This window comes from Martinezella tropici, from assembly GCF_003287875.1.
Classification (GTDB): Bacteria; Pseudomonadota; Alphaproteobacteria; order Rhizobiales; family Rhizobiaceae; genus Rhizobium; species Rhizobium tropici_C.
In genome coordinates, this window is the sequence record NZ_QMKK01000046.1 from 277,685 (window position 1) to 377,415 (window position 99,731).

Annotated in this window: 97 protein-coding genes, 1 tRNA gene, 2 pseudogenes and 1 riboswitch (1 of these 101 cut by a window edge); of the genes and pseudogenes, 69 read left to right on the top strand and 31 right to left on the bottom strand. The window is 60.9% G+C overall.

Annotation, left to right across the window (positions count from 1 at the left end):
• The 5 genes in view from pstC to phoB are tightly spaced (at most 51 nt apart) and all read left to right on the top strand, a layout consistent with a single transcriptional unit that may run on beyond the window.
• A protein-coding gene (gene pstC, locus DQ393_RS21510; protein WP_112343737.1) for a phosphate ABC transporter permease subunit PstC crosses the window boundary here: on the top strand, nt 1-75 show its end. It extends 1,407 nt beyond the left edge of the window; only the last 75 of its 1,482 coding nucleotides appear in the window; its start codon lies beyond the left edge, outside the window; the stop codon is at nt 73-75.
• Entirely contained in the window at nt 72-1,406 is a 1,335-nt protein-coding gene (gene pstA, locus DQ393_RS21515; RefSeq protein WP_112343738.1) for a phosphate ABC transporter permease PstA, read from the top strand. The genes pstC and pstA overlap by 4 nt, the downstream gene beginning before the upstream one ends.
• Before the next feature lie 14 nt (nt 1,407-1,420).
• Nucleotides 1,421-2,236 carry a phosphate ABC transporter ATP-binding protein PstB gene (pstB, locus tag DQ393_RS21520; protein ID WP_112343739.1) on the top strand — a complete coding sequence of 272 codons (816 nt, stop codon included), beginning with the start codon at nt 1,421-1,423 and terminating at the stop codon, nt 2,234-2,236.
• Nucleotides 2,237-2,287: 51 nt separating this feature from the next.
• The gene (gene phoU / locus DQ393_RS21525) at nt 2,288-3,001 is read left to right on the top strand and encodes a phosphate signaling complex protein PhoU (RefSeq protein ID WP_112343740.1); all 714 of its coding nucleotides are present in this window, start codon (nt 2,288-2,290) and stop codon (nt 2,999-3,001) included.
• 31 nt (nt 3,002-3,032) lie between these two features.
• Nucleotides 3,033-3,716 carry a phosphate regulon transcriptional regulator PhoB gene (gene phoB, locus DQ393_RS21530; RefSeq protein WP_004128368.1) on the top strand — a complete coding sequence of 228 codons (684 nt, stop codon included), beginning with the start codon at nt 3,033-3,035 and terminating at the stop codon, nt 3,714-3,716.
• A 190-nt stretch (nt 3,717-3,906) separates the two neighbouring features.
• Here the strand turns inward: phoB and DQ393_RS21535 are convergent, their stop codons facing one another.
• Nucleotides 3,907-4,434 carry a GcrA family cell cycle regulator gene (locus DQ393_RS21535; RefSeq protein ID WP_112343741.1) on the bottom strand — a complete coding sequence of 176 codons (528 nt, stop codon included), beginning with the start codon at nt 4,432-4,434 and terminating at the stop codon, nt 3,907-3,909.
• 423 nt (nt 4,435-4,857) lie between these two features.
• On the opposite strand from DQ393_RS21535, the gene DQ393_RS21545 reads away from it, so the two are divergent.
• The 3 genes from DQ393_RS21545 (at nt 4,858) to DQ393_RS21555 (ending at nt 8,291) form a co-directional block, all read left to right on the top strand.
• Nucleotides 4,858-6,057, top strand: a complete 1,200-nt coding sequence (locus DQ393_RS21545; protein WP_112343743.1) for an aspartate aminotransferase family protein — start codon at nt 4,858-4,860, stop codon at nt 6,055-6,057.
• Between the two features lie 168 nt (nt 6,058-6,225).
• A complete protein-coding gene (argF, locus tag DQ393_RS21550) occupies nt 6,226-7,143 on the top strand; it encodes an ornithine carbamoyltransferase (protein ID WP_069611241.1) in 918 nt (305 codons plus the stop codon).
• Between the two features lie 158 nt (nt 7,144-7,301).
• Entirely contained in the window at nt 7,302-8,291 is a 990-nt protein-coding gene (locus DQ393_RS21555) for an Hsp33 family molecular chaperone (protein WP_112343744.1), read from the top strand.
• Nucleotides 8,292-8,309: 18 nt separating this feature from the next.
• Here the strand turns inward: DQ393_RS21555 and apaG are convergent, their stop codons facing one another.
• A complete protein-coding gene (gene apaG, locus DQ393_RS21560; RefSeq protein WP_069611387.1) occupies nt 8,310-8,702 on the bottom strand; it encodes a Co2+/Mg2+ efflux protein ApaG in 393 nt (130 codons plus the stop codon).
• A gap of 610 nt (nt 8,703-9,312) precedes the next feature.
• On the opposite strand from apaG, the gene DQ393_RS21570 reads away from it, so the two are divergent.
• Nucleotides 9,313-10,026: a DNA helicase gene (locus tag DQ393_RS21570; protein WP_112343746.1), complete on the top strand. Its 714-nt coding sequence runs from the start codon at nt 9,313-9,315 to the stop codon at nt 10,024-10,026.
• A gap of 81 nt (nt 10,027-10,107) precedes the next feature.
• Here DQ393_RS21570 and DQ393_RS21575 read toward each other — a convergent pair whose 3' ends face one another.
• Nucleotides 10,108-11,295: an O-succinylhomoserine sulfhydrylase gene (locus DQ393_RS21575; protein ID WP_112343747.1), complete on the bottom strand. Its 1,188-nt coding sequence runs from the start codon at nt 11,293-11,295 to the stop codon at nt 10,108-10,110.
• 43 nt (nt 11,296-11,338) lie between these two features.
• Nucleotides 11,339-11,417: riboswitch (SAM riboswitch) on the bottom strand.
• Between the two features lie 72 nt (nt 11,418-11,489).
• Between DQ393_RS21575 and DQ393_RS21580 the strand changes: the two genes are divergently transcribed.
• The 4 genes and pseudogenes from DQ393_RS21580 to DQ393_RS21595 all read left to right on the top strand — a co-directional run bounded on the left by DQ393_RS21580 (nt 11,490) and on the right by DQ393_RS21595 (nt 13,484).
• On the top strand, nt 11,490-12,584 hold the full coding sequence (locus DQ393_RS21580) for a 2'-deoxycytidine 5'-triphosphate deaminase (protein ID WP_162709562.1): 1,095 nt from the start codon (nt 11,490-11,492) through the stop codon (nt 12,582-12,584).
• Between the two features lie 34 nt (nt 12,585-12,618).
• Nucleotides 12,619-13,203: a hypothetical protein gene (locus DQ393_RS21585; RefSeq protein ID WP_112343748.1), complete on the top strand. Its 585-nt coding sequence runs from the start codon at nt 12,619-12,621 to the stop codon at nt 13,201-13,203.
• A 41-nt stretch (nt 13,204-13,244) separates the two neighbouring features.
• Nucleotides 13,245-13,352: pseudogene (locus tag DQ393_RS21590) on the top strand (hypothetical protein); the annotation flags it as partial.
• A 58-nt stretch (nt 13,353-13,410) separates the two neighbouring features.
• Nucleotides 13,411-13,484: transfer RNA gene (locus tag DQ393_RS21595), tRNA-Gly, on the top strand.
• Nucleotides 13,485-13,496: 12 nt separating this feature from the next.
• On the opposite strand, the gene DQ393_RS21600 is transcribed toward DQ393_RS21595, so the two are convergent.
• Nucleotides 13,497-14,405, bottom strand: coding sequence for a LysR family transcriptional regulator (locus DQ393_RS21600; protein ID WP_112343749.1), 909 nt, complete (start codon nt 14,403-14,405; stop codon nt 13,497-13,499).
• A gap of 101 nt (nt 14,406-14,506) precedes the next feature.
• On the opposite strand from DQ393_RS21600, the pseudogene DQ393_RS21605 reads away from it, so the two are divergent.
• The 3 genes and pseudogenes from DQ393_RS21605 (at nt 14,507) to DQ393_RS21615 (ending at nt 17,421) form a co-directional block, all read left to right on the top strand.
• Nucleotides 14,507-15,734, top strand: a pseudogene (locus DQ393_RS21605) (MFS transporter).
• A 119-nt stretch (nt 15,735-15,853) separates the two neighbouring features.
• Nucleotides 15,854-16,429 (top strand): acyltransferase, encoded by a 576-nt coding sequence (locus tag DQ393_RS21610; protein ID WP_112343750.1) that lies wholly within the window; start codon nt 15,854-15,856, stop codon nt 16,427-16,429.
• A gap of 116 nt (nt 16,430-16,545) precedes the next feature.
• The gene (locus DQ393_RS21615) at nt 16,546-17,421 is read left to right on the top strand and encodes a transporter substrate-binding domain-containing protein (RefSeq protein ID WP_112343751.1); all 876 of its coding nucleotides are present in this window, start codon (nt 16,546-16,548) and stop codon (nt 17,419-17,421) included.
• A 66-nt stretch (nt 17,422-17,487) separates the two neighbouring features.
• On the opposite strand, the gene DQ393_RS21620 is transcribed toward DQ393_RS21615, so the two are convergent.
• The 4 genes from DQ393_RS21620 to DQ393_RS21635 form a co-directional block, all read right to left on the bottom strand.
• Nucleotides 17,488-17,901: a tellurite resistance TerB family protein gene (locus DQ393_RS21620; RefSeq protein ID WP_112343752.1), complete on the bottom strand. Its 414-nt coding sequence runs from the start codon at nt 17,899-17,901 to the stop codon at nt 17,488-17,490.
• 122 nt (nt 17,902-18,023) lie between these two features.
• Nucleotides 18,024-19,109, bottom strand: coding sequence for a thermonuclease family protein (locus DQ393_RS21625; RefSeq protein WP_112343753.1), 1,086 nt, complete (start codon nt 19,107-19,109; stop codon nt 18,024-18,026).
• A 15-nt stretch (nt 19,110-19,124) separates the two neighbouring features.
• Nucleotides 19,125-19,790 carry a LexA family transcriptional regulator gene (locus DQ393_RS21630; protein WP_112343754.1) on the bottom strand — a complete coding sequence of 222 codons (666 nt, stop codon included), beginning with the start codon at nt 19,788-19,790 and terminating at the stop codon, nt 19,125-19,127.
• 139 nt (nt 19,791-19,929) lie between these two features.
• Nucleotides 19,930-20,358 (bottom strand): hypothetical protein, encoded by a 429-nt coding sequence (locus tag DQ393_RS21635; protein ID WP_112343849.1) that lies wholly within the window; start codon nt 20,356-20,358, stop codon nt 19,930-19,932.
• Nucleotides 20,359-20,463: 105 nt separating this feature from the next.
• Between DQ393_RS21635 and DQ393_RS21640 the strand changes: the two genes are divergently transcribed.
• Both DQ393_RS21640 and DQ393_RS21645 read left to right on the top strand, forming a co-directional pair.
• Nucleotides 20,464-20,820 carry a DUF952 domain-containing protein gene (locus tag DQ393_RS21640; RefSeq protein WP_112343755.1) on the top strand — a complete coding sequence of 119 codons (357 nt, stop codon included), beginning with the start codon at nt 20,464-20,466 and terminating at the stop codon, nt 20,818-20,820.
• Nucleotides 20,817-21,905, top strand: a complete 1,089-nt coding sequence (locus tag DQ393_RS21645) for a quinone-dependent dihydroorotate dehydrogenase (protein ID WP_112343756.1) — start codon at nt 20,817-20,819, stop codon at nt 21,903-21,905. Before DQ393_RS21640 ends, DQ393_RS21645 begins: the two co-directional genes overlap by 4 nt.
• Here the strand turns inward: DQ393_RS21645 and DQ393_RS21650 are convergent.
• From DQ393_RS21650 to DQ393_RS21660, 3 genes are read right to left on the bottom strand one after another with little or no spacing between them, the layout of a single operon-like run.
• A complete protein-coding gene (locus DQ393_RS21650; protein WP_112343757.1) occupies nt 21,881-23,230 on the bottom strand; it encodes an MATE family efflux transporter in 1,350 nt (449 codons plus the stop codon). The two genes, DQ393_RS21645 and DQ393_RS21650, sit on opposite strands and share 25 nt — an antisense overlap.
• A gap of 16 nt (nt 23,231-23,246) precedes the next feature.
• Complete coding sequence (locus DQ393_RS21655; protein ID WP_112343758.1) at nt 23,247-23,750, bottom strand: CAP domain-containing protein; 504 nt, start codon at nt 23,748-23,750, stop codon at nt 23,247-23,249.
• 1 nt (nt 23,751) lies between these two features.
• Nucleotides 23,752-24,018, bottom strand: coding sequence for a DUF6460 domain-containing protein (locus DQ393_RS21660; RefSeq protein WP_112343759.1), 267 nt, complete (start codon nt 24,016-24,018; stop codon nt 23,752-23,754).
• A gap of 166 nt (nt 24,019-24,184) precedes the next feature.
• Here DQ393_RS21660 and DQ393_RS21665 point away from each other — a divergent pair, with 166 nt between their 5' ends.
• Together DQ393_RS21665 and DQ393_RS21670 are read left to right on the top strand one after the other, a co-directional pair.
• Nucleotides 24,185-25,129: a methyltransferase domain-containing protein gene (locus tag DQ393_RS21665; RefSeq protein ID WP_112343760.1), complete on the top strand. Its 945-nt coding sequence runs from the start codon at nt 24,185-24,187 to the stop codon at nt 25,127-25,129.
• A gap of 108 nt (nt 25,130-25,237) precedes the next feature.
• Entirely contained in the window at nt 25,238-25,873 is a 636-nt protein-coding gene (locus DQ393_RS21670; RefSeq protein WP_112343761.1) for a YitT family protein, read from the top strand.
• A gap of 9 nt (nt 25,874-25,882) precedes the next feature.
• Here the strand turns inward: DQ393_RS21670 and DQ393_RS21675 are convergent, their stop codons facing one another.
• A complete protein-coding gene (locus DQ393_RS21675) occupies nt 25,883-26,074 on the bottom strand; it encodes a DUF2735 domain-containing protein (RefSeq protein ID WP_015338743.1) in 192 nt (63 codons plus the stop codon).
• A gap of 446 nt (nt 26,075-26,520) precedes the next feature.
• Between DQ393_RS21675 and DQ393_RS21680 the strand changes: the two genes are divergently transcribed.
• Nucleotides 26,521-27,561 (top strand): glutamine synthetase beta-grasp domain-containing protein, encoded by a 1,041-nt coding sequence (locus DQ393_RS21680; protein ID WP_095433900.1) that lies wholly within the window; start codon nt 26,521-26,523, stop codon nt 27,559-27,561.
• A gap of 353 nt (nt 27,562-27,914) precedes the next feature.
• Here DQ393_RS21680 and DQ393_RS21685 read toward each other — a convergent pair whose 3' ends face one another.
• Both DQ393_RS21685 and DQ393_RS21690 read right to left on the bottom strand, forming a co-directional pair.
• Nucleotides 27,915-28,376 (bottom strand): carboxymuconolactone decarboxylase family protein, encoded by a 462-nt coding sequence (locus DQ393_RS21685; protein WP_112343762.1) that lies wholly within the window; start codon nt 28,374-28,376, stop codon nt 27,915-27,917.
• A gap of 30 nt (nt 28,377-28,406) precedes the next feature.
• The gene (locus DQ393_RS21690; protein WP_112343763.1) at nt 28,407-28,910 is read right to left on the bottom strand and encodes an RrF2 family transcriptional regulator; all 504 of its coding nucleotides are present in this window, start codon (nt 28,908-28,910) and stop codon (nt 28,407-28,409) included.
• Nucleotides 28,911-29,314: 404 nt separating this feature from the next.
• Between DQ393_RS21690 and DQ393_RS21695 the strand changes: the two genes are divergently transcribed.
• Complete coding sequence (locus DQ393_RS21695; protein ID WP_112343764.1) at nt 29,315-31,825, top strand: ligase-associated DNA damage response DEXH box helicase; 2,511 nt, start codon at nt 29,315-29,317, stop codon at nt 31,823-31,825.
• 42 nt (nt 31,826-31,867) lie between these two features.
• The gene (gene pdeM, locus DQ393_RS21700; RefSeq protein ID WP_112343765.1) at nt 31,868-32,605 is read left to right on the top strand and encodes a ligase-associated DNA damage response endonuclease PdeM; all 738 of its coding nucleotides are present in this window, start codon (nt 31,868-31,870) and stop codon (nt 32,603-32,605) included.
• 1 nt (nt 32,606) lies between these two features.
• On the opposite strand, the gene DQ393_RS21705 is transcribed toward pdeM, so the two are convergent.
• Nucleotides 32,607-33,161 (bottom strand): dihydrofolate reductase family protein, encoded by a 555-nt coding sequence (locus DQ393_RS21705; RefSeq protein ID WP_112343766.1) that lies wholly within the window; start codon nt 33,159-33,161, stop codon nt 32,607-32,609.
• Nucleotides 33,162-33,272: 111 nt separating this feature from the next.
• On the opposite strand from DQ393_RS21705, the gene DQ393_RS21710 reads away from it, so the two are divergent.
• Entirely contained in the window at nt 33,273-33,776 is a 504-nt protein-coding gene (locus DQ393_RS21710) for a winged helix-turn-helix transcriptional regulator (RefSeq protein ID WP_112343767.1), read from the top strand.
• Here DQ393_RS21710 and DQ393_RS21715 read toward each other — a convergent pair whose 3' ends face one another.
• The 3 genes from DQ393_RS21715 to DQ393_RS21725 form a co-directional block, all read right to left on the bottom strand.
• On the bottom strand, nt 33,777-34,643 hold the full coding sequence (locus tag DQ393_RS21715; protein WP_432422011.1) for a TIGR02186 family protein: 867 nt from the start codon (nt 34,641-34,643) through the stop codon (nt 33,777-33,779). It abuts the gene before it with no gap.
• Nucleotides 34,640-35,563 (bottom strand): sulfite exporter TauE/SafE family protein, encoded by a 924-nt coding sequence (locus tag DQ393_RS21720; protein ID WP_112343768.1) that lies wholly within the window; start codon nt 35,561-35,563, stop codon nt 34,640-34,642. Before DQ393_RS21720 ends, DQ393_RS21715 begins: the two co-directional genes overlap by 4 nt.
• A gap of 292 nt (nt 35,564-35,855) precedes the next feature.
• Nucleotides 35,856-39,527: a peptidoglycan-binding protein gene (locus tag DQ393_RS21725; protein WP_112343769.1), complete on the bottom strand. Its 3,672-nt coding sequence runs from the start codon at nt 39,525-39,527 to the stop codon at nt 35,856-35,858.
• 62 nt (nt 39,528-39,589) lie between these two features.
• Between DQ393_RS21725 and DQ393_RS33690 the strand changes: the two genes are divergently transcribed.
• From DQ393_RS33690 to DQ393_RS21745, 5 genes are all read left to right on the top strand, one after another.
• Entirely contained in the window at nt 39,590-39,952 is a 363-nt protein-coding gene (locus DQ393_RS33690) for a hypothetical protein (RefSeq protein ID WP_169644420.1), read from the top strand.
• 56 nt (nt 39,953-40,008) lie between these two features.
• The gene (locus DQ393_RS21730) at nt 40,009-41,805 is read left to right on the top strand and encodes an acyl-CoA dehydrogenase C-terminal domain-containing protein (RefSeq protein ID WP_112343770.1); all 1,797 of its coding nucleotides are present in this window, start codon (nt 40,009-40,011) and stop codon (nt 41,803-41,805) included.
• A gap of 35 nt (nt 41,806-41,840) precedes the next feature.
• Nucleotides 41,841-43,049 (top strand): acetyl-CoA C-acetyltransferase, encoded by a 1,209-nt coding sequence (locus DQ393_RS21735; RefSeq protein ID WP_112343771.1) that lies wholly within the window; start codon nt 41,841-41,843, stop codon nt 43,047-43,049.
• A gap of 13 nt (nt 43,050-43,062) precedes the next feature.
• Entirely contained in the window at nt 43,063-45,273 is a 2,211-nt protein-coding gene (locus DQ393_RS21740; protein WP_112343772.1) for a 3-hydroxyacyl-CoA dehydrogenase NAD-binding domain-containing protein, read from the top strand.
• A 101-nt stretch (nt 45,274-45,374) separates the two neighbouring features.
• Nucleotides 45,375-45,818, top strand: coding sequence for a YybH family protein (locus DQ393_RS21745; RefSeq protein ID WP_112343773.1), 444 nt, complete (start codon nt 45,375-45,377; stop codon nt 45,816-45,818).
• An 8-nt stretch (nt 45,819-45,826) separates the two neighbouring features.
• Here the strand turns inward: DQ393_RS21745 and DQ393_RS21750 are convergent, their stop codons facing one another.
• The gene (locus DQ393_RS21750) at nt 45,827-47,038 is read right to left on the bottom strand and encodes an MFS transporter (protein ID WP_112343774.1); all 1,212 of its coding nucleotides are present in this window, start codon (nt 47,036-47,038) and stop codon (nt 45,827-45,829) included.
• A 138-nt stretch (nt 47,039-47,176) separates the two neighbouring features.
• On the opposite strand from DQ393_RS21750, the gene DQ393_RS21755 reads away from it, so the two are divergent.
• The 4 genes from DQ393_RS21755 (at nt 47,177) to galE (ending at nt 51,191) form a co-directional block, all read left to right on the top strand.
• The gene (locus tag DQ393_RS21755; RefSeq protein ID WP_112343775.1) at nt 47,177-47,743 is read left to right on the top strand and encodes a TetR/AcrR family transcriptional regulator; all 567 of its coding nucleotides are present in this window, start codon (nt 47,177-47,179) and stop codon (nt 47,741-47,743) included.
• 256 nt (nt 47,744-47,999) lie between these two features.
• Nucleotides 48,000-48,425: a large conductance mechanosensitive channel protein MscL gene (mscL, locus tag DQ393_RS21760; protein ID WP_112343776.1), complete on the top strand. Its 426-nt coding sequence runs from the start codon at nt 48,000-48,002 to the stop codon at nt 48,423-48,425.
• 145 nt (nt 48,426-48,570) lie between these two features.
• Nucleotides 48,571-49,737: a pyridoxal phosphate-dependent aminotransferase gene (locus tag DQ393_RS21765; RefSeq protein WP_112343777.1), complete on the top strand. Its 1,167-nt coding sequence runs from the start codon at nt 48,571-48,573 to the stop codon at nt 49,735-49,737.
• A 416-nt stretch (nt 49,738-50,153) separates the two neighbouring features.
• Complete coding sequence (gene galE, locus DQ393_RS21775; RefSeq protein WP_112343779.1) at nt 50,154-51,191, top strand: UDP-glucose 4-epimerase GalE; 1,038 nt, start codon at nt 50,154-50,156, stop codon at nt 51,189-51,191.
• Nucleotides 51,192-51,203: 12 nt separating this feature from the next.
• Here galE and DQ393_RS21780 read toward each other — a convergent pair whose 3' ends face one another.
• Nucleotides 51,204-52,130 carry a LysR family transcriptional regulator gene (locus DQ393_RS21780; protein WP_112343780.1) on the bottom strand — a complete coding sequence of 309 codons (927 nt, stop codon included), beginning with the start codon at nt 52,128-52,130 and terminating at the stop codon, nt 51,204-51,206.
• Nucleotides 52,131-52,302: 172 nt separating this feature from the next.
• On the opposite strand from DQ393_RS21780, the gene DQ393_RS21785 reads away from it, so the two are divergent.
• The 8 genes from DQ393_RS21785 (at nt 52,303) to mmsB (ending at nt 60,648) form a co-directional block, all read left to right on the top strand.
• Complete coding sequence (locus tag DQ393_RS21785; RefSeq protein ID WP_112343781.1) at nt 52,303-53,511, top strand: ABC transporter substrate-binding protein; 1,209 nt, start codon at nt 52,303-52,305, stop codon at nt 53,509-53,511.
• Nucleotides 53,512-53,526: 15 nt separating this feature from the next.
• Nucleotides 53,527-54,309, top strand: a complete 783-nt coding sequence (locus DQ393_RS21790; RefSeq protein ID WP_112343782.1) for an ABC transporter ATP-binding protein — start codon at nt 53,527-53,529, stop codon at nt 54,307-54,309.
• 2 nt (nt 54,310-54,311) lie between these two features.
• Nucleotides 54,312-55,013: an ABC transporter ATP-binding protein gene (locus tag DQ393_RS21795; RefSeq protein WP_112343783.1), complete on the top strand. Its 702-nt coding sequence runs from the start codon at nt 54,312-54,314 to the stop codon at nt 55,011-55,013.
• Between the two features lie 2 nt (nt 55,014-55,015).
• Nucleotides 55,016-55,903 carry a branched-chain amino acid ABC transporter permease gene (locus DQ393_RS21800; RefSeq protein WP_112343784.1) on the top strand — a complete coding sequence of 296 codons (888 nt, stop codon included), beginning with the start codon at nt 55,016-55,018 and terminating at the stop codon, nt 55,901-55,903.
• A gap of 1 nt (nt 55,904) precedes the next feature.
• Complete coding sequence (locus tag DQ393_RS21805) at nt 55,905-56,888, top strand: branched-chain amino acid ABC transporter permease (protein WP_112343785.1); 984 nt, start codon at nt 55,905-55,907, stop codon at nt 56,886-56,888.
• A 162-nt stretch (nt 56,889-57,050) separates the two neighbouring features.
• The gene (locus DQ393_RS21810; RefSeq protein WP_112343786.1) at nt 57,051-58,646 is read left to right on the top strand and encodes a GMC family oxidoreductase; all 1,596 of its coding nucleotides are present in this window, start codon (nt 57,051-57,053) and stop codon (nt 58,644-58,646) included.
• Nucleotides 58,647-58,685: 39 nt separating this feature from the next.
• On the top strand, nt 58,686-59,744 hold the full coding sequence (locus DQ393_RS21815) for an enoyl-CoA hydratase/isomerase family protein (RefSeq protein WP_112343787.1): 1,059 nt from the start codon (nt 58,686-58,688) through the stop codon (nt 59,742-59,744).
• A complete protein-coding gene (gene mmsB, locus DQ393_RS21820; RefSeq protein ID WP_432422012.1) occupies nt 59,692-60,648 on the top strand; it encodes a 3-hydroxyisobutyrate dehydrogenase in 957 nt (318 codons plus the stop codon). The genes DQ393_RS21815 and mmsB overlap by 53 nt, the downstream gene beginning before the upstream one ends.
• 122 nt (nt 60,649-60,770) lie before the next feature.
• Here mmsB and DQ393_RS21825 read toward each other — a convergent pair whose 3' ends face one another.
• Nucleotides 60,771-62,840 carry an ATP-dependent helicase gene (locus DQ393_RS21825; RefSeq protein WP_112343789.1) on the bottom strand — a complete coding sequence of 690 codons (2,070 nt, stop codon included), beginning with the start codon at nt 62,838-62,840 and terminating at the stop codon, nt 60,771-60,773.
• Between the two features lie 264 nt (nt 62,841-63,104).
• On the opposite strand from DQ393_RS21825, the gene DQ393_RS21830 reads away from it, so the two are divergent.
• Complete coding sequence (locus DQ393_RS21830) at nt 63,105-63,980, top strand: SMP-30/gluconolactonase/LRE family protein (protein WP_112343790.1); 876 nt, start codon at nt 63,105-63,107, stop codon at nt 63,978-63,980.
• Nucleotides 63,981-64,092: 112 nt separating this feature from the next.
• On the opposite strand, the gene secD is transcribed toward DQ393_RS21830, so the two are convergent.
• The 3 genes from secD to DQ393_RS21845 form a co-directional block, all read right to left on the bottom strand.
• Nucleotides 64,093-66,651 (bottom strand): protein translocase subunit SecD, encoded by a 2,559-nt coding sequence (gene secD / locus DQ393_RS21835; protein WP_112343791.1) that lies wholly within the window; start codon nt 66,649-66,651, stop codon nt 64,093-64,095.
• A 92-nt stretch (nt 66,652-66,743) separates the two neighbouring features.
• Nucleotides 66,744-67,163 carry a hypothetical protein gene (locus DQ393_RS21840; RefSeq protein ID WP_112343792.1) on the bottom strand — a complete coding sequence of 140 codons (420 nt, stop codon included), beginning with the start codon at nt 67,161-67,163 and terminating at the stop codon, nt 66,744-66,746.
• Nucleotides 67,164-67,400: 237 nt separating this feature from the next.
• Nucleotides 67,401-68,930 carry an ArnT family glycosyltransferase gene (locus tag DQ393_RS21845; RefSeq protein WP_112343793.1) on the bottom strand — a complete coding sequence of 510 codons (1,530 nt, stop codon included), beginning with the start codon at nt 68,928-68,930 and terminating at the stop codon, nt 67,401-67,403.
• A 721-nt stretch (nt 68,931-69,651) separates the two neighbouring features.
• On the opposite strand from DQ393_RS21845, the gene DQ393_RS21850 reads away from it, so the two are divergent.
• The 13 genes from DQ393_RS21850 to visR all read left to right on the top strand — a co-directional run bounded on the left by DQ393_RS21850 (nt 69,652) and on the right by visR (nt 81,949).
• Nucleotides 69,652-71,298 (top strand): globin-coupled sensor protein, encoded by a 1,647-nt coding sequence (locus DQ393_RS21850; RefSeq protein WP_112343851.1) that lies wholly within the window; start codon nt 69,652-69,654, stop codon nt 71,296-71,298.
• A 62-nt stretch (nt 71,299-71,360) separates the two neighbouring features.
• Nucleotides 71,361-71,657 carry an STAS domain-containing protein gene (locus tag DQ393_RS21855; protein ID WP_112343794.1) on the top strand — a complete coding sequence of 99 codons (297 nt, stop codon included), beginning with the start codon at nt 71,361-71,363 and terminating at the stop codon, nt 71,655-71,657.
• Nucleotides 71,654-72,019: a chemotaxis response regulator CheY1 gene (gene cheY1, locus DQ393_RS21860; protein WP_004128526.1), complete on the top strand. Its 366-nt coding sequence runs from the start codon at nt 71,654-71,656 to the stop codon at nt 72,017-72,019. The genes DQ393_RS21855 and cheY1 overlap by 4 nt, the downstream gene beginning before the upstream one ends.
• A 16-nt stretch (nt 72,020-72,035) precedes the next feature.
• Nucleotides 72,036-74,324 (top strand): chemotaxis protein CheA, encoded by a 2,289-nt coding sequence (locus DQ393_RS21865; RefSeq protein ID WP_112343795.1) that lies wholly within the window; start codon nt 72,036-72,038, stop codon nt 74,322-74,324.
• A 4-nt stretch (nt 74,325-74,328) separates the two neighbouring features.
• Nucleotides 74,329-74,796 (top strand): chemotaxis protein CheW, encoded by a 468-nt coding sequence (locus DQ393_RS21870; RefSeq protein ID WP_112343796.1) that lies wholly within the window; start codon nt 74,329-74,331, stop codon nt 74,794-74,796.
• A complete protein-coding gene (cheR, locus tag DQ393_RS21875; RefSeq protein WP_112343797.1) occupies nt 74,793-75,701 on the top strand; it encodes a protein-glutamate O-methyltransferase CheR in 909 nt (302 codons plus the stop codon). The genes DQ393_RS21870 and cheR overlap by 4 nt, the downstream gene beginning before the upstream one ends.
• Nucleotides 75,698-76,741: a protein-glutamate O-methylesterase CheB gene (cheB, locus tag DQ393_RS21880; protein ID WP_112343798.1), complete on the top strand. Its 1,044-nt coding sequence runs from the start codon at nt 75,698-75,700 to the stop codon at nt 76,739-76,741. Before cheR ends, cheB begins: the two co-directional genes overlap by 4 nt.
• The gene (locus DQ393_RS21885; RefSeq protein WP_004128537.1) at nt 76,741-77,130 is read left to right on the top strand and encodes a response regulator; all 390 of its coding nucleotides are present in this window, start codon (nt 76,741-76,743) and stop codon (nt 77,128-77,130) included. The genes cheB and DQ393_RS21885 overlap by 1 nt, the downstream gene beginning before the upstream one ends.
• Entirely contained in the window at nt 77,127-77,681 is a 555-nt protein-coding gene (cheD, locus tag DQ393_RS21890) for a chemoreceptor glutamine deamidase CheD (protein WP_112343799.1), read from the top strand. The genes DQ393_RS21885 and cheD overlap by 4 nt, the downstream gene beginning before the upstream one ends.
• Before the next feature lie 16 nt (nt 77,682-77,697).
• Nucleotides 77,698-78,087 (top strand): chemotaxis protein CheT, encoded by a 390-nt coding sequence (gene cheT / locus DQ393_RS21895; RefSeq protein WP_112343800.1) that lies wholly within the window; start codon nt 77,698-77,700, stop codon nt 78,085-78,087.
• Between the two features lie 166 nt (nt 78,088-78,253).
• Nucleotides 78,254-79,930 carry a flagellar basal-body MS-ring/collar protein FliF gene (gene fliF, locus DQ393_RS21900; RefSeq protein ID WP_112343801.1) on the top strand — a complete coding sequence of 559 codons (1,677 nt, stop codon included), beginning with the start codon at nt 78,254-78,256 and terminating at the stop codon, nt 79,928-79,930.
• A gap of 523 nt (nt 79,931-80,453) precedes the next feature.
• Nucleotides 80,454-81,191, top strand: a complete 738-nt coding sequence (visN, locus tag DQ393_RS21905; protein ID WP_112343802.1) for a transcriptional regulator VisN — start codon at nt 80,454-80,456, stop codon at nt 81,189-81,191.
• An 11-nt stretch (nt 81,192-81,202) separates the two neighbouring features.
• Entirely contained in the window at nt 81,203-81,949 is a 747-nt protein-coding gene (gene visR / locus DQ393_RS21910) for a transcriptional regulator VisR (protein WP_112343803.1), read from the top strand.
• Between the two features lie 165 nt (nt 81,950-82,114).
• Here the strand turns inward: visR and DQ393_RS21915 are convergent, their stop codons facing one another.
• The 6 genes from DQ393_RS21915 to motA all read right to left on the bottom strand — a co-directional run bounded on the left by DQ393_RS21915 (nt 82,115) and on the right by motA (nt 87,250).
• Nucleotides 82,115-82,555 carry a hypothetical protein gene (locus DQ393_RS21915; protein ID WP_112343804.1) on the bottom strand — a complete coding sequence of 147 codons (441 nt, stop codon included), beginning with the start codon at nt 82,553-82,555 and terminating at the stop codon, nt 82,115-82,117.
• Between the two features lie 5 nt (nt 82,556-82,560).
• Entirely contained in the window at nt 82,561-83,640 is a 1,080-nt protein-coding gene (flhB, locus tag DQ393_RS21920) for a flagellar biosynthesis protein FlhB (RefSeq protein WP_112343805.1), read from the bottom strand.
• 92 nt (nt 83,641-83,732) lie between these two features.
• Nucleotides 83,733-84,776, bottom strand: coding sequence for a flagellar motor switch protein FliG (gene fliG / locus DQ393_RS21925; RefSeq protein ID WP_112343852.1), 1,044 nt, complete (start codon nt 84,774-84,776; stop codon nt 83,733-83,735).
• A gap of 49 nt (nt 84,777-84,825) precedes the next feature.
• Complete coding sequence (gene fliN / locus DQ393_RS21930) at nt 84,826-85,356, bottom strand: flagellar motor switch protein FliN (protein ID WP_112343806.1); 531 nt, start codon at nt 85,354-85,356, stop codon at nt 84,826-84,828.
• 68 nt (nt 85,357-85,424) lie between these two features.
• Nucleotides 85,425-86,372, bottom strand: coding sequence for a FliM/FliN family flagellar motor switch protein (locus tag DQ393_RS21935; protein WP_112343807.1), 948 nt, complete (start codon nt 86,370-86,372; stop codon nt 85,425-85,427).
• A gap of 5 nt (nt 86,373-86,377) precedes the next feature.
• The gene (motA, locus tag DQ393_RS21940) at nt 86,378-87,250 is read right to left on the bottom strand and encodes a flagellar motor stator protein MotA (protein WP_112343808.1); all 873 of its coding nucleotides are present in this window, start codon (nt 87,248-87,250) and stop codon (nt 86,378-86,380) included.
• A 223-nt stretch (nt 87,251-87,473) separates the two neighbouring features.
• Here motA and flgF point away from each other — a divergent pair, with 223 nt between their 5' ends.
• From flgF to fliP, 13 genes are all read left to right on the top strand, one after another.
• Nucleotides 87,474-88,208 carry a flagellar basal-body rod protein FlgF gene (gene flgF / locus DQ393_RS21945; protein ID WP_112343809.1) on the top strand — a complete coding sequence of 245 codons (735 nt, stop codon included), beginning with the start codon at nt 87,474-87,476 and terminating at the stop codon, nt 88,206-88,208.
• Nucleotides 88,209-88,219: 11 nt separating this feature from the next.
• Nucleotides 88,220-89,605: a flagellar protein export ATPase FliI gene (gene fliI / locus DQ393_RS21950; RefSeq protein ID WP_112343853.1), complete on the top strand. Its 1,386-nt coding sequence runs from the start codon at nt 88,220-88,222 to the stop codon at nt 89,603-89,605.
• A gap of 88 nt (nt 89,606-89,693) precedes the next feature.
• Entirely contained in the window at nt 89,694-90,236 is a 543-nt protein-coding gene (locus tag DQ393_RS21955) for a flagellar protein (RefSeq protein ID WP_432422013.1), read from the top strand.
• A gap of 117 nt (nt 90,237-90,353) precedes the next feature.
• Nucleotides 90,354-90,746, top strand: a complete 393-nt coding sequence (gene flgB, locus DQ393_RS21960; RefSeq protein WP_112343811.1) for a flagellar basal body rod protein FlgB — start codon at nt 90,354-90,356, stop codon at nt 90,744-90,746.
• 16 nt (nt 90,747-90,762) lie between these two features.
• Nucleotides 90,763-91,179 (top strand): flagellar basal body rod protein FlgC, encoded by a 417-nt coding sequence (gene flgC / locus DQ393_RS21965; protein ID WP_112343812.1) that lies wholly within the window; start codon nt 90,763-90,765, stop codon nt 91,177-91,179.
• Entirely contained in the window at nt 91,176-91,526 is a 351-nt protein-coding gene (locus tag DQ393_RS21970) for a flagellar hook-basal body complex protein FliE (RefSeq protein ID WP_112343813.1), read from the top strand. The genes flgC and DQ393_RS21970 overlap by 4 nt, the downstream gene beginning before the upstream one ends.
• Before the next feature lie 97 nt (nt 91,527-91,623).
• Nucleotides 91,624-92,412, top strand: a complete 789-nt coding sequence (gene flgG / locus DQ393_RS21975; protein ID WP_112343814.1) for a flagellar basal-body rod protein FlgG — start codon at nt 91,624-91,626, stop codon at nt 92,410-92,412.
• A gap of 34 nt (nt 92,413-92,446) precedes the next feature.
• On the top strand, nt 92,447-92,932 hold the full coding sequence (gene flgA / locus DQ393_RS21980; protein ID WP_432422014.1) for a flagellar basal body P-ring formation chaperone FlgA: 486 nt from the start codon (nt 92,447-92,449) through the stop codon (nt 92,930-92,932).
• The gene (locus DQ393_RS21985) at nt 92,929-94,047 is read left to right on the top strand and encodes a flagellar basal body P-ring protein FlgI (RefSeq protein ID WP_112343816.1); all 1,119 of its coding nucleotides are present in this window, start codon (nt 92,929-92,931) and stop codon (nt 94,045-94,047) included. Before flgA ends, DQ393_RS21985 begins: the two co-directional genes overlap by 4 nt.
• A gap of 47 nt (nt 94,048-94,094) precedes the next feature.
• Nucleotides 94,095-94,583, top strand: coding sequence for a MotE family protein (locus tag DQ393_RS21990; protein WP_432422018.1), 489 nt, complete (start codon nt 94,095-94,097; stop codon nt 94,581-94,583).
• Entirely contained in the window at nt 94,580-95,293 is a 714-nt protein-coding gene (gene flgH, locus DQ393_RS21995) for a flagellar basal body L-ring protein FlgH (protein WP_112343818.1), read from the top strand. The genes DQ393_RS21990 and flgH overlap by 4 nt, the downstream gene beginning before the upstream one ends.
• Nucleotides 95,294-95,444: 151 nt before the next feature.
• Nucleotides 95,445-95,936, top strand: a complete 492-nt coding sequence (locus DQ393_RS22000) for a flagellar basal body-associated FliL family protein (protein ID WP_112343819.1) — start codon at nt 95,445-95,447, stop codon at nt 95,934-95,936.
• The gene (gene fliP, locus DQ393_RS22005) at nt 95,933-96,691 is read left to right on the top strand and encodes a flagellar type III secretion system pore protein FliP (protein ID WP_112343820.1); all 759 of its coding nucleotides are present in this window, start codon (nt 95,933-95,935) and stop codon (nt 96,689-96,691) included. Before DQ393_RS22000 ends, fliP begins: the two co-directional genes overlap by 4 nt.
• Before the next feature lie 55 nt (nt 96,692-96,746).
• On the opposite strand, the gene DQ393_RS22010 is transcribed toward fliP, so the two are convergent.
• A complete protein-coding gene (locus DQ393_RS22010) occupies nt 96,747-98,690 on the bottom strand; it encodes a glycosyl transferase (protein ID WP_112343854.1) in 1,944 nt (647 codons plus the stop codon).
• A gap of 334 nt (nt 98,691-99,024) precedes the next feature.
• On the opposite strand from DQ393_RS22010, the gene DQ393_RS22015 reads away from it, so the two are divergent.
• Nucleotides 99,025-99,731, top strand: a 707-nt coding sequence (locus DQ393_RS22015) for a flagellin (RefSeq protein WP_112343821.1), incomplete at its 3' end; no start/stop codon positions are given.

Genomic DNA, 99,731 nt, shown 5'->3' on the forward strand with positions numbered 1-99,731 from the left:
CTGTTCTGCCTGACGCTGTGCCTCAATGTCTACGCTCTCTACATCGTCCGCCGCTATAGGGAGCAATACGAATGAGCGGCGTCGTATCCTCCCCAATGTCGAATATGCCGCGGGGCCTCACGCTAGGCGCCCCGGCGCGGCGTGATATCGGCATCAAGCGGCGCTATGCCGCCGAGCGCCGCTTCCGCGCCTATGGCGTCACGGCCGTTATCTTCGGCCTCGTCTTCCTTGCCATCCTGGTCGCGACCGTGGTGCGCACCGGCTACAGCGCCTTTGTTCAGACATCGATCACTCTGCCGATCGAATTCACCGAGGAGGTGATCGACCCCACGGCCAAGCGGGCCACGGATCCGAAGGTGCTGATCGCTGCCAATTACCTTGTGCTGGTGCGGGACGCGCTGGTGAAAGCCCTGAGCATCGATTCCACCAATCGCGCGCTCGTCCGAGAGGCGACGGCGATGGTATCGGATAGCGCCAGGATCGCGTTGCGCGACAGGGTCGTCGCCAATCCCTCGATCATAGGGACGACGCAGAACGTCACCTTCCTTGCCAGCGCCAATATCGATTCCGCCAACAAGGGCCAGATCGACCTCACCGTCGACGAGAAGGATCGCAAGATATCCGACTGGCAGATTGCCTGGATGAAGCAACTCAGCGAAAGCGGCGTGCTTTATAAGGCGTTCAATACCGGTCTCTTTGTGGCCGGCAATTCCAGCCGCCCGGAAGCATCCGGCCTCGGCGTCGCGCTGATCGGCTCGCTCTACCTCATGCTGACCGTGCTCGCGCTTGCCTTGCCGGTTGGTGTTGCCGCCTCGATCTATCTGGAAGAGTTCGCGCCGAAGAACCGGCTGACGGATCTGATCGAGGTCAATATCAACAACCTCGCAGCCGTGCCTTCCATCGTCTACGGCCTGCTGGGCCTCTCGGTCTTCATCAACATGATGGGGCTGCCGCGTTCGGCGTCACTCGTCGGTGGGCTGGTGCTGAGCCTGATGACGCTGCCGATGATCATCATCGCGACGCGCTCTGCGCTGCGCGGCGTGCCGCCGTCCATCCGCAGCGCCGCGCTCGGCCTCGGCGCATCGCGCATGCAGGTGGTCTTCCATCATGTCCTGCCGCTCGCCATGCCGGGCATCCTGACGGGCACCATACTCGGGCTTGCTCATGCTCTCGGGGAGACGGCGCCGCTGCTCTTGATCGGCATGGTCGCCTTCGTCGCCAACTATCCGACATCGCCCCTCGATCCCTCGACGGCGCTGCCGGTGCAGATCTACATGTGGGCGAGCGAAGCCGAGCGTGCCTTCGTCGAAAGGACGTCCGGCGCCATCATCGTCCTGCTTTTCTTCCTCGTCGCGATGAACATCGGCGCCATCCTGCTGCGCCGCCGCTTCGAGCGGCGCTGGTAAGGGAGGGCCGAGAAATGAACATGATGAGCGAAGCGGCAAGCGAAAGAGCCTTGGCCAAGAAGATGACCACGATCCCCTACAAGATGATCGGCCAGGACGTTTCGGTCTTCTACGGGGACAAGCGCGCGCTCTTCGACGTCAACCTGAAGATTCGCGCCAATACGGTGACGGCCCTCATCGGCCCTTCCGGCTGCGGCAAATCCACCTTCCTGCGCTGCCTCAACCGCATGAACGATACGATCGACACGTGCCGCGTCACCGGCAAGATCACGCTCGACGATCAGGACGTCTACGACAACAGCATCGATGTCGTGGAATTGCGCGCCCGCGTCGGCATGGTCTTCCAGAAGCCCAACCCGTTTCCGAAGTCGATCTACGAAAACGTCGCCTACGGGCCGCGCATCCATGGCCTGCATCGCTCCAAGGCCGATCTCGATCATATCGTCGAGACCAGCCTGCAGAAGGCGGGCCTGTGGGGCGAGGTCAAGGACAGGCTTCATGATGCTGGCACCAGCCTGTCGGGCGGTCAGCAGCAGCGTCTGTGCATTGCGCGCGCCGTTGCCGTCAGTCCGGAAGTCATCTTGATGGACGAGCCGTGCTCGGCGCTCGATCCGATCGCAACGGCGAAGGTCGAGGATCTCATTCACGAGCTGCGGGAAAACTTCACGATCGTCATCGTGACGCATTCCATGCAGCAGGCCGCCCGCGTTTCGCAGCGCACCGCAATGTTTCATCTCGGCCATCTGGTCGAGGAGAACGACACCGATAAAATGTTCACCAATCCCGACGATTACCGCACGCAGGATTACATCATGGGCCGTTTTGGTTGATGATATCAAGCGCGCGGCCCCTTTCACACAGTTCACCTTGAGGATAGAAAAATGGTCTCCACACACATTCTCTCTGCCTATGACGAAGACCTGAAGTTCCTGACGCGCCGTATTGCGGAAATGGGCGGCCTGGCCGAGCAGATGGTCAGCGACAGCGTACGCGCATTGGTCCAAAGCGATGCTGCCCTTGCGCAGAAGGTCATCTCCGACGACGTCGTTCTCGACCATGCCGAGCGCGAAGTCGGCGACAAGGCGATCGTCACCATCGCCCGCCGTCAGCCGATGGCAGCCGACCTTCGTGAAATCATGGGATCGATCCGCATCGCTTCCGATCTGGAGCGCGTCGGCGATCTCGGCAAGAACACCGCCAAGCGCGTCATCGCCGTGCAGGGCACCGGCGTTCCGCGCCGTCTCGCCCGCGGCATCGAACACCTTTCCGAACTGGCACTGAGCCAGCTCAAGGAAGTTCTGGATGTCTACGCCACCCGTTCGCCCGACAAGGCCGTATCGATCCGTGAGCGCGACGAGGAAATCGACGCCATGTACACCTCGCTCTTCCGCGAGATGCTGACCTACATGATGGAAGATCCGCGCAACATCACCACCTGCACGCATCTTCTCTTCTGCGCCAAGAACATCGAGCGCATCGGCGACCATGCCACCAACATCGCCGAGACGATCTATTACATGGCGACCGGCGCTCAGCCCGAAGGCGAGCGTCCGAAGGATGATACCGCCAATACCGTCGGCGCGGTGACGGAATAATCTGGAAGTGAAGAAAGGAGACCATAAGCGCATGGTTCCGAGAGTTGCTGTTGTAGAAGACGAGGAAGCGCTCAGCGTTCTGCTGCGCTACAATCTTGAGGCCGAAGGCTTCGAGGTCGACACGATCCTAAGAGGCGATGAGGCTGAGCTGCGTCTCCAGGAGCGCATCCCCGATCTCCTGATCCTCGACTGGATGCTCCCCGGCGTATCGGGCATAGAGCTCTGCCGCCGGCTGCGCATGCGGCCGGAGACGGAGCGCCTGCCGATCATCATGCTGACGGCCCGCGGCGAGGAAAGCGAGCGCGTGCGCGGGCTTTCGACCGGCGCGGACGACTATGTCGTCAAGCCGTTCTCGACGCCGGAGCTGATGGCCCGCGTCAAGGCGATGCTGCGGCGTGCCCGTCCGGAGGTGCTCTCCACGGTGCTGCGTTGCGGCGATATCGAGCTCGATCGCGAAACTCATCGCGTTCACCGCAAGAGCCGCGAAGTGCGGCTGGGGCCGACGGAATTCCGCCTGCTGGAATTCCTGATGTCCTCGCCCGGCCGCGTCTTCTCGCGCTCGCAGCTGCTCGACGGCGTCTGGGGTCACGATATCTATGTCGACGAACGCACGGTCGACGTCCATGTCGGCCGCCTGCGCAAGGCGCTCAATTTCTCCAATATGCAGGATGTCATCCGTACCGTTCGCGGCGCGGGCTATTCCATGGAAGCCTGAGCGGCTTGCCGCTCGGGTATCAACATTACAGCTCCACGCGTCTTTCAAGACGCGTTAAGGTCGCTGTAACATCTTGAAATGCTGCATAATTTTCCCTTAAATCGATTCCGGTTTAAGGAATTATGCAGGAGCGGCGGAAATAGAAAAACGGGCCTCGAGGGGCCCGTTGCTCTTTGTCTTGCTGTCACTTTCAGCCGTTGTTGCGCCGGCGGTCATGCACTGGCTGGTAGGCCATGCGCTGATGATAGGTGCAGTAGGGCGACGAATCCGGGCTGTCATTGCCGCAGAAGTGGAAATCGTCCTTCAGCGGATCGCCGACCGGCCATTTGCAGGTGCGCTCCGTCAGCTCCGTCAGGCCGAGGCGGCGGGAGATCGGAACGACGACGTTCGCAGCCGGGCGATACTGGATTTCGTTGACGGAATCGACCTCGATCTCTTCCTTCAGCATGGTTGCGCCCTGCTGGCGGGTGACGACCGTCCGTGTTGCAACGCGCGATCCGTAGCTCGTGGCGCGGGGTGCTGCAGCACTGCGCTTCGGCGTGCGCGTCGCGGTTGCCGTGCCGCCGGCCTTCGCTCGGCCGGGAAGGTTCAGGCGATGTACCTTGCCGATAACGGCATTACGGCTCACGCCACCGAGCTGCGCAGCGATCTGGCTGGCGCTCAACCCTTCGGACCATAGCTTTTTCAGCTTCTCGACGCGTTCGTCTGTCCAATTCATGCCCTGTCTCCGCTGTCGCGTTTCCGATGGCAGAATCCCTCACCATTGCCTCGCATGGGAACGAGGCGCGAAACGCTCTAAAATTGTGGTGACTAGTTCCGCCGCATGCAGTCTAGCAATTGCTTTTTAACCTAGTGTGAGGCTGACTCCGTGACAAGAGTCGCGGGAATCTTGAGGAATCGATTTCGAGGTTTTCCCCAACTTGCTGCCCCGGCGTGGCATTTCTGCAATAGGGGCACCGAAGCCGTCTCTTTTGCCGGTAAGCGCTTTCTCGCACCTGCTAAAACGGCAGTTTTGTTGACATCGCGGTGCAAAACATCAATAGTGCCCAGGCCGCCGCAAGGCGGCATTTTTGATTTTTTCGGGCCCGCTTCATCAAATGGAAGCGATCGGTCCTTAAAGTTGTGATCAGGAGACATGGCCATGGCCGAGACCACGCCGCTTTACGACACCTACCTGCGCGCTCCGCTGCGGTTCGAGCGAGGCGAGGGCGTCTGGCTGGTTACCGAAAACGGCGAGCGCTATCTCGATTTCGCAGCCGGCGTGGCGGTCAATTCGCTGGGTCACGCCCATCCTCATCTGGTCGCCGAATTGAAGGCGCAGGCCGACAAGGTCTGGCACCTGTCCAACCTGTATGAAGTACCGGGCCAGGAAAAGCTGTCGAAGCGTCTGACGGAAGTGACATTCGCCGACAAGGTGTTCTTCACCAATTCGGGCGCGGAGGCGCTGGAATGCGCCATCAAGACGGCGCGGCGCTATCAGTTTGCCAAGGGGCATCCCGAAAAGTTCCATATCATCACCTTCGAAGGCGCCTTCCACGGCCGCACCATCGCGACGATCGCCGCCGGTGGCCAGGAGAAGTATATCGAAGGCTTCGGTCCGAAGGCGCCGGGTTTCGATCAGGTGCCGTTCGGCGATCTCGATGCCGTGCGTGCCGCCATTACGGATGCGACGGCTGGAATCCTCATTGAACCAGTTCAGGGCGAGGGCGGCATTCGTCCCGCGACCAACGAGTTCCTGCGCGGACTGCGTGAGATCTGCGACGAGCACGGCCTGCTTTTGATCCTCGACGAAGTACAGTGCGGCGTCGGCCGCACGGGCAAGCTCTTCGCCTATGAATGGGCCGGGATCAAGCCGGATATCATGGCTGTCGCCAAGGGCATCGGCGGCGGTTTCCCGCTCGGCGCCTGCCTTGCGACGGCGGAAGCCGCCTCAGGCATGAAGGCGGGAACGCATGGCTCGACCTATGGCGGCAATCCGCTTGCCATGGCGGTCGGCAATGCGGTTCTCGATATCGTGCTTGCCGAAGGCTTCCTGCAGCATGTGCGCGATGTGGCCCTGGTGTTCCGCCAGGGGCTCGCCTCGCTCAAGGACCGCTTTCCCGATATCATCGAGGACGTTCGCGGTGAAGGCCTGATGCTCGGCATCAAGGCGGCCATTCCGCAGGGAGAGCTGCTGCAGGCAATCCGTGCCGAGCATCTGCTCGGCGTTCCGGCCGGCGACAACGTCATCCGCCTGCTGCCGCCGCTGGTCGTTACAGCCGAAGAAGCACGCGAAGGTCTTGCTCGCCTGGAGCGAGCCGCCGAGCGTGCGCGCGCTGCCCGCGTCAAAAAATCGGCTTAAGCTTACCGCCCGCATTTGGGGCGATTACTGCGCCGCGCGTCGAGGCGACGCGCAAGGACGCAGTAACATTTAGGAATCGCATAAGCTTTCCATAAATCGATGCCGATTTAAGGGCTTATGCGTGCCCCACGCGGGCGTTATTGTTTTTTCTGGAGCACAGGTAAGGACATGGCTTCTCCGAAACACTTTCTCGATCTCTCTGCCGTTCCGGCTGCCGATCTGCGCAATATCATCGATGACGCGATCGTGCGAAAGAGCGCGCAGAAGGCCGGCACGGCCGACAAGCCGCTGGCCGGCAAGATGCTGGCGATGATCTTCGAGAAGCCGTCCACCCGAACTCGTGTTTCCTTCGACGTCGGCATGCGCCAGCTCGGCGGCGAAACGCTGTTCCTCTCGGGTACCGAGATGCAGCTTGGTCGCGCCGAAACGATAGGCGATACGGCGAAGGTGCTGTCGCGCTATGTCGACGCGATCATGATCCGCACGACGGATCATTCGCGCCTGCTGGAGTTGGCGGAACATGCGACGGTTCCGGTCATCAATGCGCTGACCGACGATACGCATCCTTGCCAGATCATGGCTGATATCATGACCTTCGAAGAGCATCGCGGCCCGATCAAGGGCAAGACGCTCGCCTGGACGGGCGACGGCAACAACGTGCTGCATTCGCTGATCGAAGGTGCGGCACGCTTCGGCTATCGCATGAATATGGCGGTACCCCTTGGTTCCGAGCCGAAGGATCACTATCTGAACTGGGCCCGCAACGAGGGCGCCGAAATCATGCTCTCGCATGATGCAGACCGTGCGGTCGCCGGCGCCGATTGCGTGGTAACCGATACCTGGGTTTCCATGAATCAGGAGCACCGGGCACGCGGTCACAACGTCTTCCAGCCCTATCAGGTCAACAAGGCTTTGATGGCACAGGCCGGCAAAGACGCTTTGTTCATGCATTGCCTGCCCGCCCATCGCGGGGAGGAAGTGACGGACGAGGTGATCGATGGCCCGCAATCCGTTGTCTTCGATGAGGCGGAAAACCGCCTTCATGCGCAAAAGTCGATTCTTGCTTGGTGCCTGGGCGCGATCTGAAGATATCAAGCCGCGTCTCAAGGGCGCGGGCCCTAGAGCCGGATGGTCCTAGGTCGAAGCGACCTACGACCTGAATCCGGTCTAGAATCAAAGAATAGAGCATGACGGCGCCCGAAAACCGCTCTCACTTTTCGGCGTCATGCTGCAGGAGTAAGCTAATGGCAGAAAATGCCGCCTCGCTGGGTCAGTTCGATTTCGCCGGTGACGATCACGTTGTCCCCTTCCAGGTGGAAGGTCTGGATGTGCGCGGCCGTGCCGTGCAACTTGGTCCGCTGCTGGACGCGATCCTTGCCCGGCACGACTATCCGGCGCCGGTCGCGCGGCTGCTCGCCGAAGCCATCGTCCTGACCGTCCTGCTCGGCACGTCGCTGAAATTCGAAGGCAAGTTCACCGTGCAGACCAAGGGCGACGGTCCCGTCGACCTTCTGGTTGCCGATTTCTCAACGCCGGAAAACGTTCGGGCCTACGCGCGTTTCGACGAAGAGGCGCTGGCCAAGGCAGTTGCGGAAGGCAGAACCGAGCCTGAGCAGCTGCTGGGCAAGGGCGTGCTCGCCTTCACCATCGATCAGGGCCGCTTCAGCCAGCCTTATCAGGGCATTGTCGCGCTTGATGGCGCCTCGCTGGAGGAGATTGCCGGCACCTACTTCCGCCAGTCTGAACAGATCCCGACACGCGTGCGCCTGGGTGCCGCCGAACTCTTCGATCGCGATAGCGACGGCAAGCCGCGTCACCGTTGGCGCGCCGGCGGCCTGATTGCGCAGTTTCTGCCCGAAGCGCCTGAGCGCATGCGCCAGCCGGACCTGCATGGCGGTGATGGCGATACCGGCATGCGCGACCACGTCGAGGACGATGCCTGGGCGGAAGCGCGCAGCCTGGTGGAAACCATCGATGCCGACGAGTTGACGGATCCGCAGGTCGGCACCGAGCGGCTCCTCTATCGCCTCTTCCACGAGCGCGGCGTGCGCGTTTACGAGCCGAAGGCGGTTTTCGATCGCTGTTCGTGCTCGCGCGATAAGCTGAAGGGTGTGCTGAAGGGCTTCACGGCCGAAGAGATCGAGGCAAGCCAGGACAATGGCGAAATCGCCATGACCTGCGAGTTCTGCTCGACGACCTATCGTTTCGAAGTGTCGGAAATAGAAGCAGCTTGACGCTGCACGTGGAGCGGCTCAGTTCAGCGTGCGCAGCAGGTTTGGTGTATCGAGGGAGAAGGCGGGGATCTTGACATGAAATTGCTCCCCGTCGTCCGTTTCCATCTGGTAATGGCCGAACATCATGCCTGACGGCGTGTCCAGCGGGCAGCCCGAGGAATATTCATAGGTATCGCCGGGCTTCAGGTGCGGCTGCTCGCCGACCACGCCGGGTCCCGTTACCTCGTCCACGATGCCGTTCATGTCGGTAATGTGCCAATAGCGCGTCACCAGCTTGACGGCTTTCTTCGAATGGTTGGAGATGACGATGCGATATCCCCAGACATAACGATCGTCGTCCGGATCGGATTGCTCCTCCAGATAAAACGGCTCTACCACCACCTCGATGTCGCGTGTGAGGGCGCGATACATGCTCGATACCTTGCCACTGCGCTGAAACGTCCGGCGCTCTTTCAAGCGGGGTGAACGTTCCAATATTTTCCTTTTCGCGGCATCTTATCCGCTTTCCACTGCTCCCGCAAAGTGCAGGATATCTAGCGGTATCCTATAACCTATTCCTTCCGTCAAGGAACGGCGTGATGAAAACTTGCGTGAACAGCCAATGCCTGCCGCAATTTAGCTATTACGGCTAATGATGAAGGTTAACGGAGCGCTCCCAAAAGTATCTCGATCTGCTTGCCATTTGATCTTACCCGCCTTAGTGCCGCCAGCCCCGTTTCCAACGTGCAAAAACGCTTGCCGCAATTTCAGGTGCACTTGCAGGTCGGTCATCATATCTGTGCTTCCTGCAATCAAAATCTCCAGATCATATAATTCCTTGTCCGGTCTTATGTTCCGCTCGAAGAGAGCCGCGATTTTCTGTCGCAAAAATTTCGGCTATCATGTGATTCTGGCAATGCCCATGCCTCCCCCCTCCATTTGGGAAAGTATATTTCATGCGGGGCCGTCGATATCCAAACCGACTGTTTGAGCGCCTGGCATAAGGAGGGGTTGCGGTCACTGCTCGCAATAGGAGGTTTATATGAGGCTTTCTGCCCCTGTTTATCATTTGAAGCGTAAGGCGAGGCTCCTGTCCCGTCAGCAGAATATCCCCTTGCATGCCGCGCTCGATCGCATCGCGGTCGGCGAAGGTTTTGGAGGCTGGAGTTTGCTTGCAAGCAAAACGAACACAGCCGTGTCCGCCAGTGAACTGTATTCGCGTTTAAGCCCTGGCGATCTGGTGCTGATCGGCGCGCGGCGCGGTCACGGCAAGACCCTGATGAGCTTGCGGCTCGCCATCGAAGCCATGAAGGCTGGCAATCGCGGTGTCTTTTTCACGCTGGAAGACACCGAGAAAGTGGTTCTGGACCGTTTTCCGATGATCGGTGCCGATCATGCGGAATTGGCATCGCTATTCGAATTCGATAATTCGGATGCCATCAGCGCTGACTATATCGTCGGGAAGCTGGCCGAGGCGCCGCGCGGCACATTGGCGGTCGTCGATTTTCTGCAGCTGCTCGATCAGAAGCGGGAAAAACCGGAGTTGATGATCCAGGTTCAGATGTTGAAGGCGTTTGCGCGCGCCAGGGGCGTGATCGTCGTCTTTGTCTCGCAGATCGATCGCTCCTACGATCCGGCGCTGAAACCCTTGCCCGATCTTTCGGATGTTCGCTTGCCGAACCCGCTGGATCTCAAATTGTTCAACAAGATGGTCTTCCTGGACAACGGCCTGGTCGAATTCAAGGCCGCCAGCTGACCAGCTGACCCATGTCTTGCGAGATCGCCCGATGAGGGCAGGTTGGGCCGCCCAGATTTTCTCTGGGCGGCCCGATTGCAATCAGGCGGAAATCTGCTCGAGCGCGCGAGCGAAATCCTCGACCAGATCGGCGCTGTCCTCGATGCCGGCGGAGAAGCGCACGGTACCCGGCGAAATGCCGAGTTCGGCGCGGGCTTCGTCGGTGAGGTTCTTGTGCGTCGTGGTGGCCGGATGGGTGATCAGGCTCTTCGAGTCGCCGAGATTGTTGGAAATCTTCACGATCTCCAGCGCGTTCTGCAGTTTGAAGGCTGCTTCCTTGCCGCCCTTCAGTTCGAAGGCGACGAGGGTCGAGCCGCCGCTCATCTGCTTGGCGATGATATCGGCTTGCGGATGGTCCTTGCGGCCGGGATAGATCACGCGGGCGACCTTGTTCGTCTGCTCGGCCAGAAAGTCGGCAACCTTGGAGGCGTTCGCCGTCTGCTGCGCAACGCGCAGCGGCAGCGTCTCGATGCCCTTCAGCAGCGTCCAGGCGGTGAAGGGAGACATGGCCGGGCCGGTATGGCGGAAATAGTCCTGCAGGTTCTCGTCGATCCACTGCTTGTCAGAGAGGATGACGCCGCCGAGAGAACGGCCTTGGCCGTCGATATGCTTGGTGGCGGAATAGACGACGATATGGGCGCCGAGTTCCAAAGGCTTCTGAAAAAGCGGCGTCGCGAAGACGTTGTCGACCACGACCTTTGCGCCGATCTGGTTGGCAAGCTTGGCGACGGCGGCAATATCGACCACTTCCAGCGTCGGATTGGTCGGGCTTTCGAGGAAGAAGAGCTTGGTGTTCGGGCGGATGGCCTTTTCCCAGTTCTCGGTGAAGCGGCCGTCGACCAGCGTGCATTCGATGCCGTATTTCGGCGCGAGCGTCTCGACCACCCAGCGGCAGGAGCCGAAGAGGGCGCGGGCAGCGACGATATGATCGCCTGCTTTCAGCTGGCAGAGGATGGCGGCGGAGACGGCGGCCATGCCCGAAGCGGTGGCGCGGGCGTCTTCGGCGCCTTCCAGAGCGCACATGCGCTTCTCGAACATATCGTTGGTGGGGCTGCCGTAGCGGGCATAGATGAAACCATCCGTCTCGCCCTTGAAGCGGGCTTCCGCCGCTTCCGAGGTGTCGTAGACGAAGCCCTGGGTCAGATAGATTGCTTCGGAGGTCTCGCCGAATTGCGAACGGAGCGTTCCGCCGTGAACGAGCTGGGTTGCGGGGCGCCAAGTCTTGCTCATGCCATCACCACTTTCAAAACAAAAAAACCGGTCGCAAAAGCAGACCGGTTCAACCCCGGTCTTTTTAGCCATTTGTTTAACGTGGCTGCAAGCCGACCGGCCAAATCACCACGGGATAAGTTGCAATACTGCCGTTGACGGCTTGCGTCAATTCCCCGAGTTTGGTTTTGTCTGCGGCAAATTATGGATGAGGCATGATGGCTCGCAATACTGGAATCTTGGCCGATCGCGCCATCGCGGCGTTGTTTGAAACGGGGCGGCTGACGAGCGAGAGAGAACTGGACGTCGATCAGATCCAGCCGGCAAGCCTTGACTTGCGGCTCGGTTCGCATGCCTTCCGTGTCCGCGCCAGCTTCATGCCCGGCCCGTCGCATCTGGTCGCCGACAAGCTGGACCGGCTGAAGCTGCATGTTGTCGATCTCTCCGAAGGCGCGGTGCTGGAAACCGGCTGCGTCTATATCGTGCCGCTGATGGAGCGCCTCGACCTGCCTGAGGACATGTCGGCCTCCGCCAATCCGAAGAGCTCGACCGGCCGTCTCGATATCTTTACCCGCGTCATCACCGACCGGGCGCAGGAATTCGACAAGATCCCGGCCGGCTATTCCGGGCCGCTCTATCTCGAAATCAGCCCGCGCACCTTCCCGATCGTCGTTCGCCGCGGCTCGCGCCTGTCGCAGATCCGCTTCCGCGTCGGCCAGGCCCTGCTCACCGAGCCGGAACTGCTGGCGCTGCACGAAACCGAGACGCTGGTCGCCAGCAAGAAGCCGAATATCACCGGTGGCGGCATCGCGCTGTCGATCGATCTTGCCGGTGATAAGGAAGGGCTGATCGGCTATCGCGGCAAGCACCACACGGCCGTCGTCGATGTCGACAAGAAGGCCCAGCACGATATTTTCGATTTCTGGGAACCGCTCTACAGCCGCGGCCGGACCGAGCTGATACTCGACCCCGATGAATTCTACATCCTCGTCTCGCGCGAGGCGGTGCATGTTCCCCCGCATTTCGCCGCCGAAATGACGCCCTTCGATCCGCTGGTCGGCGAATTCCGCGTCCATTATGCCGGCTTCTTCGATCCCGGCTTCGGCCATGCCCCGGCCGGCGGCCGCGGCAGCCGCGCCGTGCTGGAAGTGCGCAGCCACGAAGTGCCCTTCATCCTCGAAGACGGCCAGATCGTCGGCCGCCTGATCTACGAACACATGCTGGAACAGCCGAGCAGCCTCTACGGCTCCGGCCTCGGCTCGAACTATCAGGCGCAGGGCCTGAAGCTCTCCAAGCACTTCCGGCTCTGATCGATTAGTCCACCGCTTTAACCGAGGACATCCTATGATCGACGTGGAGCAAGTTATACTGTCATATCAAGAGGATGTACCGACGAACTTATTGGACGATTTCAAACGACACCTCGACAGCAGTGGAATAGGTCTGAAGACAGAGACCCGCCCTATCAATGCATACGCCAGTTTTGAATGGGCTGTGCCGACGCTTATTGCGGTTTTCATTCTCCGATCGTATTTCGATGCTTTTTTCAAGGAAGCGGGGAAAGATCACTATCAAATCCTAAAAGCCGGTGTCAGCTTACTTCTTAGGAAAATACTGGGCGTTCATCCTGAAAATCGGCCGAAAGGGCGCTCCTTAATTTTTTCGATTCAATCGGTTACTCGCGACGGTGCCCGCATAAAATTCATTTTTCCGGAAGGTGTATCTCACGAGACATATGATGAAATCGTTGAGGCTTTACTTGACATACTAGCAACTCACTATTCGAGCCAAGGCGAAGATGAGCTCTCTGAAATGCTGGTTAGCACTCCCCCATTGGGAAGAGTTTACTATTTTGAATATTCTTTAGAAAAGCGATCTTGGTCTGTATTGGACTGGAAGAACGATTTAGAAGTTAGACAGAAGGACTAGTGGAAAGGATCGCACCGTCGAAGTGGTTAGATCGTCATTCGCTTATCTACGAACACAGGCAGAAAATACCAAGCAGCCTCTACGGCTCCGGCCTCGGCTCGAACTATCAGGCACAGGGCCTGAAACTCTCGAAGCACTTCCGGCTCTGATCGATTGCCAACCGGCCTTGACAGAGGCCGGCAACTGTTGGACATCTCAGGGTGTCAGGCGGGTGTAGCTCAATGGTAGAGCAGCAGCTTCCCAAGCTGAATACGAGGGTTCGATTCCCTTCGCCCGCTCCAGTTTCTTAATTGTCAGGTCAAAAACGGCCTCTTCGTTTTCAGCGCCTCCGCCAGCGCTTCGCCGAAGCTCGCGATCGGGCGCGCAAGCCGCCCCGCCGGCGGGCGATGTATCATCCAGTTGACGACTTTCGGGTTGAAATCAGGCGCCTCGACGATCTCGATGGCATCGCGCCATCGGCTGTCAGCCAGTGCGGCAGGTGTCAGCACGCCGATGCCGAGGCCGCGGGCGACCAGCGACATTCTGAGATCGGCGCTCATCGCCTCGACGGCGACGTCGAAGGGCAGCCGCTCGGCTTCGAAGCGGTGATGAATGAAGGCGCGGAAGCCGCAGCCGCTCTGGTTCATGATCCATGGAAAGCGGGAGAGTTCTTCAAGCCGCGGCGCCTTGGGAACGCCAAGCGATGGCGCGGCGACGAGGATGACGCTGTGGATCCCGAGCACATCGCCGACGACATTGTCAGGCGGGTCGACGCCCTCCGCCAGGCAGACGGTGGCCGCATCCAGCTGGCTATGCGCCACCTGCTCGATGAGTTGCGGCGACCAGCCCGAGACGATGCGCAGCGTCAGTTGCGGAAATACGTTGCGGAGCTGATCGAGCGGGGCCGCGAGTGCGGCCTCCGAGAGATAGGGCATGATGCCGAGGCGGAATTCGCCGCCGATCGCTCCGCTCGGAGAAACGCCGGCCTTGAGATCGTCGAGCGAACGCAGGACGCGCCGTCCATGCTCGTAGGCTTCGCGTCCCGCCGCAGTCGGCTTGAGGGGTTTCGACTGCCGGTCGAGCAGCGCGATGCCGAGGCTGTCTTCCAGGTTCTGGATGCGCCGGGTGATGCCCGGTTGCGTCAGGTTGATACGCGCCGAGGCGGCAATGATCGAGCCCGTTTCCACCACGGCGACGAAAGCTTCCAGATCATGAATGTTCATGACGATCTCGCATAATCATTATTATTTCATTTCAATTGCTGCATTATGCGGCATAAGGATAAACATGGCTATCTTTATTATCAAAAATTATTGGAGAGCCTATGTCTCAGAATCCCGAACGTGTAATGAGCGAGGCGGCGGACGACGTATCCGAGGCTGTCGCCACTCCCTCGACATTGCTGTTTGCGGTCGCCACCGGCGTCATCATCATCAATCTCTTTGCGCCGCAGACGCTGGTCGGCATCATCGGGCCGTCGCTCGGCTTTTCCGAACGCGGTGCGGGTCTCGTGGCCATGGCGTCGCTGCTCGGTTATGCCGCCGGCCTGTTTTTCCTGGTGCCGCTGGCCGATTTGATGGAAAACCGCCAGTTGGTGCTGCGCATGCTTTTATCGGCCTTGATCATGGCCGTTGCTGCCGCCTTTGCGCCGACGGGTTGGAGCCTTCTGATCTTCCTCTTCCTGCTGGGTGCGGCCTGTTCGGCCATCCAGATTCTTGTGCCAATCGCCGCTGCCATGGCGCCACCCGAGCATCGTGGCCAGGTGATCGGCAATGTCATGAGCGGCGTGATGGTCGGCATATTGGTATCCCGCCCTCTGGCGAGCCTGATTGCCGATTTCTGGGGTTGGAGGAGCTTCTATGCCATGAGTGCCGCGACGCTTGCGCTTCTGGCGGCCGTGCTGGCCCTGCGTCTGCCCGAACGGCGGGCCTTTGGTCAGCGCCAGCTATGGAGCCCTGATCGGCTCGCTCTTCCAGTTGCTGCGGGAAGAGCCCGTGCTGCGTCTGCGTGCCTTCACCGCGGCCCTGATGATGGCGAGCTTCAGCCTCTTCTGGACTTCCGTTGCCCTTCGCCTGGCACAGCCGCCATTCTCCCTTGGCCAGTCCGGCATCGCTTTCTTCGCGTTGGTCGGGGCGGGCGGTGCGGCTGCTACCTCCGCCTTTGGCCGCATGGGCGACCGCGGCTGGACGCGGACGGCGACGCTTGTCGCGCATCTGATCGTGCTTGCCGCCATTGCCTTGGCCGCCTGGGTCGGCGAGATAAGGTCCGGTAGCTCCGTGGCCTTGCTGATCCTTCTGGGCGCGAGCGCGGTGATGCTCGATGTCGGTGTGACCGGTGACCAGACCCTGGGACGTCGCGCCGTCAACCTTTTGAAGCCGGAGGCACGAGGGCGCATCAATGGCCTCTTCGTCGGCATCTTCTTCCTCGGCGGCGCGCTGGGTTCGGCGCTTGCCGGCACCGCGTGGGATTTCGGTGGCTGGATCGCCGTCTGCGCGGCGGCGGCTTGCTTCGGGCTGATTGCCTTGATCACCGGCCTTGCCGCGCGTGTATGAATTATGCAGTGAAGGGCAGCTTTTGCGGTCCCGCCTCGGCATCGCCATGGTTATGCCTTAGCCCTTCAGGTGAGCGTCAGACGGATATGGCAGAAGGCGCCCCTGTTAGGAGCGTCTGAATGCGTGGCATTGCATGGTTTTACAGGTTGAGGGCGATCTTTCGGAGCGGTGTGCTCAAGATCGCCCATAGTACGAAAGTTCCGCTCGGCACCAGGATCATATGGAAGCGCGGCGATGTTCGTATTGGCGATCGGGTGCATTTCCGCAAGGGTGTCGTCATCGATGCGCAAGAAGGCAGCATCGAAATCGGCAACCATGTTTCCTTCAACGATTACACCATTTTGCTGGGCCGCGGCGGCATCGTCATCGGCAACGACGTGCGCATTGCCGCGCATGCGATGATCGTGTCCTTCGATCATAATTTCGATGATGTTTCGCAGCCCATCCGCCTTCAGGGCGTGACGAAGAAACCGATCATCATCGAAGACGATGTCTGGATCGGGGCGGGAGCCAAGATTCTCGGCGGCGCCCACGTCGCCAAGGGATGCGTCATCGGCGCCAATGCCGTCGTCAAGGGAAAGACGAAGCCCTACGGCATCTATGTCGGAGCTCCGGCGAGACTGCTGAAGCGGCGCGGAGAGACCGGCAGCCGCGGATCCGGAAGGGTCGAAATGCTCGCCCACGCGAAAAAGTAGTCGCACGCGCTGCCGCACTCCTCGTCAGGCGCGATATTCCCCCTGCGGCATGACTCTGCTACATCGTATCGGTGAATCAGGAATGTGCAGCCACGACCGGAGGCGGGATCAAGACCATGCGTGTTTGCCTTTCGTCGCCGATCTCCGTGGCCCGGGTCATCGCGCATGCGGCATTGATCGCCGTATCCTGCGCGCTGCCGCTTTCCGCCCAGGAGACGAAGCCGTCGAACCTGCCGATCCTGTTCGATGCGCGCGAGCGCCTGCCGAAACCCGATCTGTCTTCGCTGGTCAGGCTCCGCTTCCTGACTTCGACCGATTTTCCGCCCTTCAATTTTCTCGATCAGAACGGCAAGCTTACGGGCTTCCATGTCGAGCTCGCCCGCAAGATCTGCGACGAGCTCGACATAGCAGACAAGTGCCAGATCCAGGCCTTGCCCTTTGGCGAGCTTCAGGGTGCCCTTGCGGCTTCGCAGGGCGATGCCGTGATTGCGGGCGTGGCAGTGACGCCCGAGCTGCGCAAGAGCTTCGCCTTCTCGCGCCCTTTCATGACACTGCCGGCCCGCTTCGTGCGCAATCTCAAGGCGTCGGTCAGTGGCACCACGGCCGCATCGCTTTCCGGCCATTCGGTCGGCGTCGTCAGGGGCACTGTGCACGAGGCTATGCTGACCGCCTTCTTCCCTGCGATCAAGCCGGTGCCGTTCGATGATAAGGATGCGCTGCTGACTGCCGTCAAGGACGGCAAGGTCGATGCCGCCTTTGCCGATGGTCTGCAGCTCTCCTTCTGGGTCTCGTCGCCGGCCGCGGAAAAATGCTGCGCTCTGTTCGATGGTCCCTATCTGTCGCAGCAGTTCCTCGGAGAGGGCATGACCATCATGCTGCGCCAGCAGGATGCCGATCTGACGGCCGCAATCAACCATGCCCTTGCCATGCTCTCACGCGACGGCAGGCTGCAGGAAATCTATCTGCGCTATTTCCCTTACGGTCTTTACTGATCAGCGCAGGTCCAGGAAAAATGCGCGGCGATTTTCCGTCCGGAATGTATCAGGCAGGAAAATGCTTCAAGCTTTGCGATAGCGGGCGATGGCGCTGCGCTCGATGGCGGCGCAGGTCAGCTTATCCAGGCCGAAGCGGTCGCGAAGCAGGCTGAGCAGGCGCAATTCCTCGGCCTTGACCGACAGGTCGGCCGAAGCGACTTCGACGGCAAGCGCATACGCCGTATCGTAAAGGCGCGCGGGCAGCGTGTCGCGCACGGTTTCGAGCACGATATCCAGGCCCTCATTGTTGGAAAGCAGCTTGGCGCAATCGCGCGAGACGGAAATCAGCTTTTCGTCGTCAAACCCCTTGAAGACCGGCAGGGCGTGAATGAGCTCGCCAATGCGGCTGAGTTCCCGGTCGTTCATCGTGCGGTCGACGGCCGAGGCCAGCACCATAACGTAGATGAGGGCCTCGTGAGCGGAAAGCGGCTTGTTCATGACAGGCGAAGTCCTTCGAATTTGGCAGACTGAAAAGTCGCGCGGTCTCATGGCAAAAGTTACTGCATAATTCCTTAAATCGGAATCGATTTACGGATTAATTATGCAGCGGAAGCAAGGCGTCAGATCGGATTGAGCGGATCTTCCTTGGCCGGCGGCGGCGCAAGCGTCGATTTCCCGTTCTTGCGCGGATCGTCTCCGTACATGCCGCGCTTCTTCTGCTTGGCCTCGTCGACAAGGGACGCAAGCGGCGAGCCCGGTTCCGGATCGGCCCAGCCGAACCGGACGAGCCAGGCGCTCAGATCGACGCGGACATAGCGGCACTCGCCCTTGACCATGCCCTTCCAGGCGGGGTCCGGCACATCGCAATCGACGGAGCGGCCGCGCAGATACATGCGGAATGCCGTGCGCGCGGCTTGACCGCAGGGCCAGCTGTCGCCGCTCGGGCCGGTGCACATTCGGTCGATGTCGGTCGGAATGATCCCGCTCAGCTGCACGCTCCTGCCGCCAAGGGTCAATATGCCCGCCTGATCGGCGAAGGGATGGACAAGCTCGATCGTTGTCGTCTGCCCCAGTGGCCTGGATGCCGGATCGAGCGAAGTCTGTTGCGACTCGAGCTTGGGCTGGGCTTGCTGCAGCGGCTGTAGCGCAAGCGTCCGGTGTGCGGCTGCCGCCGCTTCCCTATCGATCTGGTCGGCCGGGATTCGGTTGTCCGGGGTGGGATCGGCTGTGGCTGCCTCCGTAGAAGCGGCGTCGGCCTTGTTCGAAGTGGCGCTCGCCGGTTCCGGTTTCCGGGCGGCGGCTATATCCTTCGCAACGTCGCTGGCCGGCGTTTTCGCGGCATCGTCCGTTGCCGGGGCCGGCGACGCTGCGGCCGCAATCGCCGGTAATTCCAGACCGCTGTCTGAGACCGTGACTGGCGGAATCGTCTTCTCGTGGGTGGAACTGGCCACCTGCACGGCCGGCTGCCTGTCTGGTTGCGATTTGCCCGACGCCGCATCGTCCTGCTTTGTCGTTTCGATGGCTTTTGCGTCGGCCCTGGCGGTCTCTGTCGGTGTGGTCGCGGCGGACTTGTTCTCGGCCGTCGTGTCGCTAGCGCCTCGGCCGGGCAGGGTAAAGCTGCGTTCCCCGATTTGAACCGCGACGAGGGTCAACCAGGAACCGACGACAGCGCCTGCCACGCCAACAAGCCAGATCTTACGACGCATAACGAGAAAACTTTCCTATTGGCTAGCCCATATGATTCGGGCGATCCATTCCACATCCGCGAGATCGAAACTGCGGTTGGGGTGTTCGGGATTGAGCGACAAGAGTTCTATCGACTTTGCGCTCTGCCGCAGCAGGACCTTGGCCATGACTTCACCTTCGCGGGTCTTCACAACGACACGGTCATTTTTTCGGATCTGAGCGCCCGGCTCGACGATCAGAATATCCCCGTCGCGATAGAGCGGCAACATGCTTTCGCCCTGGACCTCGAGCGCATAGACGCCGGCCCTTTGCCCGGCCGCAACGGGAAATTCCACCATGTCCCAGGCCTGACCGGCGGGAAAGCCGCCGTCGGCGAAGAAGCCGCCGGCGCCCGCCTGGGCAAAGCCGATCAGGGGAATGGCGTTTCCAGCCGGCGAAATTCCGCGCATCGCCATGGTGCCAGCCGGTTCGCCCGGCCGGATGAAGCTCAGAAACTGCTCCAGGCTGGCGCCCGTCGCATCCAGGATCTTGGCGATCGATTCCGTCGATGGCCAGCGCAGGCGCCCGTCCTGGCTCAATCGCTTCGATTTGTTGAAGGAGGTGGCGTCCAGGCCGGCACGGCGAGCGAGGCCGGAGGGCGTCAAGGCATGCCGCTCGGCAAGCCGGTCGATCGCACCCCATATCTGCTCGTGTGACAGCATCGCCGCTCAGCATCCGCGCACCGGTTGGCCCGGCGCTCAATTCGTCAAAAAAGGTTAACCGAGGCATTTGGGCGAGTAAAGGCCGGCATAGGAATACGGTCCTTTATTCCCTTGCTTTCGCCGCGTGGCTTTTCACCACTCACGTCTTTTGCGGCTGCGGCTTGGCGTCCGGTTGCTCGTTCTGGAATTCCTTCGCCATGCCCATGAAACCGCGCATGAATTTCTGCATGATGCCGAGGGTGCGGTCGACTTCGGCATCGCTTGGCAGGCTGGATTCCTTGTTCGAGGCGACGGTCTTTTCCAGTTTCGTCACGCGATCGGCGAGGCGGTCGAGCTCGTCGTCATAGGCAGCGCGCTCATCGGCGGCCATGCGGCAGACGAGGTTGCCGCCCTGATCCTGGCAAATGGACATGGCGCCCGTCTGCTTGTCGAGGCGGATGAAATGATCGCCGCTGCGCTCCAGCTGGAAGCGCGTTGCGTCCAGTTCGGCCGATAGAACCGGTGTGGAGAGAAGAAAAGCGGCAGGCACAAGCATGGCCGCAAGGCCGATTTTCAATTCCTTCGTCATGTCATCCTCCGGATTTTCTGCGTTAAACCCCAAATCCATCACGGAAACCGTGGACATCAGCTGATGTTTTCGTGCAAAGCCCTATCAGCACAGCTTTACAGAGGGATGATGATCGCCATGCCAGTGGTTTACAAGATCGTGCCGGATGCGCTCTGGCAGCAAGCCAGACAAACCGGTGTTTTTCATGGCGCGGCGATCGATCTGACCGATGGCTACATTCATTTCTCCACCGCGAAGCAAGCAAGAGAGACGGCCGCGCGCCATTTCGCCGGACAGACCGGCTTGCTGCTGGTGGCGGTGGACGGCGACGCGCTCGGCGACAAGCTGGCGTTCGAACCCTCGCGCGGCGGCGATCTCTTCCCGCATCTCTACGCGCCGCTGCCGCTTTCGGCCGTGCTCTGGGAAAAGCCGCTGCCGATTGGCGACGATGGCGCTCACCTCTTTCCGGAGATGGCGGAATGATCGGCGCCTTTCGCGACCTCGGCCGGCGCGGCCTGTTCCTGTTCGATCCGGAAACTGCGCATGGCATGTCGATAGCGGCGCTGAAGTCGGGGCTGGTGCCATCCTGTAGCGTCAAAGCCGATCCCCGCCTGCGTCAGACCGTGGCTGGGCTCGATTTCACCAACCCGATCGGCATGGCCGCCGGCTACGACAAGAATGCCGAAGTGCCGGAGGCATTGCTGAAACTCGGTTTCGGCTTTACCGAGATCGGCACCGTGACGCCGAAGGCGCAGTCGGGCAACCCACGTCCGCGCATCTTCCGCCTGGTCGAGGACGAAGGCGTCATCAACCGTCTCGGCTTCAACAATGAGGGCCATGAAGCGGCTTTCCAGCGCCTCAAGGCGATCCGCGGCAACGGCATCATCGGCGTCAACATCGGTGCCAACAAGGATAGCGCCGACCGTATCGCCGATTATGTTGCCGGCATCCGCCGCTTCTATTCCGTCGCGCGCTATTTCACCGCTAATATCTCCTCGCCGAATACGCCGGGTCTCCGCGACCTGCAGACGCGCGAAAGCCTGTCCGCCCTGTTGTCGGCCGTGCTTGCCGCGCGCGACGAGGAAGCGGCGAAGGCCGGCAAGCGCATTCCCGTCTTCCTCAAGATCGCTCCGGATCTCACCGAAGAGGGTATGGACGATATCGCCGCCGAAGCCTTGTCCCATGCGCTGGATGGCCTGATCGTCTCCAACACCACGCTGTCGCGCGACGGATTGAAGGATCAGCGGCAGGCCAAGGAGGCAGGCGGCCTTTCCGGCAAACCGGTCTTCGAAAAATCGACCGTGGTACTCGCCAAGATGCGCCGCCGTGTGGGTGCCGCGCTGCCGATCATCGGCGTCGGCGGCGTTTCCTCGGCGGAGACCGCGCTGGAAAAAATCAAGGCGGGCGCCGATCTCGTGCAGCTCTATTCCTGCATGGTCTATGAAGGCCCGGGGTTACCGGGCCGCATCGTGGCGGATCTCACGAAGTTGCTCGATCGCGAGCGCGCCGGCTCGATCCGCGACCTGCGCGACGCCAGGCTGGATTACTGGGCGAACCGGAACGTCTGATCCGCCCGCTTCTTCAGTCCCATGGCCAGGAAGATGCCGCGAAACAGCAGGAAGGCGTTCATGGCCATCCACAGGCCGTGATTGCCAAGCGTCGGCACGAAGACGGCGAGCGCCATGAGATAGCCGCCGAACGATAGCAGCATCTTGTTGCGCATCTCGCGCGACCATGTGGCGCCGATAAAGACCCCATCCATCAGGAAGGCGAGCGCGCCGGTCAAGCCGGTAATCGCTGCCCAGGGCAGATAGGTCTCCGCAGCGAGGCGCACGTCTTCGGAAGTTGTCAGCAGGCGGATCAGTGCCGGTCCGACGGTGAAGAAGAAGATGGCGGCGGCAAGCGCCAGACCGAAGGACCAGAGCCCGGTCAGCTTCAGCCCGCGCTCGAAGGCCGGACGGTAGTTCGCGCCGATCGAGCGGCCGGTGATCTGCTCGGCTGCGTTTGCGAGCCCGTCGAGATAATAGCCCGACAGCAGAAAGAAGTTCATCAGCACCGCATTGGCTGCCAGCATGACGGCGCCGAAGCTGTTGCCGATACGCGTCATCAGCGTGAAGGCGGCAATCAGCACGAAGGTGCGGATCAGGATATCGCGGTTGAGCGCGAAAAGCTGCGTGAGCTTTGTGCGCGAGAGCAGCTCCGCGCGCGGCGGGCGTTCCTCGCCGGCAAAGCTGCGCAGCACGATGAAAAGCCCGAGCAGCATGCCGCTCGCCTCGCCGATCAGGGTACCCCAGGCCACACCCGCCACACCCCAGCCCAGATAGAGCCCGAGCAGGATGGCGAGCATGATGTTGACGCCGTTGATAACGGTCTGCAGCAAGAGCCCGACGCGGCCCTGGCCGCGGCCGAGCACGAAACCGAGCAGCGCGTAATTGGCAAGCGCTGCCGGTCCCGACAGCATGCGGATGGAGAAATAGGTGCGCGTCGCATCGGCAATGCCGCCTTGCGGCCCCATCAGCTTGATGCCGAGCCAGAGCAGCAGCGGCGAAAGAATGACGATCAGGATGCCGCAGCCGAGCGCTGAGATCAGGGCACGCCAGAAGACAGCCTGCTGCTCGTGCCGGTCGTGGCGCCCATAGGCCTGAGCGGTGAGACCCGTCGTGGAAGCGCGCAGGAAGTTGAAGCTGGCAAAGAGGAGGTCGAACAGCACGGCGCCGATGGCGAGCCCCGCCAATGCATCCGGCTCTCCGAGATGGCCGACGACAGCCGTGTCGACGAGACCGAGCAGGGGCGTCGTCATGAAGCCCAGCGTCATCGGAATAGCGATCGACAGCACCAGCCGATGCGTTACGTCGAAGGGCAGGACCCTTACGCTCCTCTGCTGAATATCCATGTCGCCTCACGCCTCATCAGTTCGAGGACAGCACCATGGACCAATAGGGCCTGTCACCGGAAGAGGGAGCATAGGCAAGAGCGACGCCAAGGCCGTCATATTTGCCGAGCATGTTGTGCAAATGCTTCGGCGAATTGATCCAGGCCGTCACCGCGGCGCTCACGTCGCGCTGGCCCTCGGCAATGTTCTCGGCCGCCGGCAGCTTGACGCCGCTTGCCTTGACGCGCTTGCCGAAATCGTCGCCGATGCCGATCAGGTGCTCCATCTTGCCGGCATTGGCCATGCGCCGCGCCTGATAGACGGCGGCGGTGCTGGCGGCGGTATCGATCTTCAACGGCGGCAGGCCATTCTTGGCGCGCAGCGCATTGACGAGCGGCAAGGCAGAGGCGGTTTCGTCGCTGGCCGGAATATTGGAAACGCGGGCTGGCGGCGTGGCGCAGCTTGCGACGGATGCGGTGAGCGCAAGAGCGGCGAGGCGCAGCGCATCGCGGCGCGTGCAGGTCAGTGTCTGGGAGGTCATGTCAGCGGCGGTAGTTGAACAAACGAAGTATGATGAAGATGGGAATGACGATGGATGCGCCGAGCAGCACATAATCGCCGAATTCGCCAAGCGCAGCGAAACCGCTGTGCCAGAGATCGAGCAGGAAGCGGCGGACGCCATAGAGGAAATCGAGCGGTCGCCAGCCGAAGAACTTCATCACGAAGCCGACGACGAGCGACACGATGATGAGCTTCACCAGCGTGCGGCCGGGCGAGTCCCCAAGGAATCTGTTCACCTGATCGGACATGCAGACGTCTCCATGATGGCAGTCGGTGGTGCCTGAGATAGGGCCGGGGCCTGCGACTCGCAAGCACTTTTGCCGGGCGCGCGCCTCAAACAAGCCTCTGCCTGAAATAGGACTTGAGTTTTTTTGTGGCCGCGTTCAAAGGCGAGCGTCTAACAGGATGAAACCGATGCTGCCGAGCCAGCTTTCCTCCGGCGATGTCATTGCCGACCGCCGTGCCGACTATGCGAAGATGCTTGCCGAGAGCGGCGAGCCGGCGAGTGCCGCCGAGCTGATGGAGCAGGCGCTGGAGCTGGTGCCACGCTGGGCGGCGGGCTGGTTCACGCTCGCGACCTATCGTGAGAAGACCGGCGATGCATCCGGTGCCATCGCGGCGCTGAACGAAGTGCTGGTGCTTGATGAGGGCGACGTCTTCGGCGCCCGCCTCAAGCTTGCGGTTCTCGGCGGCGCCGATGTGCCGGACCGGCCGCCGAGCCTCTATGTCGAACGATTATTTGATGACTATGCCGATCGCTTCGAAACCTCGCTGGTCGAGAAGCTCGGCTATAGCGTGCCCGGCAAGCTGGCGGCGTTGATTGCCGGAACGGCCGATATCTCGAAACATTTCCGTCTCGCCGTCGATCTCGGCTGCGGCACGGGCCTGCTCGGGCCGGAAATCCGCGCCCGCGTCGATCGGCTGGAAGGCTACGATCTGTCGAACGGCATGCTCGCCAAAGCAGCGGAAAAGCATGTCTACAATCATCTTGGCCAGGCCGATCTGTCGCTGGAGCCGGATCTGTCAGGCGTTTTCGATGCCGAGTTTGAAGCCGGCCGCGCCGATCTGATCACCGCTGCCGATGTGCTGATGTATCTCGGCAATCTGCAAGGCGTGATGGCGATCGTCCGCAGGCTCGCGGCCGATGGCGCCGTCTTCGCCTTTTCGGTCGAGGATGCGGAGCAGCCGGACGGCTATGTGCTGCGCGATTCCCTGCGGTTTGCCCATTCGGAAGCCTATGTCAGGCAGATTTTGGCCGCTCACGGCTTTACGGTGCTGGATCTCGTCCGCAGCGTCATTCGCATGGATGGCGGAAAACCGGTCCACGGCATTCTGTTCATTACTCGGAAATCGGCCTGATGATTTCGAATCTTGCGAATTTGAAATAGGTCAGCATTGCTTACGTATTTTCGCTTGATTGTCGCCTGAGATTTCAGCAAAAAAGCCTTGAAACCCAGGGGAAATCACATGGCAAACGCAAAGAGCGCATTTGGTATCTGGAATACGTCCGCGACCCGGCATTCGTGGATCGAGGATGTTCAGGGCATCATCTCCGGCAGCCTGATTTCCTCGCTCGGGCTGTTCTGCCTTTCAAGCGCCGGCCTTCTGACCGGCAGCACCGCCGGCATCGCTTTCCTGCTGCATTACGCGATCGGCGTGAATTTCGGCCTGGCCTTCTTTGTGGTCAATCTGCCGTTCTTCTATCTGTCTCTGAAGCAGCTCGGCCCGGTCTTCACCGTCAAGACCTTCATCGCCATCGCGCTGACCTCGCTGCTGACCAACCTGCAGCCGCTGCTTTTCGATGTCGCGCATATCAACGCGCTCTGGTCGGCGGTGCTCGGCGGCATTCTGCTCGGCTTCGGGCTGCTCGCGCTCTATCGCCATCGGGCAAGCCTCGGCGGCGTCGGCATTCTGGGGATTTACCTGCAGGAACATTTCGGCATCAGGGCAGGGCTGGTGCAGCTTGCGATCGACCTATGCGTGCTCGCAGTCGCTTTTGCGGTGACCACGCCCTTTGTGGTCATCTGCTCGGTGATCGGCGCAATCGCGCTCAACCTCTTCGTCGCGATCAATCATCGCTCGGATCGCTATATAGCGCTGTAAAGCTGAAGCCTATTGCTTGCGGGTCTCGTCGGATTCGACGATCGCGGCTTCGTGATACCAGCTGTCGAATGCGGCCGTCGCAATAGACGGGCCGATATCCGGAGTGAGGTTCACCTTCGGACGCTGGCTGAGCGCCGTGGGGCGTGCCGTGACGGGAAACTGATAGATCTTTGCGGTTTCGTGCCGAGTACCGATTGCCATTCGTTGTCTCTCCCTTTTTGGTGTTCAAGCGGGCGCGCTTCAAGAGACAGCTCATATATAGCAAAGCCGAAGGCAAATATCACCATTCCGCTTAAAAAAAATGCTAAATGATGAAATTATAGGCAATTAGAAGATGAGGCGGTGAATGCCGTTTCTTTGATCTGCCGATTTTACAATCCGTTTAGGGGGCGGGCCGAGCCTGCGACATTTTGGCAGCTCGAATGGAGCCACGGCGGTGATTTGAAAAGAATCCGATGTTTGGCATCGGGAAATCTTGCCCGAATATGGCTGAATCATAAAAAACTCGCCTGACGAGCCGGGTGTCGATGCGATCTGGCACGGCACATGCATCTCTCTTGGCAGCCGTTCGTAGTGAGGAATTTTCCGGCGGGCGCGCCGGGCCAAGTTTTTCCTACTTCGCCTGATTAACTGTTATGAGGTGCGTAATGACGAAATATAAGCTCGAGTACATCTGGCTCGACGGGTACACCCCGGTACCGAACCTGCGCGGTAAAACGCAGATCAAGGAATTCGACGCATTTCCGACGCTCGAGCAGCTTCCGCTTTGGGGCTTCGATGGTTCGTCGACGATGCAGGCCGAAGGCCGCAGCTCTGACTGCGTGCTGAAGCCCGTCGCTATCTATCCGGACCCGGCCCGCACGAACGGCGCTCTCGTCATGTGCGAAGTCATGATGCCCGATGGCGTCACACCGCACGAGTCCAACAGCCGCGCGACCATCCTCGACGATGAAGACGCATGGTTCGGTTTCGAGCAGGAATACTTCTTCTACAAGGACGGCCGTCCGCTCGGCTTCCCGGAATCCGGCTACCCGGCTCCGCAGGGTCCCTACTACACCGGCGTCGGCTACAAGAACGTCGGCGATGTCGCCCGCGAAATCGTTGAAGAACACCTCGACCTCTGCCTCGAAGCCGGCATCAACCACGAAGGCATCAACGCCGAAGTGGCCAAGGGCCAGTGGGAATTCCAGATTTTCGGTAAGGGCTCCAAGAAGGCAGCCGACCAGATCTGGATGGCACGCTACCTGCTGCTGCGTCTGTGCGAAAAGTATGGCATCGACATCGAGTTCCACTGCAAGCCGCTCGGCGATACCGACTGGAACGGTTCGGGCATGCATTGCAACTTCTCGACCAAGTTCATGCGCGAAGTCGGCGGCAAGGCCTATTTCGAAGCGCTGATGGCTCAGTTCGACAAGAACCTCGAAGCCCACATCGCTGTCTACGGCCCGGACAACCACATGCGTCTGACCGGCAAGCACGAGACGGCACCGTGGAACAAGTTCTCCTACGGCGTTGCCGACCGTGGCGCCTCGATCCGCGTTCCGCACTCGTTCATCAAGAACGACTACAAGGGCTACCTCGAAGATCGTCGCCCGAACTCGCAAGGCGACCCCTACCAGATCGCTTCGCAGGTCCTGAAGACCATCTCGGAAGTTCCGACGGCTGGCTTCGGCTCGGTCGCTGCCTGATAGGTTTCATGCTTGGCTTGCCAAGCATGGGACAACCAATAATGACGCGGGGCTTCGGCTCCGCGTTTTTCGTTTTGGGGTTATCAAATGGCAGTCACCGCGCAGCGTCTCTTAGGCCCCACTGCCAACCCCATACATCGTCATCCTCGGGCTTGACCCGAGGATCCAAGCACAAGCTGCTGACTACATGAGAGGGGTTTGGTGTGCGTCGCATCAGGGAATGCGCTCCCGCCGGCGCTCGCTCCCGGCGTTTTTGAGCCGACCTGCCTGTGCCTGGATCCTCGGGTCAAGCCCGAGGATGACGGAGTTCAAGGGGAGCATTCAGGCAGACAGCACGCTCAGAAAAACCAGACTTAAGCAGCCTTGCTTGCCGCATCCACCGGATGCTGCGAGCGGAAGCCGACGGCGAGGCGGTTCCAGATATTGATCGTGCCGATCGCCACCGTGATCTTGACGATCTCTTCTTCGCTGAAATGCTGCTTCAGCGGTTCGAAATCGGCATCCGGAATGCCGGTCTGGGCGATCTTGGTGACGGAATCAACCCAGCGGAGCAGGGCACGCTCGCTGTCGTCATAAACAGGCGATTCCCACCAGACGCACATCAGGTTGATCCACTGTTCGCTCAGGCCATCGTGGCGGGCTTCCTTCGAGTGCATGTCGACGCAATAGGCGCAGCCGTTGATCTGCGAGGCGCGGAGCTTGATCAGGTGGATGAAGCGGCGCTCGAGGCCGCTGCTCTGGACGAAGTTTTCCAGCGCGACGACAGCCTTGTAGGAATCGGGAGAGGCTTTGGCGAAGTTGAAACGCGGATGCATGGGTCTTCTCCTTGGGTTTGAATTTGAGGTTCAGTTTTTGGTCCTGCGTTCATGCAGCTCGAGAAAGGCGCAGCCTCTCGCAGCGATGCCGCCATCCGTGTCCGTCTGCCTGAGGTCGATCAGCACGTCGGCGATGCTCGTTTTGGCCAGCTCGGCCCTATAGACGCGCTCGGCCGCCAGCATGGCGGCGTTGATGCCGCAGGGCTTGGCGAAGTAGCGCCCTTCCAGCGGGTTCGGGCCGCGCTGGCGGATTTCCGCGCAGCGGAAGGCTGGTGCGGGGCCTTCTGCCGCCAGCACGATATCGAGAAGGGTGATCTCCTCCGGCTTGCGCGCCAGCCGATAGCCACCCTTCGGCCCCGGCACGGTATCGAGAATGCCGGCGCCCGAAAGCGCCTGCAGATGCTTCAGAAGATAGCTGACCGAAACGCCATGAAATTCGGCAAGCGCCGCAGCCGAAAGCACACCGCCATCGGACAATCCCGCCAGCATGGCAACGCAATGGATCGATTGTTCGACGCCGTCCCCGAGCTTCATTTTCGTGCCTTTCAAATCATGGATATTTTTTATCTACGATTATGATGGGAGTCAAGTAGGGAATGCGACAGAGTTGTTACTGGGCGAATGAGCGCGAAATGCGTGTTTATGAATGTTGCCTACAAAAAGGCACCGTCATCCTCGGGCTTGACCCGAGGATCTACGCCCAAGCCTAGTAATCATGGGCTGTGGCCGACGAGGGGATATCGATCATTGCCTTTGAGAGATTTAGGCACCAATCGGAAGTGCTTGTGTCTGGATCCTCGGGTCAAGCCCGAGGATGACGGCGTGTGGGGAAATCAATGGGCCTAAGGCGGCCTTGGTAAAAGAACGTGCGGCCCATCCTTGTGCTTCACCATCCTCCCCGGCTTCTCATCCGCCGCATATTCATTACATTGAACCCCGTGGACCAGATCGAGCCGAAGCCCCCTGTTGCCCTGCCTGCCCCCTTCACCCGCTGGTTTGCGGAAAAGGGCTGGCAGCCGCGTGCGCATCAGTTGGAATTGCTGGCCCGCGCCGAAGCGGGTGAAAGCACGTTGCTGATTGCGCCCACCGGCGCCGGCAAGACGCTCGCCGGCTTCCTGCCGTCGCTGACGGATATCACCCGGCGCGGCAAGATCCCGCCCGGTTCGGCCTTCACCGGCATTCATACGCTCTACATTTCGCCGCTGAAGGCGCTTGCGGTCGATATCGAGCGCAACCTGATGAAGCCCGTTTCCGAAATGGGGCTGCCTGTCACGGTCGAGAACCGCACGGGCGATACGCCAAGCGGCAAGCGCCAGCGGCAGAAGCTCAATCCACCGGATATCCTGCTGACGACCCCGGAGCAGGTCGCGCTGCTGCTCGCCAATCGCGAAGCCGAGCGCTTCTTCAAGGATTTGAAATACATCATCTTCGATGAGCTGCATTCGCTCGTCACCTCCAAGCGCGGTCATATGCTGTCCCTCGGCCTTGCCCGCATCCGCAAGCTGGCGCCGCATGTGCAAACCATCGGCCTTTCGGCGACCGTTGCCGATCCCATGGACCTGCAGAAATGGCTGGTGGCGCAAGAGCCGCGGGAAGAGCGCCACGCCGGCCTCGTCATTGTCGAGGGTGGCGCCAAGCCCGATATCTCGATCCTTGCGACCGAAGAGCGCATCCCCTGGTCTGGCCACTCCGCCAAATATGCCATCCCCGATATCTATCGCGAGCTGAAGGCGCATCGCACGACGCTGCTCTTCGTCAACACGCGCTCGCAGGCCGAAATGCTGTTTCAGGAGCTGTGGTCGGCCAATGACGACAATCTGCCGATCGCCTTGCATCACGGCTCGCTCGATGTCGCCCAGCGCCGCAAGGTGGAGGCAGCTATGGCGGAGAACCGGCTGCGCGCCGTCGTCGCCACCTCCACACTCGATCTCGGCATAGATTGGGGCGATGTCGATCTCGTCATCCATGTCGGCGCGCCCAAGGGCGCAAGCCGCCTTGCCCAGCGCATCGGCCGCGCCAACCACCGCATGGATGAACCCTCGAAGGCAATCCTCGTGCCGGCCAATCGCTTCGAGGTCATGGAATGCCAGGGAGCGCTCGATGCCAATTATACCGGCGCGCAGGATACGCCGCCGATCGGTGCCGGTGCGCTCGACGTTCTTGCCCAGCATGTGCTCGGTATGGCCTGCGCCGAGCCCTTCGACATGCTGGAGCTTTACGATGAGGTACAGAGCGCGGCGCCCTATGCCGAGCTTTCCTGGGAGACCTTCGAGCGCATCGTCGATTTCGTCGCCACCGGCGGCTATGCGCTCCGAACCTACGAGCGCTATGCCCGCATCCGCAAGACGGCGGATGGGCGCTGGCGCGTCTCCAATCCGCAGGTCGCCCAGCAGTACCGGCTGAATCTCGGCACGATCGTCGAAGAGGCGATGCTGAATATCCGCCTGGTGAAACGCAACGCGCTGGGCTCGCTTGGAAGAGGCGGCGCTCCGCTTGGCAAGGTCGAGGAATATTTCGTCGAACAGCTCTCGCCCGGCGATACTTTCCTGTTTTCCGGCAAGGTTCTGCGCTTCGAAGGCATCCGCGAGAGCGAATGCCTGGCCTCGCAGGCTTTCTCGCTGGATCCGAAAATTCCCTCCTATGCCGGCGGCAAGTTTCCGCTTTCCACATACCTCGCCGATCAGGTGCGGGCGATGATTGCCGATCCCGACCGGCGCCACCGTCTGCCGGATCAGGTGCGCGACTGGCTGGAAATTCAGAACGAAAAGTCGCTGTTGCCGAAGCGCGACGAGTTTCTGATCGAGACTTTCCCGCGCGGCAGCCGTGCTTACATGGTCGCCTATCCTTTCGAGGGAAGGCTGGCGCACCAGACGCTCGGCATGCTGCTGACCCGAAGGCTCGAGCGAGCGGGCGCCAAGCCGATGGGCTTCGTCGCCACCGATTATTCGCTCGGCATCTGGGGTCTGGAAGATATGGGGCTGATGATCGCCAACAGGCGCCTCAGCCTCTCCGATCTCTTCGACGAGGACATGCTCGGCGACGATCTCGAGGCCTGGCTCGACGAATCCTTCCTCTTGAAACGCACCTTCCGCAATTGCGCCGTGATTGCCGGTTTGATCGAGCGCCGGCATCCGGGCAAGGAAAAGACCGGCCGGCAGGTGACCGTCTCGGCCGATCTGATCTATGACGTGCTGCGCAGTCACGAGCCCGACCATATCCTGCTGCAGGCGACGAGACAGGACGCTGCGACGGGGCTTTTGGATATTGGCCGACTTGCGGATATGCTGAAGCGAATCAAGGGCCATATCACCCATCGCGCGCTGGACCATATTTCACCGCTCGCCGTGCCGGTGATGCTGGAAATCGGCAAGGTGCCGGTGCCGGGCGAGGCTCACGATTCCCTGCTTGCGGAAGCGGCCGACGATCTGATCCGCGAGGCGATGGAATAGGGATGCCGCAAGGCAGACGACGAAGGTAGATTGTTAAAAGTGATGAACCGCCTAGCGCTAGCGCGAGATATGAATGCTCAAGGCAACGGCGCAGCCAGCGCGTCGGGCGTCGAGACCGTCGTTCAAGGTGTCGCCGCCGTCTGCGATCCGATGGGTGCGCTTTATCTGCCGGATGCCGGCATTCTCGTCGTCTCCGATCTGCATCTGGAAAAGGGAGCGGCCTTCGCCCGTCGCGGCATGCTGCTGCCACCTTACGATACGCTGGCGACACTGACCGTTCTTTCCGCTGTCATCGCACGCTACGATCCGAAACTCGTGGTGTCGCTTGGTGATAATTTCCACGATCGGGTCGGCTCACAGCATCTGCCGGAAGCGTTTCGCAGCCTGATCGTTAACATGGCCCGCGGCCGCGAATGGATCTGGATCAACGGCAATCATGATCCGGACGGTACGGTCGATCTGCCGGGGCACTCGGTCGATGAGATGCATTACGCTGGTTTGACGTTCCGCCATGAGCCGAAGGCGGGTTTGCAGGCCGGCGAAATTGCCGGCCATCTGCATCCCTCGGCCACCGTTCGGCGCCGCGAGAAATCGGTGCGCCGTCCGTGCTTTGCAACGGATGGCGCCCGTCTGCTGATGCCCGCCTTCGGCGTGATGACCGGTGGCCTCGATCTTCGCCACAAGGCGATGGCCGGCCTCTTCGAGCGGGAGAGCCTGATTGCGCACCTGCTCGGCCGTGACCGCATTTACTCGGTGCGGTTCGGCAATCTCTCAGCCTAAGTTACTTCAACGGCTCGTAACGCAGGATGACAGCTCCGGTCTTGAGAGGCGTGGAGTCGATGAGCTTCATCGGCAGCTGTTCGGATGCCGGTTTGAAATGCGGATTGCCGGAGCCCAGCACGACAGGAACGAGGCAGATCCTAAGCTCATCCACCAGCCCCGCTTTGAGCAGCGCATCTGTTACCTCGGCGCTGCCGAAGACGAACATGGTCTTACCGGGTTCTTCCTTCAGCTTTTTCACTTCAGCGACAATATCGTTGACGACGCGGGTATTGTTCCACTCCGCCTTGTCGAGCGTCCGCGAGGCGGCGATCTTGGCGATTCCGTTCATATAGGCGGCAATGTCGGGCGTTTCCGTCGCGGTCGACCAATAGGCGGCCATGCCTTCATAGGTCTTGCGGCCGAAGATCAGCAGATCGCCTTCCTTGCCGAGATCTTTCGCATAATTCTCCAGCTCGTCGCCCCAGGCGAGCATATGAAAATCGAGATCCCAGGGCTTGGTTCCTTCGAAATAGCCGTCGAGCGTCATAAGATTCCAGATAACAAGCTTTCTCATCATTTCCTCCAATGTGACAACTGCATCATAATCAAAACTGGTTGCTAAAAGCAAGTAGTTGCAAGCTAGTCAGACTGATGGCAAAATGCAAGTGGTTTTTTGGAGATCATTATGGACGCGCTGCATCGTTCCGGCTGCCCGATCAATCTGACGCTGGAAATTCTCGGCGACCGCTGGAGCCTTATCGTCATCAGGGACATCATGTTCGGCAATCGCCGGCATTTTCGCGAGTTGCTGCAGAAGTCGCAGGAGGGGATTGCCTCCAATATTCTCGCCGATCGCCTGAAGCGGCTGGTCGAGCGTGGTCTGCTGACGCGCGAGGATGATCCGACCCACAAGCAGAAGGCCGTCTACAGCCTTACGGAAATGGCGATCGACCTCGTGCCGCTCTTCGCCCATATGGGCGCCTGGGGCCGCAAGTATCTTCCGGTATCGGAAGAGCTGTCGATCCGGGCGGAGCTTCTGGAAGATGGCGGTCAGAAGCTTTGGGATGATTTCATGGATGAGTTGCGCGCCAAGCATCTCGGCAAGGCGCTGCCGCCGGACACGCCCTCGGTGCTTGGTCGATTGACGGAAGCCTATCTCGAAGTCGTCAATCGCCGGAAAAGCGGCTGATCAGTTTTTCCGGAACATGAAGCTCGCACTCCATCCGGTGACGAGCGCCAGCAATACGGAGAAGACGCCATAGGCAATCGGCTGCTGGTGCGCGGCATCGGTTATGGTCTGTTCGATGCCTGTCTTGATGACGCGCAGCGGCAAGGATTTCTCGCTCAGGAACTTGCCGCTCTTGAAGAGATAGGCCCGCACCGTATGTACGCCATTCGGCACGTCGGCGGGAATTCTGAGCGTCGCCTTGAACAGCGAGGAGCTGACGAAGCGCACGCCGGCCGGATCGCTTTCATAGAGGCCGCCTGTCTTCTGCAGCCGCCGAAAGGCGTTGCGGAATTCCGGAACATCCCCGACATTGCCGACGAAACCGAGCGGCGTCAGCGGAATATGCTCGACGCCAATGCCGCGATCGCTGAGTTCGAGCGGTGTGGTGATATTGTCGACGGCGCGCGTGCTCGACAGCGAATAGGCTTCCGGCACATGCTCGAACGTCATCGAGCGGGTATTGACCCAGATGCCGAAGACCCGTTCCTTCCGTCGCACTGTGGCGTTTTCGCGCGGACCCTCCAGCACGACGACGATGTCATATTGACCGATCGCCAGAAGCAGCTGGTCGGTATTGGACAAGGCGCCGAAAATCGTCAGATCGGCGCCGGTGAAGTCGGAGGTAATGGCAATCTCGCTCGTCGAGGTGCCGATTTCCATCGTCTCTCGCGCCGTGGTCGAGGTGGTCGGCTGATCGAGCATCACCTGCGCCTGTCCGGCAAGCGGCGCAAGCAGCAATGGTGCGGCGACCAGGGCAATTCCCGCGAACGTGCGCAGTCGTTTTGCGGGAATTGCGGGGAAATGCTCTGGCAGCCCGAAACCTCTCATCGGCTCACGCTTTCCATGACGACCGAATAGACGTCGGCCGGCGTGACCACCAGGGCGATTGCCAGGCGAAGGCCAACGGCAAGGACGAGCAGGCCGAGCAGGGCGCGCAATTGCTCACCGCGCAGCCTCTGGCCGACGCGCACGCCGTATTGCGCGCCGATCACGCCCGCCACCATCAGCAGGAAGGCCAGGATGACATCGACGGAATAATTGGTGGCCGCCTGCACGATTGTCGTGAAGGCGGTCACGAAGATGACCTGGAACAGCGAGGTGCCGACGACGACATTGGTCGGCACCCGCAGCAGATAGATCATGGCGGGCACCAGGATGAAGCCGCCGCCGATGCCCATCGGCGTCAGCATGCCGATGAAGAAGCCGAGGCCGATCACCGGGATGGCGCTGAGATAGAGCTTGGATTTCTTGAACCGCAGCTTCAACGGCAGCCGCTGCACCCAGTTGTGATGGCGCGGCTTGCCGGTCGACGGCGGCAGTTTGCCGGCGGCCCGGCGCATCGCCCGCACGCTCTCCCATAGCATCAGCGTTCCCACGGTGCCGAGCAGCACCACGTAGATGAGGGAGATGATCAGGTCGATCTGACCGAGCCGGCGCAGCAGGACGAATAGCCAAAGGCCGAATGTCGCGCCCGCCAGACCGCCGGCAAGCAGGATCGCGCCCAGTTTCAGATCGAGCGAACCGCGGCGGAAATGCGTGAGCGCGCCCGATACCGAGGAGGCGACGACCTGGTTGGAGCCGGTGGCGACCGCGACAACGGGCGGGATGTTGTAGAAGATCAGGAGAGGCGTGATGAGGAAGCCGCCGCCGACGCCGAACATGCCGGAAAGAAACCCGACGGCGGCGCCCATGCCGAGAATAATGAGGATATTCACCGACAGTTCTGCGATCGGCAGATAGATCGTCACGCGTTGTTCCCACCTGCAGGCGGCCGATGGCCGAGCCTGAACCATAGTCCCCTTTTAAACGGCGGATTCTAATCTGAAATCCTTGCCAGAGCCTTAGGAAAAGCCGTGTTGTTCCAGTTTTCGAATGGCCGGCCACAGTCTAACGCGGCTTTTTCCGCATTTCTGTGACATTGTTCCGAGAGCATGGGTGGACGGCGCGTGCGAGATGAGGCCGTTCCGACCGCCCAAACAAAATGCCGGCGCAATTGCGCCGGCATGATCGATTGGCTGTTTTTCGAAGAGAGGCGCAAATCTACTTGTTGCGGGCCAGAAGCTCCTTGACCACCTGATCGGTCACCCGTCCGTCCGCCGGCAGCCCCACAGATTTCTGGAAGCTTTTCAGGGCGGCCACGGTCTTGTCGCCCATGGAGCCATCCGGCGCACCGGCGTCAAAGCCGTTCTTGTTGAGGATGGCCTGGATGTTGCGGATGGCCTTCTTCATATCGATGGAGGCCGTGTTCACGCCCTTGCCGGTCGTCCATTCGTCGGGAATGTCGGTGCCGTTGGCCTTGGCATCGGCCGGCTGCACCTTCCAGAGGTCGACCTTGGCGCGAGCGCTTTCGAGGTCGGCCGGCTTCATGGCGTTGGCGACTTCATCGCGCTTCTGGGCGGCGTCCTTGTCGCCGCTCTTTGCGGCGATCGCGAACCACTTGTAGGATTCCTGCAGGTCCTGTTTCAGGCCGTTGCCGCGTGCATAGAGGATGGCGAGGTTGAACTGGCTGTCGGAGACGCCGAGATTGGCGGCGCGGGTAAACCAGCTTGCCGCGCTATCGTAATCCTGAGATCCGGCCGTGCCCGAAGCAAAGAGAACGGCAAGATTATGCATGGCGCTAGCGTTGCCCTGATTGGCTGCCTGCTCGTAGTATTGCTTGGCCTTGACGAGGTCGCGATCGACGCCATTGCCCTTCTCGTACATGCTGGCAAGGCGGTACTGAGCGGGCGCATAACCCTTGTCGGCCGAAAGCTGATACCAGCTGGCAGCCTGCTTCATATCGGCCGCAACGCCGCGGCCGTCTGTATAGCGTGCGCCGATTTCGAAGAGCGCCACGGGATCGGCTGATTTGGCGGCCGCGACGAGCGATGGCGGCTGGATGCCGTCAGGCACCGTGATCTCGGGTGCCGCCGGGATGGCGACGGGAGCTGCGGCCGCCTTGTCCGGCTGGACGAAGGCAGCCGTCTGTTGTGCGGGCGCTGCACTGCCGCCAGGAGATAGGGTCTCGCTTGCGACCTGGTTGCCGTCGAGCGGCGCTGCTGCTGTCAGGTGGTCGCTCGCAGGCGCAGTTGCCGGATTGGCGGGGCCGCTTGCGGCCTGCGTGTCCACAGCCTCGGTCGATGCTGCGGGGGCTGCAGCCTGGTTGACCGAGGGCTGCTGATTGTTCGCGGTCGGGCTCGCGGCCGCCACGATGTTATTGCCGGCGGCATTGGCCGGCGGCGCGATCATCGTCGAGACTTCGGCAGGCGGAGGCGCCTTGTGGCCGCGCGTCAGCGTGTTGACCAGCGGGAAGGCCATGATGGCGAGAAGTGCCGCGCCGACGGCCAGCAGGATCGGCCGGCGGAAGCGCGAGAATGCCCCGCCTTTTTTCGCGTCCTTCTTGGGGGCGGGAGCCGAGCGCTGGGTCTGGTCGACTTCCATCGCTGCCGCCTGCGCGGCGCGCCGGGCTGCCGCGATATAATCGGCCCGTTCGTTTTCCGTCGGTTGACGCGCATTTCCGTTGCGCGACGCATTCTGGCTGGCGCGTACCCGCTCGAGGATCTTCTTGATGTCGGGAGCGCCGGAGCCTGGCTCCAGCAATTCGTTGGCTTCTTCGCCGGGCATCAGGTCGGCCGGATCGATCGACGGCGCCTGTTCGATCACGGGGCGGTCCGGCGGGAAGATCGGCTCGGCCTTTTCCGGCGTGAAGAGGCGCTTGCCGAGGCTGGCGAAGAGGCTGGCCTTTCCGCTCTTGGCGGCAGCCTTGATCTCAGCCTTTGTATTGGCGTCGATCGCCTGTGCAACGGCGGCTTCGGAGGAGATGGCCGGTTCGGCAGATGCGACCGTGCGGATGATCGGCCCGGCCTTCTGCTGCTGCGCGGCCATCGGCGGCTTTATGGCTGGCGCATCTTCTTGGTGGGCGAAGACGTCGCTTTCGAATGTCGCAGCCGGCATCGGAGGCGCCGGCCTGCGATGTTCCATGTGGTCGAGCCGGTCGGCGATCTGCAGCAGTGTATCGTGCAGCGCCTCGAAGGTGCGATGCGTGCGTTCGTCGCTGGCGCGGCTGATATCCTCGAGATGGCGAAGGTCCTCCGCAAGTGCCGCCAGCGCGGACATATCGGCGGCCTGTGCGCCGTTGCCCGTCATGCCTTCGCGCGAATAGGCCTCGACGACGGCTTCCGCCGCATGGCGCGCAGCCTCGATGATATATTCGTCATTGGTCGCCATATAATCTTCGATCGCGTTCATCCGGCGGTCGAAGTCGGCGGGCATGTGATCGGCGACGGCCCTTGGCTCGTTCGTCAGCAATGTCGAGAGATGGGCGATCTGCTCTTCGAGACTGCGCAGCGCCTGCGTATCCGTCGGCGGGGCGGCAGTGCTCGCTTCCAGCCGGGCTGCGATGTCGGAGAGGCGGCCCTCCAGGCGACGCGCCATGCTGTCGTCGAGGCTTGCGGCCGGCGCGGACGGATGGAAATCGATCTCGTCGATGCGGCGAGCGAGATAATCCAGCCGGTCGGCCAGTACGTTGCCGATGGATCCGTGTTCCAGCGCATCGATCTTGTGGGAGATATCGGCGAGATAGGTGACGAGTTCGGGCTGCGGTGCGGCCTTCTGCGAACGCTCCATCAGATGCGAAAGCTGGTCCAGCCGTTCCTCGAGACGGGCAACCGCCTTGGCGCTGCCCAGCTCGTCGATGCGCATGGCGAGCGCTTCGAGACGGCCGGAAAGGTCGTCCGCAGGCTGGCGTCGCGCCGCATCGCGGCCCATCAGGTCGATTTGATCGGCAAGGCCGCTCAAGCGGCCTTCCAACCGCTGCATCGCCTGATCCTGTGGCTGCATCATGGAGCCGAGGCTTTCCATCGCGGTCGCGATCGTCAACAGCTTGTTTTCCAGCGCCTGCACGGCCGGGCTGTGGTTCATGCCGCCGAGATGCTGCTTGATGTCGTCAAGGCGATAGGCAAGTGAAACAAGCTCGTCCTGCAGCCCCGTCGTATCGATCGCCTTGATCTGGCGTTCGACGTGATGCAGCGATTCTTCGCGGGCAAGGCCGTCCATCAGCGAGCGCAGCTCATCGAATTCGGCTTTCAGGCCGGCCGTCTCCGGCTGGCCGGCGAGCTGATTGATGCTGTTGGCGAGCCGAGCCATGTCCTCGCGGACATCGGCGACGAAATGCTTGTCCTCGGCATTCTCGCGGATATCGCGGATTTCGGCCCGCAAAGCGTTGATCTCGCGGCTCACGCTGTCGGCGATGTCGCGCTTCAGATCCTGACGAAGATTGACGAGCGCCTGCGCGATGTCGACCGAGTTTTCAGCGGAAGGGCGCATCGGCTGGCGTTGAGCATAAGCATCGAGCGGCCGCCGGGCCGGCTGCGGCTCGGCATGCGCCGTATCTTCGCGGCGAACCTGCCGCTCGCGGCTTGCTTCGAGCGCGCGCTGACGCTGACGGATTTCGGCGAGCGGATCGGCACGAAGATCGCTTTCGTTGCGCAATGGGCGTTCATATGACCGGCTGGCGAACTGCTCGCGCTCGGTGCGCTGCGGCATCCGTTCGGCTGCGGTGGCACGTTCCGGGGCGGGTGCATAGCCGGCGACGGCACGCTGGCGCGTATCGCGCGAGGCGGCCGTGCCCATCAGCCCCTCGATGCGCGCTTCCAGTCCTTCGATCGTGCGGCTCAGAGCATCCAGCGATGCCCAGTCGCCCGTGCCGTTAGGATTTGATCGCGATCCGCTCATATCTTTGCTCGCTTCGAACTATGGACCACCCGGGGCCAACATACTGACGGAAAGAAGACGTCGTGGCTTTGCCGCACCGCCCGCATCCCGCCATTTGGAAAGGGATAAATGTATTGGCTTTCCTCAAACCGAGCTGCAAAACGGCGCGCCTATCGAAGGATAAGTTGAATAGACGCGAAGCACTGCTGCTCAACTCATACAATTTACGAAACGTGGTAAACAACTCGTTAAGTTTGCCTGAAGTCTTAACCTTTTATTTCGGTTCTGCTGTCTCACGCCCTGATATTCTTGCGAGCAGGCGGGATCTTTCAGGCGCTGGAGAGGGGCCGCATTGCGTGGACGTTCGTCCTCCCGTCGATCATCCTCATCAAAATTTCAACGCGTGTCCAAAATTTGACGTTTACGCAAACGTCAATATTTTGTAAGGATAGTGCAGTGGCTGGAATCTGAAGTCCGGCGGCGAATTGGAGGAATTCGAGAAATGCCAGTCTACAAGGCCCCGGTGAACGATACGCTCTTCGTCCTGAACGATGTGCTCGGGCTGGAGCGCTATAACAATCTTCCGGGCTATGCCGATGCTACGCCCGACATGATCGAGGCGATTGTCGGCGAGGCGGCCAAGTTGTCGGAAGAGGTGCTTTTCCCGCTCAACTATTCCGGCGATCAGGAAGGCTGCGTGCGTCATGACGATGGCACGGTCTCGACGCCGAAGGGCTTCAAGGAAGCCTATCGCGCCTATCGCGAGGGCGGCTGGCTGGGTCTGGCCGTACCGGAAGAATTCGGCGGGCAGGGGCTGCCCTATGTGCTGCACTGCGCCGTCGGCGAATATACCTCCGCCGCCAACATGTCGCTGATGATGTATCCGGGCCTGACGCAGGGCGCGATCGCTGCGATCCTCGTCCACGGCTCAGATGCGCAGAAGCAGACCTACTTGCCGAAATTGGTCGAAGGCACCTGGTCCGGCACCATGAACCTCACCGAACCGCATTGCGGCACCGATCTCGGCCTGCTGCGCACCAAGGCAGTGCCTCAGGGCGACGGCAGCTACAAGATATCAGGCCAGAAGATCTTCATCTCCGCCGGCGAACACGACATGACGGATAATATCGTCCATCTCGTCCTCGCCCGCATCGAAGGCGCGCCAGAGGGCACCAAGGGCATCTCGCTGTTCATCGTGCCGAAATTCCTCGTCAGAGAAGATGGTTCGCTCGGCGAGCGCAACCCGGTTTCCTGCGGCGCGATCGAACATAAGATGGGCATCCACGGCAACGCCACCTGCGTCATGAATTACGACGAGGCCACTGGCTTCCTGATCGGCGCCGAGAACAAGGGCCTCAACGCCATGTTCGTGATGATGAACGAGGCGCGTCTCGGTGTCGGCCTGCAGGGTCTCTCCATCGCCGAGATCGCCTATCAGAATGCCGCCGCCTATGCCCGCGAACGCATACAGGGCCGCTCGCTCTCCGGTCCGAAGGCACCGGACAAGAAGGCGGACCCGATCATCGTCCATCCCGATATCCGTCGCTCGCTGATGACCATCCGCGCCTTCAACGAGGCCGGCCGCGCCTTCCTGCTCTGGACGGCGCTGAAATCCGATATCGCCCATCGCTCTCCGGACGAGAAGGAACGCCAGGCAGCCGACGATATCCTTGGCCTCGCAACGCCGATCCTCAAGGGCGTCATGACCGACAAGGGCTTCGACCATGCCGTCATGGCGCAGCAGGTCTTCGGCGGCCACGGCTACATCGAAGAGCATGGCATGAGCCAGTATGTCCGCGATGCCCGCATCACCATGATCTATGAGGGCGCGAACGGCATCCAGGCGCTCGATCTCGTCGGCCGCAAGCTGGCGCTGAACGGCGGCCGCGCCGTCATGGCTCTCTTCAAGGAGATCGGCGATTTCTGCGAAGAAAACCGCAATGACGAGCAGATGGCTTTCTTCACCAAGCATCTGAAGAAAGGCTTGAACGACGTCCAGACCGCGACCATGTGGTTCATGCAGAACGCCATGGCCAAGCCCGACAATGCCGGCGCCGGCTCGACTGATTACATGCATCTCTTCGGCCTCGTCGTCCTCGGCTATATGTGGGCAAAGATGGCCAAGGCGGCGCAGGCAGGCCTTGCGGCTGGCGACAGCGCGCGCGAGGATTATCTGAAGAACAAGCTTGTCACGGCGCGGTTCTATATGGAGCGCATCATGCCGGAAACGGCGCTGCGCAAGGCCCGCATCGAAACCGGCGCCGACACGATGATGGAACTGGCGGCGGAAGCCTTTTGAGCAAGGCGGCGTCAGCTGCTGCAGGGAGATGAGACATGACCGAGGTTTTCATTTACGACCACGTGCGCACGCCGCGCGGGCGCGGCAAGAAGGATGGGGCGTTGCACGAAGTGCCGTCCGTTCGCCTCGCCGCCAAGACGCTGGAGGCGATCCGCGACCGCAACGGCCTCGATACCGAAACGGTTGACGATATCATTATGGGCTGCGTCGATCCCGTCATGGAAGCCGGCGCCGTCATTCCGAGGGGCGCTGCCTTCGAAGCCGGCTATTCCACCAAGGCGCCCGGCATGCAGATTTCCCGCTTCTGCGCCTCAGGCCTCGATGCCGTGAATTTCGGTGCGGCCAAGATCGCGCAAGGGGCTGATGACATCGTCATCGCCGGCGGTGTCGAAAGCATGTCGCGCGTCGGCTTGGGCATGTCCGGCGGCGCTTGGTTCATGGACCCCTCGGTCAACTTTCCGGCCTATTTCATGCCGCAGGGCGTCTCGGCCGATCTTATCGCCACGAAATACGGCTTCTCGCGCGATGACGTCGATGCCTATGCCGTCGAGAGCCAGAAGCGCGCCGCCAATGCCTGGGAGAAAGGCTACTTCAAGAATTCCGTCATTCCGGTGAAGGATATTAACGGCCTGACCATTCTCGACCGCGACGAGCACATGCGTCCCGGCACTGATATGCAGGCGCTCGCCTCGCTCAATCCGTCCTTCCAGCTGCCCGGCGAGATGGGCGGCTTCGAAGCCGTTGGCATCCAGGCGCATCCGGAAGTCGAGCGCATCAATTACGTCCACCATGCCGGCAATTCCTCAGGCATCGTCGATGGCGCTGCCGCTGTTCTGCTCGGCTCCAAGGCGGGCGGTGAAAGCATGGGGCTGAAGCCGCGGGGCCGTATCAAGGCCTTCGCCAATATTGGCTCCGACCCGGCGCTGATGCTGACAGGCCCGGTCGATGTCACCGAAAAACTCCTGAAGCGCAGCGGCTTGACGCTTGCCGACATCGATCTCTTCGAGCTCAACGAAGCCTTCGCCGCCGTCGTGCTGCGCTACATGCAGGCGTTCGACATTCCGCATGACAAGATCAACGTCAATGGCGGTGCGATCGCCATGGGCCATCCGCTCGGTGCGACCGGCGCGATGATCCTCGGCACGGTGCTCGATGAGCTGGAACGCCGCGATCTCAATACGGCGCTTGTGACACTCTGCATCGGCGCCGGCATGGGCACTGCCACGATCGTCGAACGCGTCTGAGGAGGGGAAACCAATGGCTTACACGAATTTCACCGTCGAAACCGACGCAGACGGCATAGCCCTCGTTACTTGGGACATGCCCGGCAAGTCCATGAACGTCTTCACCGCCGAGATCCTGGAGGAGCTGAACGCCATCATCGATGCCACGGTTGCCGATGCGGCCGTCAAGGGCGTGGTCTTCACCTCAGGCAAATCGTCCTTCTCCGGCGGCGCCGATCTTTCGATGATCAGGTCGATGTTTTCCTTCTACCAGGAGGAAAAGGCGAAGGACCCGGCCGCTGCCACGCAGAAGCTCTTCGATCTTGTCGGGCGCATGACCGGCCTGTTCCGCAAGCTCGAAACCTGCGGCAAACCCTGGGTTTCGGCTATCAACGGCACCTGCATGGGCGGTGCTTTCGAACTGTCGCTCGCCTGCCACGGCCGCGTCGCGTCGAGCGCCAAGAGCGTCAAGATCGCGCTGCCCGAAGTCAAGGTCGGCATCTTTCCCGGCGCCGGCGGCACGCAGCGCGTCGCGCGCCTGACGGATGCGCAATCCGCCCTGCAGATGATGACGACGGGCCAGTCGCTGACGGCGGCGCGCGCCAAGGCCATGAACCTCGTGCATCAGGTGGTCGAGCCGGATCAGCTGATCTCGGCCGCGAAGCAGATGATCAAGGATGGCTTGAAGCCCATCGCCCCTTGGGACGAAAAGGGCTTCAAGGCGCCCGGCGGCGGCATCTGGACGCCGGCCGCAGCCCAGCTCTGGCCGGCAGCACCCGCCATCCTGCGCCGCGAGACGGCGGGCAACTATCCGGCAGCGCTCGCGATCCTCAAATGCGTCTATGAAGGCCTGCAGGTCCCCTTCGATACCGGCCTCAAGATCGAGCAGCGCTATTTCACCCATGTGCTGCAGACCACCGAAGCCTATTCGATGATCCGCTCGCTGTTCATCTCCATGCAGGAACTCGGCAAGGGCGCGCGCCGACCGGCAGGCCAGCCGAAGACGGAGCTCAAGAAGGTCGGCGTCGTCGGTGCCGGCTTCATGGGCGCGTCCATCGCCTATGTCACAGCCGCCGCGGGCATTCCCGTCACGCTGATCGACCGCGACATCGAGGCTGCGACCAAGGGCAAGGGCGTCGGCGAGGGGCTGGTCAAGGATTCAATCGGTAAGGGAAGGCTGACGCAGGACGAGGGAGCGGCCCTTCTGTCCCGCATCACGCCGTCGGCCGATTATTCGGATCTGAAGGATGCGGATCTTGTCATCGAAGCGGTATTCGAGGATCGCGACGTCAAGAAGGCCGTCATCGAGGCGATCGAAGCCGTGCTGCCGGCCGGCGCCGTCTTCGCCTCCAACACCTCGACGCTGCCGATCACGGGCCTTGCGAAGAATTCCAAGCGCCCGGCCGATTTCATCGGCGTCCACTTCTTCTCGCCGGTCGAGAAGATGATGCTGACCGAAGTCATCCTCGGCAAGGAAACCGGCGATCATGCGCTGGCCGTCGCGCTCGATTACGTCGCCGCCATCAAGAAGACGCCGATCGTCGTCAACGACACCCGCGGCTTCTTCGTCAATCGCTGCGTCTTCCGCTATATCCACGAAGCCTATGACATGCTGATCGAGGGTGTGCCCGCAGCCATGATCGAAAATGCCGCCAAGATGGCCGGCATGCCCGTCGGACCTCTGGCGCTGAACGACGAAGTCGCCATCGACCTCTCCTACAAGATCCTGAAGGCGACGGTTGCCGATCTCGGCGAGAAGGCGGTTGACCCGCGTCACATGCAGCTGATCAGCGGTCTCGTCGAAGGTGAGGGTCGTTTGGGCCGGAAGAACTCCAAGGGCTTCTACGATTACCCGCCGAAGCCGGCCAAGAAGTCGCTCTGGCCGGGCCTCAAGGATCTCTATCCGCAGAAGAAGGCCGATGAGATCGATGTCAACGTGTTGAAGCAGCGCTTCCTCGCCACCATCGCACTGGAAGCTGCCCGCACGATCGAGGAAGGCATCGTCACCGATCCGCGCGAGGCCGATGTCGGCTCCATCCTCGGCTTCGGCTTCGCGCCCTACACGGGCGGTGCACTGTCCTACATCGACGGCATGGGTGTGAAGGCTTTCGTGGAGCTCTGCGAAAAGCTTGCAACCGCCTACGGCCCGCATTTCCAGCCCACAGCGCTGCTGAAGGATATGGCCACAAAGGGCGAGACCTTCTACGGCCGCTTCGATCCCTATGGCGCCAAGAAGGCGGCTTGAGCCAACAGCTCGTCACTGACCGCAAATAATGGGCCGTTCCTGTCGGGAACGGCCCTTTTCATTCGTCTTCTGCTTGAGTCCATCAAACCGAGGAGAATGACATGATCGAGATCATCGGCAATCGTGACGAAGCCGAAGCCATCAACGCAATGCTTGCAGGCTGGATGTCTGCGCTTGGCAATAAGGACGCCGCCGGTGTCGTCGAGCACTTAAGCGACGATGTCATCAGCTTTACTCTGGCGGCGCCGCTCGTACACAAGGGTAAGGGCGAGGAAGGCTTGCGGGGCTGGTTTTCGACCTGGGAAGGGCCGATCGGCGGCGATGCCGTCGATGTCAGGTTAGTCGTCGGCGAGGATGTCGCCTTCTGGACCGGCCTTGTGCATATGACCGGCAGGAAGACGGACGGCGTCGAGGTCGATCTATGGTTTCGCCAGACGCTCGGCCTCAGAAAGGCGGCGGGCATCTGGAAGATCGTTCACGAGCATACGTCGGTGCCGTTTGCGATGGATGGCAGTGGTCTTGCCGAACTTGGGCTCAAACCGTAAGAGAAAGCTTACGACATACTCACTGATTTCTCTTGCTCCGCCCTCAACGCCAGTACGCCCCAGCCCACGAGCAGGAGGATCGCCGCCGCGTAGATGTCGGCGGCTTCGGCAAATCCAAGCGCCTTCGACAGGAAGCCGGCCAGAATGGCGGGCAAGCTGAAGGCGAGATAGCTCTGGATATAGAAGGCCGAGAGCAGCCCGGCGCGTTCGTCGGGCTTTGCCAGCGGCATGATGCTTCTCACCGTGCCGAGAAAGGTCGCTCCGAAGCCGGCGCCGGCGATCAACGTCCCAAGGCCGAGGATCGACACCTCGGCTGCATGCATGCCGGCGACAACGGTCAGTATGCCGAGCGTCATGCTCGGTATGCCGAACTTCATGATCATGGCGGTGGATTTCTCGCGCAGCAGGAACACGCCCGCCGCACCGCTGATCGTCAAGGCCGCGACCACGGAGCCGCCGGTCAGCGGCGCCGTGCTGCCGGTCGTCGTGCTGACGAGCGATGGCACCAGCGACAGATAGAAGCCGGCAAGCGCCCAGACGGCGATGTTGATCGGCGTCAGCGCCAGCAAAGTGCGGCGAACCTGTGGGGGAACGGCGACTTCCGGCTTCAGCGAGGCAAGCAGCCCGCTCTGCCGACGCGTCGTCTCGGGCACCAGCCAGAGCAGCACGGCTTGCAGGATAAGAAGGATGAGCGTGACGATATAGACGAGCAGGGTCGGCGCCGGTGCAAACTGAACCAGGAGGCTGGTGCCGAGCGCGCCGATCGCCATGCCCGTCAGCGGCGCAAGGCTGTTGGTGATCGATCCCTTGACCGGATCGAGATCGACGAGAGCGGCTCCGATGGAGCTCGCCGCCGCTCCCGTAGCCAGGCCCTGCACGACGCGGGCGGCAATCAGCCAATCCGGACCTCTGGCCATTAAAAACAGCAGCATAGCCACCATATTGAGGAGGATCGATGCGAAGATCACCGGCCGACGTCCGAGATGGTCGGAAATCGAGCCGACGATCAGCAGCGAAGCGAGGAGGGCGAAGGCATAGACGGCGAAGATTACCGTGATCAGGATCGGCGAGAAGGCGAAGGCCTGCTGGTAAAGGCGGTAGAGAGGCGTCGGCACGGATGAGGCGGCGAAGAACAATGCGCTCGTCGCGGCGTAGTAGAACGGCGCCAAACGCCTGGCCAATGAGATCGGTGCACTGGCGGTGGAATTGGGCTCGGTCATCGACTATATCCTAGCTTAAAGCTAAAAGATTGCGTTAGCTGCATATAGGATGCTCAACGCGCAAAAGCAAATAATTTGCCTTAGTGAATGGCGCCTGGTCATTCGCCATCGGCAAAAGGGAAAGATTGGCAAAGGCTTATGGGCTACAGAGAAAATCCCCGTCCCGGCGGGCGCAGTGCCAGAGTGCAGGCGGCGGTGCATCAATCCGTCCGCGACATGCTGGCGACGATGGATCGCGCCGACATCACCATCCCTATGATCGCGCAACGCGCCAACGTCACGCCTTCTACGATCTATCGCCGCTGGGGCGATCTTCAAGAGCTTCTGGCCGACGTCGCCGCCTCGCGTTTGCGGCCGGAAGCCGAGCCAGCGAAGGTCGGCAGCCCCCGCGAGGATCTGGAAGCGTGGGCCGAGCAATATGCCGACGAAATGGCCTCCGGTGTGGGGCGGCAAATGCTGCGCGACATTCTTTCGGCCTCAGACGTGGCAAATGCCGAGAAGTGCAGCGGTTATACGCAGCAGCAGCTTGCTGTTTTCATTGCCCGTGCCAAGGAGCAGGGCGAGGCGTTTCCGACACTGACGGAACTGATGGACCACGTCATCTCACCGGTCATATATCGCATTCTCTTCGATCAGGCCCCCGGCCCGGATTATGTTCGCAAGCTGGTTGCCAAAGTGATGCCGGAAGGAACGCTCAAAAGCTGAAACATGGCAACCAGCGCGCCGGGCGACTCATCAAAGATTTGTTCACGTGTCGTGGGTGGCGGCCACGATAGCGTTGCCCGCAACTGACGAACAAGTAACTGGTGATATGCGCGGATAAATTGCCTAACCCACGGGATTATCTTGGGATATTCGCGCCTGAATAAGAGTTTTCGCCAATCTGCTGTTGAAAACTAAGGAAAAAGATGGTGCTAATTATCGACAGTGAATTCAACGGCAACGCGAAGGGGACTGTTTAATGCTTAATGAATTTAAGGCATTCATCGCCCGCGGCAATGTCATGGATCTCGCGGTCGGCGTGATCATCGGCGGCGCTTTCGGCGGCATCGTGAAATCGCTGGTTGACGATATCATCATGCCGATCGTTGGCGCGATTTTCGGCGGCTTCGACTTCTCGAACTATTTCATCGGCCTCTCCTCGGCGGTCAATGCGCCGACGCTCGCCGCCGCCCGCGCACAGGGCGCGGTTTTCGCCTACGGCAATTTCATCACCGTCCTCATCAATTTCCTCATCCTCGCCTGGATCATCTTCCTGATGGTCAAGGGCGTAAACACGCTGCGTGCCCAGGTCGAGCGCAAGGAAGACAAAGTCGCCGAGGCAGCACCGCCGCCGGCCGACGTCCAGCTGCTGACGGAAATCCGCGATCTTCTCGCCAAGCGCTGACGGCTTCGCTCGTCCTGTTCAATAAGAAGCCTCGGTCCCGAAAGGATCGAGGCTTATTCATCACCAAAATCGATCGGTCACTAAGGCAAAGTCATGGGATTTGTCCGCCGCTCTGCTTTATGAAGGCGGAAACCGGAGACTTTGCATGTCGATACTAGATAGCCTCAGCCCGCGCGCGCTCGCAGCACCCGAAAGCGGGATCGTCGAAGTGGTCAATTATGCCCGCGGCCGCGAAGGCCTGCTGCCGCTTTGGGTCGGCGAGGGCGATCTGCCGACGCCGGATTTCATCAATCGCGCCGCCATGGCCTCGCTCAATGCCGGCGAAACCTTCTATACCTGGCAGCGCGGCATTCCGGAGCTGCGCCAGGCGCTCGCCGATTACTACGGTCGGCATTTCGGCACGTCGCTGCCGATGGAGAATTTCTATGTCGTCGGCTCCGGTATGCAGGCGATCCAGCTTTCCGTGCAGGCGATCACCTCTCCCGGCGACGAGATGGTCTATCTCTCCCCGGCCTGGCCGAATATTGCCGCAGCGCTGGAGATCGCGGGCGCCCGTTCCGTCGCCGTACCCTTACAATTCGAGCACGGCAAATGGTCGCTCGATCTCAATCGATTGGAAGCGGCGATCACGCCGAAGACCAAGGGCCTGTTCATCAATACCCCGTCCAACCCTACAGGCTGGACCGCAACTCATCAGGACCTCCGCGATATTCTCGCCCTGGCGCGCAAGCATGATCTCTGGATCATGGCCGACGAAATCTATGCGCTTTACTATTATGCCGGCGGCCGCGCGCCGAGCTTCCTGGACGTCAAGGAAGCCGATGACAAGATTCTCTTCGTCAATTCCTTCTCGAAGAACTGGTCGATGACCGGCTGGCGCGTCGGCTGGATCGTCGCGCCGGCCGAACTCGGACAGGTGATCGAAAACCTCGTGCAATATTCGACCTCCGGTGTGGCGCAATTCATGCAGAAGGGCGCGGTTGCGGCGCTGAACGAAGGCGACGATTTCGTCCGCTCCAATATCGAGAAGGCAGCCCGCTCGCGTGATATTCTCTGCGAGGCGCTGATCGCCACCAATCGCGTGCAGACGCTGAAGCCGGATGGCGCACTCTATTCCTTCCTGAAGATCGACGGTGTCACCGATAGCCGCAAGACCGCCATCGACATCGTCGACAAGACCGGTGTTGGCCTAGCGCCTGGAACGGCTTTCGGGCTAGGTGGCGAACTCTTCATGCGCGCCTGCTTCCTGCGCGATCCGGTGCAGGTGGCGGATGCCGCGGAGCGGTTGAGCCGGTATATTTTGAGTTTGTAGGAACTTTGAGCTGCTACGGCTCGCGGCTTTGGATTTGGATGGTCCGCACCCCCCTCTGTCGCTTTCGCGACATCTCCCCCACAAGGGGGGAGATTGGAAACTCGCGGCAGCTTCTCACACCCAATGAACATCATATCTGCTGAATCTGAAACTTCATTGTTTTGGTGGAGGGGCAGCAACCTCCCAACAATCTCCCCCCTTGTGGGGGAGATGTCACGAAATGACAGAGGGGGTATGCACTCTCCGATATATGCGAGGCCTGCCGTCACACACCCAATCCATAAAATCCAATCGATCCGCGAAAGCCCCCTCTAACCATCCCCGCAATCTTTCCCGCCGGGCCTCCCGCTTTTAATCAATTTCGCAGGAGGAGCGGCCTCATATGGGGTCGGTAAGACTTGGCGGGGACGCGAAGAATGACTGTTTTGGTGACGGGCGGGGCCGGTTATATCGGCAGCCACATGGTCTGGAGATTGCTTGATGCGGGAGAGGACGTGGTGGTTCTCGATTGCCTGTCGACGGGTTTCCGCTGGGCCGTTCCGGCGGCCGCTCGCTTCTATCTCGGCGATATCGCCGATGAAGCGCTCCTGCAGACGATTTTCGCTGAAAACCATATAGAGGCCATCATTCATTTTGCCGGCTCGGCCGTTGTCCCGGCATCGATCGAGGACCCACTTGCCTATTACGAAAACAATACGGGCAAGACCCGCATCCTCATGAGTGCCGCCGTTAGGGCCGGCATCCGCCATTTCGTCTTCTCGTCCACCGCCGCTGTTTATGGCCAGCAGCCGGTGGACAGGCCGGTCAGCGAAGACGTGCCGTTGCGGCCGGAATCGCCCTATGGCCAATCCAAGCTGATGTCCGAGCTGATGCTGCGCGATGCCGCCGCGGCCTATGATTTCCGCTATGTGGCTTTGCGTTATTTCAATGTCGCCGGCGCCGATCCCGAGGGAAGGGCCGGCCAGTCGACCGACGGTGCCACTCATCTCATCAAGGTCGCCTGCGAGGCGGCTCTTGGCCGCCGCCGCCAAGTCGACATTTACGGCACCGATTATGCGACACATGACGGCACCGGCGTGCGCGACTACATCCACGTGAGCGATCTCGTCGAGGCGCATCTCGTGGCCTTGCGCCATCTGCGCGATGGCGGCCGCTCGCTGGTCGCCAATTGCGGCTATGGCCACGGTTACTCCGTGCTTGACGTGCTCAACATGGTCATGCGCATCCACGGTCGTTCCTTCCGCATCCATATCGCCCCGCGCCGGCCCGGCGATATGGCGAGCATTGTCGCGGACGCGACGCTCGCTCGCCGCGAATTGGGATGGGTTCCAAAACACGACAGCTTGGAAACGATCGTGCGTTCGTCGCTGGATTGGGAGCTTCGCCTCGCCGAGCGGGCGAGCTTCGATGCCGCCGGGCTCGGCAAGATCTATGCTGCTCCGAGCATGCTATAGCCTGAAGCGATCTCAGCTCTCGGTGTTTCTCCAAGGCCCCAGAAAGGCCGGCGCATTCTTGCGCACGGCTTCCGCCAGAAAATCGATGACAGTGCGCACGCGTGGCGACTGGCGCAGGTCGCGGTGGCAGGTGATCCAGTAGTGGCGCCTGAGATCCACCTCATGCGGCAGAACGACCTGCAGATCGGGATGCTTGCCGGCGATGAAAAACGGCAGCACGCACAGCCCCTGGCCGTTCTTCGTCGCCGTCAGCTGCGCAAAGATGCTCGAGCTCTGGAATTGCGGCCTGATACGCGGATGAACGTCGTCAAGATAATCCAGGCCCGGCGCGAAGATCATATCCTCGATATAGCCGATGAAGGCGAAGTCCGGCAGATCGTTACGGCTTTCGATCGGCGGATGGCGGGCGAGGTAATCGCGCGATCCGTAGACCTGCAGATGATAGTCGGTAAGCTTCTCGGTGAAGTAGGGTCCGGCCTTCGGCGGGTCGAGCACCACGACGATATCGGCCTCCTTGCGCGAGAGCGACATGATCTGCTGGATGGTGATCAGCTCCAGCGAAATATTCGGGTGCTTCGCAGTGAATTCCGGCAGGACGCCGGTGAAGAAGAAGTTTGAAAACCCCTCCGGCGCGCTGATGCGTACGACACCGCGTTGTGCTGCCGATCCCGCGGAAAGATCAGCGCGCAGACGTTCCGTCTCCTGCTCCATATGTTCGGCCGTATCGACGAAGCGCTGGCCCATACTGGTCAGCATGTAGCCGCGCGGATTGCGCTCGAAAAGCTTGACCTTCAGGGCGAATTCCAGCCGGTCGATACGGCGTGAAACCGTGGCGTGGCTGCTGCGCAATTGTCGTGCGGCTGTCGAAAGCTGCCCCGTTCGCGCAACGGCGAGGAAGAACTGCAGATCGTCCCAGGTAAAGTGCGGCGTGCGCTTCATGCATCCTCCTCTGTTCAAAAATGAACAGACCTTGTTTGGAATTAATTGCAATCGCGACTTGCGTCAACGCGCGAATTCCGTGATCTTGGCGGTCGGGAAAAGCCGTTTTGAGGAAAGCGGCTGGCCAATTTTGAACAGATTCGTTTTTGCCAAATCTCTGGGAGGAGAGGATATGCGAAAGAGTCTTATTGCGTCCCTTGCATTTCTGCTTGCAGCCAGCACCGCGGCTTTCGCCGCTGGTCCGTCCGATGGTGTCGTCAAGATCGGCATTCTCAACGACCAGTCCGGCGTCTATGCGGATTTCGGCGGCAAGTCGTCGGTAGCGGCCGCCAAGATGGCTGCCGAGGATTTCGGCGGCAAGGTTCTCGGCGTGCCGATCGAGATCGTCGATGCCGATCACCAGAACAAGCCCGATATCGCCTCCAACATCGCCCGTCAGTGGTATGATCAGGACAAGGTCGACGCCATCATGGAGCTGACGACCTCTTCGGTCGCGCTCGCCGTGCAGGCGGTTGGCAAGGAAAAGAAGAAGATCGATATCGTCACGGGCGCCGCGACCACCGATCTCACCGGCAAGCAATGCTCGCCCTACGGCTTCCATTGGGCCTATGACACGCATGCCCTGGCCGTCGGCACCGGCGGCGCGCTCGTCAAGCAGGGTGGCGACACCTGGTTCTTCCTGACCGCGGACTATGCCTTCGGCTATTCGCTCGAGCAGCAGACCAGCGATTTCGTCAAGGCAAGCGGCGGTAAGGTGCTCGGCTCCGTCCGCCATCCGCTGTCGACCAATGACTTCTCGTCCTTCCTGCTGCAGGCGCAGTCGTCGGGTGCCAAGGTCATCGGCCTTGCCAATGCCGGCCTCGACACCTCGAATGCCATCAAGCAGGCCTCCGAATTCGGCATCACCCAGGGTGGCCAGCATCTGGCGGCACTGCTCTTCACGCTCGCGGAAGTCCACGGCCTCGGCCTGCAGGCGGCGCAAGGCCTGACGCTGACGGAAGGCTATTACTGGAATCTCGACGACAAGAGCCGCGAATTCGGCAAGCGCTTCTTTGCCCGCACCGGCAAGATGCCGAACATGATCCATGCCGGCACCTATTCCGCTGTCATGCAATACCTGAAGGCCGTGCAGAAGGCCGGCACGGACGATACCGAGGCTGTTGCCAAGCAGCTGCATGAGATGCCAGTTGATGATTTCTTTGGCCGCGGCGGCACGGTCGGTGCCAACGGCCGCATGATCCACGACATGTATCTTCTTCAGGTCAAGAAGCCGGAAGAGAGCAAGGAGCCGTGGGATTACTTTAACGTGCTGGCGACGATCCCCGGCAAGGAAGCCTATATCGATCCGGCCAAGAGCGGCTGCGATCTCGTCAAGCAATAGGGCTTGGAACAGCCGATGGCGATGTCCTCGACACATCAGCATGAAGAGCCCCGGGTGGTGTTATCCGCCCGGGGACTGCGCCGCGATTTCGGCGGCTTCACCGCTGTCAAGAATGTCGATCTCGACGTACATCACGCGCAGGTCCACGCTCTGATCGGTCCGAACGGCGCCGGCAAGACGACGGTGTTCAACCTGCTCACCAAATTCCTGCAGCCGACGCACGGCACGATCACGCTGCTCGGCACCGATATTACCAAGACAAGACCGGATAAGGTCGCACGCATGGGTCTCGTGCGCTCCTTCCAGATTTCCGCTGTTTTCCCGCATCTGACGGTGCTGGACAATGTGCGGGTCGCCTTGCAGCGGCCGAACAATCTCGCCCACCAGTTCTGGCGGCCGCTGTCGGCGCTCGACAGCCTCAATGCCCGCGCCGAACAGCTCATCGCCTCCGTCGGTCTCTCGAAGGAGCGCGATGCCATCGCTGCCGATCTTTCCTACGGCCGCAAGCGCGTGCTGGAGATCGCAACGACGCTCGCGCTCGATCCGAAGGTGCTGCTGCTCGACGAACCGATGGCCGGCATGGGGCTGGAGGACGTGAACACCGTCTCCGCCATCATCCGCGATGTTGCGCGCGACAGGGCTGTGCTCATGGTCGAGCACAATCTCTCGGTCGTTGCCGATATCTGCCATCATGTCACGGTGCTGCAGCGCGGCGAGATCCTGGCCCAGGGCGATTATGCGACGGTCAGCCGGGACCCGCGTGTCCGCGAAGCCTATATGGGCACGGAGGAGGCTTGACGATGGCGTCGCTTCTGGACGTTCAGGGACTTAATGCCTGGTATGGTGAAAGTCACATTCTGCATGGCGTCGATATGCATGTGGGCGAGGGGGAAACCGTCACCATCCTCGGCCGCAACGGCGTCGGCAAGACGACGACCCTGCGCACCATCGTCGGCATCGTTCGCGCCCGCAGGGGCAGGATCACTTTTGCCGGCAAGGACATGATGCAGGTGCCGCTGCACAAGACCGCCCATCAGGGTATCGGTTTCGTGCCGGAAGAGCGCGGCATCTTTTCGACGCTCAGCGTCTATGAAAACCTGATGCTGCCGCCGGTGGTGGCGGCAGGCGGCATGACGTTGGACGAAATCTTCGAGCTGTTTCCTAACCTGCATGAGCGGCGCAACAGCGTCGGCACAAGGCTCTCCGGCGGCGAACAGCAGATGCTTGCCATGGCCCGCATCCTGCGCACCGGCGTCCGCATGCTGCTGCTCGACGAGCCGACCGAGGGCCTTGCGCCCGTCATCGTCCAGCGCATCGGCGAAGTCCTGCAGAAGCTCAAAGGCCGTGGCATGACCATCTTGCTCGTCGAGCAGAATTTCCGCTTCGCCAGCCGCATCGCCGATCGCTTCTATGTGATGGATCACGGCCAGATGGTCTCGGAATTCCCGGTTGGCGAACTCTCCGAGCGCATGGATATGCTCCACAAGGTTCTGGGGGTCTGAGCATGACGACGATATTCGGCATCCCCGCCCAGGCGCTTCTCGGTCAATTGCTGATCGGGCTGATCAATGGCTCCTTCTATGCATTGCTGAGCCTTGGCCTTGCGATCATCTTCGGCATGCTGCGAGTGATCAATTTCGCCCATGGCGCGCTCTATATGCTCGGCGCCTTCACCGCCTATCTGCTGCTCGCCTATACAGGCATCGGCTATTGGCCGGCACTGGTTCTGGCACCGCTGATCGTCGGCCTGTTCGGCGCGCTGGTCGAGCGGTTCTGTCTGCGCCGGCTCTACAGGGTCGATCCGCTCTATGGCCTGCTCTTCACCTTCGGCATGGCGCTGACCATAGAAGGGACCTTCCGCTATCTCTACGGTTCCTCCGGCCAACCCTATGCCGTCCCGACGGAATTGGCGGGCGCGCGCAATATCGGCTTCATGTTCCTGCCGGTCTATCGCGGCTGGGTGGTTATCGCCTCGCTGGTCGTCTGCATCGGCACATGGCTGCTGATCGAAAAGACCAAGCTTGGCGCCTATCTGCGCGCCGCGACCGAGAATTCCACGCTTGTGCAGGTTTTCGGCGTCAACGTGCCGGTGCTTCTGACGCTGACCTATGGTTTCGGCGTCGCGCTTGCCGCCTTTGCCGGGGTGCTCGCCGCACCGATCTATCAGGTCTCGCCGCTGATGGGGTCGAACATGATCATCATCGTCTTCGCCGTGGTCGTCGTCGGCGGCATGGGCTCGATCATGGGAGCGATCGTGACGGGCTATATGCTCGGGATTGCCGAGGGCCTCACCAAGGTTTTCTATCCGGAAGCCTCCAACATCGTCATCTTCGTGATCATGGCAATCGTGCTGCTTCTGAGGCCTGCAGGCCTCTTCGGTCGGGAGGCGTGATATGGCTGGATTAATCAGCTTGAGCTCCAAGGAGCGTCCGAAGCTTTCCGTGCAGAAGCTGTTGCTGATCCTCGGCCTTGTCGGTCTGATCTGGGCACCCTTCTTCATCTACCCGATCTTCGTCATGAAGGTGCTCTGCTTCGCGCTGTTTGCCTGCGCCTTCAATCTGCTGCTCGGCTATGCGGGTCTGCTCTCCTTCGGCCATGCCACCTTCTTCGGCGGCGCGGCCTATTTCACCGCCCACGCCGTGAAGGAATGGGGCGTGCCGCCCGAACTCGGCATCCTAATCGGCGTTGCTGGTGCCTCGCTGCTCGGCCTCGTCATGGGTTTCGTCGCCATTCGCAGGCAGGGCATCTATTTCGCCATGATTACGCTGGCGCTCTCCTACATGTTCTATTTCTTCTGCCTGCAGGCGGCATTTACCCATGGCGAGGATGGCATTCAGTCGGTGCCGCGCGGCTACCTCCTCGGCGTTCTCGATCTCAACAACTCCTTCAACATGTATTATTTCGTCCTCGCGATCTTCCTGATCGGCGTGCTGATCATCTGGCGTTTCATCAATTCGCCTTTTGGCATGATCCTGAAGTCGATCCGCGAGAACGAGCAGCGGGCGATTTCGCTTGGCTATTCCGTCGCGCACTACAAGCTCGGTGCCTTCGTCATGTCTGCGGCGCTGGCGGGGCTCGCCGGTGCGGTGAAGGCGCTGGTCTTCCAGTTCGCGACGCTGACGGATGTCGCCTGGCAGATGTCGGGCGAAGTCATTCTCATGACCTTGCTTGGCGGCATAGGCACGCTGATCGGCCCGATTTTTGGCGCGGGGTTCGTGGCGACGCTGGAAAACTATCTCGCCACGTCGGAATTCCCCGTCACCATCATCACCGGCATCGTCTTCATGGTCTGCGTCCTGCTCTTCCGCCGCGGGGTTGTCGGTGAGTTCTATGCCTCGCGGTTAGGACGGAAACTCGGGTTTGAGTATCGGCGGTAATGATCAAACCTATGCGTTCTTATTGTGCACCCCCTCACCCCAGCCCTCTCCCCAAGGGGAGAGGGGGAACTGTCTTTGACCATCACCGGATACGAGGCCGAGGCAAATGCCGAAATAGTCCCCTTTCCCCTCGGGGAGAGGGTTAGGGGAGGGGGCATGCCAATGGATCGCTTCGACTACATCATCATCGGTGCCGGCAGTGCCGGATGCGTGCTGGCCAACCGGCTTTCGGCCGATCGCAACAACCGCGTTCTGCTGCTGGAAGCCGGCGGCAATGATAACTACCACTGGATCCACATCCCGGTCGGCTATCTCTATTGCATCAACAACCCCCGCACCGACTGGTGCTTCACCACGGCGCCGGAAGCGGGGCTAAATGGCCGGTCGCTGAACTACCCGCGCGGCAAGGTGCTGGGCGGCTGCTCCTCCATCAACGGCATGATCTATATGCGCGGCCAGGCGCGCGACTATGATCTCTGGCGTCAACTCGGCTGCGCCGGCTGGGGCTGGGATGATGTGCTGCCCTATTTCATCAGGTCAGAGGATCACTATCGCGGCGAGGATGAGATGCACGGCGCCGGCGGCGAGTGGCGGGTCGAGAAGGCCCGCGTGCGCTGGGCCGTGCTCGATGCCTTCCAGGCCGCGGCCAAGGAGGCCGGCATCCCCGAGACGGCGGATTTCAATCGCGGCAACAATGAAGGCTCCGGCTATTTCGACGTCAACCAGCGCTCCGGCATTCGCTGGAACACGACGAAGGCCTTCCTGCGCCCGGCGATGAAGCGCGGCAATCTCACCGTCTACACCAAGGCGCAGGTCCGCCGGCTGATCGTCGAGGGCGATGCCGTAACCGGCGTCGAATTCCAGCATGATGGCGTGACGAAGCGCGCCTATGCGAATAAGGAAACCGTATTATCCGCCGGCTCCATCGGCTCGCCCCACATTCTCGAGCTCTCGGGCATCGGTCATGGCGATGTGTTGAGCAAGGCCGGCATCGACGTCGTGCGCGAGGTTCGGTCCGTCGGCGAGAACCTGCAGGATCATCTGCAGCTTCGCCTTGCCTACAAGGTGACCGGCGTACCCACGTTGAACGAGAAGGCGACGAAGTTGATCGGCAAGGCGGCGATCGGGCTCGAATATCTGGTTCGCCGCTCGGGCCCGATGGCGATGGCGCCGAGCCAGCTCGGCATCTTCACCCGCTCCGGACCGGACAAGGAAACGCCGGACCTGCAATATCACGTGCAGCCGGTCTCGCTCGACAAGTTCGGCGATCCCGTCCATCCCTTTCCGGCCATCACCGCCAGCGTCTGCAACCTCCGGCCCGAAAGCCGCGGCTCCGTGCATGTTCGCAGCCCCGATTTCGCCCTCCAGCCGGCCATCAGCCCGAATTATCTTTCGGCGGCACGCGACCGGGAGATCGCCGTTCGTTCGATTCGCCTGACGCGGCGCATCGTCGCGCAGCCGTCCTTCGCCCGGTTTCGTCCGGAGGAATTCAAGCCCGGTCCGGCCTATGAGACGGATGCCGATCTGGAACGTGCCGCCGGCGATATCGGCACGACGATTTTTCATCCGGTCGGCACTTGCCGCATGGGCAGCGACGCCCAAAGTGTCGTGGATCCCCGCCTGCGGCTCAGGGCATTGGCAAGGCTGCGCATCGCCGACGCCTCCATCATGCCGTCGATCACATCGGGCAATACCAATTCGCCAACCATCATGATCGCCGAAAAGGCCGCCGAGATGATCCTTGCCGATAACCGATGAAGGCCTATTGATGGACGGAAGCGGAGACAGGAGATTTGCATGGACAGCACCGACGAGGTCATCATCGAGCGACGCGGATCGGCCGGCATCATCAGGCTCAATCGACCGAAGGCGCTGAACAGCCTGACGCTGCCGATGGTACGGGCCATCGCTTCGGCGTTGGAGGATTTCGCTGCCGATCCGCTGGTCGGAAGCGTCATCGTCCTGGGTGAGGGGGAGCGCGGCTTCTGTGCCGGCGGCGATATCCGCCTGCTGCACCAGAGCGGCAAGGAAGGTTCCGACGGAGCGGAAACCTTCTGGCGCGAGGAGTTTCTGCTTAATCATGCCATATCGCGCTACGCCAAGCCCTATATCGTGCTGATGGATGGCATCACCATGGGCGGCGGCGTCGGTCTCTCGGCCCACGGCAGCCATCGCATCGTCACTGAACGCACCCGCCTTGCCATGCCCGAGACCGGCATCGGCTATTTCCCGGATGTCGGCGCCACCTGGCTGCTGCCGCGTGCGCCGGGCGAAGCCGGCACCTGGATGGGGCTGACCGGCCTTACGATCGCCGCCGCCGATGCGATTCATGCCGGTTTTGCCGATCATTGTGTCGCATCCTCGGAACTGCCGGCGCTGGTCGATGCGATTGCGGCACTGGCTACCTCGGCCACTGCAGCAGACGTGCATGCGCTGATCCGGACGATGGCGGTAGACGCCGGCGAAAGCCGGCTCGCGGCAAATCGGGATGTTATCGATCGGGCGTTTTCGGCAGATACGGTGGAGGGGATACTAGCGGCATTGACTGGTGAGCCCGGAGAGTTCGCCGCTGAAACCGCAAGTGTCATCGCCAGCCGCTCGCCGACCAGCCTCAAGCTGACCTTGCGGCTGCTCAGGGCGGGGCGAGCGAGCGCCGATCTTGCCGAATGCCTCAATCGTGAACTCGGCGCTTGCATGGGCATATTGTATAATCACGATTTCTACGAAGGCGTGCGCGCTGCCGTCATCGACAAGGACCGCAATCCGAGATGGTCTCCGGCGAGCCTTGCCGAAGTGACGGCGGATGCCCTCGACCGCTTCTTCGTGCCGGCGCAGCCGCCGCTTTTCGCAAGATAACCGATCGTGGGAGGAAAACATCATGACACGGATCGCTTTCATCGGCCTCGGCAATATGGGAGGTCCGATGGCCGCCAATCTCGTCAAGGCCGGCCATGCCGTGACCGGGTTCGACCTCTCGCATGATGTGCTGAAGGCAGCCGAAGCGTCTGGCGTGAAGGCCGCCAGCGTACTGACCGAGGCTTTGGCCGATGCCGAAGTGGTCGTGACCATGCTGCCGAAAGGCCAGCATGTCCTCACCGTCTGGACCGATGTGCTGCGGTCAGTCCCCAAGGGAACGCTGCTGATCGACAGCTCCACCATCGATGTCGATAGCGCCCGCAAGGCGCATGCCATGGCCGGCGAAGTCGGTTGCCTTTCGCTCGATGCGCCGGTTTCCGGCGGCACGGGCGGTGCTGCGGCCGGCACGCTGACCTTCATGGCCGGCGGCTCGGCGGAAAGCTTTGCTGCCGCCAAGCCACTGCTCGAGGTGATGGGCAAGAAGATCGTCCACTGCGGCGATGCCGGTGCCGGTCAGGCCGCGAAGATCTGCAACAACATGATCCTCGGTATCTCGATGATCGGCGTCTGCGAAGCCTTCGTGCTCGGTGAAAAGCTCGGCCTCTCTCATCAGGCTCTCTTCGATGTCGCCTCGACGTCCTCCGGTCAATGCTGGTCGATCAATACCTATTGCCCTGTCCCCGGACCCGTGCCGACATCGCCGGCCAACAACGACTACAAACCCGGCTTCGCGGCAGCGCTGATGCTCAAGGATCTACGGCTATCTCAGGAGGCGGCCTTGTCGAGCGGCGCATCGACGCCTCTGGGTGCGGAAGCGGCGCAGCTCTATGCCCTCTTCGAAAAGCTCGGCAATGGCGGCCGCGATTTTTCGGCGATCATCGAGATGTTTCGCGAGGCGAAGTGAGGATTGCCGGATGGTCAGACGGGGCAGGGCTGCCCCTCACCCCGATCCTCGCTCCGCTTGCGGGGAGAGGGCTAGGGTGAGGGGCACCTCAGATTGCCTCGTCCCAGCGACCGAGTCTCAACTCACCGCCACATGCCCCGCATCCGCGCCCCCACATCGACGCGTACCTCTCGCGCCCGGATCGCGGTGGCGCTTTCGGCGCGTGCCTGCGGCCAGCCGCAAACCTCGAAGAACTGCAGCAACGTCGCGGGAATGAAGCGTGTGCGCGAGGCAAAGACATGCTTGTCGCCCTGCGCATGCTGGCCGTGCACGAAGAAACGCTGCGGAATGACGAGATCGAGATTGTCCTTCGCCCGCGTCATCGCAACATAGAGCAGCCGCCGCTCCTCCTCGATCTCGGCCGATGATCCGACGGCGAGATCGGCGGGGATGCAGCCGTCGACTGCGTTGAGGATGAAGACCTTCGTCCACTCCTGCCCCTTGGCGGAATGAATGGTTGAGAGGATCAGATAGTCCTCATCCAGCAGTGGCGTACCGGCCTGATCGCTGGTCGCGTCAGGCGGATCGAGCGTCAGTTCGGTGAGGAAGCGCTCGCGCGAGCCGTAGCCCGCGGCAATCTGTTCGAGCTGGACGAGATCCGCCTGGCGTGTCGCGGCATCCTCATGCGCGCGTTCCAGATGCGGCTCATACCATTGGCGGACCAGGCCGATTTCCTCCGGCCAGCCGGCCTTGCCGCTTTTAACTTCTCGCATCGTCTCGACGAACGCGGTCCAGTCGTCTCCCGTGCGCGGCGGTGGCGGCAGTTCGGTGAGCGCCGTAATCGGACTCGCTTCTTCGCCGATCTGGTCGAGCACCCGCTGTGCTGTCGAAGGGCCGACGCCGGGCAGGAGCTGCATCAAGCGGAAGCCCGCCACGCGATCGCGCGGGTTCTGGGCAAAGCGCAGCGCCGCCAGCATGTCCTTCACATGGGCGCTGTCGAGAAACTTCAGCCCGCCGAATTTGACGAAGGGGATGTTGCGCCGGGTGAGTTCCACTTCCAGCGGGCCGCTATGGCTCGACGTGCGAAAGAGCACGGCCTGCTGCTTGAGCCGCGTGCCGCCCTCGCGATTTTCCAGTATCTGGTCCGCGATGTAGCGCGCCTGATCGGACTCGTCACGCACCGTCACCAGCCGTGGCCGTTCCGTGCTCTGCCGCTCGGTACGCAGGTTCTTCGTGAAGCGCTCCGAAGCGAGATCGATCACGGCATTGGCGGCGGCCAGGATCGGCTGCGTCGAGCGATAATTGCGGTCGAGCGTCACGATATCGGCCGAGGGCGTGAAGGCTTTCGGAAAGTCGAGAATGTTGCGCACGGTCGCGGCACGGAAGGAATAGATCGACTGCGCGTCATCACCGACGACGGTCAATCCCCGGCCATCCGGCTTCAGGGCGAGCAGGATGGAGGACTGCAGCCGGTTGGTGTCCTGATATTCGTCGACGAGCACATGGTCGAAACGGCTGCCGATATCCTCGGCGATCAGCGGCTCCTGCAGCATATGCGCCCAGTAGAGCAGCAGGTCGTCGTAATCGAGCACGTTCTGCGCTTGTTTTGCCTCGACATAACAGGCGAAGAGATCGCGCAGCTGCTGCTCCCACATGGCGCACCATGGAAAGAAGTCGCGCAGTACGCCGTCGAGCGGCGCTTCCGCATTGACGGAGCGCGAATAGATCGCAAGGCATGTCGCCTTGGTCGGGAAACGGTTCTCCGTTTTGGAAAAGCCGAGATCATGGCGCGCAAGGTTCATGAGGTCGGCGCTGTCTTCCCGATCGTGGATCGTGAAGGCCGGATCGATGCCGATCTGCTCGGCATAATCCCGCAGCAGGCGCGCGCCGATGCCGTGGAACGTACCGCTCCAGGCCAGCGCATCGGCGGTAATGCCGGCATTGGCCCCCAGCACCTCGCGGCAGATGCGCTCGACGCGGCGGCCCATTTCGGCGGCGGCGCGGCGCGAGAACGTCATCAGCAGGATACGGCGCGGATCGGCGCCCTTGACGATCAGATGCGCCACCCGATGGGCAAGCGTATTCGTCTTGCCGGAGCCGGCGCCGGCGATGACGAGCAGCGGTCCGGCGATGTGGCCCGTATCCGCTGTCGTGCCGTGTTCCACCGCCAGCCGCTGCTCCGGGTTCAATTTTTCCAGATAGGCGGCAGTCATCAATTCTCCTGGATGGGCGAGGAAGCCGGCACGACCCGCGACGAATCGCAGATGTGAAAATATCTGAGCGTTCTATGGATGTTCCGAATCGGCCGGACCTGTCAAGTTGGAGGAAATTCCCTCGTCGGTGCGAAGTTTGCGCAAGAATTTCATTCGGATTTGGTGGAGGCGGCTCGAAAAGAACTTTGTTCGTTCTTATGTATGATCATGGCGCGGCACTTTTGAGTATGGGTTTCGCAGTGCGTTGAGTAAAGGTTTCCGAATATGAACGAAACGATCGCCACTGGGCTGCGCCTGCCTGGCGGACTGGTGGCTCTGCCGGACGGGCGCATCGCGCTTGTTGAGACGGACCCAAGTCGCCGTTATCTGAAGCTTTTCGATACGAGCGGCGCCTGTGAGGAACTGTGTCGGATCGGCGGCAGCCCGACCGGAATCGCGATCGACGGTGACGGCTGCTTCTGGGTGGCCGGCGGCCCGGAGAATTCGCTCATCAAGCTCTCGCCGCAAGGGCGGATCCGCCAGGTGATAGAGGGGAGTGCCGACGGCCCGTTTCTTCATCCGAACGCGCTCGCCTTCGGGCCTGACGGCCTGCTCTACATGACCGATTCCGGCATCCGCCTCACCGACCTGCTGGAAAGAGGGCATATCCATCCGGATTTCTTCAAGGCCGCCTATAATGGCTGCGTCTATCAGATCGATCCTTCGGAAGGCCGGGTGATCCGCGTCCTGGCCGCCGGCCTGCTGCTTGCCAGCGGCATCGCCTTTGGACCTGATGGGCTGCTTTACTATAGCGAGACGCTGACTGGAAAAATCCATCGGCAGATCGTCGGCGGGCGGCAGGAGATGTTTGCGCAATCGATGAGGTCGCCCGCGGTAAACGTACTGCGCGGGCCATCGGGCCTTGCCTTCGATCGCAGCGGCACGCTCTATTGTGCCATGTCCGGCCTTGGCGAAATTTGTCTGATCGATACCGAGGGGATGATGTCCGGCCATATCCGCACCAATGGCACGCGGCCGAGCGGCATCGCCTTCACCGTCGACGGCAAGCACCTGCTCGTCAGCGAACAGGAGAAGGGCGTCATAGAAAAGATAACGGCGCCCCGTCTCGGCCTGCCGTTGCATATGCCGTCCATTTCCTGAGGCGCTTTGGATTTTCGGATGGCGCTCGCCGCGCATTTCGCCTGAGATGCTTTCGTCCGGCTGATGGACATGCCCGAAGCTCGGGCATGTCCTGTTCTCAGATATTGGCTGCTTATTCTGCCGCGGGGATCTGCTTGTTGTCCTTGCCGGACTTGTCGTCCGCCGGCTTCGCATCGTTGGCGACCGGCTTGGCATGGCGGCGACGCCAGTCGCCGAGGAAAAGCAGGATCGGCGCGGCAATGAAGACCGACGAGGCACCAGCGACGAGGATGCCGAACACCATCGGGATCGCGAAGCTGGAGACGGCGCTGCCACCCCAGATCGCCATCGGCACCAGCGCCAGGAAGGCGGTGGCGTTGGTATAGAGGCTTCGCGCCAGCGTCTCGTTGATCGACCTGTCGATGATATCGCGCAGCGGCATCGACTTGTAGAGCCGCATGTTTTCACGCATGCGGTCATAGACCACGACCTTGTCGTTCACCGAATATCCCACAAGCGTCAGGATCGCGGCGATGGCCGTCAGGTTGAAATCGAGTCCGGTGATCGCGAAGAAACCGATCGCCTTGGTGACGTCGAGGATCAGCGTGACGATGGCGCCGACTGCGAACGGCCATTCGAAGCGATACCAGATGTAGAACAGCATCGCCAGGCTGGCGATCACGACCGACAGGATGCCGGCCCAGGCAAGCTCGCCCGAGACCTTCGGACCGATGACATCGGTGCCTTCGATGGTCGCGCTTGGATCGATCTTGACGATTTCTGCCTTGAGCTTGGTCACTGCGGCGGTCTGCGCCTCTTCACCGCCGTCCTGGCGCTGGGCGCGGACAAGAAGGCTGTTATTGTCGCCGAAGGACTGCAGTGCTATTTCGCCGAGGCCGAGCGTGTTCAGGCCCTCGCGGAACGTCGCCAGATCGGCCGCGTCCTTGGTCTTGACCGACATCTGGATGCCGCCGCGGAAATCGACGCCGTAGTTGAGGCCCGGATGGATGAACAGGACCACCGAGGCGAGCGACAGGATCGCCGAGACGGTGACGCCGAAGAAGCGGGCCTTCATGAACTGGATGTGCTTGTCATAGGGGCTGAAGGGGATCAGCGGCCTGATGTTGATCACCTTCAGCTTACGGCGACGGGTGATGGCGATCATCACCACGCGCACGAAGGCGACGGAGGTGAACATCGAGATGATGAGGCCGAGACCCATGGTCACGGCAAAGCCGCGGACGGGGCCGGAGCCGAAGTAGAACAGGATGGCGGCAGCGATCAGCGCCGTCATGTTGCCGTCGATGATCGTCGAATAGGCCTTCTTGAAGCCGTTATCGATGGCGGCGAAGGCACCGCGGCCCTTGCGGGTTTCTTCGCGGATGCGCTCGTTGATGAGAACGTTGGCATCGACCGCAAGGCCGATACCGAGAACGATACCGGCAATACCCGGCAGCGTCAGCGTGGCGCCGACAAGCGTCAGGGCGGAGAAGGTCAGGACCGTGTGGATGAGCAGGGCAACATTCGCCAGAATCCCCCAGGTGCCATAGAGCACGAAGATGAAGGCGGCAACCAGAACGAAGCCGACCAAGCCGCTATAGATGCCCTTCTGGATCGCGTCGCTGCCGAGATCGGCGCCGACGGTACGCTCTTCGATGACGGTGAGCTTGGCCGGCAGAGCACCGGCACGCAGCAGGGCTGCAAGCGTGGTGGCGCTGTCGGCGGTGAAGTTGCCGGAGATCTGGCCCGAACCGCCGGTGATCGGCTCGCGGATATTAGGCGCGCTCAGCACCTTGTTGTCGAGGACGATGGCAAAGGGCTTTCCGACGTTTTCGCGGGTGATTTCGGCAAAGCGGTTGGCACCGGCGCTGTCGAAGCGGAAGGTGACGAGCGGCTCATGCGTGTTCGGATCGAAGCTCACGCGGGCGTCCGTCAGACGGTCGCCGGACAGTTCGATGCGATCGAGAACCGGATAGCTGTTGCCCTGCTCGTCCTTCATGATGGTGACGCCGGGAGGCGGATTGTTCGGATCGGCATTGTCGGCCAGCAGATGGAAGGACATCTTCGCGGTCGAACCGAGAAGCTCGCGCAGATGGGACGGATCCTGCGCACCCGGAAGCTGGACGAGAACGCGGTTCGGGCCGACGCGCTGGATGGTCGGCTCGGCAACGCCCACCTGGTCGACGCGCTTGCGGATGACTTCAAGGCTCTGCTGGACGGCGGAGTCGACGTTGGCCGAAATGCCGGCCTGCGAGAAGGACATGGCGATCGTTGCGCCGTTCGGCTTGATGGTGAGATCGGACTGGCCGGCCGAGAGGCCCGACGTGATCGTGTTGGCCAGCGTCTGCAACCGCGTCACCGCGTCACCGCTCTGCGAGGGATCGTTGAGCGTCACGACGATCTGGTCGCCGCTGCGGACGACCGAACGGACCTGGATGTTCTTGTCGCGCAGCACGCGGCGTGCGTCCTGCTGCAGCGATTGCAGCCGGCCGTTCGTCAGATCCTTCTCGTCGACTTCGAGAACGAGGTAGGAGCCGCCGCGAAGGTCGAGGCCGAGGGACACCTGGCTATGCGGCAGCCAGGATGGGATCTTGCTGAGAACCGACGGCGGCAGCGCGTTCGGCAGGGCTATCAGAAAGCCAATGACGATGATCACTGTATAGAGTGCCACGAGCCATGGTGAGGTGCGCATGGGTATTATCCTTGAAAATACGCTTATGCCGGCGGTTGACCGCTGGCGGACTTAAGGTCATGTCGGAGATGCGGCGCATCGGCGCCGATCGCTTACGCGAAATCGCCCGGAGGGCCGCGCGCGAAATAGGCGCTAAATGCCAGAGATTCGAGCCGAGCAGCATCGCCGGGATGGCGTGGCTGCCACGGCGTGGCCAGATAGCCGAGAGAGGGGAGGGAGGCGAGTATCGCCGGTCCGATATCGTGCCAGGTCGCTTTCGGCGTTACCAGGCGGTCGGCAACGACGATGCCGCGCACCGGATCCCGCAGGGACAGGTAGAGCGGTTGGCTATCCTTGCCGGAAGAAAGAGCATCTGCATCGGCGCGCGCGGCCATATTGATGCCGCCACCGAGCGCCAGTCCGATATAGGCGAAGAACGCGACGAACAGCGAGGCGATCACGCGCGCGCCTGCGCGGTGCGTCCTGTCGTCTTTATCTTCGCTGTCGGCAATGCCGAATTCGAGTGGGCTCAACAGTCAGAAATGCCTTTGTTCCTTTGCCGGCGCGAACACCGGCGGTTTAGTCATGATATCAGGACGCCTGGCGTCTTCCCACTGCATAATTCCTTAAATCGGCATCGCTTTAAGGAATTATGCAACAGATTAAAAGCGCTACAGCGACCTTTGTGGGTCACATGTGACGCACGGCGCTTTAGCGCGGCCTGTCATGATGCACTTGCGCGAGCCGGTCAACAGTCCGGGCTCGGTTTCTTAATTTTCCGCTGCTCCCGTTCCGGCGGCTGCTGACGGTTTGGGTGCCAGGCAGGATGCCGGGACGCGATAGGCGTGAAGCGTTTTGCCCTTCATCTCGCCATAGGGCGGCGACCAGCTCTTGATGAGGTCCACCTGGCTTCCCGGGCATTCGAACGGGCCGTTGTCGATATACAGCACCGGCCCGGTCACGTCGGCCGGCAAAGAGAAGTTCTGCTCGTAATAATTATTGGGAAAGCCGCCGAAATTGCGGGCATAGATCCGGAAAGGCTTACCCTTCAACGTATAATAAAGATCGGCGAGGATATCGCGATCCTCGGCGACGATGACCGGTGTCTTCGCGTCAGTCGCTATGTCGGCGATTTCCCGGCTGATGACGGCGCGTCCGACATAGCGCTTCATGATGAGATCGCCATTCGGCAGCTTGATGTCATAGGCAAAGACCGTCAGCACCGGGATCACGAAGGCGACGACGGCTCCGATGATCAGCGAGGTGCTCAGCCCCTTTTTCGTCAGGCGATAGAGCAGCCAGACGGCGAGAATGGTGCCGGCGGCATAGGCCGAGACGGCCCAATTGGCATAGGCCTTAGCGAGGAGGGCCTGCAGCGTGATCAGCGCCACGACAGGCACCGATAGCCAGAACAGCAGCTTTTCCCGATCGTCGCTCCGCCCGCGGATCAATCGCCACGTCGCCCACAAAAGCGCATAGAAGACGACCGGGCCGATCACGCCGAACTGGGCGCCGAAGAAGCTGAGCCCATTGAGTATGTGCTTCAGCAGACTGTTGCTGCCACCGTCTTTGCTCCATTGGGCAATATTTTCTGTGTGCTTTATGGTCGCTGCATCATGGGTGAAGTTCCACCAGAGATTGGGTGAAACGACGATGGCGCCGACGACGGCGGCAATCACAACATCCCGCCAGGCGATGCGCGCCGAACGCATCGTCAGCATGGCAATGCCGACACCGGGCAGAAGGAAAAGCACCGAATATTTCGTTAGGAAGGCGAAACCGAGACTGGCGCCGAGGATGACAGCTTCCAGCACCGAGGAACGCCTGGTCAGGCCGATAAAAGCCCATATGGCGATCGTCACGAACAGGATCTGGATCGTGTCGGTCGATACCAGCACGGCGGAAAGCGAGGCGGCTGGCAGCGTGATGAAGATGACGCCGACCCAGGGTGCAATCTCGCGTCCTTCCTCGCTCCCGATCAGCCGCCGCGTCGTGCGCATCAGCATCAGTGCGGTGGCGAGATGGAAGAGCGGCGCTGATATGCGGATCCAGAAGGTCGAGTCCGATCCGGAGATCGCGTTGAAGAAGCGGATCACCCAGGCAATCATCGGCGGTTTGGAGTAGTAGCCGAAATCGAGATTCTGGCCCCAGAACCAATATTGCGCCTCGTCGACGAAGAGGTCGGTCTTGTTGACCAGCAACATGAGGACGCGCCAGAGCGTCACTCCGAAGATGATTGCGAGGGCCACCTGCAGAGAGAGTTTCTGTGCAGTCGTTCGGGAATGGGTCGTGTCGAGCATTAATGGAATGGGTCTCGGTGCCTGATCGTGAGGCTTAATACGGAACTATTGAGACCAAAGCTAGCTCCCTGCTCTCTGTAAGACAGCAGCGGTCGCCATAGTGGCCGCGAATGCCATATGTCCGATTTTCGATCGGGGACGCCCATGACAGCTTCGTCTAAAGGACGCGCGAAGCGGCTTTACCGCGTGTCCCCTCTATGCGGCACAGAAGCATGAAGGCCGCAAGCGTCAGGCTGGCCATCAGCGAGGCGGTCAAACCAAGAACAATCATTGCTCTCTCCGTATCGACATCGAAGCTGTCTATCCCTTGAGCAATAAGATACGAAGCTTGCTCGTGACTTGCGATTCCGTGTCTTTACCGGTCGATAAAGTATATCTGAAAGTAATTACTAATTTAGTATGAAATAGCGTAGAATGCGCCTTCTTCCGTCATTAACCTTCGGGCAAGGAATTAACCATAAATATTGAGCTTGAACGTCGGAATGGGAAAATTGTGACTCGTTCTCACCAGGCATGAAGCCGCCCCGTCGTACCGGGTCCGATCCGGTATCCATGTCATCAAACAGGTCCGCAACAGACTTTGATGAACGAGCGAGCTTCGGTGCCTCGATCAGCTGATCGACGGCGACGGCTGCCTTTTCTCGCCTCCTCATTGCGCCTGGCGCGGATCATCAGCGGTTTCGCCGGCGCTTGAATGCGCGGCAGTTCGGCAGGGACGATTTTGGCGCAGGATTCGCCGTCAGATCAGGCAGGTAAGGCGCAGGCTGGCAGCCTTCGCGACCGCTTGCGTTTTGCTGGTCTCGATGCCGGGCAATGTGAAATCTTGCGCCGCCACCGGCCGATGCTCGAGACGCATCTGAAAGCAGGCCTGCGCGATCTTTTCCACCGCTTCCAGACCTTTCCGGATGCTTCCCGCAATTTTTCCAGTGAAAACCAGCTCGAACGCCTTCAGGATCTGCAGTCCTCGCATTGGGATGTGCTGACGGACGCACGCTTCGACAGTCTTTATGCCGAGCGCGTGAAGGTTCTGTCCGACAGCGAAAGCAAGATGGGTCTCGACCCGCGCTGGCATGTCGCGGGTCATGGCGTGATGCTGGAGCATCTTCTTTCCGGCCTTCTCGAAGACATGGGCAGCCGTGCCATCCTGCCTGGAGCCAAGCGCCGCGCCCGTGAACTGAGCGAACTCGTGACATCAGTCGTGCGGCTCGTGATGGTCGATGTCGAGATTGCCGTATCGCTTCGCTTCAACGAATTGCGGGTCGGCCACCAGCGGGCGCTGGCCGAACAGCGGACTGCCGATCGCGCCGAGGCTGCGGCCTTCCTCGCTGAGCTTGCCAACGGTCTTGCCGATCGCGATCTGACGACCCGGCTGCCGATGGATTGTCCCGAAGCCTATGCCGAGGTCGCGGACGCCTTGAATGCGGCGCTGGAGGACATTCAGCAGCAGTTTTCGGCTCTGTCCGGCGGCGTCCAGGCGGCGGAGGCGGCAAGCGGTGCCATTTCCCATGCCTCGAAATCCCTCGCGGAAACATCGTCCGAACAGTCGCGTGCGCTCGCGGTCTCGGCGCGGCAGCTCGCCGAGCTCGCCGAACAGGTGCGCGGCAATGCCGCCAATACGCGTTCGGCTGAGCGTGTCGCGGTATCGACGCGCGCGGCGGCAGAAGACAGCGGCCGGATCGTCGGTCAGGCGATATCGGCGATGTCGGATATCGAGACCTCGGCCGAAAAGATCGGCCAGATCATCGGCGTCATCGATGAGATTGCCTTCCAGACCAATCTTCTTGCGCTGAATGCTGGCATCGAAGCCGCCCGCGCCGGCGACAGCGGCCGCGGCTTTGCCGTCGTCGCGCAGGAAGTTCGCGCGCTCGCCCAGCGTTCCGCCGATGCCGCACGCGAGATCAAGGTTCTGGTGACGGGCACCAAAGCCCAGGTGGATGCGGGCGTCCAGATGGTTGGTCGCACCCAGGATGCGATCGGCAGCATCGTCCGTCAGGTGAGCGATATCAACGAGGCGATCTCCGGGATTGCTGCGGCCAGCGACGAGCAGGTCGTGGGACTCAAGGCGCTGACATCAGATATTGGCGGCTATAGCGAGCGCGCGGCGGCTGCCGGGAGCGAGGCGAGCCGCTCCGAGGAAGGCGCCGATCACCTGCATAGCGTCGTCGTCGAGCTCGGCCGGACCATTCGCGAGTTCCGCATTGAGCGCGAGCGGCGCCAGGCAACGCCTGCCGTGCCGGTGAAAACCGCTCAGCAACGCCAGCTCTCCGCCCGCGATGAATTCAACATCGGGCGGGACGAAGAAGAGATGGCCGATTTCGGCTTCCCGCTTCGCAGGACCGCAACGGGAGGCACACGCAATGCCTATTGATCTTTCAGTTTCATGCACATGCGGGCCGGGCGGCCCGATTTCAAACAACGGGGAATGAAGCGATGCCGAGCAAGAAAGGCGAAAAGACAATCAGTCTGGCCGCGGTGCTGGACCTCAACGAGGCCTCCGCCCTTCGCGGCACGCTGATGGGAATGCGCGGCAGCAATGTCGCGATCGATGCGTCCGGCGTCGAAAGGATCGGGGCCTTGTGCGTTCAGGTCATCATGGCCGCCGCCAAGACGTGGGATGAGGACAAGCTCTCCTTCACCTTCTCCAAGGTGTCGGATGCATTTCAAAAAACAATGCAGGTGATCGGGGTGGATATCTCCCATCTGCTTGCCAAGGAGATCCGGCAATGAAGAAAAAAGTGCTGACCGTGGATGATTCACGGACCATTCGAAACATGCTTCTCGTCACCCTCAACAATGCGGGTTTCGAGACCATTCAGGCCGAAGACGGCGTCGAAGGCCTGGAAATTCTGGAAGAAGCCAATCCAGACGTCATCGTTACCGACATTAACATGCCGCGCCTTGACGGTTTCGGCTTCATCGAGGGCGTTCGCCGCAACGACAGATACCGTGCCGTTCCGATCCTCGTGCTGACGACCGAAAGCGATGCGGAGAAGAAGAACCGTGCCCGCCAGGCCGGCGCGACCGGCTGGATCGTCAAGCCGTTCGACCCCGCCAAGCTGATCGATGCCATCGAGCGCGTAACCGCCTAGACAGGATCCACCCCTCATGGATATGAACGAAATCAAAGAGATTTTCTTCCAGGAGTGCGAAGAGCAGCTCGCCGAACTGGAATCCGGTCTCCTGAAAATGAATGACGGCGACCGCGATCCGGAAACCGTCAATGCCGTGTTCCGCGCCGTTCATTCCATCAAGGGTGGGGCAGGTGCCTTCGGTCTGGACGACCTGGTCGCATTCGCCCACGTCTTCGAGACCACGCTTGATTGCGTTCGATCCAACAAGCTGGAGCCGACCCAGGATGTCCTGAAGGTCATGCTCAAGGCCGCAGACGTCCTGGCGGATCTCACCAATGCCGCGCGTGACGGCGGGAGTGTCGATCAGGCTCGCAGCCGCGGCCTGGTCAAGGAACTGGAAGCGCTGGCGAATGGCGATCTGCCCTTACCGTCTGCGGCAGCAGTCGTCGTCGAGGCCGCTCCCAAGGCTGCGGCGCCGGCTCCGACCGATGATAGCGGTTTCCAGCCGATCCCCTTCAGCTTCGATGACGATTTCGGCAGCGACGAGCCGGCCGGCGACGGCGTGCCGGAGTATGAGGTCGATTTCAGGCCGCGCTCGGATCTCTACGCCAAGGGCAACGACGCGACGCTGCTGTTGCGCGACCTCGCGCGGCTCGGCCAAATGAATATCTTCTGCGACATCGATGCGCTGCCGGGTCTCATCGACCTTGATCCCGAAGGTGCCTATTTCAAATGGGCGATCTCGATCAAGACGGACAAGGGCGAAGACGCCATTCGCACTGTTTTCGAATTTGCCGAATGGGATTGCGATCTCGATATCAGGCAGGTCGAAACTGGTGCCGGCGCCTCGGCCAGCGACGAATTGCCGATGGTGCCTGTCCCCTTCGACCTCTCCGCTCTCGATGATGACGGTGCCGCGCCCGCTGCCGAACACGTCGAGCCGGCAGCGGCTCCGAAGAATGATGCTGCTGCCGCCGTTGCCGCCGCGGAAATCGCAAGCAACGTCACGCAGCTGGCCTCCGCTGCCGCGCGCGTCGAAAAGAAGGAAGCCGCCCTTGCCGCTGCTGCCGCTTCGAATGCGGCGGCCGCACAGAATAGCGCAGCCGCTGCCGCCGCCGGACAAACCATCCGTGTCGATCTCGACCGTGTCGATCGCCTGATCAACCTCGTCGGCGAGCTCGTCATCAATCAGGCGATGCTGTCACAGAGCGTCATCGAGAACGACAACAACGGCGCGTCCTCCATCAACATGGGTCTCGAAGAGCTGCAGCAGCTCACCCGCGAGATCCAGGACAGCGTCATGGCGATCCGCGCGCAGCCGGTGAAGCCCGTCTTCCAGCGCATGTCGCGCATCGTTCGCGAAATCGCCGACATGACCGGCAAGTCGATCCGCCTGATCACCGAGGGCGAGAACACCGAAGTCGACAAGACCGTCATCGACAAGCTGGCCGAACCGCTGACGCACATGATCCGCAATGCCGTCGACCACGGTGTCGAAACGCCGGAAAAGCGCGCTGCTCTCGGCAAGAATCCGGAAGGCACCGTTCGCCTGACGGCAAAGCATCGCTCCGGCCGCATCCTGATCGAGCTTGCCGACGATGGTGCCGGCATCAACCGCGAAAAGGTGCGCCAGAAGGCCATCGACAACGACTTGATCGCGGCGGATGCCAATCTTTCGGATGAGGAAGTCGATAACCTGATCTTCCTGCCGGGCTTCTCGACCGCCGACAAGATTTCCGACATCTCCGGCCGTGGTGTCGGCATGGACGTGGTCAAGCGCTCGATCCAGGCGCTCGGCGGCCGCATCAACATCAGCTCCAAGCCGGGGCAGGGTTCCGTCTTCACCATGAGCCTGCCGCTGACGCTCGCCGTCCTCGACGGCATGGTGGTGACGGTTGCCGGCCAGACGCTCGTCGTGCCACTGACGGCGATCGTCGAAACGCTGCAGCCGGAGGCTTCCGCCATCCATTCATTCGGCGCCAACCACCGCCTGATCTCGATCCGCAACAGCTTCTGCCCGCTGGTCGATGTCGGCCGCATCTTGAACTTCCGCGCCACGCAGGCCAATCCGGTCGAAGGTGTTGCGCTGCTGGTGGAATCGGAAGGCGGCGGGCAGCGTGCCCTCATGGTCGATGCTATCCAGGGCCAGCGCCAGGTCGTCATCAAGAGCCTCGAGGCCAACTACACGCATGTGCCGGGCATCGCGGCCGCGACCATCCTCGGCGATGGCCGCGTGGCCCTGATCCTTGATGTCGATGCCGTGGTCGGCGCTTCGCGCGGCCAGTCACTGAAGCCTGAAATGTCTTACGCAGCGGTGGGGTGAGTTCATGTCCTATGCCGTCAAGAACCTGACCCAGGGAGCCCGCGAACTGATCGCCTTCCGCATTGGCGACCAGGAGTTCTGCGTCGATATCATGTCGGTCCGCGAAATTCGTGGCTGGACGCCCGCAACGGCCATGCCGCATGCGCCGGGCTATATGCTGGGCGTCATCAATCTGCGTGGCGCGGTCCTGCCGATCATCGATCTCTCCTGCCGGCTCGGCATGAAGCGCGCGGAGCCGACGGCACGGCATGTCATCATCGTCGCGCAGGTCAAGCGCAAGGTGGTCGGTCTTCTCGTCGATGCGGTGTCGGACATCCTGACCATCACCGACGACAGCATCCAGCCGACACCGGAAGTCTCCTCCGACCACGAGCGGCAGTTTGCGCGCGGCATCGTGGCGATCGATCGCCGCATGATCTGCCTGATCGAGCTGGAAGCCCTGTTCCCTGAAAGCGAAAGCGAGGCTGCATGAGCGCGATGGGAGCCATGGATTTCAAGGCGTCTCCGGACGAGGTGCTGGCGAGCGGCGAATATCCGCTGACACGGCGCGACCTCATGGAAATCGCCGCCATGATCTATGCGGATGCCGGCATTTCGCTCAACGAGAGCAAGGCGTCGCTGGTCTATTCGCGGCTGTCGAAGCATATCCGCGCGCTGGGCCTCCCCGGTTTCCGCGACTACTGTCAGCTGGTTTCCTCGCCGGCGGGAAGTGCCGCGCGCCGTGAGATGCTGTCGCATCTGACGACCAATTTCACACGCTTCTTCCGCGAAAACCATCATTTCGATCATCTGCGCGACGAGGTTCTGCCGGGCCTCCTGGCGCGCGCCAAGGCCGGTGGCCGGGTGCGTATCTGGTCGGCCGCCTGTTCCGACGGGCAGGAGCCCTATTCCATCGCGCTGACCGTGCTCGCCTTGATGCCGAATGTTGCGGACTTCGATTTCAAGATCCTTGCGACGGATATCGATCCGAAGATCCTCGGGCTTGCCCGCGCCGGTGCCTACGATGAAACGGCGCTCGAAACGATCTCGCCCGCCATGCGCAAGCAATGGTTTCAGGAGGTCAATCTCCAGGGCAGGCGCAAATTCCAGATCGACGACCGCGTCAAGCGGCTGATCACCTTCAACGAGCTGAATCTGCTGGCGCAATGGCCCTTCAAGGGCATGTTCGACGTCATCTTCTGCCGCAACGTCGTCATTTATTTTGACGAGCCGACGCAGATGAAGATCTGGTCCCGCTTTGCCGGCCAGCTGCATGACAACGGCCACCTTTATATCGGCCATTCCGAGCGGGTCTCTGGCGAGGCGAAGCACGTCTTCGACAATATCGGCATCACGACCTATCGCTATCTCGGCAAGAACGCGGGGAGGAAACCATGAACGCAGCTGCCCGTGTTCTCGTGGTCGACGATTCCCCGACCATGCGCGGCCTGATCACGGCCGTATTGCGCGCTGATCCGGACGTCGACGTCGTCGGTCAGGCCGGTGATGCGCTCGAGGCGCGCGCCGCCATCAAGGCTCTCAATCCCGATGTCGTCACGCTGGACATCGAGATGCCGAACATGAACGGCCTCGAATTCCTGGAAAAGATCATGACGCTGAGGCCCATGCCCGTCATCATGGTTTCCACGATGACGCATCGCGGCGCCGATGCGACGCTTGCCGCCCTCGAGATCGGCGCGTTCGACTGTGTCGGAAAGCCGTCGCCGGGCGAACCGCATCCTTTCGGCGACCTTGCGGATAAGGTGAAGGCGGCCGCCCGTTCCCAGCGGCAATATGTGAAGCCCGCCGCCCAGCGCGTGCCGCCGCCGGCCGTTTCGGATTTTCGCGTGGGACGCAAGATCGTCGCCATCGGCTCCTCCACCGGCGGGGTCGAGGCGCTGATCAATGTCCTGCAGAAATTCCCGGCCAACTGCCCGCCGACTGTCATCACGCAGCATATGCCGCCGACCTTCACGCGCAGCTTCGCGGAACGGCTGAACCGGCTCTGCGCGCCGGTCGTCCAGGAGGCGACCGATGGCGCAAGGCTGGAAATCGGCAAGATCTATCTGGCGCCGGGCGGCGAAAGGCATCTGCGGGTTGCCAATGCCTCGGCGCCTCATTGCCGTCTGGTGGACGGCGGGCCGGTGAACGGTCATCGGCCTTCGGTCGACGTGCTCTTTGATTCGGTTGCCGAATTGGCAGGCCGCAATGCTGTCGGCGTGATCCTGACCGGGATGGGGCGTGACGGCGCCGCCGGTCTCCTCAAGATGCGCCACGCCGGTGCGCGCACCATCGGCCAGAACGAAAAGACCTGTGTGGTCTACGGCATGCCGAGGGTCGCGCACGAGCTCGGCGCCGTCGAACAGCAGTTTCCGCTGAACGCCATTGGCGAGGAAATTTTGAAAATAACAGCCGCCCGAAAGGAAGGGAGCGAATAATGTCTCTAGCGGAGAAAATCAAAGTTCTGATCGTCGACGATCAGGTCACCAGCCGCCTGTTGCTGAGCGATGCTCTGACGCAGCTCGGCTTCAAGCAGATCACCGCCGCCGGCGACGGCGAGCAGGGGATGAAGATCATGGAGCAACAGCCGCACCATCTGGTCATCTCCGATTTCAACATGCCGAAAATGGACGGGCTCGGTCTGCTGCAGGCAGTCCGGACAAACCCGACGACGAAGAAGGCGGCCTTCATCATCCTGACGGCGCAGGGTGACCGCGCGCTGGTCCAGAAGGCGGCGCAGCTCGGGGCCAACAACGTGCTCGCCAAACCCTTCACCATCGAAAAGATGAAAGCTGCCATCGAGGCTGTCTTCGGAGCACTGAAATGATCGTCGAGGGTGCTGCCCGTCGCGTGCATATTATTCAGGGCGAGTACAAGGTCATCAGCGATCCCGACGTAGTGCTGACGACCATCCTCGGCTCTTGCGTGGCGGCTTGCCTGCGCGATCCCATCGCCGGCGTCGGCGGGATGAACCATTTCCTCCTCCCGGGAATGGCCACCTCGCCGATGAGCGGCGGCGACGCGACGCGCTACGGCGTGCACCTGATGGAACTTCTGATCAACGGTCTCCTGAAGAAGGGAGCGCGACGCGACCGGCTGGAAGCAAAAGTCTTCGGCGGTGCCAAGACGATCGCCACTTTCTCCAATGTCGGCGAGCAGAATGCCGTTTTCGCCATGCAGTTCCTGAAAGACGAAGGCATACCGGTCGTCAGCTCCAGCACGGGCGGCGAGCATGGACGCAAGATCGAATATTGGCCGATCTCCGGCAGGGCCAGGCAATACCCGCTGACCGGTGCGGAGACGCAGAAGACCGTCGCGCTGGAACAGCGTCCGGTCGTGGCTCCCAAGCCGGTCGACAATACGATCGAATTTTTCTGATCAGCGAGGCTACCGCATGACCCCCTTCCAGCACATTGAAACGCCCGCCATCGAGGAGACGCTTCCCGCCATCCTCCTGCGGGTCGTTTCCGAATTGCATGACGTCGCCTATCTGATCGAGCGCATCGAACCGCAGCTGCTCGATATCAGCGGTGCCGATATAATGGCCTCGCCGGAAGCGATGAAGGTCGTTCAGGGCATCGACCTTGCCGTGCAGAAGACCCGCGGCATCGCCGAATTCATCGATACGATCGCCGGGACCATGCCCGAGGGCTGGACGGTCGATCTGGCAACGGCGTTGAGCCTGGTCAAGCTGACGGAGATGCAGAAGGCGCTTGGCGGCGGTGGATCTCATGCGCATTCCCAGCCCATGGCGAAGGCTGCCGGCGATTTCGATTTCTTCTGATCCGGCGGCCGGCAGTAGATACTGTTTTTCTTATATAATCCTCATCGTTTCTTCCTGACTTTTTCCTGTTTTTCCAGCCGGACGAAACGTTCGCACAAGTTTCGATTTCTATTTTCTCCGCAGGGTACAAAGCCATCAGGTCTTTGACGAATCGTGCGAGAACAGAATGAATCTGTTAAATCAATTAGTTCCCCTGCTCCGGAATATTCAGAATCTGGGGAGAACGCGGCTGATGATCCTTGGGGGCGTCGGTGCTGTCTCCATGCTGCTGATCCTTTTTGCCGCCCTTTACGTCAATAAGCCCGCGCAGGAGACGCTTTATGTCGGCCTGGATACGACCGATCTCAACCAGATCAGCATCGCTCTCGCAGAGGCAAAGATCAATTTTCAGGTCGGCTCCGACGGCACGAGCCTGACCGTTCCGGCCGGCATGACCGGCAAGGCCCGCGCGCTGCTCGCCGAACGCGGTCTGCCCAATAGCGGCAATGCCGGTTACGAACTGTTCGATAATGTCGGTTCGCTCGGCCTGACCTCCTTCATGCAGGAAGTCACCCGCGTGCGCGCACTCGAAGGTGAAATCGGCCGCACAATTACTTCCATCGCCGGCATCAGTGCCGCGCGCGTCCATATCGTCATGCAGGACGTCGGCAATTTCCGGAAGGCGGATCAGAAGCCGACGGCATCCGTCATGATCCGCGCCAGTGCGGAAGCGGCCCGCAAATCCGCATCGGCGATCCGTCACCTTGTCGCCTCCGCCGTTCCAGGCCTGGAGGTCGACGACGTCACGATCCTCGACTCGACGGGCCAGCTGCTCGCATCGGGCGATGACCCGAGCAACGGCGTTCTGAACCGCAATCTCGGCATCGTGCAGAATGTACAGAGCGAAGTCGAATCCAACATCAACAAGGCGCTCGCACCCTTCCTGGGCACGGACAACTTCCGTTCGAGCGTCACGGCGCAGCTCAACACCGACAGTCAGCAGGTGCAGGAAACGACCTACGATCCGGACTCGAAGGTCGAACGCTCGGTCCGCACGGTGAAGGAAGCCCAGAAATCGCAGCAGAGCCAGCCCGACAGCGCCGCAACCGTGGAACAGAATATTCCGCAGGCGGCCCCGCAGTCCGGCGGCAACACGCCGACGTCGAACGATCAGTCGGACAAGCGCGAAGAGCAGACCAATTACGAGATCAACAGCAAGACCACGGCCACGACGCGTAACAGCTACAAGATCGAAAAGCTGTCCGTCGCCGTGGTGGTCAACAAGGGCCGCATCTCGCAGATGGTCGGCGAAGGCGCGGATCAGGCCAAGATCGATGCCTATATCGCCGAGATGCAGAAGATCGTCGCGACGGCCGCTGGCGTCGATACGAAGCGCGGCGACATCATCACCGTCAATGCGATGGATTTCCTCGACAACCAGCTGCTTGAGGAGGCATCTTCCAGCTTCAGCATCACGGACATGCTGAGCCGCAACATGGCCGGCATCATCAATTCGCTGGCCTTTGTCGCCGTCGCCTTCCTGATCGTCTGGATGGGCTTCCGTCCGCTGATCCGCTCGCTCGGCGGCTCCGCAAACAGCACGGCACTTCCGGAAGCGGCCGGGCTGGAGCTGCCGGACTTCGCACCTGCCGTGGGCGGTCCTGGTGCCGCGCTGATGGACGGCTTCGGCTCGGACTTCGGCTTCGACAGCACCGACGATCTGCTGACGATGGGCGACGATGGCGGCACCTTCAACCGCCGCGTCAAGGAAGGGCCGGAACGCCGCCTGTCCCGCATGGTGGAAATCAGCGAGGAGCGTGCCGCAAAGATCCTCAGAAAATGGGCTGTCGACCAGGCGGCCTAAGCAAAGGACCGGGATGCGCTCCCGGTCCTTTTTCGTTACGGGAATGCTGGCGCGTCAAGCTTGCCGATATTTGTCATTTCAACTGTGATCAATTAGCCGCTGCCAAGTAAATTGACGTTCTCGTAAGCTGGAATTTCCCGGGATATCCGGTTGCTGGGTAAAAAGAATCGACATACAAATAGTATGCCTTTTGCGTAATAGCCGTGTATTCGGAGCCAATCGGTCCTCGTTTCCGCGTTTCGCATGTTTAAAGCGTCTGCAGATTCCGGAGCGTGGAAAATCAGTTCATGGTTCGTAGATCGTGGTGGCGACGGTATAGGCCGGCACGATTGCCGACGTGGAATTCAAGGATGGGTACGCTCATCTACCCGCTTCCGCCGGGATGTGTTTGCGTCGCGGTAGAGAAGACCCAGTTTTGATGCCTCACGGAAAATCCATCGATTTCCTGGGGCGATGTGCCGGGTTCTGGCGAAACAATGCTCTCGTTGACGGCCATCGCCCAACAGCGGCAGGAAATGCAAGTATGGACATGCAGATATCGCAGGTGAGCAGAAGCGATAGGGATGCGCGATCAGTCGTGCCTGCCGGTTCCATGTCGCGCGAGCAGCTCATTCTGCAGCTGAATGCCGTTTCGGGCCAGGGCTATCTGCAAGCCGGCCTGCAGGCATTGACCAGCTACGCCGGTGCTTCCCATTATCTCCTCGTACGCTCCGATCTTATCCAGGAAAGTGGTCTCGATTTCGTCATTTCCTCTGATTGGCCCTTCGATCTCGTCAGACGCCTGGCGGTGGAACTGACCGGCAGTTATGGCCGCATCGGCGAGCTGGAAAAATGCATGTCGCTGTTTCAGCCGAGCGTGGCTCTCTTGCCTGATGATGTCACCCTGCCTGACGGAATTGGTCGGCAATATCATGTCCTGAGCTTCAATGTCGGGCGCACGCGTTTCTCGCTGCTGCTGCTGGCAGGTGAATCGATGATGCTTTCATCCGAGCGGCTGCGTGACGTCGGCCTGCTGTCCGGCTATCTCGCGAGCTCCACCCGATGCGTCGAAGGCAAGCTGGAGCGCGATTTCGACTTGACCGAGCGTGAGTTGGAATGCCTGTTCTGGATCGCCGAGGGCAAGACGAGCGACGAGATTGCCATGATTCTCGGAATCTCACGCAATACCATCAACAACTACATCACCAGCGTCATGCGCAAGACCGCCACCAAGACCCGCTCGGAGGCTATAGCCTTCGCGGTGCGAAACAATCTCGTTTAAGGGCTTACCGGATGCGCTATCAGCCAGACAGGATGACGGATAGGCCCGCCGAATCGCGGCTTACCCGTTCCGGCAGGATTTCCGGCCGCTCCGATCTCTTTCCGAAACTGGTGTCGATGCTGAAGCTGATCGATGCGCAGCATTTCGCCGTCTATCGCCTTCATGGCTCGGGCCTGCCGCACAAGCAGCGGCTGGTCTGCGAACTCGACAACTGGGGCTCGGCCAATTCCGTCGTCGGCAAATCCTTCGTGGAAGCCTATGGCGAAGCAATGATCGAGCATATCGACAAATCCCTGCTTCCGCTGATGTGGAATGGCCGCGATAGCGACAGCACGGCTGAAACGCCGGACTTTGCCGTTTTCACGCAGCGTCTGAAGCCGCATCTTCTGCCCTTCGCCGGCGTGGCGTTTCCGGTCCGGCTCGGCGCGGTCGGCAACGGCTATATCGTCTTTACGGCCAAGTTCATGGATCTCGCGAGCGAGATGATCGTCGAGCTGCATGGCCGCAGCTGCCAGATCATGATGGAGCTCCTGTCGCTGGATGAGCGGCGCTCGCAGGCCGCCGAGGCGTTGAGCGAGCGTGAGATTGCCTGCCTGCAGCTTGCCGGCGACGGGCGCATCAGCGAGGAGATTGCCGAGAAACTGGGATTGTCGGTCCACACCGTCAACGCCTATCTCGGATCGGCGACCATCAAGCTCGACAGCGTCAACCGTATCCAGGCGATCGCGAAGGCGATCCGCTTCGGCTACATAAGCTGAGACAGCGGCGCCTTAGGCATGATGCCGAAAAATGTGAGCGGTTTTCGGACGACATCATGCTCCGCTTCTTTGATTCCAGAGCGGATTCAGATTTTAGGTCGTTTCGACCTAAAATCATCCGGCTCCAGCGAATCACCTTTGCAGATTTCGAAATGATGAATCTTTTCAGACTGCGTGCGCGGCTTCGCCGCGAATGACGTAGCGAGCGTCTCTGAGGCTGCGTGCGAGCAGCGCCGTGTTTTCGTCCGGATCGGACGATGCCTTGTCGAAGGCGATATGATTGATCTCGATGCCGGCAAGGTGTTCCGTCAGCGCCAGCTTGGCATAGATGGTGACGCCCTGCGGCTTGATTTCCAGGTCGAGCGTGACCTCCGCCGGCCCGCCCCAATCGAGCTTGTAGTCCCCGCCAAGACCGAAATTGACAATGCCTGGAAGGAAATAGAGTTCGGCGGCCGAGGCTACGAGGTCACCAAGATTGCCGTATCGTTCGAAGCGCAGCAGGGAAATCAGGTCGGCTGCATCGAGCAGACGCAGCTCGCTGGCGACGGGGCTGATGGCTTCGGCTAGTATTTGTTCGCGTTGGGCAGAGTAGGGGCATTTTTTCATTCGGTTTATCGTACCCGTTTTCTATTCGGCTGCGCGGCGTAGACCCGATGGATGAGCTCGGCGACAGCCTTGTAAAATACTGACGGTATGACGCTATCAACCGAGACTTGCGCAAACATGGAGCGCGCGAGCGGCGGATCTTCGAAAACGGGAATATTGTTTGCCTCGGCTATCTCCCTGATCTTCAAGGCGATCAGGTCCTGGCCCTTGGCGACGACGACAGGCGCATCGTTTTCCGCTTGCACATAGCGCAGCGCAACGGCGAAGTGAGTCGGGTTGGCGATGACAAGAGTGGCGCGGGGCACCTGCTTCATCATGCGCCGGCGGGCCCGGTCGCGTGCGACCGAGCGCTGGCGCGACTTGACGATGGGGTCGCCCTGGGACTGCTTGTGTTCGTCCTTGACCTCCTGCTTGGTCATTTTCAGCTGGTCGAACCAGTGATAGCGGCTCCAGAGCAGGTCGGCGATGCCGACGATCGCGGTTGCCATCAACACGATGACGAGGATTCGCTGAACCACCGTCGACAGGCGCACGAAGATGGTCTGCGGATCGGAAACCATCGAATCGATCGCGTGGAAGAACTGGCCGCGCAGTACGAAAAACATGACAATGCTGACGAGCACGATCTTTGCGAGCGATTTGCCGAATTCAACCAGGCCGGTCGTGCTGAAGATACGCTTGAAACCCGACGTGGGCGATATGCGCGAAAACTGCGGCCGGATTCGCTCCAGGACAGGGGTTGGCAGATTCTGGAATATCGAGGCGCCGATGCCGAAGACGAAGAAAAGCACCACGGCCGGCAACACCATGTTTCCGGCTTCCCAGCCTATGCGGATGAATAGGGAGATCGCATCGGGACCCGTATCGAGCCGCCATTGATCCGGCTTTTCGAAGAGATCCCGCAATACCTCACCCACGCGCCCCATGCGCGTCGGCAGGAAGAAGGTGACGTAGATGACCGTTGCCAGCATGGAGGCAAAGAGCGTCGCCTCCCTGGAGTGGGGCACATTGCCCTTCTCGATGGTATCGCGGAGTTTTTTCTCCGTCGGTCGTTCTGTTTTACTGTCCTTGTCTTCGTCAGCCAAAGCAGCCGCCCTTTGCGCAACGGAAAGAGGCCGCGCATCATGCGCGGCCCATAGCTTGCCAGTCTATGACGTTTTCGCTGGCCGCGCCGCGTTTACGCTGCTTCTTCCACAGGCGTATTTTCTCGGGGCTTGAGCTCGATCTGGCCGGAATTGGCAAGACGGATGGCTTCCTGGGCGATGGCGCGCCGGGCGATGGCGATTTCTCGCGGATTGATGCCCGTATTGCCCATCTGCAGGTCTGATTCGATCATGCGGCGCTGCCGCGGGCTGATCGAGGACAGGACGATCTCGCGAATCTCGTTGCCGGACCCCCGCAGCGCCATCGTCAGGATGTCGGAGGCGATGTCGTTGAGCAGCAGCACGCGGCTCGGCTGCGGCATACGCGTGAGATCGTCGAAGAGGAAGATCTTCGGACGGACCTTCTCGACCGATTCCTTGTTGATTGATTCCAGCGAGCTCAGCAGGGTATCGACCTGCGGCTTGTCGAGCTCGTTCATCAGGTCGGCGACCTTCGTGGAGCCGGAAGTGTTGCGTTCGGCATCGATCTCGGCCATCAGCGCGAGCACGCGGTTGTCAATGATCTGGGCCGCCTTGGGACTGACGTCCTTGATATTGACGGTGCGGTTCATGACGTCTGCACGCTGGGCTTCGGGAAGCTGCAGCAGGATCTTCGCGCCGAAGGCCGAAGGCATCATGGACAGTACGTAGGCGATGGTCTGCGGATGTTCCCGCAGGAAGAACTTGGCGACGAAGACCGGATCGGCTTCGCCCAGACGATCCCAGATGGAGGTCTCGTACGCCTGGAACGCTGTGCGGCGGCCAAGCAGGCTATCGACCTCATCCGGCGTCAGACCCTCTTCGAGAATGCTTTCGATGGCCTTGGCGTTATCCATCAGGCCGGCGCCCTCGGTGAAGAGGTCTTCGAATTCCGCCACGAGCTGCGCCAGTTCGTCCGGCGGAATGAGCCGCAGTGATTGCGCCGAGGCGATGATCATCTGCAGCTCGTTCTGCGTGAAGTATTTCAACAACCGTCCTGCCACCTGCTTTCCCATAGCGAGAAGCACGGCCGCTGCTTTTTCAGTCTGAGTCAACGGTTTCTCGGCAATTGCGCCGCTGAAATCGTCAAAGTCCATCATGGTCTTCGTCTCCATCCCGCAGGGGGAGTGGGCTCATCCTGAGCCGGGTTCAGCTTTTCTTCGCGTTATAAATTTCAGTGAGCTTGATGCCGAATCTGGTGTCGTCATGGTCCAGAACGGTAATCTCGCCCCGGCCGATTTTGCGGCCGTTCACGGTAATCTCGACCGGCTCGCCGATCTTCTTGTCGAGCGCGATGATGGCGCCCTCGGCCAGGTTCATCAGGCCGGATACGGGCATGCGGCTGCTGCCGAGAACGATCTGGACGTCGATCGGGATGTCCATGATCAGGTCCATATTGGCGGCCAGTGCGCTGCCGGGAGCAGCAGGCGCCGCGGAAACGTCCGCGAAGTCACCACCGTCGAAGGCGGGCTCGGAATTGTCGTCGCCGAAATCGCCGAAGGTAGAAAGGTCGGTGCTTGTTTCCGCCCCGAACGTATCGGCGCCGAAGTCAGGCAGATCGCCGTCGCTATCCTTCTTCAGAACGCCGCGCAGACCGTCGATGGCCTCGTCCAGGGCGGCGTCGCTGCTTGAAATGTCCAGCGATTCCTCGCTGCTTTGCTTTGTCTTCTTCGTAGCCATGAAATCACTATTCCAGTTGAAACTTGCCTCAAGCTGCCGTGGGTGGGCGACCGACCACCTTCAGCTAGTCAATTCATCAGGTGTCGAAGAAGCTCGTCGTCGGAATTGACGTTATCCTTGACACGCACCGTATAATTTTCGCCAGAACGGCCGAATTCGCAGATGTAAAGGTCTTTGCTGTTGGCGCTGACTTCGACCCGGACGTCGCCGGTATTATCCATGAAGGGGATGACATCGCCGACCGCGAGCTTGGAAATGGTGTCGAGCGTCAGCGATTGCAGCCGGATGCGTGCCTCAAGCGTTACCTGCGAGCGGCGCACCTGCTCGCCGAGCTGATCCGACCATGCCTGGGAGGCCGCCGTCGGGTTCTTGGCGCGGGGCGCGCTCACGACAGTGCGCAGCAGATCGCGTTGCGGCACGATGATGACGATCTGGGACATCGATTTGCCGAGCGAGATCGTCATGGTGATCGCGGCTGCAAAATCATTTCCCTCGTCGCCGGCGGCCTTCGGGCGATCCTCGATATTGTAGGGCGGGTCGAGATAGGGCTCGAAGCCGCCGGGCGCATTGACGGCCGAGCGCAGCACATTGGCGATCTTGTCGAACACCATGACGGAAAGGTCGAGCTCGATGGCGGAAAGCGGCCGGGCCACCGCTGCTTCCATGTCTTCCGGGCGCGCACCGAGCATGTGTTCCATCAGCGTCATGATGAAGCCGGCACCGCAGCCGAGGACGAATTTCGGCGCCCAATTGCGCAGCGAGCCGTTGATGAGGGCATGGTTGCCGCCCAGCCCGGCGATCAGGTCGTTCATTGGGCCGGACTGGCAGCCGGCATAGGCGATGGTGATATCCAGGCCGGTCTCGCTCTTGATGATGTCGGGCAGGAATTCGGCATAGACCTGGGTGAAGGCTGCGCCGAGCTTGGCAAGCGTTGCCTGGTCGCCGAGATTGCCGGTAAGTCTGGCAAAGAGGGTGCGGTCCATCGTCTGTGCCTTGGAAGCGGATTGCGGGCTCATGATCGTCAGGCTGCCTTGCTTTCGCCGCCGGGGTTCATCATCTCCTGCTCGACGGCGTCGATCGAGGGACGTTCGTAGGAGGAGATGGTCTTGCGGCCATATTCGAGCGCAACCTGCGGCACCGATCCGTTCATGTAGGCGAGCAGCGTCTGCTTCACGATCACGTAGAGGCGATGCTGTTTGTTGCGTACCACCTTGATCTGCGAAACCAGCGGCGCGCAGACCGAATAGGACAGGATGATGCCGAGGAAGGTGCCGACCAGTGCCGAGCCGATGAGATGGCCGAGCACTTCGGGTGATTCGTTGATGTGGCTCATCGCCTTGATGACGCCGAGAACGGCAGCGACGATACCGATCGCCGGAAAGGAATCGCCCATGATCGTGATCGAGTGATAGGGCTTCATCTTGTCGTGCATCATGGTATCGAGTTCTTCATCCATCAGCGCCTCGATCTCGTGCGAGCGGGCGTTGCCGATGATGATGAGACGGACATAGTCGCAGATGAAGGCTGTCAGGTCCTTGTTCTTCAGGACCGTCGGCGCAGCCTTGAAGATCGTCGATTCATCGGGATTGTCGATATGGGCTTCGATCTCGTTGCGCGACTTGGTGCGCAGGTCGCGCATCAGGGCATAGAGCACGCCGAGCGTGTCGAGATAATCGCGCTCCTTCGGAACCGCATGCCGGAAGGCTTCCCCGAGCGCTCTGCCCGAATCCTTCACCACTTTCATCGGATTGGCCATGATGAAGCCGCCGAGGCCGGCGCCCGCGATAATGACAAATTCGAAGGGCTGGAACAGCGCTCCTACGTCTCCGCCCATAGCCATGAAGCTGCCTATGATGCAGCCGCAGGTCACTACAAATCCGATAATAATATTCATCGTCGGTCCACACCTGAACGTTGCTTCATATGATGAACTAGGGGAGCTGCCTTGCGTGAGGCTGTTCGATGGGGCCGTTGACGCGCTTTTTGCCTTGTCAGCTTCGCACAAGCCAAGCCCTGCAGGATGATGGGTAAGGGCATCCATGCCCCGCTAACGAAATGTAGGAGCGCCGGTGGCGTTTCCTTTCCCGTTATTCTCCAATGTCCGGAGGGCGTTGAAAATGCAGTCTGGTATCTATGTCGCGCTATCGTCCCAGATGGCGCTCGAGCGGCGCTTGACCACGATCGCCGATAATTTGGCCAACGTGAACACGACGGGCTTTCGTGGCACCGAGGTCAAGTTCGATCAGGTCCTCAGCAATACCCAAAACAAGCTCAACGCCAAGGTCGCCTTCGTCTCGCAAGGCAATGATTACCTCTCCACCGACAATGGCGAACTTCAGAATACCGGCAATCTCTTCGATTTCTCGGTCAAGGGCGATGCCTATTTCGGCCTCAACACGCCGGCGGGCCTGGTGATCACACGCGACGGCCGTTTCACCATGACCGACAGCGGTGCGCTGGTCTCCACGCGCGGCTTCCCCGTGCTCGATCCCGGCGGCGCCCCGATCCAGCTCGATCCGGCGGGCGGCGCTCCGGCCGTTGCATCGAACGGCGTGATCACACAGAACGGCCGGACCATGGGTCAGATCGGCCTCTACAGCGCCGATGTCGGCAAGGGCTTCCTGCGCTACGAAAACAGCGGCATCCTGCCGACCGATACGCCTCAGCCTGTCATCGATCGTTCGAATATCGGCATCGCTCAGGGTTATCTGGAAAACTCCAACGTCAACGGCATGCGGGAAATGACCAACCTGATCGAGGTCAGCCGCGCCTTCGACAATATCAGCACGCTTACCAGCAGCAGTGAAGGCACGCTTACCGACGCCATCAAGACCCTCGGCGGCAGCCAGTAAAGGGGCGGATGATGGTCGAGGATCGGTTGCCGGAGGGCGCGATGTCGCCGAAGCTTTCGCATATGGCCGCTCTGGCGGGCCAATATGCGATGGCGGAGAATGCCGTGGCCCATGGCGGTCATGTGCGCACCATCGCCGCCGGGCACTATACCGTCGCGGGCCTCTCCAGGCAGGTGCGTCTCGGCGATTTCGTCGCGCACCGTTCCCAGACCGGCATCCATCTCGGCGAAGTCGTCCGCGTGGAGCCGGAGCTCACCTATGTCTGTCCGATCGAGCCGGGCGAGCCGATCGGTATCCAGGATACCATCATCCGCAAGGGTGCCTTCCGCATCGCGCCCGACAATAGCTGGTGCGGCCGCACGATCAATTCGCTGGGCGAGCCGATCGACGGGCTCGGGCCGCTGACGGCGGGTCTTGAATCGCGCTCGATCTCCAATACTGCCCCGCCGTCCATGACGCGCAAGCGTGTCGAAACCGGCTTCAAGACCGGCGTGCGTGCCATCGATATCTTCTCGCCGCTCTGCCTTGGCCAGCGCCTGGGTATCTTTGCCGGCTCCGGCGTCGGCAAATCGACGCTGCTGTCGATGCTGGCGAGAGCGGAAGCCTTCGACAAGGTGGTGATCGCGCTCGTCGGCGAGCGCGGCCGCGAGGTGCGCGAATTCATCGAGGATACGCTGGGTTCGCATATGCAGAAATCGGTGGCGGTCGTCGCGACGAGCGATGAAAGCCCGATGCTGCGCAAGATGGCGCCGCTTTCGGCGATCACCATCGCCGAGCATTTCCGCGATCAGGGCGACAATGTGCTGCTGATCGTCGATAGCGTCACACGTTTCGCCCATGCCATTCGCGAGGTGGCGACCGCATCCGGCGAGCCGCCGATCGCGCGCGGCTATCCGGCCTCGGTCTTCACCGAGCTGCCGCGCCTTCTCGAGCGGGCCGGCCCGGGACCGGAGGGCACCGGCACGATCACAGCCATCATTTCGATCCTGGTCGATGGCGACAATCACAACGATCCGATCGCTGACTCCACCCGCGGCATTCTCGACGGCCATATCGTTCTCCAGCGCAGCCTTGCCGAGGAAGGCCGCTACCCGCCGATCGATCCCCTCGCATCCGTATCGCGTCTCGCCCGCAAGGCCTGGTCATCCGATCAGGAAAAACTGGTGTCCCGGCTGAAGGCGCTTGTGCATCGCTACGAGGAAACGCGCGATCTGCGCCTGATCGGCGGCTATCGCCAGGGCAGCGACCCCGATCTCGATATCGCGGTGCGCCAGGTGCCGATCATCTACGACATCCTGAAGCAGACCCCGGGCGAAGAGCCTTCGGCGGATGCCTTCACCGATCTTGCCACCGCTCTCAGGAATGCCTCGAGCGGCGTTCCGGTCAGGGGCAAGTGATGATCATCAGCAAGCTCAGAGCGATTTTTCCTTGCCCGCATCCAGCCGGGTATCGCCGAAATTCGTGCCGAAAGAGGGGCCAGAAGTGATGGAATCCGACTCAGACGATCCGGTCGCCCCACCGAAGCAGGCGAGAAGGCGAACCGTTGCGGATAGGGCGCTGGCCTTTACGGGGCTGGCGCTTGCCGGCGCCTCGGCCTTCTTTCCCTGGTACGTCTTTCTCAATCCGGACAAGTTCGGCATTCACATCGCCGAAGGCGAGCGCACCCGCGATCTGCCGAATTGGCCCAGCCGCGAGATCGTCAGCGTCTCGCCGCTCGCCATAACCAACAAGAACCCGAGCGCGCCGAAGGATCTTATTTCCGATCCGCTGACGACGGCGACGGTCAGCAATGCCGGACGCGAGGACGACCGGGGGGAGCCGGCCGACCAGCAGCCGCTCCCCGGCAAGTCCCCGTTCCACCTGCTGCACGTCGCAAATGGCCGAGCGCTCATCGAGGACGATACCGGCATGTATGTCGTGCGGGTCGGTTCGGTTCTGCCCGACAGCAGCCGGCTGGCTTCGATCGAACAACGAGACGGAAAATGGGTCATCGTCACGTCGGCGGGCGATGTCTACGGCAACAATTGAAAAGCCGAAAACGCCGAAGTTTCAGGCATTTCGAAGACCTTTACAGGAACGCATTTCCCGCAAGTCCCACGCAAGATTATCCCGCTAGGTTTCTAGTGTAAGAACGGAGAGAAGGCCATGCAACCCATACAGCTCTTTGACCTGGCCTCGCGGCAAGCCGAGTGGCTTCAGGTGCGCCAGGAGGTTGTTGCCGGCAATATCGCCAATGCCAATACGCCGAAATATCGCGCCAAGGACGTGACGCCGTTCCAGGCCGTTCTGGATAATCAGAACGTCAACATGGTCCGGACCAATCCGGCGCATCTTTCGGGAAACGAATTCAGCACGAGCGGCAACGTCAACGTCGAGGAAGCTCCGCTCGCCCAGGAAATCGGCGTCCAGGAATCGGGTAACACCGTCGGCCTGGAAGACGAGCTTGCCAAGGCCGGTGACATCAAGCGCCAATACAGCTTGAACACCGCGCTCATAGGCTCCTTTCATCGCATGATGTTGATGACCGTAAAACAATAGATGAAGTGAAGATGCCATGGACCCCTTATCAGCCGCATTGAAAATTGCAGGCTCCGGCCTGGAGGCTCAATCGACTCGTCTGCGAATCGTCTCCGAAAATATCGCCAACGCCCGATCGACGGGCGATACGCCCGGCGCCGATCCCTACAGGCGCAAGACGGTGACCTTCGGCGCCGAACTGGATCGCGCCAACGGCCTCACCACTGTCGGTGTCAAGAAGCTTGGTGAAGACACGGGCAAGTTCGTCGAAGAATACGATCCCGACAATCCGGCGGCGGATCAGAAGGGCTACGTCAAGATGCCCAACGTCAATATTCTCGTCGAAATGGCCGATATGCGCGAAGCCAATCGCTCCTACGAAGCCAATCTGCAGACGGTCCGGCAGGCCCGTGATCTCATCTCCTCCACTATTGATCTGCTGAAGAACCAATGATCGACACGATTAAGAATGTAGCCTCCATCTCGGCGACCCGCGGCCTCGGCAGCATCGCCACGGATCTGACCTCCGCCGCCTCCAGCGCGATGAATGCCTCGCCGGCCGTCGCCATGGGAGCGGATGCCGGAATGAGCTTCGCGTCGGTCATGTCGAACGTTGCGAAGGATTCCATCAATTCGCTGAAGGAAGCGGAAGGCGCCTCCTTTGCCGGTATCAAGGGCACGATGAGCACCCGCGAGGTGGTCGACAAAGTCATGCAGGCCGACCAGACCCTGCAGACCGCAATCGCTCTGCGCGACAAGGTCGTCTCAGCCTTTCTCGATATCACGAAGATGCAGATATAGAGCGGGCTTCCCCGTTCTAATTACCTGATTTGGCGAGAGTCTTTCACGAGCCCTTCCATGGCTTCGAAGGTTCCGCCCTAGATTCAAGGACGAAAGCATGAGAGCGCTCGCAATCGCCGCGACGGGCATGGATGCCCAGCAGACCAATCTCGAAGTAATCGCGAACAACATCGCGAATATCAATACGACGGGTTACAAGCGCTCGCGCGCCGAGTTCTCCGACCTTCTCTATCAGACGGAGCGTGCCAAGGGGATCGCCAACAGGCCGAACCAGGCGGTGGTGCCGGAAGGCGCCAATATCGGTCTCGGCGTGCAGACGACCGCGGTGCGCAACATCCAGATCCAGGGCGAGCTGTCGCAGACGCAGAACGATCTCGACGTCGCGCTCGTCGGCCGTGGCTGGTTCCAGATCAAGATGCCCGACGGCACGACCGCCTACACCCGCGCCGGCTCCTTCAACAAGAGCGATACCGGTCAGATCGTCACGCCGGATGGCAATGTGCTGGAGCCGGGCATCACTGTCCCGAACAATGCCAGCAAGCTCACCATCAGCCAGTCCGGCGAGATATCCGCGATCATCGGCACCGCGACGACGCCGACCGTGCTTGGCCAGCTGCAGATCGCCAATTTCGTCAATGAAGCCGGCCTGCAGCCGATGGGAAGCAATCTCTTCGTTCAGACGCCGGCTTCCGGCGATCCGGTCGTTTCCGATCCGAACGAGAACGGCTTTGCCTATATGAAGCAATACTATCTGGAATCGTCGAACGTCGATCCGGTCAAGGAAATCACCGATCTGATCACGGCGCAGCGCGCCTATGAGATGAATTCCAAGGTCATCACGACGGCCGACGAAATGGCGCAGATCGTCAGCAAGAACCTGAAGTAGCAAGAGGGACGGGCCGAACATGAGGTTTCGCCGGATGAAAAGCTTAGCAATGGCATGGTTCGCCGCGGCGAGCCTTTCCGTCGTATTTGCTTCGGCCATGCCCGCCCGGGCTGTCAGCGCCGATGGTTCCGCGCTCGGTACCGCCGTGGTGCCGACCGAGACGATCTATCCGGGCGATATCATCAGCAGCGGTCAGCTCGAAGAGGTCGAGGTCACCAATCCCAATCTGAGCGGTGATTACGCCAAGCGGCTTCGCGACGTCACGGGATTGGTATCGAAGCGGACGCTTCTTCCCGGCCGCACGATTTCGGTTTCCGCCCTGCGCCAGCCCTATGCTGTGACGCGCGGTTCCAATGTCCGCCTGGTGATGAGCATGGGCAGCATGACGATCACGGCGGCAGGCACGCCGCTGGATGATGGCGCCGTCGGCGACAGTGTGCGCGCCCGCAACATGGATTCGGGCATCATCGTCAACGGCACCGTCCTTCAAAACGGCACGATCCGCGTGGTCGCGAAATGAAACGGCTTCGTCAATTTCTCGCAGTCCTTTTCGCATTGCCGAGCCTGATCGTGGCCGATCCGGCCCTCGCGATGCAATCGCGCATCAAGGATATCGCATCGCTGCAATCCGGCCGCGACAACCAGCTGATCGGCTATGGTCTGATCGTCGGCCTCCAGGGAACGGGCGACGGCCTGCGTTCCTCGCCATTTACCGAGCAATCCATGCGAGCGATGCTGCAGAACCTCGGCATCTCGACCCAGGGCGGTCAATCCGCCGCGAAGAATACGGCCGCCGTCATGGTAACGGCGAACCTGCCGCCCTTTGCAAGCCCCGGCAGCCGCATCGATGTGACGGTGAGCTCGCTCGGTGACGCGTCGTCGCTGCGTGGCGGCACGCTGATCATGACCTCGCTGAGCGGTGCGGACGGGCAGATCTATGCCGTGGCGCAGGGCTCGGTCATCGTCTCCGGCTTCCAGGCGCAAGGCGCCGCCGCAACGGTGACCGAGGGCGTCACGACGGCCGGCCGCGTGCCTGGCGGCGCGATCATCGAGCGGGAGCTGCCGTCTCGCTTCAAGGATTCCGTCAACCTGGTCCTGCAGCTGCGCAATCCCGACTTCTCCACCTCGATCCGTATTGCCGACACGGTCAATACCTGGGCGACCTCGCGTTTCGGCGCACCGATCGCGGAGGCGAAGGATTCGCAGGAAGTGACGGTCGCCAAGCCGAAGATGGCGGATCTGACGCGGCTGATGGCCGATATCGAAAACCTCAATGTCCAGACCGATACGCCGGCCAAGGTTGTCATCAACGAACGCACCGGAACGATCGTCATCGGCGCCGATGTCCGCGTCTCGCCGGTCGCCGTCAGCTATGGAACGCTGACCGTGCAGGTGAGCGAGAATCCGCAGGTGATCCAGCCGGAACCTTTCTCCGACGGACAGACCGCCATCCAGGATCAGACCGATATCACCGCCACCAAGAGCGGCGGCCGTGTCGCAGTACTGGAAGGGCCTGACCTGAAGACGCTGGTCTCCGGCCTCAACAACATCGGCGTCAAGCCGGACGGCATCATCGCCATCCTGCAAGGCATCAAGTCGGCCGGCGCCCTGCAAGCGGAGCTCGTGCTGCAATGATCCTGACCGTCATCGCCAGAAGAATACTGGTAGCCTGCAGTCTCGCAATGGGCGCCATGATGCTGGTGCCGCTAGACGTGGCTTCGGCGCAGGAAGCGCCGAAACCCGCCGATCCCGCTTCCAGCCAGGATGAGATCCGGCAGTTCTGCACCAATATTGCCGATCCGGCCCGCGATCAGCGCTATCTGCTGCAAAAGCAGGAGCTGGAACAGCTTCGGACCGACATCGACCAGCGCATCGCCACCATGGACAAGCGCAAGGCCGAATACGAGGACTGGCTGAAACGCCGCGACGATTTCCTCAAGACCGCCGATCTCGGCCTGGTCGATATCTATAAGAACATGAAGCCGGATGCGGCGGCGGCGAGCCTCAACGACGTCAAGACCACGATTGCCGCTGCGATCATCATGAAGCTTTCGTCGCGCCAATCGAGCCTGATTCTTGCGGAGATGGATGCGAAGAAGGCGGCCGTCATCACCAATATCATCGCCAGCGCATCCGACCCGAATACATCGAAGTCGAAGGACCCCTCATGAACACGCGTCTTACGGCCGCCTGCGCAATCGTCGTCTTTCTAGCCGGTTGCCAGTCGCAGGCCCTCAGGGAAATCGGCAGGGCGCCTGCCATGAGTCCGATCGGCAGCGGCCTGCAATATGCGCAGACGCCGCAGATGCTGCAATATCCGAAGCGGCCGCATCAGGTTGCGCAAGGCTATTCGCTCTGGAATGATTCGCAGGCGGCCCTCTTCAAGGACGCGCGCGCGCTTAATGTCGGCGACATCCTGACCGTCACGATCCAGATCAACGACAAGGCGAACTGGGACAATGAGACCAATCGCAGCCGCACGAACAAGAGCGATATGAACTGGGATATCTCGGCCAAGATCTTCGGCTGGAGACCCGCCACCAACGCTGACGCGACCTCGGGCTCCGACACCAGCACCGACGCCAAGGGCAAGATGCAGCGCTCCGAGCAGATCAACCTTCTGGTCGCCGCCGTCGTGACCGGCATTCTCGAAAACGGCAACCTGATGATCAGCGGCTCGCAGGAAGTCCGCATGAACCAGGAAATCCGCATTCTGAACGTTGCCGGCATCGTGCGGCCTCAGGACGTCACCGCGGATAACACGATTTCCTACGACAAGATCGCCGAGGCCCGCATCTCCTATGGCGGACGCGGTCGTTTGACGGAAATACAGCAGCCGCCGCGAGGCCAGCAGGCCGTGGATCTGCTGTCGCCGCTCTGACGGCTGACGATATCGGCTGGTGCCGGATGATCTCAGGTCGACTCGGCCTAAAATCTGAATCCGCGCCAGTATAAAATAGCGAGAGCATGATGCCGAGGATTGCCGACATTTTTCGGCATCGTGCTCTGCCAGACAACGGACGGATAGGGACATGGCAGCCACAGACGAATCGGCAAAGGGCAAGGGATCGCCGCTGATCATGACGATCGTCGGACTTCTGCTGCTGACCGTTCTTGGCGGCGTTGGCGGCTGGGTGCTTGGAACCGTCGTCGCGCCGAGGATCAAGGCCGCTACCGCTGCCGTACAGAAGACGATCCTGGCCGCCGGTGACAGCAAGCAGGCGGCCGCCGCAGCACAAGCGAACGGTATCGTAGCGCTCGACCCGATCACCACCAATCTTGCCTACCCGTCGCAGAGCTGGGTAAGACTGGAACTCGCCCTGGTCTTCAAGGGGCCTGCGGATGCTCAGCTCGCCCAGGCGATCCATCAGGATATTCTTGCCTATATCCGCACGGTTTCCCTGCAGCAGATCGAGGGCGCGCGGGGACTGCAATATCTTCGGGATGACATTCAGGAGCGTGTTGACCTGCGCTCGGAAGGACGAGTATCGAAAGTTATGTTCAGAACTTTCGTGATCGAATGATTCGATTAATACTTGCCCTATCTATATTAGTGATTTCTGTATTGTCGCCTGAACTGGCGATGGCGCAGCAATTGTCGCAACAGCTTCCCACCGATCTTCTGAATGCTCCGGTCAACGGCTCTGTCGCCGCCTGGATCATCCGCACGTTCGGGCTCCTGACGATCCTTTCGATCGCGCCGGGCATCCTGATCATGGTGACGAGCTTTCCGCGCTTCATCATCGCGTTTTCGATCCTGCGCACCGGCATGGGCCTATCGTCGACGCCGTCGAACATGATCCTTCTGAGTCTCGCCCTGTTCATGACCTTCTATGTCATGTCGCCGACCTTCGATCAGGCGTGGAAGGATGGCGTGCAGCCGTTGCTTGCCAATCAGATTTCGGAGGCCGACGCCGTGCAGCGCATCGCCGAGCCGTTCCGCACCTTCATGTCGAACAATACGCGCGACAAGGATCTGAAGCTTTTCGTCGACCTGGCGCAGGAGCGCGGCCAGACGACCGTAGTCGACAACAAGATCGATTATCGCGTCCTGATTCCGGCCTTCATGATCTCGGAGATTCGGCGCGGCTTCGAAATCGGCTTCCTTGTGGTCCTGCCGTTTCTGGTCATCGATCTGATCGTGTCGACCATCGTGATGGCCATGGGCATGATGATGCTGCCGCCGACCTCGATCTCGCTGCCATTCAAGATTCTCTTCTTCGTGCTGATCGACGGCTGGAACCTTTTGGTCGGCAGCCTGGTCCGCTCTTTCCACTGAAAAGACAGGAACGAAGCGATCGCCGGAGGTTTGCGGCTCCGCCGATCGCTGGGCTTTATTCGGCCGCGATCGCCGCCGAGCTCTGGTCTTCTTCCATAAATGCTTGCGCGCGCATGGGCAGCGCTGGGACGTCCATATGGTCGGGTGCGAGACCCTGCTTGGCCCGGTCCACCATCATCTCGAAGGCCGCCTCCAGATGGCGTGTGAAGCGCTCGGCGTCGAAGAGCGGTTTGATGTAGCGGTTGGCGGCCAGCGTCTCCTTGAACTGCGCAATGCGTTCCGGCTGGCTGGCGAGCTGCACCGCCATATCTTCGTAGGCTTGAAGGTCCTCGGCGACCAGCTCCGGCACACCGATGGCGTTCAGCAGGCTTTCGCTGACGCGCGAGGCGAAGTTGGTGCCCTTCATGGTGAGAACCGGCAAACCGCCCCATAGCTGCTCGGACGTGGTCGTATGGCCATTGACGGGGAAAGTATCCAGGCCGAGATCGGCAAGCTGCTGGCGATCGATGTGATCCTCGTAGCGAATGCGTGTGGTAAAGACGACCCGCTTGCGGCTGATGCCACGCGCTTCCAGACGTGCCCAGAGATTGGCCTCTGCGCGCGGGCCGTTACAGAGCAGCCAAAGCACGCTGTTCTTGGTGCGCTTGAGGATATTGCACCACACGTCGACCATCTGTGAGGTGATCTTGCGGTTGCCGTTGAAGGAGGCGAAGACGAAGGCGTCTTCGGGAAGCTTGTGCTGCGCGCGGGTCGTCGGCCGCGGCTTCGGGCGGTTGAGCGGATCGTTCGGCTGGTAGCATTCGGGCAGGCGGCAGAACTTCTCGTGGAAATGCGGCTTCGAATGATCTGGAAGGACATAATGGTCGCCGACGATGTAATCGAGGTCGATGTTGATCACAGAGCCCGGAAAACCGAGCCAGGAAACATGGATCGGAGCTGCCATATGGTTGAGGATAACCGCGCGGCTTCCTTTGGTGTGTCCCTTGAGATCGACGAGAATGTCGATGTTCCGGGATCGGATCTCCGCTGCCGCGCCCTGGTCGGACAGACCGCGAACGTCGACCATCGTTCCCCATTTCTGATGATCGAACCCTTGTTCCTTCTGGGAAGCGAGATCGGAATGGTCGAAAAGGGTGATCTCGAACCGATCCCTGTCGTGCAGCTCCAGGGTCCGCTGCATCAGCTTCATCGTCGCGTGGCCAGGCCAGAAATCGGACGAGAGATAGCCGACGCGGATCTTGTTGCTCCATGTGTGTGGCAACTTGCGACGAGCCTCGGCAAGGCCGGGGGGCAAGGGTTTTGTGTCGTGGATCGCATGCTTGTTAATTGCTTCATCGCCACACCAATGCAGGTGGAAGAAGGGATTGTCCGGGATCACGTAGGAGAGATTGCCCTCTGCCAGTGCGGCTGTGATCGGCGGCATGTACCTGTCGACAACCGCGAGGTCGGATATTTCTCGGGCGAAGATCAGATGGAGTATGCGAGCGATGCTGCTGTCGGGATGTTTTTTGAATAGCGTCGCAACAAGGTGCCGGTTGCTTTCGTCGTAGAGATCGTCGGTGAGCAGTTTTGCTGCCATGAGCCGATGCTTGAGCTCCGGTCCCTCGACCAGTACCGTCTTGAAGCCGCTCACGAGTTCTTTCTGCTCTCGGCTCAGGAAAATGCGGGCGAGGATGAAGGCAAGCTCCGGGTCCTTGAACGCCATTGGAAGGATCAGGTTGCCGACCGCGAGAGCCTGATCGTCATTGCCGCAATCGCTGTGAAGCAGCAGCGCCTCGCGAAGATAGTCGTCGCGCTGCGGCTTCTGCCGGCCCGCCAGCTCATAGGCACTCGCCGCATCCGATCTGAACCCGAGTTTGAGCAGTGTTTTTGCCAGCAACGCATAAGTCTTGGGCGATCTGTCGACGTTAAGCAACTCGTTCAGCGTTTCGAGTGCGCGCGTATATTGCCCCTTTTGATAGAAGCCCGACGCTGTCACAAAGGCATTTTTCGTATTCACGAGCGAGAACTCCAAGCGATATGTTGGCCGGCTCTCGGTCAAGGTCGAGGCCCCGGCATCATGGATTCGCCTGATGATCCCTTACGTAGCTTGCCTGAAACCGAAGCAACGGTTGAAAGCGCCTTTACGCATTGTTAGCCACGTTCAGGACAGGCGGTTTCCGGTGGCCCCGCGTTTAAGAAATTGGCAAGCAATGGGTGCGACCTTCCTCGCAACATGACGGGTTTGGTCCTCCAGGAAAATGGATCGAGGGGCATGAAGCTGCTCCGTCATCGCCGGTATTTCCAGTCCGGTATGTCCTCCTTTCGTATCCAGTTTCCAGGGGACACACTCAATGACCAGCATTATCACCAACAATTCCGCAATGGCCGCTCTCCAGACGTTGAAGAGCATCAGCGGTAACCTGCAGGACACGCAGAACGCCGTGTCTTCCGGCCTGCGCATCTCCAAGGCTTCCGACAACGCCGCTTATTGGTCGATCGCCACCAGCATGAAGTCCGACAACGGCGCCATCGGCGCAGTTTCCGACGCTCTCGGCCTCGGCGCCGCCAAGGTTGATACCGCTTCGACGGCCGTCACCAGCGCCATCGACATCGTCGGCCAGATCAAGGACAAGCTTGCCACCGCCATGGAAGGCTCGGTTGACAAGAAGGCTGTTCAGGAAGAAATCGGCCAGCTGCAGCAGCAGCTGCAGAGCGTCGCCCAGTCGGCTTCGTTCAACGGCGAAAACTGGGTCATGGCTGCGAGCGGTGGCTCCGCTTCGGTCGTCTCGTCCTTCATCCGCGGCACCAACGGCACCGTTTCGGTCAGCACGACCTCCTACGCCTTCAACGCCGGCGCAACCGGCAACGTTCTGTTCGGCTCGAGCGGCGGCACGATCGACACGACCTCGGGCATCCTGGGTACGTCGGATGCGTCGGTTGGCGCTTCGGTCTTCAGCCTCGACATCTCCAGCATGACGAGCGGCCAGATCTCCAGCGCCCTGAACATGGTTCAGACCGCTCTGAACTCCATGACCAGCCTCGGCTCGAAGCTGGGCTC

What these genes read in the sequence shown, in the direction of transcription:
- DQ393_RS21790 (WP_112343782.1), top strand. Translation starts at nt 53,527, where the DNA reads ATGGCGATGTCCTCGACACATCAGCATGAAGAGCCCCGGGTGGTGTTA.
- DQ393_RS21730 (WP_112343770.1), top strand. Translation starts at nt 40,009, where the DNA reads ATGCCAGTCTACAAGGCCCCGGTGAACGATACGCTCTTCGTCCTGAAC.
- DQ393_RS21800 (WP_112343784.1), top strand. Translation starts at nt 55,016, where the DNA reads ATGACGACGATATTCGGCATCCCCGCCCAGGCGCTTCTCGGTCAATTG.
- DQ393_RS21685 (WP_112343762.1), bottom strand. Translation starts at nt 28,376, where the DNA reads ATGCATCCGCGTTTCAACTTCGCCAAAGCCTCTCCCGATTCCTACAAG.
- DQ393_RS21635 (WP_112343849.1), bottom strand. Translation starts at nt 20,358, where the DNA reads ATGACGAAGGAATTGAAAATCGGCCTTGCGGCCATGCTTGTGCCTGCC.
- DQ393_RS21625 (WP_112343753.1), bottom strand. Translation starts at nt 19,109, where the DNA reads ATGCGTCGTAAGATCTGGCTTGTTGGCGTGGCAGGCGCTGTCGTCGGT.
- flgH (WP_112343818.1), top strand. Translation starts at nt 94,580, where the DNA reads ATGAACACGCGTCTTACGGCCGCCTGCGCAATCGTCGTCTTTCTAGCC.
- DQ393_RS21715 (WP_432422011.1), bottom strand. Translation starts at nt 34,643, where the DNA reads ATGAGAGGTTTCGGGCTGCCAGAGCATTTCCCCGCAATTCCCGCAAAA.
- DQ393_RS21795 (WP_112343783.1), top strand. Translation starts at nt 54,312, where the DNA reads ATGGCGTCGCTTCTGGACGTTCAGGGACTTAATGCCTGGTATGGTGAA.
- DQ393_RS21690 (WP_112343763.1), bottom strand. Translation starts at nt 28,910, where the DNA reads ATGAAGCTCGGGGACGGCGTCGAACAATCGATCCATTGCGTTGCCATG.
- DQ393_RS21665 (WP_112343760.1), top strand. Translation starts at nt 24,185, where the DNA reads ATGCTGCCGAGCCAGCTTTCCTCCGGCGATGTCATTGCCGACCGCCGT.
- visN (WP_112343802.1), top strand. Translation starts at nt 80,454, where the DNA reads ATGGACATGCAGATATCGCAGGTGAGCAGAAGCGATAGGGATGCGCGA.
- fliI (WP_112343853.1), top strand. Translation starts at nt 88,220, where the DNA reads ATGGTCGAGGATCGGTTGCCGGAGGGCGCGATGTCGCCGAAGCTTTCG.
- phoB (WP_004128368.1), top strand. Translation starts at nt 3,033, where the DNA reads ATGGTTCCGAGAGTTGCTGTTGTAGAAGACGAGGAAGCGCTCAGCGTT.
- phoU (WP_112343740.1), top strand. Translation starts at nt 2,288, where the DNA reads ATGGTCTCCACACACATTCTCTCTGCCTATGACGAAGACCTGAAGTTC.
- DQ393_RS21670 (WP_112343761.1), top strand. Translation starts at nt 25,238, where the DNA reads ATGGCAAACGCAAAGAGCGCATTTGGTATCTGGAATACGTCCGCGACC.
- fliN (WP_112343806.1), bottom strand. Translation starts at nt 85,356, where the DNA reads ATGGCTACGAAGAAGACAAAGCAAAGCAGCGAGGAATCGCTGGACATT.
- DQ393_RS21575 (WP_112343747.1), bottom strand. Translation starts at nt 11,295, where the DNA reads ATGAGCAAGACTTGGCGCCCCGCAACCCAGCTCGTTCACGGCGGAACG.
- DQ393_RS21580 (WP_162709562.1), top strand. Translation starts at nt 11,490, where the DNA reads ATGATGGCTCGCAATACTGGAATCTTGGCCGATCGCGCCATCGCGGCG.
- DQ393_RS21845 (WP_112343793.1), bottom strand. Translation starts at nt 68,930, where the DNA reads ATGCTCGACACGACCCATTCCCGAACGACTGCACAGAAACTCTCTCTG.
- DQ393_RS21585 (WP_112343748.1), top strand. Translation starts at nt 12,619, where the DNA reads ATGATCGACGTGGAGCAAGTTATACTGTCATATCAAGAGGATGTACCG.
- argF (WP_069611241.1), top strand. Translation starts at nt 6,226, where the DNA reads ATGGCTTCTCCGAAACACTTTCTCGATCTCTCTGCCGTTCCGGCTGCC.
- apaG (WP_069611387.1), bottom strand. Translation starts at nt 8,702, where the DNA reads ATGTATCGCGCCCTCACACGCGACATCGAGGTGGTGGTAGAGCCGTTT.
- flgB (WP_112343811.1), top strand. Translation starts at nt 90,354, where the DNA reads ATGCAACCCATACAGCTCTTTGACCTGGCCTCGCGGCAAGCCGAGTGG.
- DQ393_RS21815 (WP_112343787.1), top strand. Translation starts at nt 58,686, where the DNA reads ATGGACAGCACCGACGAGGTCATCATCGAGCGACGCGGATCGGCCGGC.
- DQ393_RS21705 (WP_112343766.1), bottom strand. Translation starts at nt 33,161, where the DNA reads ATGAGAAAGCTTGTTATCTGGAATCTTATGACGCTCGACGGCTATTTC.
- DQ393_RS21680 (WP_095433900.1), top strand. Translation starts at nt 26,521, where the DNA reads ATGACGAAATATAAGCTCGAGTACATCTGGCTCGACGGGTACACCCCG.
- DQ393_RS21985 (WP_112343816.1), top strand. Translation starts at nt 92,929, where the DNA reads ATGAAACGGCTTCGTCAATTTCTCGCAGTCCTTTTCGCATTGCCGAGC.
- DQ393_RS21870 (WP_112343796.1), top strand. Translation starts at nt 74,329, where the DNA reads ATGTCCTATGCCGTCAAGAACCTGACCCAGGGAGCCCGCGAACTGATC.
- DQ393_RS21810 (WP_112343786.1), top strand. Translation starts at nt 57,051, where the DNA reads ATGGATCGCTTCGACTACATCATCATCGGTGCCGGCAGTGCCGGATGC.
- DQ393_RS21675 (WP_015338743.1), bottom strand. Translation starts at nt 26,074, where the DNA reads ATGGCAATCGGTACTCGGCACGAAACCGCAAAGATCTATCAGTTTCCC.
- DQ393_RS21535 (WP_112343741.1), bottom strand. Translation starts at nt 4,434, where the DNA reads ATGAATTGGACAGACGAACGCGTCGAGAAGCTGAAAAAGCTATGGTCC.
- DQ393_RS21750 (WP_112343774.1), bottom strand. Translation starts at nt 47,038, where the DNA reads ATGACCGAGCCCAATTCCACCGCCAGTGCACCGATCTCATTGGCCAGG.
- DQ393_RS21765 (WP_112343777.1), top strand. Translation starts at nt 48,571, where the DNA reads ATGTCGATACTAGATAGCCTCAGCCCGCGCGCGCTCGCAGCACCCGAA.
- DQ393_RS21725 (WP_112343769.1), bottom strand. Translation starts at nt 39,527, where the DNA reads ATGAGCGGATCGCGATCAAATCCTAACGGCACGGGCGACTGGGCATCG.
- DQ393_RS21740 (WP_112343772.1), top strand. Translation starts at nt 43,063, where the DNA reads ATGGCTTACACGAATTTCACCGTCGAAACCGACGCAGACGGCATAGCC.
- DQ393_RS21655 (WP_112343758.1), bottom strand. Translation starts at nt 23,750, where the DNA reads ATGACCTCCCAGACACTGACCTGCACGCGCCGCGATGCGCTGCGCCTC.
- DQ393_RS21615 (WP_112343751.1), top strand. Translation starts at nt 16,546, where the DNA reads ATGCGTGTTTGCCTTTCGTCGCCGATCTCCGTGGCCCGGGTCATCGCG.
- DQ393_RS21755 (WP_112343775.1), top strand. Translation starts at nt 47,177, where the DNA reads ATGGGCTACAGAGAAAATCCCCGTCCCGGCGGGCGCAGTGCCAGAGTG.
- galE (WP_112343779.1), top strand. Translation starts at nt 50,154, where the DNA reads ATGACTGTTTTGGTGACGGGCGGGGCCGGTTATATCGGCAGCCACATG.
- DQ393_RS21710 (WP_112343767.1), top strand. Translation starts at nt 33,273, where the DNA reads ATGGACGCGCTGCATCGTTCCGGCTGCCCGATCAATCTGACGCTGGAA.
- flgC (WP_112343812.1), top strand. Translation starts at nt 90,763, where the DNA reads ATGGACCCCTTATCAGCCGCATTGAAAATTGCAGGCTCCGGCCTGGAG.
- fliP (WP_112343820.1), top strand. Translation starts at nt 95,933, where the DNA reads ATGATTCGATTAATACTTGCCCTATCTATATTAGTGATTTCTGTATTG.
- DQ393_RS21855 (WP_112343794.1), top strand. Translation starts at nt 71,361, where the DNA reads ATGCCGAGCAAGAAAGGCGAAAAGACAATCAGTCTGGCCGCGGTGCTG.
- DQ393_RS21620 (WP_112343752.1), bottom strand. Translation starts at nt 17,901, where the DNA reads ATGAACAAGCCGCTTTCCGCTCACGAGGCCCTCATCTACGTTATGGTG.
- DQ393_RS21865 (WP_112343795.1), top strand. Translation starts at nt 72,036, where the DNA reads ATGGATATGAACGAAATCAAAGAGATTTTCTTCCAGGAGTGCGAAGAG.
- DQ393_RS21645 (WP_112343756.1), top strand. Translation starts at nt 20,817, where the DNA reads ATGATCGGCGCCTTTCGCGACCTCGGCCGGCGCGGCCTGTTCCTGTTC.
- flgA (WP_432422014.1), top strand. Translation starts at nt 92,447, where the DNA reads ATGAAAAGCTTAGCAATGGCATGGTTCGCCGCGGCGAGCCTTTCCGTC.
- DQ393_RS21650 (WP_112343757.1), bottom strand. Translation starts at nt 23,230, where the DNA reads ATGGATATTCAGCAGAGGAGCGTAAGGGTCCTGCCCTTCGACGTAACG.
- DQ393_RS21660 (WP_112343759.1), bottom strand. Translation starts at nt 24,018, where the DNA reads ATGTCCGATCAGGTGAACAGATTCCTTGGGGACTCGCCCGGCCGCACG.
- DQ393_RS21825 (WP_112343789.1), bottom strand. Translation starts at nt 62,840, where the DNA reads ATGACTGCCGCCTATCTGGAAAAATTGAACCCGGAGCAGCGGCTGGCG.
- DQ393_RS21780 (WP_112343780.1), bottom strand. Translation starts at nt 52,130, where the DNA reads ATGAAGCGCACGCCGCACTTTACCTGGGACGATCTGCAGTTCTTCCTC.
- cheT (WP_112343800.1), top strand. Translation starts at nt 77,698, where the DNA reads ATGACCCCCTTCCAGCACATTGAAACGCCCGCCATCGAGGAGACGCTT.
- DQ393_RS21830 (WP_112343790.1), top strand. Translation starts at nt 63,105, where the DNA reads ATGAACGAAACGATCGCCACTGGGCTGCGCCTGCCTGGCGGACTGGTG.
- mmsB (WP_432422012.1), top strand. Translation starts at nt 59,692, where the DNA reads ATGCCCTCGACCGCTTCTTCGTGCCGGCGCAGCCGCCGCTTTTCGCAA.
- DQ393_RS21885 (WP_004128537.1), top strand. Translation starts at nt 76,741, where the DNA reads ATGTCTCTAGCGGAGAAAATCAAAGTTCTGATCGTCGACGATCAGGTC.
- flgF (WP_112343809.1), top strand. Translation starts at nt 87,474, where the DNA reads ATGCAGTCTGGTATCTATGTCGCGCTATCGTCCCAGATGGCGCTCGAG.
- DQ393_RS21970 (WP_112343813.1), top strand. Translation starts at nt 91,176, where the DNA reads ATGATCGACACGATTAAGAATGTAGCCTCCATCTCGGCGACCCGCGGC.
- visR (WP_112343803.1), top strand. Translation starts at nt 81,203, where the DNA reads ATGCGCTATCAGCCAGACAGGATGACGGATAGGCCCGCCGAATCGCGG.
- mscL (WP_112343776.1), top strand. Translation starts at nt 48,000, where the DNA reads ATGCTTAATGAATTTAAGGCATTCATCGCCCGCGGCAATGTCATGGAT.
- fliF (WP_112343801.1), top strand. Translation starts at nt 78,254, where the DNA reads ATGAATCTGTTAAATCAATTAGTTCCCCTGCTCCGGAATATTCAGAAT.
- DQ393_RS21735 (WP_112343771.1), top strand. Translation starts at nt 41,841, where the DNA reads ATGACCGAGGTTTTCATTTACGACCACGTGCGCACGCCGCGCGGGCGC.
- DQ393_RS21570 (WP_112343746.1), top strand. Translation starts at nt 9,313, where the DNA reads ATGAGGCTTTCTGCCCCTGTTTATCATTTGAAGCGTAAGGCGAGGCTC.
- DQ393_RS21610 (WP_112343750.1), top strand. Translation starts at nt 15,854, where the DNA reads ATGCGTGGCATTGCATGGTTTTACAGGTTGAGGGCGATCTTTCGGAGC.
- DQ393_RS22000 (WP_112343819.1), top strand. Translation starts at nt 95,445, where the DNA reads ATGGCAGCCACAGACGAATCGGCAAAGGGCAAGGGATCGCCGCTGATC.
- pdeM (WP_112343765.1), top strand. Translation starts at nt 31,868, where the DNA reads ATGAACCGCCTAGCGCTAGCGCGAGATATGAATGCTCAAGGCAACGGC.
- DQ393_RS21915 (WP_112343804.1), bottom strand. Translation starts at nt 82,555, where the DNA reads ATGAAAAAATGCCCCTACTCTGCCCAACGCGAACAAATACTAGCCGAA.
- motA (WP_112343808.1), bottom strand. Translation starts at nt 87,250, where the DNA reads ATGAATATTATTATCGGATTTGTAGTGACCTGCGGCTGCATCATAGGC.
- DQ393_RS21990 (WP_432422018.1), top strand. Translation starts at nt 94,095, where the DNA reads ATGGGCGCCATGATGCTGGTGCCGCTAGACGTGGCTTCGGCGCAGGAA.
- DQ393_RS21785 (WP_112343781.1), top strand. Translation starts at nt 52,303, where the DNA reads ATGCGAAAGAGTCTTATTGCGTCCCTTGCATTTCTGCTTGCAGCCAGC.
- pstB (WP_112343739.1), top strand. Translation starts at nt 1,421, where the DNA reads ATGAACATGATGAGCGAAGCGGCAAGCGAAAGAGCCTTGGCCAAGAAG.
- DQ393_RS21630 (WP_112343754.1), bottom strand. Translation starts at nt 19,790, where the DNA reads ATGCTGTCACACGAGCAGATATGGGGTGCGATCGACCGGCTTGCCGAG.
- fliG (WP_112343852.1), bottom strand. Translation starts at nt 84,776, where the DNA reads ATGATGGACTTTGACGATTTCAGCGGCGCAATTGCCGAGAAACCGTTG.
- cheB (WP_112343798.1), top strand. Translation starts at nt 75,698, where the DNA reads ATGAACGCAGCTGCCCGTGTTCTCGTGGTCGACGATTCCCCGACCATG.
- flgG (WP_112343814.1), top strand. Translation starts at nt 91,624, where the DNA reads ATGAGAGCGCTCGCAATCGCCGCGACGGGCATGGATGCCCAGCAGACC.
- DQ393_RS21745 (WP_112343773.1), top strand. Translation starts at nt 45,375, where the DNA reads ATGATCGAGATCATCGGCAATCGTGACGAAGCCGAAGCCATCAACGCA.
- DQ393_RS21640 (WP_112343755.1), top strand. Translation starts at nt 20,464, where the DNA reads ATGATGATCGCCATGCCAGTGGTTTACAAGATCGTGCCGGATGCGCTC.
- cheR (WP_112343797.1), top strand. Translation starts at nt 74,793, where the DNA reads ATGAGCGCGATGGGAGCCATGGATTTCAAGGCGTCTCCGGACGAGGTG.
- pstA (WP_112343738.1), top strand. Translation starts at nt 72, where the DNA reads ATGAGCGGCGTCGTATCCTCCCCAATGTCGAATATGCCGCGGGGCCTC.
- DQ393_RS21805 (WP_112343785.1), top strand. Translation starts at nt 55,905, where the DNA reads ATGGCTGGATTAATCAGCTTGAGCTCCAAGGAGCGTCCGAAGCTTTCC.
- cheY1 (WP_004128526.1), top strand. Translation starts at nt 71,654, where the DNA reads ATGAAGAAAAAAGTGCTGACCGTGGATGATTCACGGACCATTCGAAAC.
- DQ393_RS21545 (WP_112343743.1), top strand. Translation starts at nt 4,858, where the DNA reads ATGGCCGAGACCACGCCGCTTTACGACACCTACCTGCGCGCTCCGCTG.
- secD (WP_112343791.1), bottom strand. Translation starts at nt 66,651, where the DNA reads ATGCGCACCTCACCATGGCTCGTGGCACTCTATACAGTGATCATCGTC.
- cheD (WP_112343799.1), top strand. Translation starts at nt 77,127, where the DNA reads ATGATCGTCGAGGGTGCTGCCCGTCGCGTGCATATTATTCAGGGCGAG.
- DQ393_RS21600 (WP_112343749.1), bottom strand. Translation starts at nt 14,405, where the DNA reads ATGAACATTCATGATCTGGAAGCTTTCGTCGCCGTGGTGGAAACGGGC.
- DQ393_RS21955 (WP_432422013.1), top strand. Translation starts at nt 89,694, where the DNA reads ATGGAATCCGACTCAGACGATCCGGTCGCCCCACCGAAGCAGGCGAGA.
- DQ393_RS21935 (WP_112343807.1), bottom strand. Translation starts at nt 86,372, where the DNA reads ATGAGCCCGCAATCCGCTTCCAAGGCACAGACGATGGACCGCACCCTC.
- DQ393_RS21555 (WP_112343744.1), top strand. Translation starts at nt 7,302, where the DNA reads ATGGCAGAAAATGCCGCCTCGCTGGGTCAGTTCGATTTCGCCGGTGAC.